General features: G+C 72.9%; 73 protein-coding genes. 31 read left to right on the top strand and 42 right to left on the bottom strand.

Translation table 11 applies throughout. From position 1 onward, the window contains the following. Both E1212_RS12475 and E1212_RS12470 read right to left on the bottom strand, forming a co-directional pair. The coding region (locus E1212_RS12475) for an AAA family ATPase (RefSeq protein ID WP_131982837.1) at nt 1-1,599 on the bottom strand (1,599 nt) is incomplete at its 3' end. A 506-nt stretch (nt 1,600-2,105) separates the two neighbouring features. Beyond that, entirely contained in the window at nt 2,106-3,611 is a 1,506-nt protein-coding gene (locus tag E1212_RS12470) for a DEAD/DEAH box helicase (RefSeq protein ID WP_238992331.1), read from the bottom strand. 229 nt (nt 3,612-3,840) lie between these two features. Here E1212_RS12470 and E1212_RS12465 point away from each other — a divergent pair, with 229 nt between their 5' ends. Next, nucleotides 3,841-4,572 carry a ferritin-like fold-containing protein gene (locus E1212_RS12465; protein ID WP_131982833.1) on the top strand — a complete coding sequence of 244 codons (732 nt, stop codon included), beginning with the start codon at nt 3,841-3,843 and terminating at the stop codon, nt 4,570-4,572. Between the two features lie 8 nt (nt 4,573-4,580). Here the strand turns inward: E1212_RS12465 and E1212_RS12460 are convergent, their stop codons facing one another. From E1212_RS12460 to E1212_RS12450, 3 genes are all read right to left on the bottom strand, one after another. Beyond that, entirely contained in the window at nt 4,581-4,814 is a 234-nt protein-coding gene (locus E1212_RS12460) for a DUF3107 domain-containing protein (RefSeq protein WP_238992329.1), read from the bottom strand. 103 nt (nt 4,815-4,917) lie between these two features. Next, complete coding sequence (locus tag E1212_RS12455) at nt 4,918-5,514, bottom strand: TetR/AcrR family transcriptional regulator (protein ID WP_420814370.1); 597 nt, start codon at nt 5,512-5,514, stop codon at nt 4,918-4,920. 94 nt (nt 5,515-5,608) lie between these two features. Continuing rightward, nucleotides 5,609-5,806 carry a hypothetical protein gene (locus E1212_RS12450; RefSeq protein WP_131982829.1) on the bottom strand — a complete coding sequence of 66 codons (198 nt, stop codon included), beginning with the start codon at nt 5,804-5,806 and terminating at the stop codon, nt 5,609-5,611. Nucleotides 5,807-5,892: 86 nt separating this feature from the next. On the opposite strand from E1212_RS12450, the gene E1212_RS12445 reads away from it, so the two are divergent. The 3 genes from E1212_RS12445 to E1212_RS12435 are packed head-to-tail and all read left to right on the top strand — an operon-like array spanning nt 5,893 to nt 8,809. Continuing rightward, complete coding sequence (locus E1212_RS12445) at nt 5,893-6,906, top strand: alpha/beta fold hydrolase (protein ID WP_131982827.1); 1,014 nt, start codon at nt 5,893-5,895, stop codon at nt 6,904-6,906. 11 nt (nt 6,907-6,917) lie between these two features. Then, entirely contained in the window at nt 6,918-8,090 is a 1,173-nt protein-coding gene (gene moeZ / locus E1212_RS12440; RefSeq protein WP_131982825.1) for an adenylyltransferase/sulfurtransferase MoeZ, read from the top strand. 41 nt (nt 8,091-8,131) lie between these two features. Continuing rightward, the gene (locus E1212_RS12435) at nt 8,132-8,809 is read left to right on the top strand and encodes a hypothetical protein (RefSeq protein WP_131982823.1); all 678 of its coding nucleotides are present in this window, start codon (nt 8,132-8,134) and stop codon (nt 8,807-8,809) included. Nucleotides 8,810-8,812: 3 nt separating this feature from the next. Here E1212_RS12435 and E1212_RS12430 read toward each other — a convergent pair whose 3' ends face one another. Together E1212_RS12430 and E1212_RS12425 are read right to left on the bottom strand one after the other, a co-directional pair. Continuing rightward, nucleotides 8,813-11,215: a lysylphosphatidylglycerol synthase transmembrane domain-containing protein gene (locus E1212_RS12430; protein WP_131982821.1), complete on the bottom strand. Its 2,403-nt coding sequence runs from the start codon at nt 11,213-11,215 to the stop codon at nt 8,813-8,815. Nucleotides 11,216-11,267: 52 nt separating this feature from the next. After that, the gene (locus E1212_RS12425; protein ID WP_131982819.1) at nt 11,268-13,655 is read right to left on the bottom strand and encodes a lysylphosphatidylglycerol synthase transmembrane domain-containing protein; all 2,388 of its coding nucleotides are present in this window, start codon (nt 13,653-13,655) and stop codon (nt 11,268-11,270) included. 64 nt (nt 13,656-13,719) lie between these two features. On the opposite strand from E1212_RS12425, the gene E1212_RS12420 reads away from it, so the two are divergent. Then, the gene (locus E1212_RS12420; RefSeq protein ID WP_131982817.1) at nt 13,720-14,028 is read left to right on the top strand and encodes an MGMT family protein; all 309 of its coding nucleotides are present in this window, start codon (nt 13,720-13,722) and stop codon (nt 14,026-14,028) included. A 9-nt stretch (nt 14,029-14,037) separates the two neighbouring features. On the opposite strand, the gene E1212_RS12415 is transcribed toward E1212_RS12420, so the two are convergent. Beyond that, the gene (locus tag E1212_RS12415; protein ID WP_131982815.1) at nt 14,038-15,186 is read right to left on the bottom strand and encodes an amidohydrolase family protein; all 1,149 of its coding nucleotides are present in this window, start codon (nt 15,184-15,186) and stop codon (nt 14,038-14,040) included. A gap of 104 nt (nt 15,187-15,290) precedes the next feature. On the opposite strand from E1212_RS12415, the gene E1212_RS12410 reads away from it, so the two are divergent. Next, nucleotides 15,291-15,641, top strand: a complete 351-nt coding sequence (locus tag E1212_RS12410) for a Rieske (2Fe-2S) protein (RefSeq protein WP_131982813.1) — start codon at nt 15,291-15,293, stop codon at nt 15,639-15,641. Nucleotides 15,642-15,751: 110 nt separating this feature from the next. After that, the gene (locus E1212_RS12405) at nt 15,752-16,954 is read left to right on the top strand and encodes an endo-1,4-beta-xylanase (protein WP_131982811.1); all 1,203 of its coding nucleotides are present in this window, start codon (nt 15,752-15,754) and stop codon (nt 16,952-16,954) included. 16 nt (nt 16,955-16,970) lie between these two features. Here the strand turns inward: E1212_RS12405 and E1212_RS12400 are convergent, their stop codons facing one another. The 6 genes from E1212_RS12400 to E1212_RS12375 form a co-directional block, all read right to left on the bottom strand. Continuing rightward, a complete protein-coding gene (locus E1212_RS12400; RefSeq protein ID WP_131982809.1) occupies nt 16,971-18,020 on the bottom strand; it encodes a Gfo/Idh/MocA family protein in 1,050 nt (349 codons plus the stop codon). Continuing rightward, nucleotides 18,008-19,018, bottom strand: a complete 1,011-nt coding sequence (locus tag E1212_RS12395; protein WP_162605443.1) for a Gfo/Idh/MocA family protein — start codon at nt 19,016-19,018, stop codon at nt 18,008-18,010. Before E1212_RS12395 ends, E1212_RS12400 begins: the two co-directional genes overlap by 13 nt. After that, the gene (locus E1212_RS12390) at nt 19,015-20,013 is read right to left on the bottom strand and encodes a carbohydrate ABC transporter permease (RefSeq protein WP_162605442.1); all 999 of its coding nucleotides are present in this window, start codon (nt 20,011-20,013) and stop codon (nt 19,015-19,017) included. The genes E1212_RS12395 and E1212_RS12390 overlap by 4 nt, the downstream gene beginning before the upstream one ends. Then, entirely contained in the window at nt 20,010-20,960 is a 951-nt protein-coding gene (locus E1212_RS12385) for a carbohydrate ABC transporter permease (RefSeq protein WP_131982803.1), read from the bottom strand. Before E1212_RS12385 ends, E1212_RS12390 begins: the two co-directional genes overlap by 4 nt. Before the next feature lie 15 nt (nt 20,961-20,975). Next, the gene (locus E1212_RS12380; protein WP_162605440.1) at nt 20,976-22,295 is read right to left on the bottom strand and encodes an ABC transporter substrate-binding protein; all 1,320 of its coding nucleotides are present in this window, start codon (nt 22,293-22,295) and stop codon (nt 20,976-20,978) included. Nucleotides 22,296-22,444: 149 nt separating this feature from the next. Further along, nucleotides 22,445-23,287, bottom strand: coding sequence for an AraC family transcriptional regulator (locus E1212_RS12375; protein ID WP_131982799.1), 843 nt, complete (start codon nt 23,285-23,287; stop codon nt 22,445-22,447). Between the two features lie 47 nt (nt 23,288-23,334). Here E1212_RS12375 and E1212_RS12370 point away from each other — a divergent pair, with 47 nt between their 5' ends. After that, nucleotides 23,335-24,363, top strand: a complete 1,029-nt coding sequence (locus E1212_RS12370) for a LacI family DNA-binding transcriptional regulator (RefSeq protein ID WP_131982797.1) — start codon at nt 23,335-23,337, stop codon at nt 24,361-24,363. Nucleotides 24,364-24,370: 7 nt separating this feature from the next. Here E1212_RS12370 and E1212_RS12365 read toward each other — a convergent pair whose 3' ends face one another. The 7 genes from E1212_RS12365 to E1212_RS12335 all read right to left on the bottom strand — a co-directional run bounded on the left by E1212_RS12365 (nt 24,371) and on the right by E1212_RS12335 (nt 32,005). Continuing rightward, on the bottom strand, nt 24,371-25,324 hold the full coding sequence (locus tag E1212_RS12365) for a zinc-binding dehydrogenase (protein WP_131982795.1): 954 nt from the start codon (nt 25,322-25,324) through the stop codon (nt 24,371-24,373). A gap of 12 nt (nt 25,325-25,336) precedes the next feature. After that, nucleotides 25,337-27,409 carry an alpha-amylase family protein gene (locus tag E1212_RS12360; protein ID WP_131982793.1) on the bottom strand — a complete coding sequence of 691 codons (2,073 nt, stop codon included), beginning with the start codon at nt 27,407-27,409 and terminating at the stop codon, nt 25,337-25,339. 38 nt (nt 27,410-27,447) lie between these two features. Beyond that, nucleotides 27,448-28,365 (bottom strand): sugar phosphate isomerase/epimerase family protein, encoded by a 918-nt coding sequence (locus tag E1212_RS12355; RefSeq protein WP_131982791.1) that lies wholly within the window; start codon nt 28,363-28,365, stop codon nt 27,448-27,450. Further along, nucleotides 28,362-29,120, bottom strand: coding sequence for a phytanoyl-CoA dioxygenase family protein (locus E1212_RS12350; protein WP_131982789.1), 759 nt, complete (start codon nt 29,118-29,120; stop codon nt 28,362-28,364). Before E1212_RS12350 ends, E1212_RS12355 begins: the two co-directional genes overlap by 4 nt. Before the next feature lie 140 nt (nt 29,121-29,260). Then, complete coding sequence (locus E1212_RS12345; RefSeq protein WP_131982787.1) at nt 29,261-30,334, bottom strand: Gfo/Idh/MocA family protein; 1,074 nt, start codon at nt 30,332-30,334, stop codon at nt 29,261-29,263. A gap of 118 nt (nt 30,335-30,452) precedes the next feature. Then, nucleotides 30,453-31,352 carry a nucleoside hydrolase gene (locus E1212_RS12340; protein WP_131982785.1) on the bottom strand — a complete coding sequence of 300 codons (900 nt, stop codon included), beginning with the start codon at nt 31,350-31,352 and terminating at the stop codon, nt 30,453-30,455. Next, nucleotides 31,337-32,005, bottom strand: a complete 669-nt coding sequence (locus E1212_RS12335; RefSeq protein ID WP_131982783.1) for a ThuA domain-containing protein — start codon at nt 32,003-32,005, stop codon at nt 31,337-31,339. The genes E1212_RS12340 and E1212_RS12335 overlap by 16 nt, the downstream gene beginning before the upstream one ends. Nucleotides 32,006-32,173: 168 nt before the next feature. Here E1212_RS12335 and E1212_RS12330 point away from each other — a divergent pair, with 168 nt between their 5' ends. The 3 genes from E1212_RS12330 (at nt 32,174) to E1212_RS12320 (ending at nt 40,036) form a co-directional block, all read left to right on the top strand. Beyond that, nucleotides 32,174-35,371, top strand: a complete 3,198-nt coding sequence (locus tag E1212_RS12330) for an ATP-dependent helicase (RefSeq protein ID WP_131982781.1) — start codon at nt 32,174-32,176, stop codon at nt 35,369-35,371. Then, the gene (locus tag E1212_RS12325; RefSeq protein ID WP_203416791.1) at nt 35,368-38,610 is read left to right on the top strand and encodes an ATP-dependent helicase; all 3,243 of its coding nucleotides are present in this window, start codon (nt 35,368-35,370) and stop codon (nt 38,608-38,610) included. The genes E1212_RS12330 and E1212_RS12325 overlap by 4 nt, the downstream gene beginning before the upstream one ends. Nucleotides 38,611-39,103: 493 nt before the next feature. Next, nucleotides 39,104-40,036, top strand: coding sequence for an NUDIX hydrolase (locus E1212_RS12320; protein ID WP_131982779.1), 933 nt, complete (start codon nt 39,104-39,106; stop codon nt 40,034-40,036). A 238-nt stretch (nt 40,037-40,274) separates the two neighbouring features. On the opposite strand, the gene E1212_RS12315 is transcribed toward E1212_RS12320, so the two are convergent. From E1212_RS12315 to deoD, 6 genes are all read right to left on the bottom strand, one after another. Beyond that, nucleotides 40,275-40,820, bottom strand: coding sequence for a DUF222 domain-containing protein (locus E1212_RS12315; RefSeq protein WP_131982777.1), 546 nt, complete (start codon nt 40,818-40,820; stop codon nt 40,275-40,277). 54 nt (nt 40,821-40,874) lie between these two features. Beyond that, nucleotides 40,875-42,026, bottom strand: coding sequence for an RNA polymerase sigma factor (locus tag E1212_RS12310; RefSeq protein WP_131982775.1), 1,152 nt, complete (start codon nt 42,024-42,026; stop codon nt 40,875-40,877). Then, nucleotides 42,023-42,430: a YciI family protein gene (locus E1212_RS12305; protein WP_131982773.1), complete on the bottom strand. Its 408-nt coding sequence runs from the start codon at nt 42,428-42,430 to the stop codon at nt 42,023-42,025. Before E1212_RS12305 ends, E1212_RS12310 begins: the two co-directional genes overlap by 4 nt. 18 nt (nt 42,431-42,448) lie before the next feature. Further along, nucleotides 42,449-42,940, bottom strand: coding sequence for a pyridoxamine 5'-phosphate oxidase family protein (locus tag E1212_RS12300; RefSeq protein ID WP_131982851.1), 492 nt, complete (start codon nt 42,938-42,940; stop codon nt 42,449-42,451). Between the two features lie 95 nt (nt 42,941-43,035). Beyond that, entirely contained in the window at nt 43,036-44,040 is a 1,005-nt protein-coding gene (locus E1212_RS12295) for an endonuclease/exonuclease/phosphatase family protein (RefSeq protein WP_162605439.1), read from the bottom strand. Then, a complete protein-coding gene (gene deoD, locus E1212_RS12290; RefSeq protein WP_131982769.1) occupies nt 44,037-44,741 on the bottom strand; it encodes a purine-nucleoside phosphorylase in 705 nt (234 codons plus the stop codon). Before deoD ends, E1212_RS12295 begins: the two co-directional genes overlap by 4 nt. A gap of 53 nt (nt 44,742-44,794) precedes the next feature. Between deoD and nudC the strand changes: the two genes are divergently transcribed. Further along, nucleotides 44,795-45,676, top strand: a complete 882-nt coding sequence (nudC, locus tag E1212_RS12285) for an NAD(+) diphosphatase (protein ID WP_162605438.1) — start codon at nt 44,795-44,797, stop codon at nt 45,674-45,676. Here nudC and E1212_RS12280 read toward each other — a convergent pair. Continuing rightward, a complete protein-coding gene (locus E1212_RS12280) occupies nt 45,663-45,911 on the bottom strand; it encodes a mycoredoxin (RefSeq protein ID WP_131982765.1) in 249 nt (82 codons plus the stop codon). The two genes, nudC and E1212_RS12280, sit on opposite strands and share 14 nt — an antisense overlap. A gap of 129 nt (nt 45,912-46,040) precedes the next feature. On the opposite strand from E1212_RS12280, the gene E1212_RS12275 reads away from it, so the two are divergent. The 6 genes from E1212_RS12275 (at nt 46,041) to E1212_RS12250 (ending at nt 51,034) form a co-directional block, all read left to right on the top strand. Further along, complete coding sequence (locus E1212_RS12275; protein ID WP_131982763.1) at nt 46,041-48,128, top strand: ATP-dependent DNA helicase UvrD2; 2,088 nt, start codon at nt 46,041-46,043, stop codon at nt 48,126-48,128. A 123-nt stretch (nt 48,129-48,251) separates the two neighbouring features. Next, the gene (locus E1212_RS12270) at nt 48,252-48,470 is read left to right on the top strand and encodes a hypothetical protein (protein ID WP_131982761.1); all 219 of its coding nucleotides are present in this window, start codon (nt 48,252-48,254) and stop codon (nt 48,468-48,470) included. Between the two features lie 122 nt (nt 48,471-48,592). Beyond that, nucleotides 48,593-48,868 (top strand): WhiB family transcriptional regulator, encoded by a 276-nt coding sequence (locus tag E1212_RS12265; protein WP_131982849.1) that lies wholly within the window; start codon nt 48,593-48,595, stop codon nt 48,866-48,868. 82 nt (nt 48,869-48,950) lie between these two features. Beyond that, entirely contained in the window at nt 48,951-49,226 is a 276-nt protein-coding gene (locus tag E1212_RS12260; RefSeq protein WP_131982760.1) for a hypothetical protein, read from the top strand. Nucleotides 49,227-49,406: 180 nt separating this feature from the next. Beyond that, on the top strand, nt 49,407-50,843 hold the full coding sequence (locus E1212_RS12255) for an alkaline phosphatase family protein (RefSeq protein ID WP_131982758.1): 1,437 nt from the start codon (nt 49,407-49,409) through the stop codon (nt 50,841-50,843). After that, nucleotides 50,840-51,034 carry a hypothetical protein gene (locus E1212_RS12250; RefSeq protein ID WP_131982756.1) on the top strand — a complete coding sequence of 65 codons (195 nt, stop codon included), beginning with the start codon at nt 50,840-50,842 and terminating at the stop codon, nt 51,032-51,034. Before E1212_RS12255 ends, E1212_RS12250 begins: the two co-directional genes overlap by 4 nt. Before the next feature lie 146 nt (nt 51,035-51,180). Here E1212_RS12250 and E1212_RS12245 read toward each other — a convergent pair whose 3' ends face one another. The 3 genes from E1212_RS12245 to E1212_RS29990 are packed head-to-tail and all read right to left on the bottom strand — an operon-like array spanning nt 51,181 to nt 53,802. Then, nucleotides 51,181-52,491, bottom strand: a complete 1,311-nt coding sequence (locus tag E1212_RS12245) for an ABC1 kinase family protein (protein ID WP_131982754.1) — start codon at nt 52,489-52,491, stop codon at nt 51,181-51,183. Continuing rightward, nucleotides 52,488-53,591, bottom strand: a complete 1,104-nt coding sequence (locus E1212_RS12240) for a hypothetical protein (RefSeq protein WP_131982752.1) — start codon at nt 53,589-53,591, stop codon at nt 52,488-52,490. Before E1212_RS12240 ends, E1212_RS12245 begins: the two co-directional genes overlap by 4 nt. Before the next feature lie 52 nt (nt 53,592-53,643). Beyond that, complete coding sequence (locus E1212_RS29990; protein WP_092623275.1) at nt 53,644-53,802, bottom strand: DUF5679 domain-containing protein; 159 nt, start codon at nt 53,800-53,802, stop codon at nt 53,644-53,646. Nucleotides 53,803-54,403: 601 nt separating this feature from the next. On the opposite strand from E1212_RS29990, the gene E1212_RS12235 reads away from it, so the two are divergent. Together E1212_RS12235 and E1212_RS12230 are read left to right on the top strand one after the other, a co-directional pair. Beyond that, nucleotides 54,404-54,970, top strand: a complete 567-nt coding sequence (locus E1212_RS12235; protein ID WP_203416790.1) for a M48 metallopeptidase family protein — start codon at nt 54,404-54,406, stop codon at nt 54,968-54,970. Nucleotides 54,971-55,000: 30 nt separating this feature from the next. Then, nucleotides 55,001-55,531: a hypothetical protein gene (locus E1212_RS12230; RefSeq protein ID WP_131982750.1), complete on the top strand. Its 531-nt coding sequence runs from the start codon at nt 55,001-55,003 to the stop codon at nt 55,529-55,531. 30 nt (nt 55,532-55,561) lie between these two features. On the opposite strand, the gene E1212_RS12225 is transcribed toward E1212_RS12230, so the two are convergent. Both E1212_RS12225 and E1212_RS12220 read right to left on the bottom strand, forming a co-directional pair. Beyond that, nucleotides 55,562-56,119, bottom strand: coding sequence for an NUDIX hydrolase (locus tag E1212_RS12225; RefSeq protein WP_238992326.1), 558 nt, complete (start codon nt 56,117-56,119; stop codon nt 55,562-55,564). Between the two features lie 131 nt (nt 56,120-56,250). After that, nucleotides 56,251-57,597, bottom strand: a complete 1,347-nt coding sequence (locus E1212_RS12220; RefSeq protein WP_131982746.1) for a zinc-dependent metalloprotease — start codon at nt 57,595-57,597, stop codon at nt 56,251-56,253. Nucleotides 57,598-57,672: 75 nt separating this feature from the next. On the opposite strand from E1212_RS12220, the gene E1212_RS12215 reads away from it, so the two are divergent. The 6 genes from E1212_RS12215 (at nt 57,673) to E1212_RS12190 (ending at nt 64,636) form a co-directional block, all read left to right on the top strand. Further along, nucleotides 57,673-58,779 carry an NAD-dependent epimerase/dehydratase family protein gene (locus E1212_RS12215; RefSeq protein ID WP_203416789.1) on the top strand — a complete coding sequence of 369 codons (1,107 nt, stop codon included), beginning with the start codon at nt 57,673-57,675 and terminating at the stop codon, nt 58,777-58,779. A 5-nt stretch (nt 58,780-58,784) separates the two neighbouring features. Continuing rightward, on the top strand, nt 58,785-59,207 hold the full coding sequence (locus E1212_RS12210) for a molybdenum cofactor biosynthesis protein MoaE (RefSeq protein ID WP_131982742.1): 423 nt from the start codon (nt 58,785-58,787) through the stop codon (nt 59,205-59,207). 58 nt (nt 59,208-59,265) lie between these two features. Then, nucleotides 59,266-59,763, top strand: coding sequence for a SigE family RNA polymerase sigma factor (locus E1212_RS12205; RefSeq protein WP_203416788.1), 498 nt, complete (start codon nt 59,266-59,268; stop codon nt 59,761-59,763). A 14-nt stretch (nt 59,764-59,777) separates the two neighbouring features. Beyond that, nucleotides 59,778-61,070, top strand: a complete 1,293-nt coding sequence (locus tag E1212_RS12200; protein WP_131982740.1) for a hypothetical protein — start codon at nt 59,778-59,780, stop codon at nt 61,068-61,070. A gap of 54 nt (nt 61,071-61,124) precedes the next feature. Next, nucleotides 61,125-62,177, top strand: a complete 1,053-nt coding sequence (locus E1212_RS12195; RefSeq protein WP_131982738.1) for a YlbL family protein — start codon at nt 61,125-61,127, stop codon at nt 62,175-62,177. An 869-nt stretch (nt 62,178-63,046) separates the two neighbouring features. Then, nucleotides 63,047-64,636, top strand: coding sequence for a molybdopterin-dependent oxidoreductase (locus tag E1212_RS12190; protein WP_203416787.1), 1,590 nt, complete (start codon nt 63,047-63,049; stop codon nt 64,634-64,636). Here E1212_RS12190 and E1212_RS12185 read toward each other — a convergent pair whose 3' ends face one another. The 6 genes from E1212_RS12185 to arfA all read right to left on the bottom strand — a co-directional run bounded on the left by E1212_RS12185 (nt 64,637) and on the right by arfA (nt 72,589). Then, entirely contained in the window at nt 64,637-65,644 is a 1,008-nt protein-coding gene (locus E1212_RS12185) for a glycoside hydrolase family 43 protein (protein ID WP_131982736.1), read from the bottom strand. It lies immediately after the preceding gene. Then, nucleotides 65,641-67,917: a glycoside hydrolase family 43 protein gene (locus E1212_RS12180; RefSeq protein ID WP_131982734.1), complete on the bottom strand. Its 2,277-nt coding sequence runs from the start codon at nt 67,915-67,917 to the stop codon at nt 65,641-65,643. Before E1212_RS12180 ends, E1212_RS12185 begins: the two co-directional genes overlap by 4 nt. Further along, entirely contained in the window at nt 67,914-68,720 is an 807-nt protein-coding gene (locus tag E1212_RS12175) for a carbohydrate ABC transporter permease (protein ID WP_420814369.1), read from the bottom strand. Before E1212_RS12175 ends, E1212_RS12180 begins: the two co-directional genes overlap by 4 nt. A gap of 95 nt (nt 68,721-68,815) precedes the next feature. Further along, a complete protein-coding gene (locus tag E1212_RS12170; RefSeq protein ID WP_131982841.1) occupies nt 68,816-69,652 on the bottom strand; it encodes a carbohydrate ABC transporter permease in 837 nt (278 codons plus the stop codon). A 64-nt stretch (nt 69,653-69,716) separates the two neighbouring features. Further along, a complete protein-coding gene (locus E1212_RS12165) occupies nt 69,717-71,054 on the bottom strand; it encodes an ABC transporter substrate-binding protein (protein ID WP_162605437.1) in 1,338 nt (445 codons plus the stop codon). A gap of 26 nt (nt 71,055-71,080) precedes the next feature. After that, on the bottom strand, nt 71,081-72,589 hold the full coding sequence (arfA, locus tag E1212_RS12160; RefSeq protein ID WP_203416784.1) for an arabinosylfuranosidase ArfA: 1,509 nt from the start codon (nt 72,587-72,589) through the stop codon (nt 71,081-71,083). Between the two features lie 303 nt (nt 72,590-72,892). Here arfA and E1212_RS12155 point away from each other — a divergent pair, with 303 nt between their 5' ends. Further along, on the top strand, nt 72,893-73,873 hold the full coding sequence (locus E1212_RS12155; RefSeq protein ID WP_238992325.1) for a LacI family DNA-binding transcriptional regulator: 981 nt from the start codon (nt 72,893-72,895) through the stop codon (nt 73,871-73,873). A gap of 20 nt (nt 73,874-73,893) precedes the next feature. On the opposite strand, the gene E1212_RS12150 is transcribed toward E1212_RS12155, so the two are convergent. Both E1212_RS12150 and E1212_RS12145 read right to left on the bottom strand, forming a co-directional pair. Continuing rightward, nucleotides 73,894-74,928 carry a PDDEXK family nuclease gene (locus E1212_RS12150; RefSeq protein ID WP_131982724.1) on the bottom strand — a complete coding sequence of 345 codons (1,035 nt, stop codon included), beginning with the start codon at nt 74,926-74,928 and terminating at the stop codon, nt 73,894-73,896. A 143-nt stretch (nt 74,929-75,071) separates the two neighbouring features. After that, on the bottom strand, nt 75,072-76,658 hold the full coding sequence (locus tag E1212_RS12145; protein ID WP_203416783.1) for an amidase family protein: 1,587 nt from the start codon (nt 76,656-76,658) through the stop codon (nt 75,072-75,074). 149 nt (nt 76,659-76,807) lie between these two features. On the opposite strand from E1212_RS12145, the gene E1212_RS12140 reads away from it, so the two are divergent. Beyond that, on the top strand, nt 76,808-77,740 hold the full coding sequence (locus E1212_RS12140; protein ID WP_131982839.1) for an aldo/keto reductase: 933 nt from the start codon (nt 76,808-76,810) through the stop codon (nt 77,738-77,740). A 6-nt stretch (nt 77,741-77,746) separates the two neighbouring features. Here E1212_RS12140 and metE read toward each other — a convergent pair whose 3' ends face one another. Continuing rightward, a complete protein-coding gene (metE, locus tag E1212_RS12135; RefSeq protein WP_131982720.1) occupies nt 77,747-80,023 on the bottom strand; it encodes a 5-methyltetrahydropteroyltriglutamate--homocysteine S-methyltransferase in 2,277 nt (758 codons plus the stop codon). Between the two features lie 364 nt (nt 80,024-80,387). On the opposite strand from metE, the gene E1212_RS12130 reads away from it, so the two are divergent. Genes E1212_RS12130 through E1212_RS12120 form a run of 3 tightly spaced genes read left to right on the top strand, consistent with a single transcriptional unit; the run spans nt 80,388 to nt 82,971 of the window. Then, on the top strand, nt 80,388-81,446 hold the full coding sequence (locus tag E1212_RS12130; protein WP_131982718.1) for an energy-coupling factor ABC transporter permease: 1,059 nt from the start codon (nt 80,388-80,390) through the stop codon (nt 81,444-81,446). Then, entirely contained in the window at nt 81,443-82,210 is a 768-nt protein-coding gene (cbiQ, locus tag E1212_RS12125; RefSeq protein ID WP_131982716.1) for a cobalt ECF transporter T component CbiQ, read from the top strand. Before E1212_RS12130 ends, cbiQ begins: the two co-directional genes overlap by 4 nt. Next, on the top strand, nt 82,207-82,971 hold the full coding sequence (locus tag E1212_RS12120) for an energy-coupling factor ABC transporter ATP-binding protein (protein ID WP_131982714.1): 765 nt from the start codon (nt 82,207-82,209) through the stop codon (nt 82,969-82,971). Before cbiQ ends, E1212_RS12120 begins: the two co-directional genes overlap by 4 nt. Nucleotides 82,972-82,973: the final 2 nt, after the last annotated feature.

Here is an 82,973-nt window from a genome sequence, read left to right as displayed (position 1 = left end):
CACCCGCCCCGCCCGCGCCAGCGTCAGCTGCACCGGCGCCGCCAGCTGGATGCGGGCCAGCAGCGGCAGGGAGGTGTCGTTCAGGAACTCGACCGCCTCGTCCAGCGGCGCCCCGGTGCTGCCGGAGTTCATCAGCACGGCCAGCCGGTGCCCGCGCAGCACCGCCGACGACTGCGCGCACCCCTGAACCCGGGGGAGTGCATCGTCGAGCAGCCGGACCGCCGCGGCGGGGTCGGCCAGCCCGTGGAACAGCACGTCGGCGCCGGTGATGGCCACGTGCGCCTCGAGTGCGGCCGTGGTGGCCGACGCCGGCAGCGAGTGGAACTGGTCGAGGTCGGCCTGCGCGCGGTCGACGGCGCCGAGCACGCGGTGCGCCCGGGCCCGCTGCGCCAGCGCGCCGGCCACCACGCCGTCGTCGGGATCGGCCAGCAGCGCGAGGTCGGCGAACCGGCGCGCGTCGGCGGCCTGCTGCAGCCGGTTGGCCAGCGCGGCCGCCTCGACCAGCAGCTCCGGTTCCGGCACCGAGCCGGACTCGAGCGCCCACGACACCCAGCGCAGCAGGTCCGGCAGCGACGCGTCGTGCGGGCCGGGCAGGTGCCGGACCACGCGTTCGCGCAGCACGCGGCGACGGCCGGGTGGCACGAGGCTGCGGATCGCCTCGCCGTAGACCGGGTGCGACAGCTGGGCTGTGGGCGGCGCGGCGGCGTTGTCGACCACGAGCATCCCGGCGGCGACCAGCGCGTCGACGGCGTCGGTGTCGGCCAGTTCGAACAACAGCGGCAGCGGCAGCGACTCCGCCAGCGACACGATCTCGAGGACCTCGCGCTCGCCGTCGGGGCGGCGCCGGAGCTCGGCCGTGACCAGCTCGATCAGTCGGCCCGGGACGACCGGCCCGGTCCAGGTCCAGACGCCGTGGTTGTTCAGCAGTTCGTCGCGGCTGAGTGCCGAGCGGACCAGCTCACGCAGGTAGAGCGGGTTGCCGAGGCTGGCCTCCCACATGCGCCGGTCGGTGTCGCGGCCGATGACGCCGCCCAGCGCCTCGCGCAGCAGCAGGGTGGTCTCGGCGCGGTCCAGCGGGTCGACGTCGATCCAGCGCAACCAGCCGTCCTTCCACAGGGCGACGAGGTCGTCCGGGATGCCCGGGTTGGGCCGGCTGGTCACCAGCAGCCTGGCCTGCTTCGACATGGCGAGCATGCGCAACACGCCGGCGCTGGCGCCGTCGAGCAGGTGGCCGTCCTCGACGCGGAGCACGACGGGGCGACCGGCGGCCTCGCTGCGCAGCCGTTCGGCGGCTGCCCGGAAGACGGTGATGGGGCTGGCGTCGTCGTGCGCGGTGACGTCGGAGAGCAGTGGCGCCAGTGCCCCGAGCATGACCGGCTGCGCGCGACTGGGCGATGTGACGGTCACCACATGCGCGGTCTCGGAGACGGCCTCCTCGAGCCGGGCGGCGAGGGTCGACTTGCCCACGCCGGACTCGCCCACGAGCAGCACGCCGTACGCCGTCGCGGGATCCTCACCGGTCAGGACCTGCAACGCGGCGGCGTACTCGTCGTACCGGCCGACGAGCGGCCAGTGAGCCAGCGCGTGAGTGGCGTGCATGCACGCCAACGCTAGAGCCAGACGACCATGATCACCGCGATCCGCGCGGAAGAATTTAGGTAATCGCTACGGATGCCGCCATACGCAGGCCTTCGTAGCGTTGGCCACAGCTTGTCACCCGGGTGAACCGGGCACGACAGGTTCGGGATGCCGGCGGGCTGGTACCGCGTCGAACTCCCGGCTCGGCCGGACTCTCAGGGGGCGCCTGCGACTCGGCCGGGTGGCTTTCCGATGACCGGCGGCACCCTCCACCCCGAGGTCACACCACCCCTGCGCCGGCGGTCATCGGAAAGCACCGGCTCAGCCGGAACCGAAGGGATCCGGTGACCCTCTCCCCCGTGAGGTCACCGGATCCCTTCGTGCTTCCTGGAATCCCGTCACCACAGCCGGATCGGCGCGAGAGCAGCCGCCGGAACCGAACATGATCATGGAAAAGGGCGCACTCGACGCGCAGGACGGACACGTCCCCACCAGCAGGAGCGGTGGGGACGTTCTCGTCGGGCCCGTCAGGGCGTGGCGGAGGAGCCGGTCTCGGGCGCGTGACCCGAGCTGCCGCCGTCGTCGGCCGACTGGCCGCCGCGGGTGCGCCGGCGCGAACGCTGCCGCCGCGGCCGGGCCTGCTCGTCACCCTCGGAACGGTGCTCGGACCGGCCCTGGCCGCCGCCGGACCCGGCCGGCTCGCCGCCGCGGGTACGCCGCCGGCCGCTGCTGCCGTTGCCACTGCCGCCGCCACTGCGTAGGCGCGGCTGCCGGCTGCGGGCCTTGCCGGTCTCGCCGAGGTCCTCGAGCTGCTCGGCGTCGAGGCCGGCGCGGGTGCGCTCGGACCGCGGCAGGGTGCCCTTGGTGCCCGGCGGGATGCCGAGGTCGTGGAAGAAGTGCTCGCTGCTGGAGTACGTCTCGACCGGCTCCGGGTAGGGCAGGTCGAGGCCATCGTTGATCATCTTCCAGCGGGCGAGGTCGTCCCAGTCGACGAACGTGACGGCGACGCCCGACGCGCCGGCCCGGCCGGTGCGGCCGATGCGGTGCAGGTAGGCCTTCTCGTCCTCGGGGCAGGTGAGGTTGACGACGTGGGTGATGCCCTCGACGTCGATGCCGCGGGCGGCGACGTCGGTGGCCACGAGCACGTCGACCTTGCCGGTGCGGAACGCCCGCAGTGCCTGCTCGCGCGCGCCCTGGCCGAGGTCGCCGTGCACGGCGGCGACGGCGAACCCGCGGTCGCGGAGCTCGTCGGCCATCCGCTGCGCGGCGCGCTTCGTCTGGCTGAAGATCATGGCGAGCCCGCGGCCCTCGGCCTGCAGCAGCCGCGCGACCATCTCGTCCTTGTCGAGCTGGTGCGCCCGGTACACGAACTGCGCCGTCGTGGGCACCGTCTGGGTCTGGTCGGGGGACTCGGCCCGGATGTTGACGGGGTGACGCATGTAGCGGCGGGCCAGCCCGATGACGGCCGCCGGCATGGTGGCCGAGAACAGCATGGTCTGGCGCAGCTCGGGCGTGGCCGCGATGAGCTTCTCGACGTCGGGCAGGAAGCCGAGATCGAGCATCTCGTCGGCCTCGTCGAGCACGAGCACCTTGACGTGGCCGAGGTCGAGGTGGCCCTGCGCGGCGAGGTCGAGCAGCCGGCCGGGCGTGCCGACGACGACCTCGACGCCCTTGGTGAGCGCGTTGACCTGCGGCTCATAGGCGCGCCCGCCGTAGAGGGTGACGATGCGGACCTTGCGGACCGTCGAGGCGGTGGTGAGGTCGCCGTTGACCTGCACGGCCAGCTCGCGGGTAGGTGTGACGACGAGCGCCTGCGGTTTGCCCGGCTCGTTGGCCAGGCCGTAGTCGCGGTCGCCGGGGGCGACGATGCGCTGCAGCAGCGGAATGCCGAACGCGAACGTCTTGCCGGTGCCCGTCCGGGCCTGACCGATGAGGTCGCTGCCGGTCAGGGCCACCGGGATGGCCATCTCCTGGATGGGAAACGCCTCGGTGATGCCGAGGCGCTCTAGCGCCTCGGCGATGGGTGGGAACACACCCAAGTCGGTGAAGGTTGTCAGGGCGTCTCGCCTCATTCGTCGCTGGAACCCCGAGGCCTGCGAGACGGCGTGCACGCGTAGGGGCTGCCGGGCCGCGCGCCGACACTGCGGAGTCGGCGGGCCCAGAGGCCGCGTGGTGCGCGTACGGACGTCCGGTTCGTCCCCAGGGGGCGCCCGTTTCGCCCGGACGCCATCTATACCATCGTCCAGTGTAACGGCAAGTGGAATGAAGTGCTGTTCACCGTCAGCGGCGCCACGCCGATATCGTTGCGGCGTGAGCGCGAGCGACGCCTTCGACGACCCCGCCTACCGGGCCGGCGTCGTCGACCTGCTCGGCCTTCTGGGGCTGGGTGAGCTGACCGGATTCGAGCGCATGGCCGTCGACGCCGGGCTGGCGCCCACGCTGGCCGACAAGGCTGCGCTGGCCGGCATGGCGGTCACCGAGTTCCACCACTTCGAGCGCATCCGCCAGCGCCTCGACGATCTCGGCGTCGGCGTCGACGAGGCCATGGCGCCGTTCCGGGTGCCGCTGGAGCAGTTCCACGCCAACACCGCGCCCGCCGACTGGCTCGAAGGGCTGGTCAAGGCCTATGTGGGCGACGGCATCGCGGCCGACTTCTACCGCGAGGTGGCCGAGACCGTCGACCCCGCCACCCGCCAGCTGGTCATCGACGTGCTGGCCGATGCCGGGCACGCCGACTTCGCGGTGGAACGCGTGCGCGAGGCCGTGGCCGCTGACCCGCGGGTGGCCGGACGGCTCGCGCTGTGGGCCCGCCGGCTGGTGGGCGAGGCACTGGCCCAGGCGCAGCGCGTCGCCGTCGACCGCGACGCCCTGGCCGTGCTGCTGGTGGGCGGCGTCGACCGCCCGGGCATGGACCTCGCCGAGCTCGGCCAGCTGTTCGCGCGCATCACGAAGAAGCACACCGACCGGATGACCAAGCTCGGCCTGTCCGCGTAAGGACCCGCTCAGACGGTTCCGAAGCCGACGCGCCGCTCGACCGGCTCGCCGATCTCGACGTACGTGAGGTGCTCGGTGCGGACCAGGAGCCGCCGGCCGCGCTCGTCCTCGAGGTCGAGCAGACCGTTGGGGTCGCTGAGCGCCGAGCGGACCGTGCCCTCGATGTCCTTCGGAGACTGGTTGCTCTCGATCACCAGCTCGCGCGTGGCGTTGTGCACGCCGATCTTGACCTCCACGGCCACCCTCTTTCTCCCCTCGGCCCGAAGACCTGTTCTCGGTGTGGTCGGCTTCAGGCTAGTCGAGCCGATCGCGCCGCCTGCGACGTGTGCGCCGCCAGCGTAATCGTCAGGCCTGGGGAATACCGTCGCGCTTCGGGAACCCGCGTATGCCGCGCCAGCCGAGGGCGGCGACCAGCTCGGCCGCGGCCTCGCGCGGGATGCTGCCGCCGGCCGACAGCCAGTAGCGGGCGGTGACCTGTGCGATGCCGACCAGGCCGACGGCGAGCAGGTTGGACTCCTCGGGCGGCAGACCGGTGTCGTCGGCGATGATCTGGCTGACCTCTTGGGAGCACACCTCCGTCAGGCGGTCGAGCCGCTCGCGGACCACGGGCTCGTTGGGGAGGTCGGACTCGAACAGCAGGCGGTAGCCGCCGGAGTCGTTGTCGACGAACTCGAAGTAGGCGTTGACCGTGGCGATGACGCGCTGCTTGTTGTCGTCGGTGGACGCCATGGCCCGATGCAGGATCTCGAGCAGCTCGTTCTTGCTGGCGTCGAGCAAGGCGACGTAGAGCTCGAGCTTGCCGGGGAAGTGCTGGTAGAGCACCGGCTTGCTGACGCCGGCGCGGTCGGCGATGTCGTCCATGGCGGCGGCGTGGTAGCCCTGCGCCACGAACACCTCGCGGGCGGCGCCGAGCAACTGGGCCCGGCGCTGGTCCCGGGGCATGCGGATACCGCGGGCCGGGATGGCGGGCACGGTCGTCACGGCACTCCTCGGATTGGATATATGTCGGGATCGTATCGTTCCCGGCCTCGCGGCCTCAGCGATAGTCGTCCTCGCCGTACCCCACCGATTGGTGCTGTTCCTGCGCATCGGCCGGATCGACCTCGTCGGGAACCGTGCCGCCGTCGTCGTCGCCGACGTCGCCGAGATCGGCGGCATCGTCCAGGAGCTCGCGGCTCTGCTCGCTCAGATCGCCCTCGGCGACCTCGGGTTGGTCGCTCCAGCGCTCGACCACAGTGCACCTCCCGGACCTCGGCGTGCTTCTCATCGACCGTACCCGCTCAGCGTTCTCACAGCCGGACATGTGCCAACATCTGACTCGTGGAACGGATCGAGGCCTGGCCGGGAGAGCTGCGGACGCTCTCGACGGGACGGCGCATGTTCGTCCGCCACACGAAGCCGGGCGACGACGGCGACGGCGGCGACGGCGGTGCCGCCGGGTCGGCGACGCCCATCGTCTACGTCCACGGGCTGGGCGGCTCGTCCACCAACTGGACGGCACTCATGCGCGAGCTGCACGACGACGCCGAGCAGTGGGCCCTGGACCTGCCCGGCTTCGGCGACTCGCCGCCCGGCGACCGGCACACCGTCGCCGAGTACGTCGCCGACGTCGTCGCGTTCCTCGAGACGTTCGACGGCCCGGTCCACCTGGTCGCGAACTCCCTGGGCGGCATGATCTGCGTCTACGTGGCGTCGCGACGGCCCGACCTCGTGCTGACCCTGAGCCTGGTCTCGCCGGCGATGCCGCAGTACCGCGTCCCGTGGGCGGCCGGCGCCACCGCCGTCATGGCCGTGCCGTGGCTGGGTGAGCGGATCATCCGGTCCGCCGCCTACGCCGCGCCGGAGAAGCAGGCCGCGCGGCTGGCCGCGGTCCTGTTCGCCGATCCGGCGGTGATCCCGATGGCCGAGCTGACCTTCGCCGCGGAGCAGCGCGACCGCTGGATGCGCCGGCCGTATGCCGACGCCGTCCTGCTGCAGGCCCTGCGCTCGATCGTGCGGCACTACACCCGGCCGGGACGGGACTCGGCGTGGCGGGCAGCGGGGCACATCCTGGGGCCGACGCTGGTCATCATGGGCGCGCGCGACACCCTGGTCGGAGCGTGGGGCCGCACCCGGTGGCGGCGGGCGCTGCGCTACGCCCGGCTGATCTACATGCCCAACACCGGGCACGTCGCGATGATGGAGCACCCCGCGGCCACCGCCGGGATCATCCGCGAGTTCCTCCGCGACGCGTCCAGGATCCGGACATCGGCGTCCACCAGGCGAACGCTCGGTCGGGGAATGCCGCCGGGCGTGGCACCGTTGGCAGAGGAAAGAACCCACGCCACGAACTGACGGAGCCGATCGTGTCCCTGCCTCCTCTGGTGGAGCCCGCCGCGGAGCTCACTGTCGACGAGGTCCGCCGCTACTCGCGGCACCTCATCATCCCCGACGTCGGCATGGCCGGCCAGAAGCGACTGAAGAACGCGAAGGTGCTGGTCGTGGGCGCTGGCGGGCTCGGCTCGCCGGCCCTGCTGTACCTCGCGGCCGCCGGCGTGGGCACCCTGGGCATCGTCGAGTTCGACGAGGTCGACGAGTCCAACCTGCAGCGGCAGATCATCCACGGCCAGTCCGACGTCGGCCGGTCGAAGGCGCAGTCGGCGCGCGACTCCGTCAAGGAGGTCAACCCGTACGTCGACGTCGTGCTGCACGAGACCCGCCTCGACAACGACAACGTGCTCGACATCTTCGCCGGCTACGACCTCATCCTCGACGGCACCGACAACTTCGCCACCCGCTACCTGGTCAACGACGCCGCCGTCCTGCTGGGCAAGCCGTACGTGTGGGGTTCGATCTACCGGTTCGAGGGTCAGGTCAGCGTGTTCTGGGCCGAGCACGGCCCGAACTACCGCGACCTCTACCCCGAGCCCCCGCCGCCCGGCATGGTGCCCTCGTGCGCCGAGGGCGGCGTGCTGGGCGTGCTGTGCGCCTCCATCGGCTCGATCATGGTCACCGAGGCGATCAAGCTCATCACCGGCATCGGCGACCCGCTCCTCGGCCGCCTGATGATCTACGACGCGCTCGAGATGAACTACACCACGCTGAAGATCCGCAAGGACCCCACCGCCGAGCCGGTCACCGAGCTGATCGACTACGAGGCGTTCTGCGGCACGCTGAGCGACGAGGCCGCCGAGGCCGCGGCCGACGCCACCATCTCGGTGGTCAAGCTCAAGGCCTGGCTCGACGAGCGCGAGGCCGGCCGGCGCGACTTCCTCCTCGTCGACGTCCGCGAGCCGAACGAGTACGAGATCAACCGCATCCCCGGCGCGGTGCTCATCCCCAAGGGCGAGTTCCTCACCGGCGAGGCGCTCGAGAAGCTGCCCCAGGACAAGCAGGTCGTCCTGCACTGCAAGTCGGGCATGCGCTCGGCCGAGGCGCTCGCCGTCATCAAGGGAGCCGGCATGGCCGACGCCGTCCACGTCGGCGGCGGGGTCGCGGCCTGGGTCAACCAGATCGACCCGTCGCAGCCCTCGTACTGACGGTCTTCGCTTCTGTCCGGCCCGGGTGACACCCTGGCCCGATGCGACGCCTTCCGGCCGCCCTCGCTCTCGTGGCGATGGCGGCCGGGTGCGGTTCGGACCCGGCGCTGCCTCACGTCGCCGGCTCCGTCGAGTGCACGGTGCCGTGCGAGACGGCGACCGACTGGGTCTCGTACGCCGACCACGTCGCCTACCTCGACGTCGCGAGTGAGCGAGAGTTGCCGTTCGAGCAGCTCGAGGGCGAGCCGGACGGCAACGGCTACCTTCCCCGCGAGGTGACGGCCGAGGTGGGCGACGTGCTCTGGACCCGCGACGGCGCTCCGTCGCTGCCCGCTGAGCTCACCTGGGACGCCGAGGGCTGGGCCGTCGACGACGGCGAGCGGGTGCCCGTGGCGTTCGGCCTGCGGGTCGAGGTCGGTGAGCGCTACCTCGCGGTGCTGGCACGGTTCGCCCGCGACGACGCGCCGGCCTGGTACCCCGTCGCACCCGACGCGCTGTTCACCCTCGGCGACGACGACGTGCCCGAGGGCACTGGCCCCGACACTCCGGCTCGCGCGGCCCTGGCCGGGGAGTCGCCGGCCGAGATCGCCGCGCTGCTGGCGGCCACCGACCCCGACCCCGTCGCCGCCGAGTACTTCCACCTCGACCCGGTCGCGCGCTACGAAGCCGTCGTCACGCAGACCGCTCCACCCGAGGGCGGCCGGCGGGCAGCCGGGTAGAGGTCAGAGCAGGTCGCGGCGCTGCATCCAGGTCCACAGCACCCAGCCGGGCGCGATGGGCAGCCAGAACGAGACGATGCGGAACACCAGGACCGCCGTCACCGCGGTCGTCGCGCTGACGCCCAGCGTGGTGACGCCGGCCGTCAGCGCCGCCTCGACGGCGCCCAGGCCGCCGGGCGTCGGCACCGCCATGCCCAGCGTGTTGCCGACCAGTTGCACGACCGCCATGGCGGCCAGGTTGGCCGCGCCGCCGACCGCCAGCAGACAGGTGTAGAAGCAGAAGATCAGGCTGGCCGACTGCAGCACGATGCCGGCCAGCGCCACCAGCAGCTTGCGCGGGTTGCTGAGCACATCGAGCAGGCGGGGGAGACCGCGCTCGGCGAAGTCGCTCCACAGCGCCCGCATGCGCACCCGCACCGACGGGATCAGCGCCAGCACCGTCGCCGCCGCCAGCACGATCAGCACGATGATCAGCGTGTTCAGCGAGGGGTCGATGTCGGGCGCGGCCGCCGACCCGGAGACGACGCCCAGGATGCCGATGACGGGGAAGGTGATGGCGACGTTGCCGACCTGGTTGGCGGCGACGCTCGCGGCCGCCAGCGGGGCCGAGACCCCGGCCTTCGTCAGCACCCGGATGTTGATGGCCACGACCCCGACGGTGGCGGGCGCGAACAGCCGGAGGAAGCCCAGCGACACCTGCCCGCCGAGGACCCGCCAGAACGGCACCTTCTCCGGCACGAAGCCGAGCAGCGCGAACGTCGCCCCGATGTAGCTGGTGAACATGAGCACGATGGCGACGAACAGCCAGCGCCAGTCGGTCTGCGACCACAGCTGGGTCAGCGACACGTCCGAGAGCTGGGTGCCGACCAGGTAGACGGCGAACACCACTCCGACGCCGGTGAGCAGCGACAACGGCCGCAGCCGCTGCAGCCGCACCGGCTGGTCGGGCTCGTGGCCGATGCTGCCGACCAGGGCGTCGCGCAGCTTCGAGAGGATGTCGCGGCGGCCCTTGAGGTCGAGCCGGGTCGAGCGGGCCAGCGCCACCGGCTGCAGCAGCGGAATCGCCGTGCTGACGACGTCGCGGCCGAGCACCCGGATGGACGTCTCGATGGTGCGCTCGACGCCGACGACGAGCGCGCAGCCGACCAGCGCCTGGGCGAGGTCGGCACGGATCGCGAGATCCGGCGCGGCCACCTCGCCGCCGGACGGGTCGAGCAGCCAGACCTTGCCGGCCTCGGAGATGAGGATGGTCCGCCCCGAGATGCGCCGGTGCGCGACCTCGTTGCGGCGCAGGCGTGCCAGCTGCCGCCACAGATCCTCGAGCATGGCGTCGCTGACCTGGTCGGCGGTCATCTTGCCCAGGATGGTGCCGGGGACGTGGTCGTAGACGATGGCGGCGGCGTCGGAGCCGATGCGCAGCACGTTGCGCAACTTCGGCGTGCGGGCGCCGGCGCGCGAGACGGCGAGCGCCTGCAGCGTGATCTGGTTGACGGCGTTGCGCATCGTCACCATCTGCCGCGGCAGCACCTCCTCGCGGGTGCGGATCTGGTCGGCGGCGCGCACCACGACGCCGGCGCCGTCGTTGTCGCGGTCGAGCACGAGGACGCCGAGCGACCCCTGGGTGCTCTCGGCGATGTAGCGGCGGTACTTGTCGACGGGGTCGGCGCGCAGCGAGGTGACGTCGTAGCCGTTGTCGCGCAGGACGGCGGCGACCTTGTGCCCGTTGGGGGCCAGCGACGGCTGTCCGCTGACCAGCCGCACCAGCAGGCCGACCGCCCGGCCGACGCCCAGCGAGACCAACAGCCCGCCGACGGTGACCTCGCCCTGGAACAGCCAGACGGCGAAGCTGCCGGCGATGGCGAACGCGGCGACCTGGCGGATCCGCGGCAGCTGCAGGCGCGAGACGACCGTCATCATGGCGACCAGCAGCGTCGGCATGGCGGGCACGGCGGTGCCGTCGAAGCCGTCGACCACCGGCACGAAGGTGTCGTGCAGCCGCTCCGGGGCGGGGCCGGCCAGCCAGTTCGACAGCAGCGCCGCCGCCACGGACGCGAGCGCGCCGGCGCCCAGCAGCTCGACGGTGGTGCGCATGCGGCCGCGGATCATCAGGATGAACACGAGTGCGGGCGGCAGGATGAGGCTGGCCAGCTCCGACGCCAGCGCGATGAAGTCGACCGGTCCGCTGGGCACCACGCGGTTGACGTCGGCGAGGTCGGCCGTCAGCCCGGTGAGGGTCCGCTCGGCCACGACGGCGAGCGCCGCCAGCGCCGTCATGAGCACCAGGACGAAGACCAGTCGCAGGCCGTCGATGGGGCGCCGGGTACGACGGGGCAGCGGCGGCTCCTCGACCACGATCTTCCCGGTCGAGACCCGCCGCGCGCGTGTCGCCTCGGTCGTCTCGGTCATCGCAGACCGATCGTCGCACGCGACCGAGTCGCACGTGGCCGCGACCCGCGAGTCAGAGCAGGTCGCGACGCCGCATCTGCGTCCACAGCACCCAGCCGGGCAGGATCGGCAGCCAGAACGAGACGATGCGGAAGACCAGCACCGCCGTCACCGCGGCCGACGCCGGGACGCCCAGCGTGCTGACGCCGGCGGTCAGCGCGGCCTCGACGGCGCCGAGGCCGCCGGGGGTCGGGACGGCGGTGCCGAGTGTGTTGCCGACGAGCTGGACGACCGCGAGACCGGCCAGGTTCACCGTCTCGCCGACCGCCAGCAGGCAGGCGTAGAAGCAGAGGATCAGGCTGACGGTCTGGCCCAGGATGCCGCCGACGGCCAGGGTCAGCCTCCGCGGGTCGCTCAGTACGTCGAGCAGCCGGGGCAGGCCGCGTTCGGCGAAGTCGCTCCACAGCTCGCGCAGGCGCGAGCGCACCGGCGGGATGATGCCCACGACGGCCGCGGCCAGCAGCAGTCCCAGCACCACGATGAGCGTGCTCGACGACGGCAGCCCCGGCAGCGAGTCGTATCCCGAGGCGACCGCCATGACGGCCAGCAGCGGAAACGTGACGGCGACCTGCGCCACCTGATTGGCCGCGACGCTGGCCGCCGCCAGTGGTGCCGCGACCCCTGACTTCGTCAGCAGGCGGATGTTCATCGCGACGGCGCCCACCGTCGTCGGCGCCATGAGCCGCAGGAAGCCCAGCGCCACCTGCGCGCTGACGATCCGCCAGAACGGCACTCGCTCCGGGACGAACCCGAGGAGGCCGAGCGCCATGGTGAGGTAGTTGGCGCACATCAGCGCGAGGGCCAGGATGAGCCAGCGCCAGTCGGTGCGCTCCCACAGCTCGCCGAACGACACATCGGACAGCTGGGTGCCGACGAAGTAGACGGCGACCACCGTGCCGACGCCGGTGAGCAGCGACAGCGGCCGGATCCGCTGCAGCCGCACCGGTTCGGCCGGCGCACCCAGGCGGTCGACCAGGCGGTCGCGGAGCCGGATGAGCACCTCGCGATGGCCCTTGACCTGCTGCCGGGTGCCCGGGGTCAGCGCGATCGGCTGCAGCAGCGGGATGGCCGCGCGGACCGCGTCGGGCCCCAGGACGTCCAGGGCGGTGTCGACGACGCGGTCCGGCCCGGCGACGATGCTCGCGGCGGTCAGCGCCTGGGCGAGGTCCGTGCGCATCGCGACGTCCGTGGCGGCCAGCTCGCCGCCGGACGGGCTCAGCAGCCAGATGCCGCCGTCGTCGTCGACCTGGATGGTGCGGCCCGACAGCCGCCGGTGCGCGACGTGGTTGCGGCGCAGCCCGCCGAGCTGCTCCCACAGCTCGACGAGCATGTCGTCGGTGACCTGGTCGGCGGTGAGGTCGCCCAGCGCGGTCCCGTGGACGTACTCGTAGACCAGCGCCGCGGAGTCGCCGTCGATGCGCAGGACGGTGCGCAGCTGCGGCGTGCGGCCGCCGGCCCGGGCGACAGCGAAGGACTGCAGCGCGATGCGGTCGATGGCGTCGCGCAGCGTCAGCGTCTGCCGCGGCAACACCTCCTCGCGGGTGCGCAGGCGGTCGACGGCGCGAGCGATGGTGCCGGCGCCCTCGTGGTTGCGGTCGAGGACGAGCACGCTGTACCTGCCGTCGGGCGTCTCGGCGGTGAGTCGCCGGTACTCGCCGGACGGGTCGGCCCGCAGCGCTTTCAGGTGGTAGCCAGCCGCCTCGAGCGTGGCCGCGATCTTCTGCCCGCTCGGCGCCACCGACGGCTGCCCGCCGACGATGCGCACCAGCAGCCCCGCCGCGATGCCGACGCTGGTCGAGATGAGCAGCCCGCCGACGGTCGCCTCGCCGCGCAGGAGCTGCGCCGCGAACGTGCCGGCGATGGCGTAGATGGCGACCTGCCGGAACCGGCGCACGTCCAGCCGCGACACGACCGTGACGACGGCGACCAGCAGCGCCGGGTAGGCCGGCACCGGCGTGGCCTCGGCGCCGTCGACGATGGGGACCAGGCTGTCCTGCAGCCGTTGCGGCGCCGGCCCGGTCAGCCACTCCGACACCATGGCCGCGGTGACCGACGCGGCGACGCCGGCGATCAGCAGCTCGACGGTGGTGCGGACCCGGCCGCGGATCATCAGTACCGCGACCAGCCCGAGCGGGATGACGACGCCGGCCAGGTTCGCCGTGAAGTCGACGATGCCGACGACGCTGCCCGGCACGCGGGTGTTGAGGTCGGCGAGGTCGGCCGTGATGGCCGTCATGGTCCGCTCGGCGATGATCGACATCGCGACCAGCCCCGTCAGGACCCCGCTCACGATCAGCAGCGACAGCACGTCGGCCGGTCGCCGGGTGCGTGGAGGCAGCGGCGGTTCGTCGACCACGATCTCGTCGGCCGACGATCCCTCTGCTTCCACGGGCTCGGTCATCGAAGAAGAATCGTCGCACGCCCGCCGCCTGCCCAGCCGCCGACCCGTCGGGCACGATGTCCCGATGGACGACGAGTACGCCGAGGCCGTGCTGAGCGTGGTCGAGCGGATCCCGCCGGGCCGGGCCATGTCCTACGGCGCCATCGCCGACGTGGTGGGAGCGGCGCTGGGGCGCGGCGGGCCGCGCCAGGTCGGCACCGTCATGTCGACGGTCGGCGGCACGGTGGCCTGGTGGCGCGTCGTGACGGCGGCCGGTCGCCCTCCGCGCGGCCACGAGGTCCGGGCACTGACGGAGTTCGCGGCGGAGGGGACGCCGCTGACCCGCGACGGCGAGCGCGTGGACCTCAGGCGGGCCGGCTGGTACCCGGACTGACCCGTCGCCTCACAGCCGGTCGCCGTAGGTCTCGATCGCGTTGCGCGCCTTCACCCGCTCCCGGGTCGCCGGCGGCAGCGCGGTGAGCACGTGCAGCGGCTCGTCGAAGTCCCAGTGCGGATAGTCGGAGCTGAACATCAGCGTCCGGTCGGCGCGGGCGACCTCGAGCAGTGCGTGCAGGTGACTACGGCGTTTCGGCTCGGGCAGCGGCTGCGTCGTGAAGCGCACGTGATCGGCGACGTACTCGCTCGGCAGTCTGGTGATCCAGGGCACCTCGTCGCGCAGCCCCTTGACGTTCTTGTCCAGCCGCCAGACGACGTCGGGAATCCAGCCGATGCCGCCCTCGGTCACGACCACCTTGAGGTTCGGGAAGCGCTCGAAGACGCCGTGGCAGACCAGGCTGATGACGTTGGCCTGGAACACCTGGCTGAGTCCGGTGTGCCACTCGACGTAGTACGTCGGCGTGCCGCCGGCCATGGGCGGCGACGTGCGGAAGATGCCCTCGCCGGAGTTGGGGTGCACGGTGACCGGGAGGCCGAGCTCGGCCGCGGCCTCGTAGATCGGGTAGTAGTGCCGCTCACCCATGAGGATGTTGGTCAGAGGCAGCAGCACCGCGACGAACCGCTCGTCCTGCCCCGCGCGGCGGATCTCGCGAGCGGCGAGCGCCGGGTCCTGCGCGCCGACGACCAGGGTGCCCCGGTAACGGTCGTCGGCGGCCAGCCAGGTCTGCGCCAGCCAGTCGTTGTACGCCGAGGCGATGACCGCCGCGGCGTCGGGGTCGGGGAGCGCGCCGAGTCCGAGCACCTCGCCGCCGATGAGCACGGCGCGGTCGATGCCGTTGCCGTCGAGCAGCTGCCGCGCCGTGAACGCCGGGTCCGCGCCCGGTGCCGACCCGTCGGGCGCCCGGGCGTCGTCGCGGAGCACCCCGGCCTGGTTGACGTAGAGCAGGTTGCGGGGGATCGACACCGCCTCGCGATGGCCGGCGGTGGTGAGGCGTCGGCGCTCGTCGAGTCCGAGCCGGCGCTGGGCCGCCTTCGACAGGTATGGCCGGAGGTCGCCCATGCCGCCCTTCATGATCGGGTGGACGTCGCAGTCGACCAGGCGGTACGGGCTCGGTTCGACGTCCTCGGCGGCGGGCTGGTCGAGGAGTTCGGTCATCTGGGCTCCTGTGCGGCACAACCGTTGCGGGACGGTCCCGAAGGCGTCAGAGTCATGCCTAGCAAATCGTTTGGCGCGACGATTGTCCAGAGGGTGGAGAACAGATGGACGTGCGTATCGGGTCCGTCGAGGACGTCCGGAGAGACGGCTGCCGGGTGGTCGAGGTCGACGGGCGGCGGGTCGGCGTGATCAGCGTCGGCGACGAGTTCTTCGCCATCGCCGACCGGTGCCCGCACATGGGCGCCTCGATCTGTGCCGGCTCGCTGAGCGGCACCTTCGTGCCCGCGGGCCCGCACGAGCTGGTCTACGGCATGGAGGACCGCGTGATCCGCTGCCCGTGGCACGGGTGGGAGTTCGACCTCGAGTCCGGCCGCTCGCTGCTCGAGCCGAAGCGGGTCGGGCTCCGCACGTACCGGGTGACGCAGCGCGACGGCGACGTCGTCCTGCACACCTGACCATCCCGCTGCGGGGTCTTGCCCTCGGGCGGACGACCCACTACGGTCGGGGCAATCGATTTGCGTGTGACTGTCGTCACAGAGTGTCCCCGCCCTGCCGAGGAGTCCGCATGCATCAGACGAGACCCGTGACCCGCCGTTCCCTGCTGGCCGGTGCCGGCGCCCTGGCCGTCGGCGCCGCTGGTCTGGGCGGTGTCGCCCAGGCCCGGCCCTCGAGCCTGGCCGCCGGCCCGCGCCGGCACCCACCGCTGTGGCGCCAGGCGTGGAGGAAGGGCATCGTGTTCGGCTCATCCATCGCCACCTGGCAGCTCGACGACGACTACCCGGCCCTGCACGCGCGCGAGGCGGGCCTGCTCTTCACCGAGGACGACCTGCTCTGGTACCAGCTGAAGCCGACGCCGGACGCGGAGCTGAACTTCGGTCCCGGCGACCAGATCATCGGATTCGCCGAGCAGAACCGGCAGCTGGTCATCGCCGCCCACCTCGCCTGGGACGAGGGGTTCGGCGAGGGCTGGTCCGAGGACGACCTGTGGGGACTGTCCGCGCCCGAGGCGCGCGAGCTCCTGTACGGCGTGATCCGCAGCGAGGTCGCCCACTACCGCGGCCGCGCCGACGGCTGGATCGTCGCCAACGAGGTCACCGACCCCGAGGAGGCCGACCGGCACGGGTTCCGCACCAACGTGCCGTGGTACCAGACGATCGGCCCGAGCTACATCGCGGAGAGCTTCCACATCGCGCAGGATGAGGACCCGGACGCGCTGCGCATCATCAACGAGTTCGGCTTCGAGACCGTCAACGAGTGGGGCGACCGGCCGGGGCCGCGCCGTCGCGCGTACCTGAGGGCGATCGACCGGCTGCTCGCCCAGGGCGTCCCCGTGCAGGCGGTCGGCATCCAGGGCCACCTGCTCGCCGACCGGTTCGCCGACAGGTTCCACGAGAACGGCTACCGCGCGTTCCTCCGCGAGATCGCCGACCGGGGGCTGCCGATCCTCGTCACCGAGCTCGACGTGCTCGACGACGGCCTTCCCACGGACGCTGCGGAGCGCGACCGGATGGTGGCCGACGTCTACCGGCGCTACCTCGACGTGACCCTCGACGACGAGGCGGTCAAGGTGGTCGTGGCGTTCGGCCTCACCGACCGCTACACCTGGCTGGAGGAGGACATGCCCCGCGAGGACGGCACCCCCCGGCGGCCGCTCGCCTTCGACGCCGACCTCCGGCGCAAGCCGGCGGCCCGCGCGATCAGCAGGGCATTCGAGCACGCGCCCTGCCGTGAGCCGCTCTGGACGCCGCCGAAGGCCGGCTACAGCTAGGCGCGCCGAGCCAGGGCTACCGGACCTCGACGACCGCTCCGGTCGCCGAGGACCGGTAGCCGGCCAGCGCGATCTCCAGCGCCCGCAGCCCGTCGTGTCCCGTCGCGCACGGCTCCCGGACCGCGCCGGCCCGGACCGACGCGACGAACGCCGCGAGCATCGCCAGGTCGGCGTCCTCGGCGAACGACGCCAGCCGCAGCCCGCGCGGGTGGCCGTCCGTGACGGTCACCAGGTGCAGCGACTCGGCCGCGGGCGTGATGTCGAGTGAGCCCTCCGTGCCGACCAGGCGCAGGAAGAAGTCGTAGTCCCAGGGGTTGCCGTCGGGCACCGACCAACTCGGGTCGACGCTGCCCACCGCGCCGTTGGCGAAGCGCAGCGTGAGCACGGCGACGTCGTCGACGCCACAATCCCACAGCAGCGCGCCCGCCTCGGCGGACACCTCGGTCACCTCGAGGCCGCTGACGTGCCGCATGGCGTCCGTGACGTGCACCGAGTGGTCGATGAGGGCGCCGCCGCCGGCGGCGACCGGGTCGGTGATCCAGGCCGGGAACGACGGCGGCAGCGGCGGCCGGCCGCGGTTGCCGCCCACCAGCCCGACGAGCTCGCCGAGGCGTCCGGCGCGCACCGCGTCGCGGGCCCGGCCGACCAGCGGCTGGAACCGCGCCGCGAACGCGAGGTGCAGCTGTACCCCTGCCGCCTCGCAGCCGGCCACCATCGCGCGGGCGTCCTCGACGGTGGTCGCGATCGGCTTGTCGCACAGCACATGCCGGCCGTGTGCAGCGGCGAGCCCGACATGCGCCCGGTGGTCGGCTGTCGCGCTGCACACGACCACGGCGTCGACGTCCGGCGCGGCGACGAGCGCCTCGGCGTCCGCGACGAAGGGGATCGCGAAGTCGCGCCGGATCCACTCCGCGTGCCCGGGATCGGCGTCGTGGACGCCGATCCCGCGAGCGCCCGGCAGAGCCGACAACGCGCGGGCGAAGGCCCAGGCGTGGGTCAGGTGGGCGGCGCCGAGGATCGCGACGCCGACGGGGCGCTCGGCGGCCGGGCCCATCAGGCCTCCCATGCGGTCTCCCAGGTGGTGAGGTCGACGGTGCGGCCGGTGGCGGCCGACTCCAGCGCGGCCAGCGCCGTGCGCAGCGACTCCGCGGCCTCGGCGGCCGGCACCGGGGACGGGCCGCCGGCGCGGACGGCGTCGGCGAACGTGCGCAGCTCCAGCTCGAACCCGCGGTCCGACAACACGTCCCACCACTGGGGGTCGCCCTCGCGCGGGTACAGCACGCCGCCCAGCAGGTGGTCGTAGCTCCAGCTCAACCGGCCTTCGGTGCCGACGATCTGCGCCGCGAGCCGGAACCCGCGGGCGGCCGGGTGCGCCCAGCCGCACTCCACGTGCGCGATCGCGCCGTTCTCGTACCTGACCGTGGTGAGTGTGTACGTCGCCGGGCCGGCGGCGCCGGCCGCGGCCATGCAGTGCACGCGGACGGCCGGGCTGCCGATCACCCAGCGGGCGTAGTCGAAGCCGTGCACGGCCTGGTCGAGCAGGGGACCCCCGGATCGCTCCGGATCGGTCAGCCACCCGGCCTCGCTCCAGCCCGGGAGCGCCGACGTGGTGCTGTGGGTCAGCTGCCGCACCGCGCCGATCTCGCCGGCGGCCACGCGGTCGCGGGCGCTGCGGTGGTCCGGCTCGAACCGCGACACGTGACCGACCATCAGCAGTCCCGGCGCGGCCGCGGCGGCCGCGACCACCCGGCGGGCGTCGTCGAGCGTGCGGGCCAGGGGCTTCTCGCAGATCACGTGCCGGCCGGCCTTCAGTGCGGCGATCGCCGGGCCGGCGTGCTGGTGCGGCGGCGTGCAGATGTCGACGACGTCGGCCCCGAGCGCCAGCAGGGCGTCGAGATCGGGCACCGCCTCGGCGCCGTGCTCGACGGCGATCCGCTCGGCCTTCCCGGCCACCGGGTCCGCGACCGCCGCCAGCCGGACGCCGGGCACCGCGCGGTAGGCGTGCGCGTGGACGCCGGCGATCCGGCCGGCGCCGAGGAGGCCGACCGTGAGCTCGGCGCTCACCCCTTGATGCCCGTCACCGCGATACCTCGGACGAAGTGGCGCTGGAAGATCACGAACACGAGGATCATCGGCAGGGTGGCGATCACCGACCCCGCGAACAGCAGGTTCCAGTCGGTCCGGTTCTGCACGACGAACAGCGCCAGGCCCACCGGTGCGGTGAGCTTCTCCGGGTCGGACATGATGATCAGCGGCCAGAAGAAGTCCTCCCACGCGCCCTGGAAGGTGAAGATCGCGTTCGCGGCGAGGGCGGGCGTGCACAGCGGCAGCACCACGTTCCAGAAGATCCGCAGCTCGCCGGCGCCGTCCACCCGGGCGGCGTCGAGCAGCTCGTCGGGGATCGAGAGCATGTACTGGCGGAGCAGGAAGATGCCGAAGGCGCTGACCACGCCCGGCACGATCAGACCCCAGTAGGAGTCCAGCCAGCCGTGGCCGCCGTTGCCGAGCCAGTCGTTCCCGCCGAAGAACGGGATGTTCTGGATGATGATGTAGTTCGGGATCAGCGTGACCTGGCCGGGCACCATCATGGTCGCGAGGAACAGCACGAAGATCACGTTGCGCCCGGGGAAGCGCCGCTTGGCGAACGCGTAGGCGCACAACGCGTTGAAGAACGTCTGGAGCACGGTGATCGAGATGGCGACGAACGCGCTGTTCGCGAACCACCGCCAGTCGCCGTGCCCCTGCGCCTGCTGGGCCTCGGTCAGCTCGCCGACGTTGAGGAACCCCTTGTAGCCGTCGAGCGTCGGGTCGTCGGGCAGCCAGGTCGGCGGGTTGGCGAAGATGGTGCTGATGGGCTGGAACGAGGCGCTGATCAGCCAGGCGAACGGAGCGACGAAGAGGATGGCGACCGGGGCGAGGATGAGGTACGTCGCCAGCTTGGCCCGGAGGCTGACGTAGCCCTCGCCGCGCGACCCGCCCGGCCGCCGCCGCTTCGTCCGGCGGTCCGGAGGCGGCGGTGCGAGCGCCGGGACCCTCTGCTCCTCGGTCAGGTCGGTCACTGGGTGCCTCCGTCCCGGAACAGGCGCAGCTGCAGCGCGGTGAAGACGAGGAGCATCGCGAACAGTGCGAACGCCAGCGTGCTGGCATAGCCCATGTCGTAGTACTTGAACGCCCAGAGGTACATGTAATAGACCATCGTCGTGGTCCGGTCGACCGGCCCGCCGCTGGTCATCACGAAGATCTGCGTGAAGACCTGCAGCGAGCCGATGATGCCGATGACCAGCAGGAAGAGCGTCGTCGGGCGCAGCAGCGGGATCGTGACGTAGCGGATCCGCCGCCACATCCCCGCGCCGTCGAGCTTGGCCGACTCGTACAGCTGCGCGGGGATGGCCTGGAGTCCGGCGAGGTACACGACCATCGAGAACCCGACGCCGCTCCAGACGGTCATCAGGACGACGGCCGGCATGGCGAGGTTCTGCGACGAGAGCCACAGCAGCGGCTCGTCGATGATCCTCGTGCGGAGCAGGTAGTAGTTGAAGAGCCCGAACTCGCCGTTGTAGAGCCACTTCCACAGCAGCGCCGACACGACGAACGGCGTCACCACCGGCAGGTAGTAGGCGGTACGGAAGATCGCGCGCCCGCGGATCTGCTGGTTGAGCAGCAGCGCCAGGCCGAGGCCGATGATCATCGTCAGCGGGACCGAGGCGCCGGTGAAGTAGATGGTGTTGAGGACCGACCGGACGAACCGCTCGTCATGGATCATGTCCTGGTAGTTCTGCGTGCCGACGTAGGGCTTGTCCGGCTCGATGATGCTCCACCGGTGGAACGTCAGGTAGAACGCGAACATCAACGCGGCCAGCGTGAAGACCGAGAAGATGATCACGCCCGGGGCGATGAACAGGTACGCCGACCGCTCCCGCCACACTCGCCGGAGGAGCCCTGTGTTCCGGCTCCTCCGGGTGCCCGCCTCCGCCTCTGCCTTCTCCGGCGCCACCGCCCTCGACATGATCCTCCTCGGCCTTCAGCCGCGGGCGAGTATCGCCTCGGCCTGTGTCGCGGTGTTGTTCAGCGCGTCCTCGGCGCTCTGCTCACCGTAGATGGCCTTCCCGAGCTCCTCGTTGAGCACGGTCTCGATCCGCGGGAACTGCGGATTGGCGACGGTGCTCGCGACGCCGCACGGCATCAGGTCGATGAAGCCCTGCAGGATCGGCTTCTCCTGGGTGATCGCCTCGCCCTCGAGCAGGGAGGTCAGCGGCGGCAGGAGCGTGCCCTCGGTCTCGTAGGTCAGGCGCGCGAGGGTCTCGGGCCGGGAGAGGAACTCCATCCACAGCCAGGCGGCGTCCGGGTTGTCGGTCTGGTCCATCATCACCAGCGCGTCGCCGGCGATCGTGGTCTTGCAGCCGGCCGGGCCCTCGGGAAGCGGCGCGGTGGCCCACTTGCCCTCGATGTCGGGGAACTCCTCGCTGAGGGTGCCGGCGAACCACGCGCCGGCCATGTACATGGCGACCTGCCCCTCGGCGAAGGCGACCCGGCCGTCCCAGGAGTTGGAGTTCAGGTAGTCCGGCGGCGCGTACTGGGCGAGGCCGACGTAGAAGTCCGCGGCCTCGCGGGCCTCGTCGCTGGTGAACAGAACCTCGCCGTCCTCGCTCAGCAGGTCGCCGCCGGCCTGGTAGAGCCACGGGTACCAGTAGTACGCCGACTCCGGTGCGAACATCTCGAACCCGTAGGTGCCGGCCGCCGGGTCGGTCAGCGCGGCTGCCGCCTCCTCGAACTGCTCCCAGGTGGTGGGGGGAGCGGCGATGCCGGCCGCCTCGAACATGTCGATGCGGTAGAACAGGCCGGTCGTCTCGCCGCCCATCGGCAGGCCCCACATCGCGTCGTCGTAGGTGACGAAGGTCTTGAAGGCCTCGACGTAGTCGTCGGGATCCACCACGTCGCTACGGTCGATGTAGTTCTGCAGGTCGACCGCGGCGCCGCGCGAGGCGTAGTCGGCGGTGTCGCTCGCGTTGACGTACGCGACGTCGGGGGCGTTGTTCCCCGCGATGCGCGTGGTCAGGACCTGGGCGGCCTGCTCGGCCGGGACGTTCTCGAACTCGATCGTGATGGTGGGATGCTCCTTCTGGAACTCCTCGGCCAGCAGCTGCATCTCCGGCTGGTTGCCGATCCACGAGAAGAACGAGACCGTCGTGGGTTCCTCCGGGGCCTGGACCGGCCCTTCGCCCTCGCCTTGCGGCGCGCTGTCCGGCTCGCCGGACTCGCCGCCACAGGCGGACAGGCCCACGGACGTGATCGAGATGGCGACGGCCACGGCGGCCGCCCTCCGGGACAACTTGAACCTCACCGAACCAGCTCCTTTGCTCACTCCGGTGGACGGTCCGATGCCTGAATGCGACATCGATGCAAATCGTTTGGCTCTGGCGGGAAGCATCGTTGCCGGTGCGGCTCGTGTCAAGGGATCGAGGTGGTTCTCGTCACACTCGCGTCACATCTTCATGCTTCCGTGACGTCACTCGCCGCGGCCGTCTCTGCCGACGGCGCGGCGCCGTACCGTCGCCGGTACGCGCGGCCGAAGTGCGACAGGCTGTTGAATCCCGACGCGTGGCAGACCTCGGACACCGACAGGGCCGACGCCGCCAGCAGCGCCCGAGCGAACCGCAACCGGCGCTCCTGGAGGTACAGCTGGAACGGCGTGCCCGTGTAGTGCCGGAAGCGCTCGCTGAAGTAGTTCGCGGAGAGGTGGGCCCGCGACGCGACGTCGGCCAGGGTGATCGGCTCGCGGAAGTGGCGGTCGACGAAGAGGATCGCGTCGCGGAGGTGCTCCTCGCTGGGCGGCCGGCCCGGCCGGGGTCCGTCGTCGACCTCGCAGCGCCGCGCCAGCTCGACGACCAGGCAGGCGACCAGCGACTCGACGAGCAGCCGCGACCCCGGGCGCGGCCGCTCGCACTCCGATCGCAGGCGCCGGAGGTCGGGCTCGGCCGCGCCGAAGTCGTCGGCGCGCCACGGGAACCGGTGCACCGCCGCCGGGCCGAGCGCCTCCAGCTGCCGCTCCATGACGGCCGGCTCGATCACCGTGTTGTAGCAGTCCAGCGGCTCCGGCCCCAGCACGCGGATCTCGTGGAGGTCGGCCGGGGAGAGCAGGAACGCGCTGCCGGCGCCGATGGTGCGGGACTCCCCGTTGAGCACGTGCTCGGCCGCGCCGGAGAGCACCAGGCACAGCTCGTAGTAGTCGTGCCAGTGGACGCCGACGGAGGAGAGCCGCTGCCGGATCACGCGGGCACCGAGGTCCACCGGCAGCAGCGACTCGACGGTGTACCGCTCGATCAGGTCGGTCATCGGCGCCTCGTCGGCTCAAATCGATTTGACTCACGTACAGTAGCGCCATGTCGTGGAGCGACAGGGCCGAAGCGCCGGCGACGCCGACCCGCGTCACCATCGCCAACGTCGCCGACCGCGCGGGCGTCAGCCCGACGACCGTCTCGCACGTGCTCTCGGGCAAGCGCGTCGTCAACGCGACGACCCGCGAGGTCGTGATGGAGGCGATCCGCGAGCTCGGCTACCGCCCCAACCACGTCGCGCGCAACCTCCGGACCCGGCAGTCGCACATGATCGCGATCGTCGTGCCGGACATCACGAACCCCTTCTACGCGGTGCTGACGCGAGGCCTGGCCGACGCCGTCGACTCGGCCGGATACGGCACCTACGTCTGCAACACCGACGGCCAGCACGAGCGCGAGCGCAAGTTCTTCGAGGACGTCATGGACCGCGGCGTCGACGGCATCGTGTTCGCCTCGGGCGAGACCGTCTCGGACATCACCTTCGGCCCGGGCGAGAGCTCCACCCCCATCATCTGCATCGGGGACCACCTCGACCACCCGCTGTGCGACGCGATCACCCCCGACGACGAAGCCGGGTCACGCGAGGCCACGGCGTTCCTCACGTCGCGCGGCTACCGGCGCATCGCCATGATCCAGGGACCGCAGCGCTACGGGTCGCAGCGCACCGCGGGCTTCCGGGCCGCGATGCAGGCCGCGAAGCACAAGGTGGCCGCCGAGCTGATGGTGCGGGGCGACTGGACCCGCAAGGGCGGCTACCAGGCCATGCGGTCGCTGATGGCACTCGACTCGCCTCCGGACGCCGTGTTCTGCGCCAACGACCTGATGGCGATCGGTGCCCTCGACGTCGCCCACGAGCTGGAGCTCGAGGTGCCCGGCGACGTCGCGATCATGGGGTTCGACGACGTCGACGCCGCGACCATCGTCACCCCTCAGCTCACCACCGTGCGCAACCCGGCCTACGAGGCGGGCAGCACCGCCGGCGACCTGCTCCTGAGCCGGCTGTCGGGGCGCTACACCGGGGCCGGGCGCACCGTCGTCCTGCCCTGCCCGCTCGTCGTCCGCGGCACCGCCTGACGGCGGCTCACCCCTCAGGCAGGACGATCACCGCCTTCACGAAGCCCTCGGGCTTGTCGCGCAGGGTCGCGAACGCGTCGTCGATCCGCTCGAGCGGGAAGCGGTGGGTGACCAGGCCGGCCAGCGACAGCACCCCGGACGAGACGAGGCGCATGCCGGTCTCCATGCCGCGCATGATCGTGCCCGGGTCGCGGAAATGCGCGTTGGCGATCGAGAACGCCATCCAGTTCCAGTGGGCCAGGTCGACCCGGCGGGGCGCCCCCTGGTGGAAGCCGACGATCGCGACCGTGCCGCTCATCCGGGTCACGTCGCCACAGGTGGTGAGGCCGGCCTGGGTGCCCGTGCACTCGAACGTGACGTCCGCGCCACGGCCGCCGGTCCGGTCGTGGACGACATCGGCGAGGGACTCGCGGGTGACGTCGACGACGGCGGCGGCGCCCAGCCGGCCGGCCCGGCCGAGCGCGTCGGCGCGGGTGTCGGCGACGATCAGCTGGCGTGGGCCGCGCAGCGCGACGAGCGTCTGGACCAGGTTGCCCATGAAGCCCGCGCCGATGACCACGACGTCGTCGCCGAGCCGGGGAGCGGCCAGCTCCACGGCGTTCACGGCGCACGCGATCGGCTCGGCCAGCGCCTCCTCGAGAGGTCCGGCGCCGGCCGGGAAGCAGTACGCCGCACGGACGGCGACGTACTCCGCGAACCCGCGCTCGGTGACCCAGACGCCGACCCGGTCGCCGACGGTCACGCCGCCCGCCTCCGCGCCGGCCTCGGTGACGATGCCGCTCACCTCGTGGCCGAGGTGGCGGGCCTCGCCCGCGCCCGGGCCCTCGGCCCACGTCTCCAGCTCGGAGGCGCAGACCCCCGAGGCGACCACCCGGACCAGCACCTCGTCGGGCCGGACCCGTGGCACCGGCGCCTCCTCGATCTCGAAGCCCTCCCGGCCCCGCAACACCGCGATCCGCACGTCCCCGGCCTCTCAGAGCTCGCCGTCGTGGAACACCACGATCGAGTAGACACCCAGCCGGTCGAGGACCACCAGGTGCGCGCCGTCCTCCCGCGTGACCTCCAGGGCTGTGCGCTTGCCGTCGCTGGAGACCACGGTCGCGTGCCGTCTCGCCTCGGGCAGCCGGACCCGCAGCGGCACGTCGGTGAGCGTGCGGACCGCGTCGGCCGCCGCGTCGTAGTCGTAGTTGACCAGGTGCAGGGCGACGGAGCCGTCGGCGAGCCGCTGGAGGTTCGCCGCGACCGGCACCGGTGTCTCGACCTGGCGGCCGTGCGGGAGCAGGTCGTCGACGGAGGTGCGGCCGGCGGACCGGAGCCGCTCGTGGCGCGGGAGGCCGCCGGCCACGCGGTCGGTGGTGACCACGGTCCCGCCGCCGGCGAGGTAGCCCTCAACCGCCGCGGCCTGCGCCTCGGTGAGCAGGTGGACGTCGGGAAGCACCACCGTCGAGTACCGCTCCAGCTCACCGGCGGTGGCGCGGTCCGGCGCCGTCACGCCGTCGGCCCAGATGACCACGTCGAACGGCACCGCGGCGCCGGCCAGCGCGCTGGTCACCGCCCGGTAGGGCACCACGACCGACTCGTCGCGGCGGTTGGTGGTGTTGTCGCTGGCGTCGGCCCTGCCGATCAGCTCGCGGGTGGCCGCGACGCTGAAGACGACGGCGACCTCGTTGACGGTGCGGCGGGCGAACAGGTGCTCGTGGTCGGCGAGGAACGCCTGGATCTCGCTCGCCAGGCCGTGCGGGGCGTAGAACGAGTCCTCGATGACGCTGCCCATCCAGGAGCCGTAGGGCACCGACATGTTCGCGCCCAGCGCTGCCGCCTCGAACAGCGACAGCCGGAACAGGTCGTGGCCCTTGCCCTCGGCCAGCAGGCCGATCAGCTCCGGCACGACGCCGCCGTACGGGTTCTCCACCACCACGACGTCCTTGTCGCCGGCGAACGCCGCGACGTAGCGGTACCACTCCGGCTGCCGGTACGTCGTGTTGCGCATCTCCGTGATGATCAGGTCGACGTCGTCGGCGAGCGCCAGGTACATCGGCTCGAGGTTGAAGAAGTTGCCCGAGACGACGATCTCGCGGCCCGCGGAGCGGGCGTACTCGCGGGCGTAGCCGGCGAGCTCGGCGAAGTAGGTCTTGATCGCCCGGCACTGGAAGGCGTAGTAGTCGCCGAACAGCGGGGTGGTCTCGCGGCCGGACCTGAAGTCGTAGCCGCGCTCCAGCAGCCACTCGCCGTAGTGGAAGGTGGCGAGGTCGACACCGTCGAGGGCGATGTCGACCTGGGAGGGCTTCAGGCCCTGCAAATACGCGCGGAAGCCCTTCATGCAGTCCTTGCAGAAGCACGCGCCGTACTGGAACGCGCCCATCGGCAGCTCTGCCTCGTCGAGCTGGATGCCGTCGACGCCGGCGTCGATCTGGATCCGGATGACCGCCTTGAGATACTCGCGCCAGACCGGGTTGTTGCGGTCCATGTAGAAGCACTGGTGCTCGCGGTCCGGGCATTCCACCCAGTGCGCGTGGCACGGCTGCTGGTCGATGTCGCGGACCACGCACTCCTCGATGAGGTCGGTGACCGGCTCGCCGTCGCTGTTGACCAGCCCGTCCGGGAAGTAGTGCTCGACCGGCCGCCACAGCTTCGGGTAGCGGTTCGACGAGAACTCCCGCAGCCCCATCCAGTCCCGCTTGCCGGCCCCGCGCAGCTCGTTGAGCGCGAGCACCTCGTCCTCGTCCTCGCTCAGCTCGACCGGGAACTCCCAGCCCTGTGCCTCGAACACGATGCCGAGGACCTTGATGCCGCGCTCGTGGCAGGCCGCGATGAACTCGCTGTCGTTGACGAAGCCGTAGAACCGCGACCGGGCGTCGACCGGGCCGAACGCCTCCTGCTCGAGGTAGGGCAGCGCCAGTGACCCGCCGCCCATGGAGGCCCAGACGAGCACGGTGGCGCGGTAGTCGACGAGATCGTCGACCATCCGCAGCCGGCGCGGCGGCAGGCTCGGGTGATAGCAGTGCTGACGGGGGAACCAGGCGTCGAAGTACACACCACGGTGCATGGGCGGCCTTTCGTGCGTCGGGACGGGGCGCGGCTGCGTCAGGCCGCCAGCAACGGGCCGAGGGTGCGCTCGGCGACGGCGAGGCCCTGCCGGATCCGGCCGGGTGTGCCGCTCCAGACCGGGTCCTCGTGCTCGACGGAGACCACGCCGTCGTAGCCGGCGCGGCGCAGGGCGTCGACCAGCCGGCCCCAGTCGAGCTCGCCCAGTCCGGGTACCCGGTAGCGCCACCAGCCGCTCGTCCAGGGTTCGCGGTCGAGGACCCGGCCGAAGACGCCGTAGCGGTTGCGGGCGGCCGGATGCAGCTCGACGTCCTTGGCCTGCACGTGCAGGACCCGGTCGGCGTGGGCGTCCAGCGCCGCGACCGGATCGATGCCGAGCCACGCCAGGTGCGAAGGGTCGTAGTTGAGCCACAGGCCGAGCCCGGCCAGCCAGCCCCAGAGCTCGGGCGAGTAGGCGAGGTTGGCGGGATACCCGTCGGGGTGCCATCCCTCCATCGGGCAGTTCTCGATCACCAGGCGCACGTCGCGGGCGGCCGCGTACTCGACGAGCGGCGGGAGCACCGTCTCGGCGAGACGCAGGTTCTCGGCCACGGTCCTGGACACGTCGCGGCCCACGAACGTGCCGACCAGGCCGACCCCCAGGAGCTGTGCCGCGTCGATGCAGCGCCGGAGGTGGTCGTGCGTGGCCTCGCGCACGGCCGGGTCCTCGTGCAGGTTGTTCTCGTAGTAGGCGACGGCCGAGAGCTCGAGGTCGTGCTCGGCGAGCAGGCCGCGGACCCGCGCCGCCTCGGCCGCGTCGAAGGACTCGACGTCGAGGTGGCTGGCCTCCCAGTCGCGGCCGGGCCGGTCGGGCCAGGCCGCGACCTCCAGCGCGGCGTAGCCGTGCGCACCGGCCCACCCGGCGACGTCCGCGAGCGACTCGCCGGGCAGGCAGGCGGTGAGCAGGCCGAGCCTCATGCGGGGGCGGGCACGTTGACGTAGTCGTTGCCGGCGAGGTCGCGCCCGCGGGCCAGCCAGATCTTCCAGCCCTCGTTCTGGGGCACGTCGCGCATCCTCACCGACGAGGGGAAGTAGCGCATCGTGTAGCCGGTGCGGCGGACCGGGCTGGTGTTGGCCTCGGCGCCGTGGATGATCCGTCCGTCGTGCATGGAGAACTCGCCGCGTCCGAGCTCGAAGTAGACCGCGCGCTCCTCATCGACGCCGGCGAGGCCCGCGTGGAAGGTCTGCTCGGTCATGTCGGTCGGCTCGTAGTTCTCGGAGAAGCCGCCGCCCAGGTGCGAGCCCGGGATCACCCGCATGCACCCGTTCTCGCGGGTCGAGCCGTCCTCCAGCGCCAGCCAGATCGTGACGATGTTGTCGTAGTCGTCGAACCGGCCTTCCCAGAAGGCGCTGTCCTCGTGCCACGGCGTGGCCCGGCCCGTGAACGGGTCCTTCGAGATGAAGTGGCTGGTCCACAGGGCGATGTCGGGCCCGATGAGCGGCTCGATCCAGTCGAGCACCTCGTCGGAGATCAGGAAGTCCAGCAGCCGGTCGTCGCGGTAGTGCGGCGTGTCGAGCTCGTCGGAGAGCTTGTCGCCCTTGTCGGCGAGGTGCTCGTTGAAGATCTGCTCGAGCCGGGCCAGACGCTCCTCGGAGAGCAGCTGGCGGCCCGGCAGCAGGTAGCCGTTCTCGCGGAAGAAGGCGACGTCGGCGTCGGTCAGGGTCTGGGTCATCGCAGCAGCGCCTTTCTGGTCGGGAGGTCCGTCCGGGACGGGACGAGATCGACGGTAGGCCGGGGGTGACCGCGGCCACGACGCCTTTCCTCGGGTCGGCTCGACCTATCTTCGGAAGTGGGCGGCGGTCCGGCAGCGGCTCAGGACCGGTCGAGGGCGCGGATGATGTCGATGAACAGCTCCATGTCCTCCACGTAGTCCTCGGGGGTGGTCTTCGGCACCCCGCCGGTGGTGACGACCTCGTGGAAGTACTCCAGCTCGTGGGTGTAGGGGTCCTTCAGGTGCGGGCGCACCACGGTGCGCTCGTAGGAGTCGCCGGCCGTGCGCTCGATCTCGAGGACGGTGGGGAAGTGCCGGACGTACGGCGTGTCGTACTGCACCTTCATCGAGCCGCTCGCGCCGTACACCTCGATGTGGGCGTCGAAGCGCAGCTGCTCGTCGACGCCGGTCTCGTAGGTGACGACGAAGTCGCCGTAGTCGAGCAGCGCGACGACGTAGCTGCCGTTGCGCCACATCTTTGCCGCCGCCACCTTCTTCGGGCGGCCGATCAGCTCCCGCATCGCGGACAGGTCGTGGCTGCCGAGCCCGCAGAGCAGGCCGTAGGTCCAGCCGAGCTCCTCGGGCACGTCGCCGATGGCCTCGCGGACGAGTGCTGCCCGACGGGCCCACTTCTGGTCGATCAGGTCCGGCGGGACGTCGGCGGGCCGCTCGACGAACGCCGTCTGGTCGATGATCAGGCGGTTCTCGCCGATCACGTCGTGGACCCGGACGTAGCGGATCGGGCCCAGCGCGGGAAGCCGGGCCACCGCCTCGGTGAATGCCGGGGCGAAGCGGCGCATGTAGGCGACCATGACCGTCCTCCCGGACCGGTCCCTCGCGGCGATGATCTCCTTCGCCTCTCGCGGGCTGAGGCACATGGGCTTCTCGACCAGCACGTGCAGGCCGGCATCCAGCGCCGCCACGACGCACTCCGCGTGGTACTCGTCGCTGTTGAGCACGAACACGCAGTCGAGTGCGCCCGGGGCCATGAGGTCGCGGAAGTCGCCGTAGCGGTCCTTGACCCGATAGCGGTCGCCGACGCTCTTCAGCAGACCGGGTGAGATGTCGCAGACCGCGGTCAGCTCGAAGCGGTCGGGCAGCGACTCGATGATGGGCAGGTGGATCAGCTGGGCGACCTCGCCCAGGCCGACGACTCCGACGCGCAGGGTGCTCACTTCTGTCCTCTCGGTCGATGGCCGACGAGCCGGCGCGGAACCGCCGGAGGGGGAGCAAATCGGTTTGGTAGACGCAAACTAGGCCCTGGGCACCCTCGGGTCAATGGCGCCCGGCGGTTCACGGCAGCGCCGCCATGCGCTCGGTGAAGAGCGCGGTGAACGCCGCCACGTCGACCCTCGTCGCGATCCGGCAGTTCGGGGCCGGCGGGTGCTCCCACCTCAACAGGTCCGCGATCGCCACGCCGCGCGCCACTCGGCCGGCCGTCTCGACGGCGACGTGCGCGTCCTGCCAGGTGACGAGGTCGGGCCGGGTCACGACGGCGACGGCGAGCGGGTCGTGCAGCGCGCAGCTGTCGTGCTCCAGCTCGTCGCCGGGCTTGGTGCGCGCCTGGTAGTCGATCCACGCCTCGGTGTGGGTGGCGGCGATCCGGCCGAACTCACCGCCCGCGGCGAGGGCGCGGGCATCGGCGCGGGTCAGCCGCACCTGGCGGGTGACGTCGAGGCCGACCAGGCGGACTGCCGCCCCGGCCGTGAGCACCGCCTGTGCCGCGTCCGGATCGCACCAGAAGTTGTACTCACCCGGCATCGCGGCGACGTTGGTCTGCTCGAGGAAGACGCCGCCCATCACGACGATCTCGCGCGCGGCGGCGGCGACCCGCGCATCGGACGCGAGCGCCCGCGCGACGTTGGTCAGCGGCCCGATGGCGACGACCGTGAGCTCACCCGGCTCGGCCAGCAGCCGGCGGGCGATCTCCTCCGCCGCGTCGTCGCCGGCGGGCGCACCCTCGACCACCTCGATGTCGCCGCGCCCGAGCACCTCGAGGAGGTCCCGGGTCAGCCGGGTCGACGTCGCGACGTCGCTGTTGCCGCCCACGGTCGTGACGAGCTCGACCCGGAGGCCGGGATCGGCCAGCGCCAGGGCCAGCGCCAGGCCGTCGTCGATGTCCGACCCCGGCGCACCCATCGCCAGGTCGGTGTCGAGGAGGACACGGGTGACACCCGTCAGCGGCTCGCCCACAGCAGACCCCGTTCGATCAGCACCCGCACGTCGGGGTGGTCGAGGTCGTCCAGCTTGTGGCCGACGGTCGAGACGAAGACCTTTCCCCGGCCCCACTGCCGCGTCCAGACCGCGGGGCAGGTGACGGCCTCGCGCCACGGGGTGTCGCCATCGGGCTGGAACGTGGTCGTGGCGAGGACCTCGTTCAGCTCGTCCGCGAGCACCCAGTACTGCTCGGTGTCGAGCGACCATCGAGGACTCAGGCCGGTGACGAGCTCGTGATCGGCCTTCTCGGGGCGTACCTCGACGTCGTGACGGACGAACCCGCCGGGATGCGCCGCCCACTGGCCGCCGACGAGGTGGAGGTAGTCGGGCGATGCGCGGAAGGAGTCGCAGATCCCGCCGTGCCAGCCGGCCAGGCCGGTGCCTCGGGCGACGGCCGCCGAGAGCCCGCGGACCTGCTCGTCGGTGGCCACGCCCTGTGTGTAGCACTGCACGACGAGATCGGTCGCGGCGAGCAGGTCCGCGTCGGAGTAGGCCTCCGGCCCGTCGTGGACCTCGACCTCGAAGCCGTGCTCCTTCAGATGGGGGACGAACCGCTCGGTGGCCTCGACCGGGCTGTGCCCCTCCCAGCCGCCCCGCACGATCAGGGCGCGACGAGTTCCGGTGTCCATGCAGTTCCTCCCTCGGAGTGATCCCGGGTCGCACGCTAGCCAATCGATTTGCCAAGGTCCAGCGATCCGGGGCTGCTCCCGGCCGGCCCGGCGTTGCTGAGCGACCCTGTCGGACCCGCGTGGTGGGATGGGATCACTCGTCGGAAGCACAGGAAGGAGCGGCACTCCGTGAGGCGTCCCGCAGCGGTCCGGCTGGTGCGCACCGTCCGGCCCACGCCCCCGCCGGTCCGCCTCGACGACTCCCAGCTGCGCGCCGTCGAGCACCGCGGCGGGCCGCTGCTCCTGCTGGCCGGGCCCGGAACGGGCAAGACGACCACGCTGGTCGAGGCGGTGGCACACCGGGTCGAGCACGACGGGCTCGACCCCGAGCGGGTACTGGTGCTCACGTTCAGCCGGCGCGCCGCGGCGGAGCTGCGAGAACGCATCGCCCGCCGTCTCGGCCGCACCACCCGCGAGCCGCTGGCGCGCACGTTCCACTCCTATGCCTTCGGCCTGCTCAGGCGCGAGGCGATCACCCAGGGCGAGCCGTCGCCGCGGCTGCTGGGCGGGGCTGAGCAGGACGTCCTCATCCGCGAGCTGCTGCGCGGCGACGTCGAGCAGGTCGGCGCCGACTACTGGCCCGGCCACCTGCGCCCGGCGCTGCTCACCCGCGGGTTCGCCGCTGAGCTGCGCGACTTCCTCATGCGCGCCGTCGAGCGGGGCATCGGCCCCGACGAACTGGCCGCGCTGGGCCGCGCCCACGGCCGCGACGACTGGCAGGCCGCGGCCCGGTTCGCCCAGCAGTACGGCGCCGTCACGGCGTTCCGCTACCCGCCCACGTTCGACCAGGCCGAGCTGGTCCGCGCCGCCGCCTTGCTGCTGCGCGACGACCCCGACCTGCTGGCCCGCGAGCGGCAGGCGCGCGCGTTCGTCGTCGTCGACGAGTACCAGGACTCCGACCCCGCACAGGAGGACCTGCTGCGGCTGCTGGCCGGCGGTGGGCGCGAGCTGCTCGTCGTCGGCGACCCCGACCAGTCCATCTACGGCTTCCGCGGCGCCGAGCCCGAGGCGATCCGCCGCTTCGCCGACCGCTTCCCGGCGGCCGACGGATCGCCCGGCGAGGTCATGGCGCTGACGGTGTCGCGGCGCTGCGGCCCGCGGCTGCTCACGGCGTCGCGACGGGTCGCGGCGCGGCTCGGCGGGCTCAGCCGGCACCGCGAGCTGCGGCCCGCACCGCCACGACCACCGGGGACCGGCGACGGCGCCTCGAGCGACCGCGGGCTCACCGACGGCGACGACCGCGCGACGGTGCACCTGCTGGCCAGCGCGAGTCAAGAGGCCGCGTTCGTCGCCGGCCGGCTGCGGGCGGCGCACCTGCTCGACGACGTCCCGTGGGGATCCATGGCGGTACTGGTGCGCAGCGCGCCGGCCATCCCGGTGCTGCGCCGTGCCCTGGCCGGCGCCGGCGTGCCGGTCAGCGTGCGCACCGAGGACGTCCCGCTGGTGGACCAGCCGCCGGTCCGCGCGCTGCTGACGGTGCTCGAGCTGGCCACCGGCCTGCGCGAGCTCGACGTCGAGACCGCGCTCGATCTCATCACCGGGCCGCTGGGCGGGGCCGACGCGCTGGCCGTCCGGCGGCTGCGGCAGGAGCTGCGCGCCCACGAGCTCACCGCCGGCGGTGGCCGGGCGTCGGGCGAGCTGCTGGTCGAGGCCATCGCCGGCCCTCAGGAGCTGCGCTTCCTCGACGATCACGCCGTCGCGCCCGCGGCCCGGGTCGCCGAGCTGGTCGCCGTCGCCCGCGAGGCCGCCGAGGCCGACGGCGCCACCGCCGAGGACGTCCTGTGGGCGGTCTGGTCGCGTTCCGGGCTCGAGGCCCGCTGGTCCCGTGCGGCCCTCTCCCGGGGCCGGGCCGCACCGGCCGCCGACGCCGACCTCGACGCCGTCGTCGCCCTCTTCGACGCCGTCGCCACGTTCGTCGACCGCATGCCCGGCGCCGGGCCCGCCGGGTTCGCCGAGCACCTGCGCGACCAGCAGCTCCCCGCCGACACCTACCGCCCCGGCGGACCGCAGCACGACACCGTCGGCATCCTCACCGCACACGCCGCCAAGGGCCTCGAGTGGGACGTCGTCGTGGTCGCGGGCGTGCAAGAGGGCGTCTGGCCCGACGTCCGCGAGCGCGGCAGCCTGCTCGGCACCGAGTCGCTGGTCGACCTCGTCGCCTACCGCGACGGCTCCGCCGTCACCCGCGCCAGCGCCCGGCTGGCCGAGGAACGGCGGCTGTTCTACGTCGCCGTCACCCGGGCCCGGCGCCGCCTCTACGTCACCGCGGTGTCCAACGAGGAGTCGCAGCCGTCGCGGTTCCTCGACGACATCGACCCGCTCCCGGCCGACGGCGCCGTCGAGCGGCTGGTCCAGGCCCCGGGGCGCGGTCTCGACCTCCCCGCCGTCGTCGCCGAGCTGCGCGGCGTCGCCTGCGATCCCGCCCAGCCCGACGAGCGGCGGCGCGGCGCGGCGCACCAGCTGGCCCGGCTCGCCGCCGCCGGCGTGCAGCAGGCCGACCCCGACGAGTGGTACGGGCTGCGGCCGCTCTCCGTCACCGACCCGCTCGGCCATCCCGACCTCCCGGTCCGGGTGTCGCCGTCGAAGGTCGAGGAGTTCAACCGCTGCGAGCTGCGCTGGCTGCTCAAGGCCTGCGGCGCCACCGACTCCGACCTGCGCCGGGCCGGCGTCGGCTCGCTCATCCACGACCTCGCCGAGCGGGCCGCCGTCGAGAGCTGGTCCGACGACAAGCTGCTCACCGAGCTCGACAACTCGTGGCCGGGCATCGACGCCGGCGAGGGCTGGGTCGCGGCGCGCGAGTACACCCGGGTGCGCGACATGGTGCAGCGGCTGGGCCGCTGGCTGCGCGACAACCCGCGCACCATGGTCGGCGCCGAGCTCGACTTCGACGTGCGCGTGGGCGAGGCTCGGCTGGTCGGCCGGGTCGACCGCCTCGACGCCGACGCCGACGGCCGGCTGGTGGTCGTCGACTACAAGACAGGCGTCTCCGCGCCCACCACGAACGAGGTGGCCGAGCACGCCCAGCTGGCTGCCTACCAGCTGGCCATCGTGCACGGAGGGTTCGACGCCGCCACCGACGGCGAGCGGCGCAGCGGCGGCGCCAGCCTGGTCCAGCTCGGCAAGGACGCCAAGGGCCAGGCGAAGGAGCAGCTGCAGGGCGCCCTCCCCGACGACGGCGAGCCGACCTGGGCGCACGAGCTCATGGAACGCACGGCGACGGGCATGCGCCAGCCGACGTTCCGGGCCGAGAAGGGCGGCTGGTGCGGCTTCTGCCCGGCCCGGTCGTCGTGCCCGGTCTGGCCCGAGGGCGAGCAGGTGACGCCGTGACGACGGTGACACTCTCGCCCACGGAGCTGGCCCGCCGCCTCGGCCAGCCCGACCCGACCCCCGAGCAGGAGGCGGCCATCGCGGCGCCGCTCGCGCCGGGCGTCGTCGTCGCCGGCGCCGGGTCGGGCAAGACCGAGACCATGGCGGCCCGAGTGGTCTGGCTGGTCGCGTCCGGCCTGGTGCGCCCCGAGGACGTACTGGGCCTGACGTTCACCCGCAAGGCCGCCCGCGAGCTGGCCGCCCGCATCCGCCGCCGGCTGTCGCAGCTGGCCGCCCGCGGCCTGGTCACGCCCGGCGTCCTCGACGGCGAGCCGACGGTGCTCACCTATGACGCCTACGCGGGGCGCATCGTCGCCGAGCACGCCCTGCGGCTGGGCCGCGAGCCCGGCGCCCGGCTCATCACCGAGGCCGTGGCCTGGCAGTATTCCCAGCGGGTCGTGTCCGCCTATGACGGCGACATGGACGCCGTCGGCTACGCGCCGTCCACCGTCGTGCAGAAGGTGCTCGACCTCCACAACGAGCTGGCCGGGCACCTCGTCGACCCCGAGCAGGTGCGCGAGTTCACCACCGGCCTGCGCGCCCGCATCGAGTCGCTGCCCAAGGCCAAGGCGCAGCGCACCAAGGATCTCCTCTACGCCGACGTCGCCAAGGGCCTGGCCGTGCAGGACGCCCGGGTCGCGCTGCTGCCGGTCGTCGAAGAGTTCCGCGCCCGCAAGCAGGCCGACGAGGTCCTCGACTTCGCCGACCAGTCCGAGCTCGCCGCCAACCTGGCCGCCCGCTTCCCCGAGGTCGGCGCGGCCGAGCGCGACACCTACGGCGTCGTGCTGCTCGACGAGTACCAGGACACCAGCCACGCCCAGCTCGTGCTGCTCCGGTCGCTGTTCGGCGGCGGCCACCCGGTCACCGCCGTCGGCGACCCGTGTCAGTCCATCTACGGCTGGCGCGGCGCCAGCGCCGGCACGCTCACGTCGTTCCGCCGCGAGTTCCGGCCGTCCGGCGGCGAGGGCGACGACGACGGCGGCGGCGGTCTGGCCCGGCTCGACTCGCTGACCACGAGCTTCCGCAACGGCGCCGAGATCCTGCAGGTGGCCAACCGGCTGTCGCAGCCGCTGCGGGCCCAGGGCCTCGACGTGCCGGAGCTCACGGCGTTCGCGGGGCTGCCGCCGTCCACCGTCGTCGCGTCGCTGCACCTCACCGCCGACGACGAGGCCGCCGACGTCGCCCGCCGCGTACGGGCGTTCTGGGACGCCTCCGACGACGGCCGCACGGCGGCGGTGCTGGTCCGCAACCGCAGCCAGATCCCGCGGCTCGAGTCGGCGCTGCGGGCCGTCGACCTGCCGGTCGAGGTCGTCGGCGTCGGCGGGCTGCTGGCCACGGCCGAGGTCGGCGACGTCGTGGCCACGCTGCGGGTGGTCAACGACCCCTCCCGCGGCGACGCCCTGATCCGCCTGCTCACCGGGTCGCGCTGGCGCATCGGGCCGCGCGACCTCGACGCGCTGGCGCGCTGGGCCCGGCGGCTGGGCCGCCCCGGCGACGACACCGGCGGCGGGCGGCCGGGCCGCGGTCTCGCGGCCGACGGCATCGCACTCGACGAGGTCGACGAGCTGAGCATCGTCGACGCCCTCGACGCGCTGCCCCAGGGCGGCGACTGGTTCTCGCCCGACGGCGGCCGCCGGCTGCGGGCGCTCTCGGCCGAGCTGCGCGAGCTCCGCACCCGTACCGGGCAGTCGCTCACCGAGCTGGTCCACGACGTGCAGCGCACCCTCGGCCTCGACATCGAGCTGGCGGCCCGGCGCGGGCCCGGCGGGCGGGCCAACCTCGACCGCTTCCTCGACGTCGCCGCCGAGTTCGAGTCGCGCGGCGACGCACCGACGCTCTCGGCGTTCCTGGCCTACCTCGACGCCGCCGAGACCGCCGAGCGCGGCCTGGCTCCCGGCGAGGTCGAGGTGTCCGGCGACCGCGTCCAGGTGCTCACGGTGCACGGCGCCAAGGGCCTCGAGTGGGACGCGGTGTTCGTCACCGGCCTGGTCGACAAGATCTTCCCGTCCGGCGGCGAGCGGCAGCGGGCCTGGCTCGGCGACCCGGGTGAGCTGCCGTACGCGCTGCGCGGCGACGCCGGCTCGCTGCCGCCGCTCGACCTCGCGGGAGTCGCCGACCAGGTGGGCGTGCGCGACGCCGTCGACGGGTTCTACGGCGACGCCGCCGCGGCGGCCCGGCTCGAAGAGCGCCGGCTGGCCTACGTCGCGGTCACCCGCGCCCGGCGGCTCCTGGTCTGCTCCGGCTACTGCTGGGACGACGCCACCCGCCCGCGCGAGCTGTCGATGTTCCTGCACGAGATCAAAGTGGCCTGCGAGGACGGCGCCGGCGAGGTCGGCGTCTGGGTGCAGCCGCCCGGCGACGACGACACCAACCCGCTCGCCCAGAACGTCCGCGAACTGCGCTGGCCCTACGACCCGCTCGGGCAGCGGCGGGCGCTGCTCGAGAACGGCGCCGCGCTGGTCCGGGCCGCACAGGGCGCCGTCGACGGCGTGCTCTTCGACATGGAGCAGCCGGTCACCGAGTGGGACGCCGAGGTCGAGCGGCTGCTGGCCGAGCGCGAGCGCAACTCCTCATTGCGGCCCATCGACGTGCCGCTGCCCGAGCACCTCTCGGTGTCGCAGCTGGTGGCGCTGCGCGAGAGCCCCGAGGGCCTGGCCCGCTCGCTGCGCCGGCCCGTGCCACGCCCGCCCGCGCCGCTGGCCCGCCGCGGCACCCTGTTCCACTCCTGGCTCGAGTCGCGCTGGGGTGCGCCGCGCCTGGTCGACGTCGACGAGCTGCCCGGCTTCGCCGACGACGGCGCCGCCCCCGACCGCGAGCTGGCGACGCTGCAAGAGGCGTTCCTCGAAAGCCACTGGGCCGGGCGCACGCCGGTCGAGGTCGAGGCGCCGTTCGAGCTGCTGGTCGCCGGCGTGCTGCTGCGCGGCCGCGTCGACGCCGTGTTCACCACCGAGCGGGGCGGCATCGACGTCGTCGACTGGAAGACCGGCCGGCCGCCCTCCACCGACGAGGAGGCGGCAGCGCGCACCGTGCAGCTGGCGGCGTACCGCATGGCGTTCGCCCGGCTCTACGGCCTGCCGCTCGACCACGTCGGCGCGGCGTTCCACCACGTGCGCCAGAACGTCACCGTCCGCCCGGCCGACCTCATGGACGAGGAGGAGCTGACGGCGTTGATCACCGCCGTCCCGCACGCGGAGACCTGAGGGGCCGCGGCGAGGTGGGGCTGACAAAGCTCGCCGCGGCCCAGTTCGTGATGGAACGCCGGTCCCGCGATGGTCGCCGGACCCGGCTGCCCTGCAAGGCGCTGGTCCGGCGACCATCGCGCTCCCGCTGCTCCGTCCCCGTCGAGCTGCGCGGGAGCCGTGTCCCCGGCCGCTGCGCGAGAGTCGCGACCACGGGACCTATGCCCACCACTGTGGTCAATACGGCGGTAATCGGCCAGGTCACGCAGGGAAGTGTGACGATCGGCCGGATTCTGTGACGACGCAAGGAACGGGTCGTGCGGGAACGGCCGATCGGCGCACGTGGAGAGGGCGCGTCAGCGGGAGCCGGGTCCGCCCGGGGTGGACTGCCCGGCACGCGTGGAAGTCCGCATCATACCTGTTCGCGGGCCATTTGGCAGTAGAAATGACTCGTTGTCTCGGTCCCGGAGATGCCCCTTGATCGGCATGCCCGGCCGGGTGACACTCCTGTCTCGTGACCCCCCAGCTGAAACCGCTGCGCCGCATCGCCGCCTACGCCGTCTGTCTCGACGCGTCCGCGCGCGTGCTGCTCATCCGCGAGTCGGTGCGGTCGGGCACGCCCGGGGTCTGGACGTTGCCGGGCGGCAGCGTGCTGCACGGCGAGCACCCGCGCGACGCCGTCGTGCGCGAGGCGGCCGCGGAGTCCGGGCTGCTGCTGCGCGCCGTCACGCCCATCGACGTGCTGGCCGACACCCGGGCGCGGCCGCACCGCGAGGTCACGCTGCACACCGACCGCATCCTGTTCGAGGCCGAGGTCATCAGCGGCGAGCCGGAACCGCTCTCGCCCATGGTCGACGACGTCCGCTGGGTCAGCCTCGACGAGGCGGCCACCCTGCAGCTGCGCCCGTTCGTCGCGCAGATCCTCAAGCTCCCCCTGTCGACGGTGGACCTGCCGCCCGAGCGGATGCCCGAGCTGCCCGGCTTCCACATCCAGCAGGCGCCCGACGGCCGGCACACCGTCCAGCGGTTCGCCGCGTACGGACTGGTCCGCGACCCGCACGGGCGGATCCTGCTCACCCAGGTCGCCGACGGCTACCCCGACGCCGGCTGCTGGCACCTGCCCGGCGGCGGCACCGACTTCGGCGAGCAGCCGTCGCAGGCGCTGCTGCGCGAGCTGCACGAGGAGACCGGGCAGGTCGGCCGCGTGCGCCGGCTCCTCGGCGTGGCGAGCCACCGCGAGCCCGAGCAGGTCGGTCCCGAGGGCTTCGCCATCGACTGGCACGGCGTGCGGCCCTACTACGACGTCGTGGTCGATGAGCCCGCCGAGGTCGTCCTCGCCGACGTCGGCGGCTCCACCGTCGGCGCCCGCTGGTTCGACCCGGCCCAGGTCGCCGGGCTCGCGCTGACCGCCGTCACCACAGAGGCGCTGCGGGCGGCCGGGTCCTGAACGGTCGCCTTCTTGGGGTGGGTCCGGCGGAGGGGCGGTGGATGCTGCGCCGGCTCTGCGGCCAACCGTGGTGGACATCGAGCGCGGCCACTTCACGCCGGCTCCGCATCCACCGCCCCTCCGCCTGGTGAGCCCTGCTCGCGTTGGTGAGGCCGGCTCCCCCTCCGCCGCCCCGGCTCCGGGCGAGGGCGTGTGCGTTCTCGGAGCCGGCGCCGCGCGGCGGTGACCTCGAGCGGGGTCAGGAGGAGGCGCGGGTCTCGCCGTTCTCTCCGTTCCCGCCCGTCTCGGGCGGTGTCATGGCGTCGTCGAGCCAGCGGCGCAGCTGCGGCTCGGTGAGCTCGGGTGCGCGGGCCAGGGCGACCGCTTCGACGGCGGCTCGGGTGGCCGGGCCGAGCCGGCGGGTGCGCTGGGCGATGACGCGCGCCTTCGGCAGGGTGATGCGGCCGTCGTCGAGGGCGGCGAGGGTGGCCGGCAGGCCGGTCACGAGGTCGACCGCCAGGGTCACCAGCTCGGTGGCGGAGTCGAGGTCGAGATGCAAGGCCTCGGCGATGGTGACGGACGTAGCCGGGCCGCCCGGCGGCTCGGGCCGCGACGCGAGCTCGGCGATGACGCGGGCCCGCATGGCGTCGAGGTGGGCGCCCTGGCGCTGGTAGGCCGCGGCGACCCGGGGGAGGTCGCGGCGGGGGAGCGCGGGCGGGTCGAACGTCTCGAGCACGGCGTTGAGGACGGTGCCGGGGGCCAGGCTGGCCCAGGCCGCGCTGGGGTGATCTCCGGGGCGGATCATGTCCCGCAGCCTATCGCACACCTGTTCGAAACGGCGACCGAATCAGACGCACTCTCAGGAACCCCGCAGCTGCTGGCGCACCCGGGCCGCCTCGCGCGTCAGATGGTCGCGCTCCGGCACGCTGGTCGCGGCGCGGGCCGCGTCGGCGTACAGGCCGGCCGCGCGCGAGAGCTCGCCCGCGCGCTCGTACAGATACGCCGTCACCGCCGCGTACCGGGGCAGGCTCGGGTCGACCCCGTCCAGCGCCGCCAGGCCTGCCTGCGGCCCGTCGGCCTCGCCGACCGCCACCGCGCGGTTGAGCCGCACGACCGGGCTGTCGCCGGTGAGGGGCAGCAGCTCGTCGTACCACTCGACGATCTGCACCCAGTCGGTCTCCGAGGCTCGAGCGGCGTCGGCGTGCAGGGCGGCGATCGCGGCCTGCGCCTGGTACTCGCCCAGCCGGTCGCGGGCCAGGGCGGCCTGCAGGATCGCCACGCCCTCGGCGATGAGGCCGGTATCCCACAGCGACCGGTCCTGCGAGCCGAGCGGCACCAGCCGGCCACCCGGGCCGGTGCGCGACTCGCGGCGGGCGTGGTGCAGCAGCATGAGCGCGAGCAGCCCCGCGACCTCGGGCTCGTCGGTCAATGTGACGAGCTGGCGGGTGAGACGGATCGCCTCGGCCGCGAGATCGACGTCGCCGCCGTAGCCCTCGTTGAAGACGAGGTAGAGCACGCGCAGCACGGTCGGGAGATCGCCGGGCTGGTCGAGCGGCTGCCCCGCGATGCGCCGCTTGGCCCGGCTGATCCGCTGCGCCATGGTCGCCTCGGGGACGAGGTGGGCGGCCGCGATCTGCCGCGTCGTCAGGCCGCCGACGGCGCGCAGCGTCAGGGCGACGGCCGAGGCCGGCGGCAGCGTGGGGTGCGCGCACAGGAAGTAGAGCCGCAGCGTGTCGTCGGTCGACGGGGCCGGGCCCGGAGGCGGCTCGGCGTCGACGGCGACCTCTCGCCCCCGCCGCGACGTCTCGGCCCGGACGGCGTCGAGGAACTTGTGCCACGCGGCTGCGACGAGCCAGGCCTTCGGGTCGCGGGGTGGATCGTCCGGCCAGGTCGCCAGCGCCCGGATCAGGGCCTCCTGCACGGCGTCCTCGGCCGACGCGAAGTCGGCGCCGCGGCGGACGAGGATCCCGATGACGGTGGGGACGAGCTCGCGCAGCAGCCCCTCGTTCACTCCGTGCCCAGGAGTTGCTCGGAGAACAGCGGCCGGACCTCGAGCCACTCGCGGGTCGGTGCGCCGCCGGCGCCGGGAGCGGCCGACAGCTGCCCGGCCAGCTCGACCGCCCGCTCCCACGACTCCACGTCGATCAGCATCCAGCCGGCGATGAGGTCCTTGGTCTCGGCGAACGGGCCGTCGGTGACCGGCGGGCGGCCCTCGCCGTCGTGGCGCACGAACGTGCCCTCGGGGCGCAAGGCCCGTTCGTCGACGAACTCACCCGTCTCGACCAGCCGGGCGGCGAAGTCGCGCATGTACTGCACGTGCGCGTCGACGTCCTCGGGCGTCCACTCGTCCATCGGGGGCTGGGGGGCGACGGCGTCGGGCCCGCCCCGGTAGTGCTTCAGCAGCAGATACTTCACGATGATGATCCTTCCTGGTCAGACCTGCCCGGACTTCTGCTGGATCAGCTCCTCGACGGCGCTCGGCAGGGTCGACTCGAAGTCGATCAGCTTCGCCCACGTCGGGGTGACGACGATGCGCACCATCTGGTCGTACAGGGCGCGGACCCCGGCCTCCCACTCGACCCGCTGCTCGGGCGTCATCTCGTAGGTGGTGTTCATCTCCATGTACTCGTCCGGAATGCCGTCGACGACGTCGAGCTCCGCCGTGCCGCGGATCAGCAGCAGGTTCGGCGGGTGCACCTCGGTGTCGATGGTCAGGGCGACGGCCGGGTTGCGGCGCAGATGCGCCAGCTTCGGGGCGTTGGTCGACGTGCACATGACGATCTCGGTGCCGTTCCAGGAGAACCCGATCGGGACGGTGCGCGGCGTACCGTCGGCGGCGACGTAGGCCAGCCGGGTGATGTCGCGGGCCAGCAGCTCCTGGCTGAGGGGGCGGTTCAGGACCTCGGCGATCTGGTTCGGCTGCACTGTCATCACTCCCATCCTCGAGTGGCCCTCGCGGCCGCTCGTACCCCGGGGACGGAGCCGGCGCACGGTTCTCGACACGTGCCGCTAACGAATCTCTAGCCCGCCGGGCGCAGCACGGCCAGCACGGGCCGGTGGTCGCTGCCGCCGGCGGCGCCGAGCACGCTGAACGACACGACCTCCCAGGCCCGCGCGTCGGCGAGCACGTGGTCGATGGGCGCGCCGGCCCACCACGGCCACCCCGCGGGCCAGGTGCCGACGGCGGCCGCGTCGCGTTCCGCGGCGGCGTCGGCGCACGGCTCCGGCGAGCGCAGCGCCGGGTGGTCCAGCGTCGCGTTGAAGTCGCCGGCGACGATCGCGCCCTCACCGCCCTTGCAGCGGCGCACCGCCCAGACGGTGTCGTCGCGCCAGCGAGCCATCGCGTCGCCGGTGGGTGGCCAGGCGTGGACCGCGGTGATCGGCGGGCCGTCACCGCCCGCGACCGGTCGCACGGTGAAGGAGCCGAGCCCGCCCGACGGGTCCGGCTGCGGCTCGCCGTACGTTCCGAGCGACGACGCCACCAGGAGCCCCGTCGCCGACGTGATGCCGGCGTCGACCTGGTGGTGGAAGACCTGGAAGGCACCTCCGGCCAGCTCCGCCGCCCGCGACGTCGTGGCCGCGGAGGTCTCCGGCAGCACCACGACGTCGGCGCCGTACGCCGTCACCAGGTCGGCGACGACCGACGGGCCGGCGCCGTCGTACAGCGTGTTGAAGGCGAGCACCCGCACCTCGCCCTCGCCGGAGGCCGACGACGCGGCCGGCTCCACCCGGTCGGTCCAGACCCCGCGAGACCACAGCACGCCGGCCGAGAACACCGTCGCCACCGCGACGACTCCGGCGACCGCCGCCAGCGGCCACCGGGCCCGCCGGATCAGCAGCGCCAGCACGGCCACGCCGACCACGGCGCAACCGCCGGCCACCACCGTCAGGCCGCGCAGCGCCACCAGCTGGGCCGGGCCGTAGACGCCGGCCAGGCCGAGGCCCTGCGGCCAGACGACCACGACCGCGAGCAGCGCGGCGGGCACGGTCGACCCGGCCAGCCACGCCCACCCGCGCGGTGTCACGACGAGACGGAGTCCAGAGCGAGCTCGACCATCTCGGCGAACGTGCGCTCGCGCTCCTCGGCCGACGTCTCCTCGCCGGTGACGAGGTTGTCGCTGACCGTGCAGACGGCCATGGCCCGGGCGCCGAACTTCGCGGCCAGCGTGTACAGCGCGGCCGCCTCCATCTCGACGGCCATGACGCCGTACTGCGTCAGCCGGTCCCGCAGCTCGGGACGGTCGTGGTAGAAGGAGTCGGTGCTGAACAGCTGCCCGACGTGGTACCGGGCGCCGGCCGCCTCGGCCTTCTCGACGTAGGCCCGCACCAGCGAGAAGTCCGCCGTCGGGGCGTAGTGGAAGCCCTCGAAGCGCAGCGCGTTCATCGACGAGTCGGTGGCCGCGGAGACGCCGATGACGAGGTCGCGCAAGGCGACGTCGGCGAGCAGCCCGCCGCACGACCCGACCCGGACGAGGGTCTTCGTGCCGTACTCGACGAGCAGTTCGTGGACGTAGATGGCGAGGGACGGCTGGCCCATGCCGGTGCCCTGGACCGAGAGGCGCCGGCCCCGGTAGGTGCCGGTGAAGCCCAGCATGTTGCGCACCTGCGTGTAGCAGGTGACGTCGTCGAGGTAGGTCTTCGCGATCCACTCGGCACGGAGGGGGTCGCCCGGCAGCAGGACGGTCTCGGCGACCTCGCCGGACGCGGCAGCGATGTGGGTGCTCACGAGTGGAAACGGTATCCGGCGTAGGGTCGTGGGTCGTGCACGAGGCCTATGTCTTGCCCGGACCCCTCGCCCTCTCGCGTTCCACGGTCGACCGCGCCGCCGACCGCCGCGCCGACGCCGCGTGGCTGGACTCCCTGTGGTCCGACGACGGCACCCGGGTGCTGCTGGTCGGCGACGGGACGGTGCCGGTCGACGGCGACAGCCTGCGGTTCGTCTCGCCGGCCGAGGCGCCCGACGGCGACCGCTTCCTGCTGGGACTCGACGACGACGGCGTCGCCTTCGTGGCCGTCCACGTGGGTGAGAAGCCCGACGGCGGTGCGACGCTGCGCGAGGTGGGCACGGTGCTCGGAGACCGCGACGCCGGCCTGGCCGTCCATGCGATCGCGCTGGCCAACTGGCACGCGACGCACCGGTTCTGCCCGCGCTGCGGCGGGCCCACGCAGGCCGAGCAGGGCGGGCACGTCCGCGTCTGCGAACTCGACGGGTCACAGCACTTCCCGCGCACCGACCCCGCGATCATCGTGCTGGTGGTCGACGAGAAGGATCGCTGCCTCCTGGGCCGGTCGGCGGCCTGGCCGGGGCGCCGGTTCTCGACGCTGGCCGGCTTCGTCGAGCCCGGCGAGACGCCGGAGCACGCCGTCGTGCGCGAGCTCTACGAGGAGGTCGGCGTGCGGGTGACGGCGTGCCGCTACGCCGGCGCCCAGCCGTGGCCGTTCCCGTCGAGCCTCATGCTCGGCTACTACGCGACCGCCGCCGGCGAGGACCCGACGCCCGACGGCGAGGAGATCGCCGAGGCGCGCTGGTTCAGCCGCGACGAGCTCACCGCGGCGATGGAGCGCGGCGAGGTGCTCCCGCCCAGCGGCATCTCGATCGCCCGGAAGCTGGTCGAGGGCTGGTACGGCCGGCCGCTGCCGGCCGACGTCAGCCGGCGATAGCGGTCAGCTTGGCCTTGACCTGCGCCGGGCTGGGGTTGGTCAGTGAGCTTCCGTCGGCGAACACCAGGGTCGGCACGACGGCGTTGCCCGCGTTGATGCCCATGACGAGGTCCGCGGACTTCGGGTCGGTCTCGATGTCGACCTCGTCGAACGTGATGCCCTCGCGGTTCAGCGCGGTCTTGAGTCGACGGCAGTAGCCACACCAGGTGGTGCTGTACATGGTGAACCGCGACATCGACTCTCCTGCTCTCGCGAAACCTCGTTGACGTGTCAGCTGGTTCAACACGGGCGCTCGCCCGGATTGTTCCGTACCGCGACGCGATCCGCCTCGCATCCTGTCGGTGCCGGCTGTCAGGATGGAGCGATGCCAGCCCCCGACGTCCTCGCCGGCCTCGATCCCGAGCAGCGAGCGGTCGCCACCGCGCTCACCGGGCCGGTCTGCGTCATCGCCGGCGCGGGCACCGGCAAGACCCGCGCCATCACCCACCGCATCGCCCACGGCGTGCACACCGGGGCGTTCGATCCGCGCCGTACGCTCGCCGTCACGTTCACCACCCGCGCCGCCGGCGAGATGCGCGGCCGGCTGCGCGCCCTCGGCGCCGAGGGCGTGCAGGCGCGCACCTTCCACTCCGCGGCGCTGCGCCAGGCCCGCTACTTCTGGCCGCAGATCACCGGCTCCGACCTCCCCGAGATCAACTCGAGCAAGCTGCCCATCGTCGGCTCGGCCGCGTCGCGCTGCCGGGTGCCCACCGACCGCACGGTGCTGCGCGACCTCGCGTCCGAGATCGAGTGGGCCAAGGTCAGCAACGTCCTGCCCGAGGCCTACGTCACCGCGGCGGCGGCGGCGCACCGCGAGGTCGGCAACGTCGACCCCGACTCCGTCGCCCGCGTCTACGCCGCGTACGAAGACCTCAAGACCGACCGCAACGTCCTCGACATGGAGGACATCCTGCTCGCCGCCGTCGGCCTGCTGTCCGGGCATCCGGGCGTCGCCCAGCAGGTCCGGTCGCAATACCACCACTTCGTGGTCGACGAGTACCAGGACGTCTCGCCGGTCCAGCAGAAGCTGCTCGACCTCTGGATGGGCGATCGCACCGACGTCTGCGTCGTCGGCGATCCCGCCCAGACCATCTACTCCTTCGCCGGCGCCCAGCCCGACTACCTCGTCCGCTTCCCCCAGCGCTTCCCCGGCGCCACCGTCGTGCGGCTGTTCCGCGACTACCGCTCCACGCCCCAGGTGGTCGACGTCGCCAACGCCGTCCTCAAGCCCGGCCGCGACGCGCTGGCCGGCGTGGTGCTGCAGGCGCAGCGCCCGCCCGGCCCCAAGCCGGTCTTCATCGAGCACACCGACGAGCTCGCCGAGGCCGCGTGGGTGGCCGACCAGGTGGCCAAGCTGGTCGCCAACGGCACGCCGCAGCGCGAGATCGCGGTGCTGTTCCGGGTCAACGCGCAGTCCGAGGCGTACGAGCAGGCGCTGGCCAACGCCGGTGTCGCCTACGTGGTCCGCGGCGCCGAGCGGTTCTTCGACCGCGGCGAGGTGCGCCAGGCGGCCATGCTGCTGCGGGCCGCGGTCCGCACGGCCGACGGCGCCCCTGACGCCCCCGATGCCGCGGCGGCCACGGCCGCCGTACTCAGCTCGGCCGGCTGGTCGCCCACCCCGCCGGCCGGTGGCGGTCAGGCCCGCGAGCGCTGGGAGTCGCTGGCGGCGCTGGTGTCGCTGGCCGAAGAGGTCGTGGCGGCCAAGCCCGGCGCCGGGCTGGCCGACGTCGTCGACGAGCTCGAGGCCCGGGCCACGGCCCAGCACGCCCCGGTGGCCGACGGCGTCACCCTCTCCTCGCTGCACTCGGCCAAGGGCCTCGAATGGGACGCCGTGTTCGTCGTCGGCTGCCACGAGGGCACGCTGCCGCTGAGCTACGCTGAGACGCCCGCCCAGATCGAAGAGGAACGCCGGCTGCTCTACGTCGGCGTCACCCGGGCCCGCGAGCACCTGTCGCTGTCGTGGTCGCTGGCGCGGCAGCCGGGCGGGCGCGGCAACCGCCGGCCCAGCCGGTTCCTCGACGGCGTCCGCCCCGGTGGCGGGGCCCGCAGCGACCACCGCGCCGAGCGCGGCGCCGGGGGCAAGGCCCGCCGGTCGGGTGCTCCGGCCCGCTGCCGGGTCTGCGGCGCGCCGCTGGTCGACGCCGTCGACCGCAAGCTCGGCCGGTGCGGCAGCTGCCCGTCCTCCATGGACGACGCGCTGTTCGAGAGGCTGCGCACCTGGCGGCTGGAGCGGTCGCAGGAGCAGAAGGTGCCGGCCTACGTCGTGTTCACCGACGCCACGCTCATCGCGATCGCCGAGGCCAAGCCGGCCGACGAGACCCAGCTCTCGGCCATCCCGGGGGTCGGCCGCACGAAGCTCGACCGCTACGGCGAGGACGTCCTGACCCTGTGTCGGGAAATCGTCGAAGAATGACCGTAAAAATAGGTTGCCCCTTACACAGGGCCCGGAATAGCATGACCGAGCACCTTGCAATGCAGGGTGCCCACGATCCGGAGAGACCGGCTCGGGATTGACACGGAAGGAGGGAAGCGCCTGATGAAGATCACGACTCTGAACCCGTCTGCGTGCGGTGTCGGCTTCGCGTATGAGCGCGCCCTCCGTGGTGTCTCCCAGAGCGCCCGGGTGCGTTCCGTCGCGCCCGTCACCGCCCCGATGACGGGTGAAGTGCGTCCGCAGGCAGATGCCCCGACGACGCACCTCGTCGATGGGGTCAAGAACGGCGTGCGCGTCCGCACCTGGGGTCCACCGGTCTAGCCATGACAAGACCGGCGCCTTCCAGGCCGCGGACCCCACACCGGGATCCGCGGCCTTTTTGTTTGCCCAGGCAGGCAGTGTCTGCCCGAACCGACTCGGAAGGAAGGGAGGTGACCGAACTCATGATGCTGACCAGCGTTCTCGACCGAGCCGTAGCAGCCGACGAGTCCATTCCGTGCCGGAGGGACCCGGAGCTGTGGTTCGCCGAGTCGCCGGCTGATGTCGAACACGCCAAGCTGCTCTGCCAGGAGTGCCCCGTGCGGGCGCAGTGCCTCGCGGGAGCGATGGACCGGGCCGAGCCCTGGGGCGTGTGGGGCGGAGAGCTCTTCGTCTCCGGAGCCGTCGTGGCGCGCAAGCGCCCGCGCGGACGCCCCAGGAAGAACGAGATCGCGGCGTAGTGGACCAGCACGACGCCGAGACACGAGTTCAGGGCACCAACGGCAGCTGCCGACGACCGATGACCCCGATGGACGGACCGACATGACGACCGAGCTCCGGGCCGCGACGCCCACACCCGACCTTCCGCAGATCACTCCCACCACCGTGAACCGAGACTTCAGGAGCACCGAGATGCATCTCATGAACGAAGCCCTCGCGCGTGCGCACTGTATGGAGCAGCGCGAGCGAGCGCTGCAGGAACAGCGAGTACGGCGCGTGCTGGCCGTCCGCCGGATGGACCGGCGGGCCGCCCGGGCGGCGCAGCGAGCCAGGAACCTGGCCGCCGCGGCCGTCGCGATGCGCAGCCGCACGTACTGATCGGTTGAGGTAGCGCCTGTCCGATGACAAGCTGACCTCAAGCCGACCGCGAGGTCCCATGCGGGGGCGAGTCCCGCAAGGGAAAGGGAACCAGTCCTCGTGAGTTCAGGTCGCCATCGCGCTCTGTCAGCAGCAGCCGAAACACTGACCGACCCCGCACTGTCCGGCATCGTCGACCTCGTGGCCTGGCCCGAGGACGGCGACGGACAGCGCGGGGTCGTCGTCATGAACGCGGCCGGATCCGCGCGGCTGCGGCCCGGCGAGCCGGACGAGGTGCTGGCCGGTCGCAACCCCGTCGCCGACCAGGACCCCATGGCGTTCCTGCCGTACGGGTCCGAGGTCGCCGATCCGTCGCCGCCGAACGAGCGCAACGCCTACCCGTACGCGGCCGAGCGGCTGTTGTCGGTGTTCGCCGACCCCGCGCGCTCGCCCGACCTCGTCGTCGTGCACACGCCGCGGCACTACTTTCCCGAGCTGGGTGGTCACCGGGGTGAGCACGGCAGCCTCGACGTCATCCAGTCGCGCGCGCCGCTGCTGCTCAGCGGCCCGGGCGTCCGGGTCGACGGCATGGTGGCCGACCACGCGCGCCTACGCGACATCGGCCCGACGCTGGCCTGGCTGGCCGGCGTCGACCCGTCACCGTCGCACGGCCGGCTGTCCGACGCCCATGGGGAGCCGCTGGACGGCGTCGTGCTCGACCGGCTGGTCGGCCGCGGCGCCCGCTGGGTCGTCGGCATCCTGTGGGACGGCGCGCACTGCGGTGACCTGCTCGACCAGGCCGCCGCCGGCCGGCTGCCGAACGTCGCCCGGCTGCTGTCGCGCGGGGGCGCGCTGACCGGTGGCGCCGTCGCCGAGTTCCCCAGCCTGACGCTGGCCAACCACACGTCGATCCTCACCGGTGCCGCCGTCGGCCGGCACGGCGTGCTCGGCAACCTGTTCCTCGACCGCACCACCGGACGGCGCATCGACGCCAACGACTCCACCACCTGGCACCGCTGGCCCGAGTGGGCCCGCCGCGACGTGCCGACCGTGTTCGAGCAGGTGGCCGCCGTGCGTCCGGACGCCCTGACCGCCTGCGTGAACGAGCCGGCCGACCGCGGCGCCGGCTACTCGACCATGCAGCTGATCAGGCAGAGCGGTACCGGCGACGGCTCCGTGGCGCTGGCGCACCTGATGCCCGACGCCGCCGCGTCGCCGTACCTCGGCAACCGCGCCCACCTGGCCGACGACTACTACACCTGGGCCACCCGCGCCGACGACGTCGGCCTGCAGCAGGTGCTGGGCCTGTGGGAGTCGGCGGCGGCGGCGCCCGCGCTGATGTGGTGGGCCAGCGCCGTCACCGACGCCGGTCACCACGCCGGCGGGCCGCGGTCGGCGATCGCCCGCGACTCCCTCGCCGACTCCGACCGCCGGCTCGGCGCGTTCCTCGACCGGCTCGACGCCCTGGGCGTCGCCGACGACGTGGTGGTGCTGCTGACGGCCGATCACGGTTTCGAGGCCGCCGACCCCGGGCGCACGGGTGGTTGGGACCAGCCGTTGCGGGCGGCGGGCCTCGAGTTCGACGATATCGGGCCGGGGTTCATCTACCTCGGCGCAATGGGTGGGGGGAACACATGACGACCATGGGGGAGAAGCGCGTGTCCGAAGCGGTGCAGGTGACATGCGCCCAGTGCGGGACGACGGCCGAGGACGTGCCGTTGACCTGGATCAGCAGCGTGGAGCGCGGCCGCACGCTCTACTACTGCGACCGCTGCGCGCGAGACAACCTGCGATCCATCGAGGCACGACTCGACCAGGCCTGGTGGTGAGGGCGGCCGCTGCTGACCGTGGGCGCTGTGGCCGGGTGCCGCACGTCACCCGCGAACCGTGTCGCCTCCTGAACGGGCCGTAGGAGTCGGCGGTGCCGACGAGCGTGACGCCCGGCTCGACCGCCCGGCGTGATTCCCTTCGCGGGTCAGGCGGCGAAGCCCGGCAGCCAGCGCTCCAGCTCGGCCCGGAACGGCGCCTCGCAGTCGAGCTGCGACAGCACGCCGAGGCCGCCGATCCAGACGCGGTGGATGAGCAGGTACGACGGCGGCAGGTTCAGCTTGAGCCCGATGGAGTAACCGGGCCGGCGAGGGTCGTTGATGCGGGCGAACTGCTCGCGCATCCACGGGCGGTTGAAGTGGAACCGCTCGACCCGGGCCGGCTGGAGGAACGGCGCGAGGTAGTCGTAGAGGTCCTCCGGGTCGAGGTGGATGTGCGCTTTGACGAAGCCCTCTTCGCGCAGGCCGTCGAGCATCTCGTCGGCCTGTCCGGCCAGCGCCCGCCGCAGCAGTTGGCCGATGGACGGCGGCAGACCCTCGGGCAGCCGGGCGACGGCGCCGTAGTCAAGCACGCCGAGCCGGCCGTCGGCCGTGATGCGGTAGTTGCCGGGATGCGGATCGGCGTGCAGCAGGCCGGCGCGGGCCGGGCCGGAGAACAGGAACCGGACGTACAGCAGCCCGGCGTGGTCGCGCTCGTCCTTGGTGCCCTCGGCGATGACCTTCGACAGCGGCAGGCCGTCGAGCCACTCGGACACCAGCACGTGCTCGGCACCCTCGACCAGGCGGGGCACGGCGAACTCGGGGTCGTCGGCGTAGGCGAGCGCGAAGCCGTCCTGCGCGTCGGCCTCCATGCGGTAGTCGAGCTCTTCGACCATGCGGTCGTGCAGCTCCTCGACCAGCGCCTTGGCGTCCATGCCGGGGACCAGCGCGCCGATGGAGCGGCCCAGCCGGGCGACCTGGCGCAGGTCGGAGCGCAGCGCGTCGCCGGCGCCCGGATACTGGATCTTGACGGCGACCGTGCGGCCGTCGTGCCACACGGCCCGGTGCACCTGGCCGATGGACGCCGAGGCGGCCGGGGCGTCGTCGAAGGAGCGGAACCGGTCGCGCCAGTCGGGGCCGAGGTCGGCGGCGAGCACGCCGTGCACCGTCTCGGCCTTCATGGGCGGCGCGGACTCCTGCAGCTTGGTGAGCGTGGCGCGGTAGGGCGCGGCCAGCTCCTCGGGGATGCCGGCCTCGAGCACCGACAGCGTCTGCCCGAACTTCATGGCGCCGCCCTTGAGCTCGCCCAGCACCCGGAAGACGTGCTCGGCGGTGCGCTGCTGCACGTCGGTGCTGACGGACTCGGCCGACGCGCCGCTGAGCCGCTTGCCCAGGCCCAGCGTGGCGCGCCCGGCCAGCCCCAGCGGCAGCGACGCGAGCTTGAAGGCGCGGTTGACGGCATTGCGAGGCACATCGCTCACATCACCCATTGTGCAACCTCATCCGCTCCGGCCGCCCAGCCGCACCCGCAGCCCGGGTGCCGGGTCCAGGTTCGCCGCCGCGGCAGCCCCGACGGCAGCGTCACCTCCATGGTGCCGTCCACGGCGGCCGGAACGAAGCCGTCCAGGTGGGCGAGCACCTGCGTGGCGGCCAGTCCGGCGACGACGGCGGCCAGCGCGGCGTCGCAGGCCGGTTCCGGCGGCGGCCGGCGCATCGCCTGGTCGAGCACGAGCGGCCAGTGCGGGTCGCGGCCGGTGCGGTGCAGGTCGTGACAGCGCAGACAGGACGAGACACCAGGCAGGACCAGCGGCCCGACCACGCCGGTGAGCTCGATGACGTGCGCGAGGAGGTGCGGGACGCCGAGGCGGAGCAGCTCGGCCGCCTCCTCGCGGCCGGTCCGGTCGGTGGGCGCCAGGACGGCGAACGCCGGGCCGCCACCGTCGCGAACGCCGTCGCCGGCCGCGTCCGAGCGCAGCAGCTGGTCGAGCGCCGCCCGGCGGGAGGCGCCGACCGCGTCGGCCGAATGCCCGCCGGGGCTGACGTCGGCGGGACGCACCGGCTCGCCGTCGAGCACCACGACGTCGCCGACCCCCGCGGCCGCGAGCAGCCGGGCGACCTGGGCGCCGACCCGGCCGGCGCCGTGCACGTCGACGCGGGCCAGTCGCCGGGACGCGAGGACGCCGTCGCCGCCGTCGGCCGCCCGGGCCAGCAGCCCGGCCGACGAGCGGTCGGGCTGACGGCGCGGGTCCGGCCCTCGCCGCGAGCCGGGCTGACGCCGGGAGCCCGTTCGGCGGCGCCGGTCTCGCCGCTCCGCCGGGGCGAGCCGGTCGCCGTCGACCACGGCGCCCGCCGTCAGCAGCAGGTCGGTGAGCTGGTCGGCGGCCGCGCGGCCGATGCCGAGCTCTTCGGCCAGCTCGCGCAGCCCGGTGAGGTCGGACTCGCCGGTCATGGCCTCGACGAGGCGGCGTTCGGGCCGGCTGAGACCGCCGACCACCAGGGCGAGGTCAGGTGTGACACCGACCTGCAGCGTGGCGTCGTCGCGCCAGGTTCGGCTCAGAGCGGGATGGAGGATGGGGCGCACAGCGGCATCCTGCCCCGTTCGGCGCCGCCGTGCGTCCCGTTGTCCACAGGCCTCAGACGCGTCCGAGGATGCGGTTGAGGTTGGTGGAGCAGACCGGGCAGGTGGCCTTGGCCATGCGGGTGCCCTTGTCATTGACGACGATGTCGCCCGTCGCCTCGCGCTTCTCCTTGCACTTCACGCAGTAGAACTCACCCGTGTACGTCTCAGCCATTCGTGGCCTCCCAATCCTTCGTAGCAGGTGCGGAAGCAGCAGGTCAGCCGCGTCCCCCGTGTGGTTTGAGCCGACACACTACGCCAGCGGGCGGATCCTTCGAGGGAGAAATGACGAGCGAGAAATGCGCACGGCGGGATCTCAGTTCCGCTGACGGTCGCGCGCCTTCCCCGGGCGCGCGGAGGTGTCATCGTTATCCGAGATCCCGCCGAGCGGGATCGGGCGGCCCGTGCGATGTGTGGTGTGCAAGGGATTCGAACCGCCGGACATGTCAGTGAACGTACGGCGATCCCCGAGTGTCGGCAACGGGAACGCGGAGGGACTGTCCCAAGGCTGTGGATAACCTTGTGGACGACTTGTGCAGGACTACGGTCATGCTTGTGGACCACCGGTGCGCAGCCTGTTGACGACGGATTCACTTCGTGACGATGGAGGCGCTGACCAGCGCCGATGCAATCCACCACATGTGCACGAAGAAACTGTGGCGACCAGTGCGTGCACGAAGCCGACCGACCTGGGCAATGGCGTCGTAGGCGGCATCTCGGCCAGTTATCCACATTGCATCCACGCATTGCCGGTCGGATGGGTCTACGGTGCATCCATGGTGGCTCCGGACGTCGAGATACGGCGCTCGTTGCGCCGTCGACGCACCGTCACGGCGTTTCGCGAGAACGGCCGCATCGTCGTGTGCCTCCCGTCCCGGCTCAGCAAGGCCGAGGAACGCCGCTGGGTCCAGGTCATGCTCGATCGCCTGGCGGCGCAGGAGAAGCGCCGCCGGCCCAGCGACGAGGGCCTGCTCGCACGCGCCGGCGAGCTCTCGCGCAAGTACCTCGACGGCCGCGCCACCCCCACGAGCGTGCGCTGGAGTGCCAGCCAGCGGGCCCGATGGGGGTCGTGTACGCCCAGCGACGGCTCCATCCGGCTGTCGGCGCGGCTGCAGGGCCTGCCCACGTGGGTCATCGACTACGTGCTGGTCCATGAGCTGACGCACCTGTTGGTGAACGACCACGGCCCGGAGTTCTGGGCGCTGGTCGGCCGCTTCCCGCGGGCCGAGCGGGCGCGCGGCTTCCTCGACGGCTACAGCCACGCGGCCGGCACGGCCGACGAGGACGGCGACGGCGACGGCCCGCCCGGCGGCGACGACGAGGACGACGTCACCGACGATTGACCGGGGGTCTCACCTGGGTAATGTCCGGCCGTGACGTTGACGCAGGCGTTCGTCGGCATCCCCGCGGGCTCGATCACCTGGGAGGGGTTGCTGAGCGGCGCGCTCGCCGTCCCGGCGGTCTTCCTCGCGGCGCTGCTCGCGTTCTGGCTGCAGTCGCGCCACGGCGCGCGGCAGGGCCTCGTCGAGGCGGTCGAGTCGCTGCGCGAGCTGGTGATGCGGGTGACGTCGGCGACACCCAGCCAGGACGGTGCGTGGGTCCCCGGCGGGTCGCGCCGGCTCACCGAGGCCGAGGCGCGCCTCTTCGTCGACCTCGGCGAGCGGGTCGCCCGGGTCCGCGTCCGCTGCGGGCGTCGCGACCGGGTGCTGGCCGCAGGCCTGCGCAACGCGCACGTGAGCGTCATCGACGCGGTGGTCACCGGCGAGACCGCCGACGCCGCCGCGGTGTGGCGGTTCCTCGACGCCTGGCTGGACCAGCGCGGCGCGGTGCGCCGCGGCCGCATCACCGTCGAGGGCCTGCGGGCCCGCCGCCGCACGCTCGAGCCGTCGGCCACCAAGGCATGACGCCGTCGTCGATCAGGAGGAACGACGACGTCAGAGTGCGGCCCGCGCGGCCGCGATGAGCTCGACGACGCCGCCGCCCAGCGGCTGGGGCAGGTCGTCGTAGCCGAACCAGCCGAGGTCGTTCGACTCGTCGCTGATGGCCGCGACCGCGCCGGCCGGCGCCAGCGCGACGTACTGGACGTCGAGGTGGTGCTCGACGACGCCGGGCCGGCACGGCGCCGGGTGCCGGTCCAGCTGGACCGGCCGGCCGCCGGCGCCGAGGCGCAGCCCGGCGATACCGCTCTCCTCGGTGGCCTCGCGCAGCGCCGTCGCGGCCAGCGAGCCGTCGCCGTCCTCGCAGTGGCCGCCGGCCTGGAGCCACAGGCCGGCCTTGGCGTGCAGGAGCAGCAGCACCCGCCCGGCGGCGGGGTCGACGACGATCGCGCTGCCGGTGAGGTGCGCGGGCACACACGCGCGCCGCATCGCATCGGGGCGGGTGTCGAGCACGTCGAGGTAGTCGCGGCGCAGCCGGTCCTGCTCCGGCGACGGCGCGGCCCACCGCGACAGCACGGCGACGGCGTCGGCGTGCAGCGGGTCGGCGATGGTCACGCGGTCATCTGCTCCTCGAGGGTTCTCGGGCCGGGCATGGCCCCGATTGACCTCACCCTGGCTCGGCGCCTCGCACCGACGATGTCGAGGAGACCTCCGGCCCCCTCTCATCGCCGGTCTGCCCGGCCCTCCTAGGACGGGCTGCCGCCGTTCTCGTCCTCGGGCGGCGCCGGGGTGTCGTCGAGCCCGGACATGTCCCATTCGTCGAGGATCAGGAAGGCCGCGGGGTCGGCGAGGTCGTCGGCCGACGGCATGAGGTCGGGGTGCGCCCAGACGGCGTCGCGGCCGTCGGCGCCGCGCGCCTCGCGGACCGCGGCCCAGAAGTCGGCCGCCTCGCGCAGCTTGCGCGGCCGCAGCTGCAGCCCGACCAGCGTGGCGAAGGTCTGCTCGGCCGGACCGCCGGACGCGCGGCGGCGGCGGACGGTCTCGCGCAGCGCCGCGGCCGACGGCAGCCGGTCGGCCGTGGCCTGCGTGACGACGTCGTCGACCCAGCCCTCGACGAGGGCCAGCGCCAGCTCGAGGCGGTCGAGTGCGGCCTGCTGCTCGGGAGTGGTGGGCACGTCGAACAGCCCGCCCTCGAGAGCCTCTTGCAGGGCCTCGGGCCGCTGTGGGTCGATCTCGCGCATCTTCTCTTCGATGGCGCTGGTGTCGACGCTGACGTTGCGCGCGTACTCCTCGACCAGCGCGACGATGTGCGCGCGCAGCCACGGCGCGTGGCCGTAGAGCCGGACGTAGGCGGCCTCGCGCAGCGCGAGGTACAAGGTGACGTCGCGGGCCTCGACGCCCAGGCCCTCGCCGAAGGCGCGGACGTTGGCCGGCAGCAGCGCCGGGTGGCCGGCGGCCAGCGGCACGCCGATGTCGGCCGAGCCGACGACCTCGCCGGCCAGCTTGCCGATGCTCTGGCCGACCTGCGCGCCCCACATGGAGACGCCGACCTGCTGCATCATGCCGACCAGCGGGCCCGCGGCCTGCGCGACCTCGGGCGGCAGCGACTTGCTCATGGCCTCGGAGACGCGCGCGGCCAGCGGCTCGACGAGGTCCTTCCAGGCGTCGTGCGTGCCTTCGACCCACTCGGCCCGGCTCCAGGTGCGCGGCGCGCCGCCGGTGGACGGGAACGAGGTGGCGCCGTCGAGCCAGGTGTCGGCGAGGCGGAACGCGTCGTCGACCTCGCGGCGGTCCGTACCGCTGACGGAGCGGTCGCCGGCGGCCGAGACGACCTCGCGCGCGGCCTGGTTGGCGAGGTTCCAGTTCACCGGCCCGCCGGACCACGAGAACATCTGGCCGAGCTGCTGGAACATGGCGCCCAGGTCGGGGCTGCCGCCGGGGCCGCCCGGACCACCCGCGCCGAACATGCCGAAGAGGTTGCCGAACGGGTCGCCCGGACCGCCAGAGCCGCCTCCGGAGCCGGAACCGGACTTCTGGGGCCGGTTCTCGTCCGGGTCGTCCTCGGAACCAAAACCGAAGGGGACATCATTCATGGCAGCGCCTCAGGCAGGATGGGAAGCGTTCGGGAGCGCCTCATGCGTTCCACGGTAGTCGTTGTAGGGGGTTTCGTGGGCAGACGGTCGGGCGGGGTTCGCGCTGGGCGCAACGGCGGCGACGGGCTGGTGATCGCGGTCACCGGCGCGGCGTCCGGTGTGGGCCGGCTGCTGGCCGCACGCCTGGCGGCCAGCGACGACGTCGCCGAGGTGGTGGGCCTCGACGACTCCCGCGGCGACGTCGACGGCGTCACGTGGCGCGTGATGGATCTCACCGATCCCGCCATCGTCACGCGGCTGGCCGGGGTCGACGCCGTCGTGCACACCGCCGTCGACATCGGCATCACCCCGGACCCCGCCGTCCGATCGCACCGCAACGTGCGCGGCACCCAGACCATCCTGACGGCGTCCGCGGCGGCCGGCGTGCGCCACCTCGTCGCCGTCACCAGCGCCATGGTCTACGGCGCCCAGGCCGAGAACCCCGTCCCGCTCGACGAGGACGCCCCGCTGCGGGCCGAGCCCGACGGCTCGATCATCAGCGACCTGCTCGAGATCGAGGACCTCTGCGCGCGGGCGCCGCGTTCGCACCCGGGCATGGCCGTGACGGTGGTCCGCCCGGCCGCCGTCGTCGGACCCGGCGTCGACACCGTCCTCACCCGGCACTTCGAGGCGCCCCGTCTGCTGGTCGTCCGCGGCAGCGAGCCGGCCTGGCAGTTCTGCCACGTCGACGACCTCGCGTCGGCGCTCGAATACGTGGTCCTGCACGACATCGCCGGGCCGCTCGCCGTCGGCAGCGAGGGCCACCTCGACCAGCAGACGGTCGAGGAGCTCTCGGGCCGCAGCCGCATCGAGCTGCCCGCGTCGTTCGCCTTCGGCACCGCGCAGCGGCTGCACCGGCTCGGCGTCACGCCCGCGCCGGCCAGCGAGCTGCACTTCGTCACCCGGCCGTGGGTCGTCGCCGGCGACCGGCTGCGCAAGGCCGGCTGGCAGCCCGCGCACGACAACGCCGGGGCGCTGCGGGCGCTCATGGACGAGGTCGGCGGGCGGCACGCGCTGGCGTCGCGGCGCATCGGCAAGCGCGACGCCGCCACGGCTGCCACCATCGGCGCCGCCGGTGCCACCGTCGCCATCCTGGGAACGGCCGTCGTGGTCCGCAAGGCCCGCCGCCGGAAGCGGAGCTGATCATCGTGGACGTCATCCGGCTGCTCGACGTGCGGCCCGGCCCGCTCTCCGTCGACGAGGTGCTGGCCGCCGTGTCCGACCGTGGCGCCGGCGGCACCGTCGTGTTCATCGGGACGGTCCGCGAGGCCGACGGCGGCCGCGACGTCACGAGTCTCGACTACGAGGCGCACCCCACGGTGGCCGACGTCCTGCGCACGGTCGCCGAGAAGGTCGCCGCCGGCACGCCCCTGCGCGCGCTGGCCGCCGTCCACCGCGTCGGGCACCTCGAGATCGGCGACATCGCCGTCGTCGTCGCGGCCGCCGCCGACCACCGTCAGGAGGCGTTCGCCGCCTGCCGCCGGCTCATCGACGACCTCAAGCGCGAGGTCCCCATCTGGAAGCACCAGCGCTTCGGCGACGGCGGCGAGGAGTGGGTCGGAACTCCCTGAAACGTCCTGGCCTCCTCATAGCGTCTGTCTGGGTGAGGACGACGAACGGAGGCTGGCGGTGGCCGGCAGCGCGGAAGGCTTCATGGAGTTCGCCACGTCGTGCAGCGGCCGGTTGTTCCGGACGGCCTGGCTGCTGACGGGCGACTGGCACCTGGCCGAAGACCTGGTCCAGGAGACGCTGGGCAAGGTGTACCGCGCCTGGACCCGGCGGTCGAGGCCCGACGACCCCGCCGCGTACGCCCGCACGACGCTGGTGCGCACCTTCATCACGCAGCGGCGGCGGCGCGGGTCGAGCGAGCGGCCCACCGACTCGCTGCCCGAGATCGCCGTCCCCGAGACCGACGTCGCGCTGCGGGTCACGCTCATCGAGGCGCTGGCCCGGCTCGACGCGAAGGACCGTGTGGTGCTGGTCCTGCGGTACTGGGAGGACCGCAGCGTCGAGGAGACCGCGGCCGAGCTCGGGCTGTCCGCGGGCGCCGTGCGCTCGCGGTGCTTCCGCGCCCTCAACCGGCTGCGCGCCGTCCTCGGCACCGACGACCTGACCCCCCGACCCTGAACGAGGTGAGCTGAGTGACCATCGAAGAAGAGCTCGAGCTGGCCCTGCGGGCCGAGGCCCTGCGCATCGACCCGCCCGTCGTCGACCTCGTCGAGGGCGGGGTCGAGCGCGGCCTCGCGCTGCAGCGGCGGTTCCGCGCCCGGCTGGCCGTCGGCACGGCCGCGCTGGTCCTGGTCGCCGGCGCGGGCACGGTGCTCGTCGTCCCCTTCCTGGACGGTGACGACGGCGGCAGCGGTCCCGTCGCCGCCGGCGACGACGCGGAGACCGGCACCGACGCCGCCGGCACCGCCGTCGCGGCCCCGCCGCAGGCCGAGCCCGCCGGCGAGATCGACCCGGACGCCGTTGTCGACGCCGTCGTCGCCCTGCTGCCGCCCGGCGAGATCACCGAGGCCGACGCCAGCGACAACGGACCGGACTCGGCCTGGTTCTCCTTCGTCTGGGACGACGGCACCGGCGCCAGCTGGGTGAGCGGCGAGGTGTCCATGGTGGCGTCCGATCCGGGCTGCCCGGTCGTCGTCAACGGCGGCAGCTGCGAGTTCCGCACCCTCGACGACGGCACCACGCTGCAGCTGCAGACCGGGCCGTACTACCCGCAACCCGACCGCGAGCCCGACCGCCGCCAGACCCGCGTCACCGCCGTCGCGCCGACCGGCCTGTCGGTCCACCTCGCGGCGATGAACGCGCCCACCGAGAAGCAGTCCGAGCCGACCCGCGCCGAGCCGCCGTTCTCCGTGGACCAGCTGGCCGCCGTCGTCACCGACGGGGTCTGGGCCGAGCTGACCGCCGGCGTGACGCCGCCTGCGCCGGAGAGCTCCGGCCAGCCGCAGATCCCCGACGAGTCGCGGGCGTTGGCCGACGCGCTCGGCGCCGGCTGGGCCGCAGGCCCGGAGACGACCGCCATTCCGGGGCCCGAGGTCACCACCGGCCTCCCCGAGGGCGTCATCGCGGGAGCGGCGAACCTCATCACCATCGGGTCCGAGCTGAGCGTCGAGCAGCACTGCATCCCGATGGAGGAGAAGGGTCGCATCACCCACCCCTGCACGACGACCATCGGCCCCGGCGGCGTGACCGTGCACGTCCAGCGAGCCACCACGACGCTCGAAGGTCCGTACGCGCAGGGCGGATACGGCGCCGAGCTCCTGGTGATCGCGGGCCCCGAGCATCAGAAGACGCGCGTGGCCATCACCGTCAGCGACACGGCGGAGGACACGACGCCCGAGCGGCGCGAGGCCATGGACGACTGGCTCTCCGCCCAGGTCGAGGCGTTCGCCCGCGCGGCCACGGCCGGGATCCAGGAGGCAGGCTGACCCCGTAAACTCGGCGGTGTCGACGCCCGTACACCGTGAGGACCGCCCACACCGATGACCCGCCGATCCGCGACGCTCGCCGTCGCCGGGGCCCTGATCGTCGCGCTCGTCGCGGTCGCGTCCTTCTTCAACCTGCCCTACGTCGTCTACTCGCCGGGGCCGGTCGAGGACACGCTCGGCGAGTGGAACGGCCAGCAGGTCATCCGCGTCGACGGCGCCGACACGTTCCCCACCGAGGGCGTGCTCGACCTCACGACGGTCGGGGTCACGTCCGCCGACGCCGAGCTGGACCTCCTGACGGCGCTGCGGGCGTGGCTCGACCCCGACCGTGCGGTGGTCCCGCGCGAGCTCGTCTACCCCGAGGGCACCACGGCGGAGCAGTCGCGGCAGCAGAACGCCGCCATGCTGGCCAACTCGCAGCAGAACGCCGAGGTGGCCGCGCTGCGCAAGCTTGGCTACGACGTCCCCGAGAAGGTGGTCGTCGACGCCGTCGTCGAGGGCGCCCCGGCCGACGGCGTCCTCGAGCCCGGCGACGTCGTGGTGTCCGTCGACGGCACCCCGGTCGCCGCGCCCGAAGACGTCGTCGACGCCGTCACCGCGCACGAGCCGGGCGAGACCGTCCAGTTCGTCGTCGACCGCGACGGCGAGCAGCTCACCGAGGACATCACCACCATCGCCGCCGACGACGACGGCCGCGCCCTGGTCGGCTTCCAGCCGACGCCCGGCTTCGACCTCCCGGTCGACATCCAGATCGGCATCGACGATCGCATCGGCGGCCCCAGCGCCGGCATGATCTTCGCCGTCGCCATCTACGACACCCTCACGCCCGGGGCGCTGCTCGACGGCAAGCACATCGCCGGCACCGGCGAGATCACCGCCGACGGCGAGGTCGGCCCCATCGGCGGCATCCAGCAGAAGATCGCCGCCGCCAACCACGACGGCGCGGAACTGTTCCTCGCTCCGGCCAGCAACTGCGACGAGGCGGTCGAGGGCAACAACGGCGACATGCGCGTGGTCCCCGTCGAGACCCTCGACGACGCCGTCACCACCATCGAGTCGTTCGTCGCCGGCGACACCGAGGATCTCGCGAGCTGCCCCGCGTCCTGAGTGGGGTTCTCGGGGTCGTGCGGTCGGGCGGGGTGGCCCCGTCCCCCTGCTGCCCATTCTCTTAGGCCGCGCGGGTGCCCTCGAGTCCGCGCGCTCTGTGCTTGCGCGCCGCCGGGGTCGGGGGGTTGCGTCGGGTTCCCCCGTCCCCCTGCTGCCCATTCTCTTCGGCCGCGCGGGTGCCCTCGAGTTCGCGCGCTCTGTGCTTGCGCGCCGCCGGGGTCGTGGGGTTGGGTGGGGTTCCCCCGTCCCCCTGCTGCCCATTCTCTTAAGCCGCGCGGGTGCCCTCAAGTCCGCGCGCTCTGTGCTTGCGCGCCGTCTGGGTCGGGGCGCTTGGACTTGACCGCACCCGCGCGGCCTAAGAACGGGCAGCTATCAGGGGGACGGGGGGAGTCTGGCGACGGGCACGGGGTCCTGGCGGCCTGCTGGTGTCCACGTGGTGGGATTTGGCGCGTTTCGCGGGGCCGTCACGAGGTTCTCTGCCGCTTCACCAGGCATGCATGCCTCGTGATGTGGCAGAACGCCTGGTGATGTAGCGGATCGCCGATGATCATCGCGGTGCACAGTCCGGCGAACCGGGACGAAACGGGCACGCGAACCGGTGAGGCGTGCCCAGGGTCTCCCCGTCCCCCTGATAGCTGCCCGTTCTTAGGCCGCGGGTGCACGGGTCAAGCGGTCCTCTCCGCCGCGAAGCGGCCGTCGGTCCGCTTGAGGCGTGTGCACGCGGCTAAGAGAATGGGCAGCAAGGGGGACGGGGAGCCCACCTCAAACCCCGGCCAACTCAGCAGACCCGGCGAACCCCGATTCTGAATTTTCGCTGACGATCATGGCGGGCGGTGGGCGGAACCGGCGCCCGGGAGGATGATCGGAGGGTGACCGATTCCGTGACGGCCGCGCCGCCGGCCGGCTCGCCCGAGGCGAAGCGCCGGCCGTGGTGGCCGCCGGCGCTGGCCGGGGTGCTCGCGCTGGGCCTGGGGCTGGCCGCCGCCGAGGTGGTGGCCGGTGCGCTGGGCCGGGCCGAGACGCCGGTGGTGGCGGTCGGAGAGGAGTTCATCGACCTCACGCCCGCCTGGCTGAAGGATTTCGCGATCGAGACGTTCGGCATCCACGACAAGACGGTGCTGCTGATCGGCATGGGCGTGGTGCTGACGGTGCTCGGCGGGCTGATCGGCCTGCTGACGGCCCGGCGCAAGGGCCTGGGGATGCTGGCCGCCACGGCGCTGCTGGTCGTCGCCGGGTTCGCGGTCAACAGCCGGCCCGACACCACCATGGCCGGCCTCGTCCCCACGGTCGCGGCCGGCATCGTCGCGCTGCCGACGCTGAGCTGGCTCGTCGGCAAGGCCACGGGGCCGACCACGCCGCAACCGCAGCTGACGCCGTCACCCCCGCCGGCGCCGACGAGACGGTCGTTCCTCACGGCCGCGGGCATCACCGCGGGCCTCGCCGTCATCGGCGCCGGGCTCGGGCAGGTGCTCGGCGCGCGGCGGGCGGGGGTCGAGACGTCGCGCGACCAGCTCGAAGCGACCATCGACCTGCCCCGGGCCACGCCGCCCGACGGGGCCGACCTCCTCGTCGACGGCGCCAACCCGTGGCGGACACCCAACCAGAACTTCTACCGCATCGACACCGCGCTCTCCGAGCCGCTGATCCGGGCCGAGGACTGGACGCTGCGCGTCCACGGCATGGTCGAGAACGAGATCGAGCTCGACTACGACCGGCTCGTCGGCATGGGCCTCGAGAGCCGCTGGCTGACGCTGAACTGCGTGTCCAACGAGGTCGGCGGCCACCTCATCGGCAACGCGCTGTGGACCGGCATCCCGATCGCCGACGTCCTCGCGCTCGCGAAGCCGAGCAGCGACGCAGACGCCGTCCGGTCCACCTCGCACGACGGCTGGACCGCCGGCACCCCGCTCGACGTGCTCACCGACGGCCGCGACGCGCTGTTCGCCGTCGGGATGAACGGCCAGCCGCTGCCGGTCGCGCACGGGTTCCCGGTCCGCATGATCGTCCCGGGCCTCTACGGCTACGTCAGCGCCACCAAGTGGGTCGTCGAGCTCGAGGTGAGCCGGTTCGACGACTTCGAGGCGTACTGGACCAGCCGCGGCTGGGCCGAGCGGGGACCGGTCAAGGTCGCCTCGCGCATCGACGTCCCGAGCAGCCGCGCGCACGTGGGCGCGGGCTCCGTTCCCGTCGCCGGGGTCGCCTGGGCGCAGCACCGCGGCATCCAGGGCGTCGAGGTGCGGGTCGACGACGGCGACTGGAACGCCGCGCGGCTGGCCACGGTCCCGAGCGCCGACACCTGGCGGCAGTGGGTGTGGCAGTGGGACGCCGAGCCGGGCGAGCACCGGCTGACCGTCCGCGCCACCACCGCCGACGGCGAGGTGCAGACGTCCGAAGAGGCGCCGCCGGTCCCCGACGGCGCCTCCGGCTGGCACACCATCGACGTCACGGTCGACGGCTGATCAGGGCACCACGTCCACCGAGGCCCGCGGGCCGTCCAGCACGGGGACGCCGCCGGACCAGGTGACCTCGGTGAGCCACATCGTCCGCCCGGGCAGGGCCGAGCCGACCGACTCCGGCGGCCAGGCGTGGTGGACCATCCAGGTGCGGCCGTCCTTCTCGACCAGCACGCAGTGCCCCGGCCCGGCCGCGTCGTCGCTCGACACCAGGATCGGCTCGTCGGCAGGCTTGTGACACGGCCCCAGCGGCCCGTCACAGACGGCGTACCCGACGGCGTACGCGGCGGTGTCGTACGCGTTCGCCGAGTAGAACAGGTAGTACGTCCCGTCACGCAGCCACAGGAACGGCGCCTCGACCAGGTTCCCCTCCCAGGGCTGGTCCTGCTTCATCAGCCGCACCGGCTCTCCCACGAGCGACAGCCCGTCCGGCGCCAGCGGCTGGGCGTACAGCCAGGTGTCGACGCCGATCGCGTTGCCGTCGTTCTTCCACAGCAGGTAGCGGGTGCCGTCGGCGTCGGTGAACGGGCTCGCGTCGATGGAGCCGCCCTCGTCGGCCTGGCAGATCAGCGGCTCCGCGGACTCGTCGACGAACGGCCCGGCCGGCGACGACGCCACCGCCACCCCCACGCACTGCCGGCCCGACGCCGTGCCGAGCGCCGTGTAGTACAGGACGTATCGGTCCGGCGCGTGCACCGCGATCTCCGGCGCCCAGGTCCGTCCACCGGTGACCCACGGCGCCAGCACCGGCATCGCGTCGCCGGCCGGCTCCCAGGTCACGAGGTCGGACGAGGTCATCGCCGGCACGTTCCCCAGCCGCGAGTTCGTCGCGTAGGCGTAATAGCCGCCGTCGGCCTCGATGACGGCGGGATCGGGGAAGTCGCGGTCGACGACGGGGTTCGTGAAGCCCACGGTGCTGGTCTCCTCCTCGGCAGGATCGGGGTCGGACGGGGCCGAGCCCGCGCAAGCTCCCAGGAGAAGCAGCGCCAGCCCGGCCCCCGCCAAATACTTCATCGAGCCTCGTACAGGCGGAACCAGTCGAACGTCGCGACGGTGGCGGGCGTGGCGCCGCCGCCGGCGTACAGGCCGATCGTCGGCGTCGTGTCCGCCGGAAGGGTCCACGTGGCCCCCCACCGCCACGTCTCGCCGTCGCGCGACGACGCCGACCGGTACCGGTGCTCGCCGGTCTCCGGGTCCAGCGTGTGCGCGATCCGCAGCCACATCGTCTCGGCCACCGGCCCGCCGAGGTGGGCGCCCCAGCGCAGCGCGCCGTTCTCGTCGAGCTCCTTGCCGAACTCGACCTGGCGGGTGCCCCAGATGGCGACGTCGCCGAGTCGCAGCAGGTCGTCGTCGTCGACCCGGACGATCATCCCGGCCTGCTGGTAGTTGCGGATCGTCCCGGTGCCGAGGTCGAGGTGCAGCTTCGTCTCGGCGATCCAGTCGCCCGGCGGCGGCGTGCGCAGCAGCAGCGGCCCGGTGTTGCCGGCGCCGACGACGTCGACCGACTCCAGCGGCCAGCGCAGCACGCCGTCGCCGACGGTCACCGACGGCGACGGCCGCACCCATTCCCAGCCGTCCCCGGGCGCCGCGCCGTCGAACGACTCGTCGACCAGCACGTCGCCGGTCTCCGGCTCGGCCACCCGCTCCGTCACCGGCTCGTGCGCCTCGACGACGGTGAGGTTGTCGACCTGCGCCGGGCCGCCGGACGTGGCGAGCACGACGGGGCGCGACCTGGCCGCGCCGCGGGGCAGGTCGAGGGCGACCTCGGCATCGGCGTCGCCGAGCCGGCTCTCCGCCAGCCGGGCGACCACGCGACCGTCGCGCACCTCGACGGAGAGCGCCGTCCACTCGTCGCCGCCGTACCGCGACGGCAGGGGAGCGGTGTCGCTCTCGACCCGGCGGCCCTGCGTCGACGTGACGGTCAGCGTCCGCTCTGCGGCGTCGACGGTGACGGTGACGCCGTTGCGCCCGGACCGCGCCACGCCCACCGAGAAGGCGCCGGACACCCGGACGTCGGCCTCGACCCGCACGTCCTTCGGCGCCTTCTCGCGAGTCCGCGCCTCGCCGCCGGCCGGCACCAGGCCGACCGCGCCGCCGTCGCCCACGGAGTCCGTGCCCGCCGACCAGTCGCCGAGAAGCGCGTCGTTCGACGCGGGCGCGCCACTCACGATCCCCAGCGACGACGCCGTCACCGGCGCCGGCTGCGGGGTGTCGGACGGTCCCGCCCCGGCTCGCGCGACCGGCCAGCCGTCGATCCAGTCCAGCCGGTCGATCAGCGTCGGTCGCTCGTTGATGCCGCCGGGCGCGTCCAGCCAGGCGTCGTCGCGGTCGATGGCGTGGTAGACGATGTGGTCCTGCCCGGCCACGTCGGTCACGATCGTGTGGTGGCCGACGCCGATCCAGCGGTTGCCGTTCTGCGCCAGCACCTGGGTGCCGCCGACGCGCGAGTCCAGCAACGAGACGCCCTCGTGGTCGGTGAACGGGCCGAGCGGGCTTCGCGACCGGCCGGCGTAGACGCTGTACCCGGTGACCGGTCCGGCGCAGCAGTTCGCCGACGACGCCGTCAGGTAGTACCAGCCGTCCCGCTCGACGACGAACGAGCCCTCGTACCGGTCGCCGACCGTGACCTGTGTGGGCGACCCGACGGCGCGCAGCCCGGACTCGTCCAGCTCCGTCACCCACAGGCCGCCGTGGAAGCCGCCGAAGTACAGGTAGCGCTTCCCGTCCGACGCCGACAGCAGCGCCGGGTCGATGGTGTTGAAGTACCCGCCGTCGCCGGTCGGCCGCGGCGCGACCACCGGTCCGCCGGTGTCGGTCCACGGGCCGGCCGGAGTCGGCGCCGTCGCGGCCCCGATCGCGAAGTTCCACGGGCCGGGCTCGGCGACGGTGTCGGTGACCGTGTAGTACATGACGTACCGGCCGTCGACGTAGCGGATGTCCGGCGCCCAGTAGAACGACGACGACGTCGTCCAGGCCGGCCGGTCGGCCTCGTCGAACACCGTTCCCAGGTACTCCCAGTCGACGAAGTCGCGGGACCGGGCGATGTGCATGAGCCCGAACTCGCTCGGCGCCTCGTGCAATGGGTCGCTGGTCGCGTACAGGTACCACCAGCCGTCCTTGCCGCGGATGACGGCCGGATCGGCGTAGGTGTCGGAGAACGAGCCGGAGATCGGGTTCTGGGTGACGGCGGTGCCGGGGTCGGCGTCGGGCGCCGCTGTGGCCATCGGAGCCGCGCCGGGCAGCGCAAGCAGGGCCGCGAGCAGGAGGCGTCGGAGCAAGGCGATCATCCCTTCAGTCCGCTGCGCGACACGCCCTCGATGACGTAGCGCTGCGTGAACAGGAACAGGATCAGGACGGGGACGCTGGCGACGAACGCGCCGGCCATGATGACGGGGTAGTCGGTCGTGTACGCGCCCTGCAGTAGCCGCAGCCCGGCCGGCAGTGTGAGCCGTTCCGGGCTGAACAGCACGTAGATCGGCCAGATGAAGTCGTTCCAGTTCGACAGGAACGACAGCACCGCGAGCGTGGCCAGCGCCGGCTTCGAGTTCGGCAGCACGACGCGGGTGAAGACCTGCCACTGGTTGGCGCCGTCGATCAGCGCCGCCTCCTCCAGCTCACCGGGGAGCATGGCGAAGAACTGGCGCAGGAAGAACACGCCGAACGCGCCGGCCGCGCCCGGGACGGCCAGCGCCCAGACGGTGTCCAGCCAGCCCAGCCGGTCGATGATCAGGTAGTTCGGGATCAGGAACACGAACCCGGGCACGAACAGCGTCGACACGATGACGACGAACAGCACGCCGCGGCCGCGGAAGTGCAGCCGGGCCAGCGCGTACGCCGCCGTCGAGGCGACCGCCAGCACGAGCACCATGTGCAGCGTCGCCGCCAGCAGGCTGTTGAGGAACCAGCGCAGCACCGGGTAGGCCCCGTCCAGCCGCAGCAGCCCCTCATAGGCCTCGAAGGTCGGCGACGACGGCAGCAGTGTCGGCGGGACGGCGGTCGCCTCGGGGTTGGTCTTGATCGACGTGAGGAACATCCAGACGATCGGCCCGACGAAGATCACCGTCAGGACCAGCAGGAACAGCCAGAACATGCCCTGCCGGGCGAGGCCGCGGGGCGCCCCGCGCGAGCCGGGCGCCGTCGTCGCCCGGTCGTCCTCGCTGGACCGGGACGGACGGGTCAGGAGCGTCATCGCGGCCTCCTCTCGCGCATGGCCAGCACCTGGACGATCGAGACGATGCCCAGGAAGATCGCGAGCAGGTACGACATCGCCGCGGCGCTGCCCATCCGGAACGACTCCAGGCCCTCGGCGAGCATGACGATGAGCGCCGTCCGGGTGGAGTCGCCAGGTCCGCCGTTGGTCACCAGCAGCGCCTGACCGAACATGTTCGCCGAGGCCAGAATCGTGATCGTCACGACGAACAGGTGCACCATCCGCAGCCCGGGCAGGGTCACGTTCCGGAACACCTGCCAGGCCGACGCGCCGTCGACCTTCGCCGCGTCGTACAGCTCGGACGGGATGTCCTGCAGGCCGGCGAGATAGATGATCGTGTTGAAGCCGAGCGTCCACCACACCGTCATCGCGACCAGGCTGATCCAGGCCCACGGCTGCGCGGTGATCCACGGCGTCGTGGTGCCGAGCAGCCCGTTCACGATGCCGATGTTCGGGTCGAGCATGAACCGGAACAGCAGGCCGATGACGGCGACACCCAACACGTACGGCATGAAGAAGATCGCCCGGAACACCGTCCGGCCGGGGAACCGCCGGTTCAGCAGCACCGCCAGCCCGAGCGGAATCGTGACCAGGAACGGCACGCTCGCGACGGTGAAGATCGCCGTCGCCCGCATGCCGTTCCAGAACTCCTGGAACACGGCCGAGGTCGAGTCGAACAGGTTCAGGTAGTTGTCGAGCCCGACGAACGGCCGGCTGGCGAGCATGAAGTCCCAGTCGTGCAGGCTCATCCAGAGCCCGAGTGCCGCCGGGGCCAGCACGAACGTCACGAAGATCACCAGGAACGGCGCCATGAACGCGTACGGCGTCCACGGCGCGTGCCGCCTGATGCGAGTGGGAGCGGAGGTCGCCACGGCGCTACCCGTCGTACCGCTCGCGGTTCTCTTCCAGCTTCTTCGACGCCCGCTCGGCCGCCTCCGAAAGCGCGGCGGCCGGCTCCTTGGTGAGCAGGATCGCCTCGTTGAGCGCCTGGTCGAAGTCGGCGAACGCCTCGCTGATCCCCGGCACCGACGGCGGGAAGTGCAGGTAGTCGACCTGCTGGGCGAGCGCGGCCTGCTCCGGCAGCGCCTCGAACTCGGCGGACTCGCGGACCTCGTTGCGGGCCGGCACCTGGCCGCCCTCGGCCCACGCGATGGACTGCTGGCTGACCCAGTTGATGAACGCCCGCGACGCCGCGAGCTTGTTCTCGTCGGCAGAGCGCTGGCGCATGACGACGAAGTTGTGCGAGCCCGCCCACGCGGCCTCGGTGCCGCCGATGTTCGGCAGCGGCGCGACGCCCCACTGCAGGTCGGGGATCTCCTTGAGCGTGTTGATGTTCCAGATGCCGTTCCAGTTGAACGCGGCCTGGCCGTTCTGCAGCGCGATCGCGTCGGCGTCCTGACCGACGTCCTTCGGGCTCCAGCCGGTGTTGATCGCATCGACCATCCAGGTCAGCGCCTGCACGCCGGGGTCCTCCGCCCAGGTGACCTCGGTGCCGTCCTCGTTGAACAGGTCGCCGCCGAACTGCCAGATCAGCGACTGCAGCGTCATGCTGCCGGTGAACGGGTGCGGCGACATCCAGTGCCCCTGGATCCCGGCGGACGCCAGCGCCTCGAGCGCGGACTCGTAGGACTGCCGGTCCACGGGCGGGTTGTCGGGATCGAGCCCGGCCGACTCCATGACGGTCTTGTTGTAGAAGAACCCGAGCGGGTGCATGTCCAGCGGGATGCCGTAGCGCTGCCCGTCGTACTCGCCGGCGCTCCAGACGGCTTCGGCGAAGTCGCCCTCCTCGAGCTCCAGGGCCGAGGCGACGTCGTCGAGCGGGACGATGACGTTGCGGGCGGCGTTCGTCGGCAGCGAGTCGATGTGCATGATGCCGACGTCGGGCCCGTTGCCGGACTGCACCGCCGTCGGGACCTTCGCGTAGTAGTCGGCCCACTCCATCACCGTCATCGTCACCGCGATGTTCGGGTTCTCGGAGTTGAACGTGTCGACCAGCTCCTGCATGAACGGGCCGTCGCCGCCGGTGAAGCCGTTCCAGAACGCCAGCTCGACGTTCGGCCCGTCGTAGCCGCCGACGCCGCCGTCGCCCTCCGCGGGCTGGGCGCCGGGGGACTGCGAGCCGCCGCCGCAGGCGGAGAGGACGGCACCGGCGCCGATCATGCCGGTCGCGGTGAGGAAGCGTCTTCTGGACAGGGGGTGTCGTGTGGGGGTCACAGCTGCTCCTTTGCAGACGCGCCGGGTCAGGCGCCCAGCCGGATGAGGTGCCAGGACGACGGCGGCAGGGTCGCGGTGAGCGTCTGGTCGCCGTCGACGACGGTGCCGGTGACCGGACGCGGGACGACCCGGTCCGGGTGCTCGGCGGTGTTGGTGGCGGACGGGTCGGCGTCGGCGATCGTGAGGTGCTCGAGCAGCCGGCGCTCGCCGAACGCGCGCAGGGGGACGGTGAGACGGGCCGGTTCCGTGCGGCTCCGGTTCGCGGCGAGCAGGGTGAGCGCCCCGGTCTCCGGGTCCTGGACGGCGGTCACCCGGGTGGCGGGGACGTCGCCGAACCGCTGGGTGCCCACGGCGGGGGTGCGGACGGCCGTGCGCAACACCGTCCCGCGGGCGTGCCGGGCGGTGAGCGCGAACGGGTGGAAGATCGTCTGCCGCCAGGCCGGCCCGCCGGGCCGGGTCAGGATCGGGCCGATCACGTTGACCAGCTGCGCCTGGCAGGCGATCGCCACCCGGTCGCAGTGGTCCAGCAGTGCCATCAGCAGGTCGCCGACGACGACCGCGTCGGTGACGTCGTACACGTCCTCGATGAGGGCGCCGTTCTCCGTCGTCTCGAGCTGCTCCTGCCCGGCGAACCGGTTCTGGTACCAGACGTTCCACTCGTCGAAGGAGATGGTCAGCTTCTTGTCGCTGCGCCGGACCGCGCCGACGTGGTCGGCGGTGGCGGCGATCGCCGTGATCATCCGGCGCATGTCCTCCGACGAGGCCAGGAAGCTGTCGACGTCGCCGCCGGCCGGCTCGTAGTAGGCATGCAGCGAGACGTGGTCGACCAGGTCGTAGGTGTGCTCGAGGACGACCCGCTCCCAGGTGCCGAACGTCGGCATGCCGCTGTTGGAGCTGCCGCAGACGACGAGCTCGACGTCCGGGTCGGCGCGGCGCATGGCCCGCGCCGTCTCCGCCGCGAGCCGGCCGTACTCGTCGGCCGTCTTGTGCCCGACCTGCCACGGGCCGTCCATCTCGTTGCCCAGGCACCAGGTGCGGATCGCGTGCGGGTCCTTGTGTCCGTTGGCCACGCGCCGGTCGGCGGTGCTGGTGGTGCCGGGCGCGAAGTTCGCGTACTCGAGCAGGTCGACGGCGGCGTCCACGCCCCGGGTGCCGAGGTTGACGGCCATGATCGGGTCGATGCCGACGCCGCGGGCCCAGCGGCAGAACTCGTCGACGCCGACGGTGTTCGGCTCGAACGAGCGCCAGGCCAGGTCCAGCCGGCGCGGGCGGTCCGCGACCGGGCCGACGCCGTCCTCCCAGCGGTAGCCGGAGACGAAGTTGCCGCCCGGGTAGCGGACGACGGTGGCGCCCAGCTCGCGGACCAGGTCGGCGACGTCTCCGCGGAAGCCGAACTCGTCGGCGGTGGGGTGGTCGGGCTCGAAGATGCCGCCGTAGACGCATCGGCCCATGTGCTCGACGAACGTGCCGAAGAGCCGCGGATCGACGGTGCCCACGGTGAACGCCGGATCCAGTCCGACCTCGACGTCGTACAAGGGGTTCCTCCGCTCGCCGTGACATTGCGATGAGTCGGCTGCGCGATACCGCGTCGACGCCATCGGAGAGGCCTTCGGCCTCCCTCGGCGCCGATCTCGCGCGGCCTCCTCGGGAATTTACAACGGATAACCGGATGACTGTGCGGACTGTTTTACAACGGATAACCTGGTTTGGGAAGAGGCGATGGCGACTGGTCCGGTCCGGCGAAAACCGGTCGGCCGGACGCGCGTGCGGTGCCTAGACTCGGATGGACGTCGTCGGGGCGGACGGGAGGGCAGCTGGTGGGCACGCGGTTGAAGGACGTGGCAGACCTCGCCGGCGTCTCGTTCAAGACCGTCTCGAACGTCATCAACAACCACCCGAACGTCACGGAGAAGACCCGCCAGAAGGTGCTGCGGGCCGTCGCCGAGCTGCGCTACCGGCCGAACGTCTCCGCGCGCAGCCTGCGGCACGGGCGGTCCGGGTTCCTGGCCATCGCGCTGCCGGAGCTGACGTCGCCGTACTTCGCCGCGCTCGCCTCGCAGATCGGCGCCGTCGCCAAGCAGCAGAGTCTCACGGTGCTGATCGAAGAGACCTTCGGCGAGGCCGAGCGCGAGCGGCTGGCGCTGGAGTCCCTCGACACCCAGCTCATCGACGGCGTGGTGTTCAGCCCCATGGCCATGACGGCCGACGACGTCGCCGCGCACCCGGGATCGACGCCCATGGTGCTGCTCGGCGAGCGCGGCCACCCCGCGGGCTTCGACCACATCGCCGTCGACAACGTCCGCGCCGCCCGCGAAGTGACGGAGCACCTCGTCGGCCTGGGCCGGCGGCACATCGCCGCGGTCGGCGCCGAGTCCGGCTCCGGCACCGGCGGGCTGCGCGCCCGCGGCTACCGGGCCGCCCTGCGGGCCGCGGGGCTGCCGGTCGAGCGCCGCCTCGTCGTCTCCGACGTCGACTTCGACCGCGAAAGCGGCGCCCGCGCCATGACCGCCCTGCTCGACGGCGGCCGCCCGGTCGACGCCGTGTTCTGCTTCAACGACCTCATGGCGCTCGGGGCGCTGCGAGTGCTGCGCGAGCGCGGCCTGCGCGTTCCCGACGACGTCGCCGTCGCCGGCTTCGACGACATCGAGGACGGCCGCTACTCGACGCCGTCGCTCACCACCGTCGCCCCTGACCTGCCGTTCCTCGCCGAAGAAGCGGTCCGCCTGGTGGTCCGCCGGCTGGCCGACCCCGGAGCGAAGGCCGAGCGCATCGAGGTCCCGTTCACGCTGCGCATTCGTGAGAGCACCGCCGGCCGCTAGTCGGGAGGGAGTTCTCCTTGCTATAGCGAGGAAAACCCCCTCCCGGCAGCGACATACGCGGCCTCCAATTGCGTCAGTACGCCGGCTGAGTCTGCTCGTAACCTCGCCGGCGAAACCGGCAGCACCACCCAGCCGAGCATGGCCAGCCTCGCGCGCCGGTGCTCGGTCCGCTCCGGCGCGTCGCCGAAGCCGTGGAACGACCGCGAGTCGACCTCGACGATCAGCCGTCGCTCCGGCCAGCAGGCGTCCGGGACGATGCCGCGGACGCCCGGAAGGGGCCGGTTCCAGAGCGGCTCCGGCAGGATCCGGCTGCGGCGCACCAGGTCACGCAGCTCGCACTCCGGAGCCGACCGGCAACCCGCCTCGATGTCCGCCATCGCCACTCGCACCAGTGCCGATCCTCGCTTCCGCGCGGCCAGCGCCTCGGCGCGCAGCTCGGTGAGTGTCGCCTTGCGCCGCTGCACGGCCTCGCACATCAGTGCTCGGATGTTGCGCAAGGCCGCCCGCGGCAGCGCCGGCGTCCACTCGGGCGGTTGCGGCCGTGGCAGCACGATCGCATCGACGACGGCGCGCGCTGGGGGAACCCTCGGGATCATCCTGGGCCGGGCGGCGGGGGCGAGCGGGTCGAGGACCAGCTCGGCCGGCGACGGCCCCCCGCTCGGACCGCGATCGATCCAGAACTGCGCCCGCGGCGGGCGCGATGTCTGGTGGACTCGGACGAAGCCGGTGCTCGACCGGTCCACCTCGCGCGCGACCAGCAGGTCGACGACGTCGCCGGTAGGCGGGCCGTACGTCAGTCCGGACATCCAGCACGCCCATGCGCCCGTGACGAGCGCGCCGTCGCCGACGCGCAGGCAGGCGGCCCGCAGCCGGTGCAGCGGTGAGAGCGGGCCGGTGAACGTCGCGTAGACACCACGCAGGACCGGCTGCCATGGGCCGCCGGGGCGCAACGCGTGATCGATCGCCGCCGGCGTCAGCCCGGCCGCGAGCGCCTGAGCACGGGTGATGAGTCCGTCCTGCACCTGGGCGAGATGCCGGACACGCACGTGGGACATGAGCCACAGCCTGCGATCCGCGGAACCGGAGCGCCACCCCCGTCAGGCGATTTGTGGACAACCTCGCCGCCGGGCCGGTCGTCAGGAGGGAGTTTTCCTTGCCATAGCGAGGAGAACTCCCTCCTGACGCGAGCTGGGAGCCGTCAGCGCAGCGGCGGGGTGCTGGCCGGTGGCGTGCGGTGCTGGGTGGCCTGCTCGTAGTCGTAGCCGAGGCCGAGCAGGGCCGGCTCGCTGAACGGCAGGCCGAGCAGCTCCACGCCCACGGGCATGCCGTCGGGGGTGAAGCCGGCCGGGACGGTCAGAGCCGGGAAGCCGGTGTTGGCCGACAGCGAGCAGTTGCTGCCCGGCTGCGACAGCCCGATGAGCGCGGCCTGCTGGCGGATGGTCGGGTACACCAGGGCGTCGAGGTCGTTCGCCTCCAGCAGCGCCCGCAGCAGCGTCTGTGCCTCGGCCCGCCGTTCGAGCCGCTGGTGGTAGGCCTCCTGCGGCCCGGTCGACACGCCCTGGCGGTTCCGCAGCGAGGACAGCACCGTCGGCGTGACCTTGCCCGACGTGATGATGTCGTCCATGGTGACCGCGTCGAAGGGCGGCTCGAGCACGGCCAGCGACCGGGGGAACGTCGAGCCGGGCGCGGCGAGGTAGAGGTTGAGGTCGCGCTCGAACTCGTCGTTGATGACGCCCGACGCGCCGACGGCGGACATCAGGGCGGCCTGCGTCGGCAGCTCCACCACCGAGGCGCCCTGGGCCGCCATGTCGTCGACGGCGGCACGGATCAGCGCCGTCGTGGGCTGCTCGGCGGCGGAGGTCCCGAGATAGTCGGTGAGCACGCCGATCCGCGCGCCGGCGAGCGCGTCGTCGTCGAGCGACGGCAGGTACGACGCCGGCACCCGTCCCACCGAGGCCGCCGTCGACGGGTCGTCGGGGTCGTAGCCCGCAGTCGCGTCGAGGACCAGCGCGACGTCGGTGACGGACTTGGCGATCGGCCCGCCCACGTCCTGGGTGTAGGACATCGGGGCGATGCCGTCGCGGCTGGACAGCCCGTGCGTCGGCCGCAGCCCGACCAGGCTGTTGTGCGCCGCCGGGATCCTGATCGAGCCGCAGGTGTCCGAGCCCATGCCGACGGCGCCGAACCCGGCCGCGATGCCCGCGCCGGTGCCGCCGCTGGAGCCGCCGGGGTTGCGGGTCTGGTCGTACGGGTTGCGGGTCTGCCCGCCGAGCGAGCTGATGCTCGTGATGCCCGATGCGTACTCGTGCAGGTTGGTCTTCGCGACGATGATCGCACCGGCCGCGCGCAGCCGCGCGACCTGCTCGGCGTCGTCGGCGGTGTGCCAGCGCTCCAGCACCAGCGACCCGTTCGACGTCGGCAGGTCGAAGGTGTCGTAGTTGTCCTTGACGAGGATCGGGATGCCGTGCAGCGGGCCGCGCACCTGGCCGCGGCGGCGCTCGTTGTCGAGGCGAGCGGCCGCGGCGACGGCGCGCGGGTCCTCGACGATGACGGCGTTCACGCCCGGCTGGTCCGCGTACGCCTCCTCGTACGCGTCGATGCGCGCCTGGTACGCCTTCACCAGCTGCACCGACGTCACCTCGCCGGTCGCCAGCAGCTCACGCAGCGCGTTCGCGTCCAGGTCGACGACCCACTCGGCCAGCTCCGCGTCCGGCGGCCGCGGCGAAGCGGCGCCGGCAGGTGTCGCCGTCGTCGCCAGGAGGGCGCCGGCCAGCAGGGCCGCCACCGTTCGTGCTCGTCGGTTCCGCCACCGTGCCACGTGGTCTCCTCGTCTCGGTCGGCCCCCCGCGCAGAGCACGCTCGCGGATGATCGTTCCGGGGCTGTTTCGTCCGTGTGACAAGGGTGGATATGTGATACTTCGAGACGTGACCGACATGAGCTACCGCCAGTTGGGCGCGTCCGGCCTCACCGTCTCCGTCGTCGGCGTCGGGTGCAACGCCTTCGGGCGCCGCATCGACGCCGCCGCCGCTGCCGCCGTCGTGCACGCCGCCCTCGACCACGGCGTCACGCTGTTCGACACCGCCGACACGTACGGGCTGGGCGAGAGCGAGCGGATGCTCGGCGCCGCGCTCGGCAGCCGCCGCGACGACGTCATCGTCGCGACGAAGTTCGGCAGCGACATGCAGGGTGCCAACGGGCCCGACTGGGGTGTACGCGGGTCGCGGCGCTACATCCGGCGCGCGGTCGAGTCGAGCCTGCGCCGGCTCGGCACCGACTGGATCGACCTCTACCAGCTGCACGTCCCGGACCAGCGCACGCCGCTGGAGGAGACGCTGGCGGCGCTGGACGAGCTGGTCGGCGCGGGCCTGGTCCGCTACGTCGGCTCGTCGAACTTCGCCGCCTGGCAGGTGACGGAGGCCGCCTGGATCGCGCGGACCGAGGGCCTGTCGCCGTTCATCAGCGCGCAGAACAAGTACTCGCTCTACGACCGCGCCGCCGAGGCCGAGCTGGTCCCGGCCGCCGAGAGCGCCGGCGTCGGCATCCTGCCGTACGCGCCGCTGGCGTGGGGCCTGCTCACCGGCAAGTACCGCCGCGACCAGGCCGCGCCCGACGGGTCGCGGCTCGCCGACCCCGGGCAGGCGAAGCGGCTCCACGGCGCCGACTTCGACCGCATCGAGGCGCTGGAGCGGTTCGCCGCCGACCGCGGCGTGGGCATCCTCGACGTCGCGATCGGCGGGCTGGCCGCCCAGCCCGCCGTTGGCTCCGTCATCGCCGGCGCGGTCTCGCCGGAGCAGGTGGCCGCGAACGTCGCCGCCGGCTCGTGGGAGCCGACGGCGGACGACCTCGCGGCCCTCGACGCGATCTGAGGCGCCTCAGGGCCGCCGGACCCGCCAGGCCGCCTCGACCAGGGCGGCCAGCGCGGGCTCGACCTGCTCGTAGGTCCGGGTCTTGAGCCCGCAGTCCGGGTTCACCCAGAGCCGCTCGCCCGGGATGACGGCCAGCGCGCGCCGCAGCAGCGCCTCGACCTCGTCGGCCGACGGGACTCGCGGCGAGTGGATGTCGTACACGCCGGGGCCGATGCCGCGGGCGAACCCGGAGGCGGCGACGTCGGGCACGATCTCCATACGCGAGCGGGCCGCCTCGATGCTGGTGACGTCGGCGTCCAGCCCGTCGATCGCCGCGACCACGTCGCCGAACTCGGAGTAGCAGAGGTGCGTGTGCACCTGCGTCGTGTCGGCCACACCGGCCGTGGCCAGCCGGAACGCACCCACCGACCAATCGAGATACGCCGGGCGATCGACCGAACGCAGCGGCAGCAGCTCGCGCAGCGCCGGCTCGTCGACCTGCACGATCGCGATGCCGGCCGCCTCGAGGTCGACGGTCTCGTCGCGGATCGCCAGCGCGACCTGCCGGGCGGTGTCGCCGAGCGGCTGGTCGTCGCGGACGAACGACCACGCGAGGATCGTGACCGGCCCCGTGAGCATGCCCTTCACCGGCCGCTCGGTCAGGGACTGCGCGTACGTGGCCCACTCGACGGTGATCGGCGCCGGCCGCGACACGTCGCCGTACAGGATCGGCGGGCGCACGCAGCGCGACCCGTACGACTGCACCCAGCCGTGCTCGGTGGTGACGAAGCCGTTCAGGTGCTCGGCGAAGTACTGCACCATGTCGTTGCGCTCCGGCTCGCCGTGCACGAGGACGTCGAGGCCGAGCTTCTCCTGCAGCCGGATCACCCGCTCGATCTCGCTGCGCATGCGGGCGGTGTACTCGGCGCGGTCCAGCCGGCCGGTCCGGACCGCGGCCCGCGCGCGGCGGATGTCGCCGGTCTGGGGGAACGAGCCGATGGTCGTGGTCGGCAGCGGTGGCAGCCCCAGCCGGACGCGCTGGGCCTCGGCGCGCTCGGCGAACGGTGTGCGCCGGGCGTCCGCCGCGGTGAGTCCCGCGAGACGGGACCTGACGCCGTCGTCGATCACGTCGGGAGCGCTCGCGCGGCCGGTGAGCGCCGTCCGTGCCTCCGCGAACGACGGCGTCGGCTCACCGCCGCGCAGGGCGGCCGCGAGCGCCACGACCTCGGCGACCTTCTGGTCGGCGAACGCCAGCCAGGACCTCAGCCGCGGGTCCAGCGACGTCTCGGCATCCAGGTCATAGGGGACGTGCAGCAACGAGCACGAGGTCCCGACGGCGACGGCGCCGGCTCGCGGTTCGAGGGCACGCAGCGTCGCCAGCGCGGCGTCGAGGTCGGTGCGCCAGACGTTGCGGCCGTCGACGACGCCGGCGACGACGGTCTTCGTGTCCAGTCCCGGCACGCCGCCGGGCGGCAGCGAGCCCGCGACCAGGTCGAGCCCGATCGCCTCGACCGGCGACGACGCCAGTACCGGCAGCGCATCGCCCAGCGGGCCGAAGTACGACGTCACCAGGATCGACGGCCGCTCCGGCAGCGCGCCGAGCCGCGCGTAGACCCGGCCCAGCGCCTCCAGCTCGGCCGGCGTCCGGTCGGCCACGTAGGCCGGCTCGTCCAGCTGCACCCACGCCACGCCCTCGGCGGCGAGCGTCGTCAGCAGCAGGGCGTAGACGGCGACGAGGTCGTCCAGCCGCTCGATCGGCGCGAAGCCGTGCGGGGCGCCGTCGGCCGGCTTCGACAGCAGCAGCAGGCTGGCCGGCCCGAGCAGCACCGGCCGCGTCTCGATGCCGAGCGCGAGGGCCTCGCGGTACTCCGACACCGGCTTCGTGGGGTCGAGGTGGAAGCGGGTCGCCGGGCCGATCTCCGGAACGAGGTAGTGGTAGTTGGTGTCGAACCACTTCGTCATCTCCAGCGGCGCGGCGCCGGACGTGCCGCGGGCCATGGCGAAGTAGGTGCCGAGGCCGTCCAGCCCCAGCGCGCTGAACCGTGGCGGCACGGCGCCGGCCGCGACGACGGCGTCGAGCACCTGGTCGTACAGCGAGAACGTGTTCGACGGGACGGAGTCGAGGCCCAGCTCGGTGAGCCGGCGCCAGGTGCGTTGCCGTTCGGCGCGGGCGGCGGCGTCGAGTTCGTCGCGGCCGGACGCGCCGGACCAGTAGGACTCGAGCGCGCGCTTGAGCTCGCGGCCGGGGCCGATGCGCGGGTAACCGGGGACGGTGGCCCCGATGGATGGGGTGCTGCTGGTCATGGTGACGGTGTTCTCCTCGCGAGCGCGGACAGGCGTTCGTCGGGGGCCGGCCACCCCGGTCGACGTCAACCGCGCCGGGGGCCTCTTGCGTCGGCCGGCTCGTACCCATCAGGTACCCGCCGGCCGAACCACCAGTGCCTGTGATCGTAGGCGCCCCGCGGGGGACCGCAAGATGACATCCCGTGATACGGACGGTTACGTCTCAGGATCCGGGAACGAACGGCCCCAATCGTCCTCTTGCGATACGTGCGACTTTGTCGCATCATGCAGAGGACGGTCGTCGTTCGCGCCTGTCGCAGCGGTTCAGATACAGAATCACCGTCCTTGGTCGGACATTTCACTCCCGTTCACGAGGAGGACACCCATGCACGTGCCCGACGGGTTCCTGAACGCTCCCACCTCGGTCGCGACCGGCGCCGTGGCGGCCGCCGGGGTCGCCATCGCGCTGCGCAAGGCGCAGGGCGAGCTCGACGAGCGGACCGCTCCGCTGGCCGGCCTCACCGCGGCGTTCGTGTTCGCCGTGCAGATGCTGAACTTCCCGGTGGGCGTCGGCACCAGCGGACATCTCATGGGTGGCGCCCTCGCGGCCGTGCTGGTCGGCCCGTGGACGGCAGTGCTCTGTCTCTCGGTGGTGTTGCTGGTCCAAGGGCTGTTGTTCGCCGACGGCGGGCTGACGGCGCTGGGTACCAACATCTCACTCATCGGCATCACGACGGTGGTCGTCGGCTGGGTCGTCACCCGCGCGGTCCTGGCGGTGCTGCCGAAGCGGCCGGCGTCGGTGGTGCCGGCGTCGGCGGTGGGCGCGCTGATCTCGGTGCCGGTGGCGGCGCTGGTCTTCGTGCTGCTGTTCGCGTTCGGCGGCGAGGCGTCGCTGTCGCTCGGCGCGCTGACGGCGAGCATGCTCGGCTGGCACACCCTCATCGGCATCGGCGAGGCGGTCATCACGGGGCTGACGGTGAGCGCCGTCGTCGCTGTCCGGCCCGACCTCGTCCACGCCGCCCGCGGCCTGCGCCCGGCCCTGCAGCTCAAGCAGGCCGACGGCACGCTGGCACCGGCACCGGCCCCGGAGCCCGAGCCGGTGGGCGCCGCGTCGCGCGGCAGTGTGAAGCCGCTGCTCATCGGCGGTGGCGTGGTCGCGCTGGCGCTGGCCGGCATCGTGAGCTTCTTCGCCAGCAGCAACCCCGACGGCCTCGAGTACGTCGCCGAGGGCGAGGGCTTCCTCGACCGCGCCCGCGACCACGCGTTCGGCGACTTCGCCCTGGCCGACTACGGCGAGGTCGGCGGCATCCCGGTCGGTGTGGCCGGCATCCTCGGCGTCGCGGTCGTCGTGGCCGTGGGCGTGGTGCTGTTCCGCCTGGTCGCCGGGAAGTCGCGGCCGGCGGGCGCGGCGGCGGGGTCGCGGCAGGAGAACGCCGTCCGGTGAGCGGCGGACACGGGCACGGGCACTCCCTGTACCGGGTGGGCGACTCCCCGGTGCACCGGCTGCCCGCGCACGTCAAGGTGCTCGCGCTGCTGGCGTTCGTGCTGGTGGTCGTCGCGACGCCGCGGGAGCAGTACTGGGCCTTCGGGGTCTACGCGCTGCTGCTGGCCGGCGTGGCCGGGGTGGCCGCGGTGCCGGCCGGGGTCATCGTCAGGCGGATGGTCGTCGAGGTCCCGTTCGTGGTGTTCGCGCTGCTGATGCCGATCGTGTCGCAGGGGCCGCGGGTCGACGTCCTGGGCCTGTCGCTCAGCGAGCACGGCCTGCTGACCGGCTGGAACATCCTGGCCAAGGGCACGCTCGGCGTCGTCGCGTCGATCCTGCTGGCGGCGACGACGTCGGAGCGGGGCCTGCTGCTGGGGCTGCAGAAGCTGCGGGTGCCGGACCGGCTGGTTGAGATCGCGTCGTTCATGATCCGCTACGCCGACGTCGTCGCCGCCGACATGCGGCGCATGCGCATCGCCCGCGAGTCCCGCGGGTTCGAGGCCCGGCACCTGGGGCACGTCCGGGTGGTCGCGCAGGGCGCCGGTGCGCTGTTCGTGCGGTCGTACGAGCGGGGGGAGCGGGTGCACCTGGCCATGCTGTCGCGTGGCTACGCTGGCGCCATGCCGCTGACCTCCGTCGCCGCCGCCACGCGCACCGACTGGCTCCGCGCCGCCGCCCTGCCGCTGGCCGCCGCCGTCGTCGCCCTGACGGCGGTGCTCGCATGACCCCGGGCGAGGTCTCGCTCGAGGTCGACGGGCTGGCGTTCGCCTACGCCGACGGCCACCAGGCGTTGTTCGGCGTCGACGTCACCATCGTGCGCGGCGAGCGGGTCGCGCTGCTCGGCCCCAACGGCGCCGGCAAGACCACGCTGGTGCTGCACCTCAACGGCATCCTGACCGGCGGGGCCGGGACCGTGCGGGTGGGCGGTCTCGAGGTCCGCGCCGGCGACCGGGAGGTCCTGCGGGAGGTGCGCCGCCGGGTCGGCATCGTCTTCCAGGACCCCGACGACCAGCTCTTCATGCCGACGGTGCGCGACGACGTCGCCTTCGGCCCGGCGAACCTCGGCCTGCGCGGCCCGGAGTTGGACGCCCGCGTCGACGAGGCACTGGCGCTGGTCGGCATGTCCGATGTCGCCGAGCGGCCGCCGCACCACCTCTCGTTCGGGCAGCGCCGCCGGGTCGCCGTCGCGACGGTGCTGGCCATGCGGCCGGAGATCCTGGTGCTCGACGAGCCGACGAGCAACCTCGACCCCGCCAGCCGCCGCGAGCTCCACGAGATCCTCGACTCCCTCCCCGTGACGCAGCTCGTGGTCACGCACGACCTCCCGTTCGCGCTGCAGCTGTGCTCGCGTTCGATCGTGCTGTCGGGTGGGACGGTGGTCGCCGACGGCCCGACGGCGGACGTCCTGGCCGACGAGGCGCTGCTCGCGGCGCACCGGCTGGAGCTCCCGTACGGATTCGACCCCCGCTCGGTCGCCCCCCGCTGACC

Source organism: Jiangella ureilytica, from assembly GCF_004348545.1.
GTDB classification, from domain to species: domain Bacteria; phylum Actinomycetota; class Actinomycetes; order Jiangellales; family Jiangellaceae; genus Jiangella; species Jiangella ureilytica.
Note: the sequence above shows the minus strand (reverse complement) of the source record. Positions and strands in the feature narration are given on the sequence as shown.

Bases quoted from the DNA above. Each gene is read 5' to 3' on its own strand.
- E1212_RS12410 (WP_131982813.1), top strand. From the start codon at position 15,291: ATGGACGTGCGTATCGGGTCCGTCGAGGACGTCCGGAGAGACGGCTGC.
- E1212_RS12265 (WP_131982849.1), top strand. From the start codon at position 48,593: ATGATGCTGACCAGCGTTCTCGACCGAGCCGTAGCAGCCGACGAGTCC.
- E1212_RS12150 (WP_131982724.1), bottom strand. From the start codon at position 74,928: ATGTCCCACGTGCGTGTCCGGCATCTCGCCCAGGTGCAGGACGGACTC.
- E1212_RS12465 (WP_131982833.1), top strand. From the start codon at position 3,841: ATGAAGTGCTGTTCACCGTCAGCGGCGCCACGCCGATATCGTTGCGGC.
- E1212_RS12260 (WP_131982760.1), top strand. From the start codon at position 48,951: ATGACGACCGAGCTCCGGGCCGCGACGCCCACACCCGACCTTCCGCAG.
- E1212_RS12350 (WP_131982789.1), bottom strand. From the start codon at position 29,120: ATGACCCAGACCCTGACCGACGCCGACGTCGCCTTCTTCCGCGAGAAC.
- E1212_RS12360 (WP_131982793.1), bottom strand. From the start codon at position 27,409: ATGCACCGTGGTGTGTACTTCGACGCCTGGTTCCCCCGTCAGCACTGC.
- E1212_RS12140 (WP_131982839.1), top strand. From the start codon at position 76,808: ATGAGCTACCGCCAGTTGGGCGCGTCCGGCCTCACCGTCTCCGTCGTC.
- E1212_RS12180 (WP_131982734.1), bottom strand. From the start codon at position 67,917: ATGATCGCCTTGCTCCGACGCCTCCTGCTCGCGGCCCTGCTTGCGCTG.
- E1212_RS12430 (WP_131982821.1), bottom strand. From the start codon at position 11,215: ATGACCGAGACGACCGAGGCGACACGCGCGCGGCGGGTCTCGACCGGG.
- E1212_RS12370 (WP_131982797.1), top strand. From the start codon at position 23,335: ATGTCGTGGAGCGACAGGGCCGAAGCGCCGGCGACGCCGACCCGCGTC.
- E1212_RS12400 (WP_131982809.1), bottom strand. From the start codon at position 18,020: ATGGGAGGCCTGATGGGCCCGGCCGCCGAGCGCCCCGTCGGCGTCGCG.
- E1212_RS12220 (WP_131982746.1), bottom strand. From the start codon at position 57,597: ATGAATGATGTCCCCTTCGGTTTTGGTTCCGAGGACGACCCGGACGAG.
- E1212_RS12235 (WP_203416790.1), top strand. From the start codon at position 54,404: ATGGTGGCTCCGGACGTCGAGATACGGCGCTCGTTGCGCCGTCGACGC.
- E1212_RS12420 (WP_131982817.1), top strand. From the start codon at position 13,720: ATGGACGACGAGTACGCCGAGGCCGTGCTGAGCGTGGTCGAGCGGATC.
- E1212_RS12315 (WP_131982777.1), bottom strand. From the start codon at position 40,820: ATGATCCGCCCCGGAGATCACCCCAGCGCGGCCTGGGCCAGCCTGGCC.
- E1212_RS12415 (WP_131982815.1), bottom strand. From the start codon at position 15,186: ATGACCGAACTCCTCGACCAGCCCGCCGCCGAGGACGTCGAACCGAGC.
- E1212_RS12375 (WP_131982799.1), bottom strand. From the start codon at position 23,287: ATGACCGACCTGATCGAGCGGTACACCGTCGAGTCGCTGCTGCCGGTG.
- E1212_RS12195 (WP_131982738.1), top strand. From the start codon at position 61,125: ATGACCCGCCGATCCGCGACGCTCGCCGTCGCCGGGGCCCTGATCGTC.
- E1212_RS12280 (WP_131982765.1), bottom strand. From the start codon at position 45,911: ATGTCGCGGTTCACCATGTACAGCACCACCTGGTGTGGCTACTGCCGT.
- E1212_RS12335 (WP_131982783.1), bottom strand. From the start codon at position 32,005: ATGGACACCGGAACTCGTCGCGCCCTGATCGTGCGGGGCGGCTGGGAG.
- E1212_RS12275 (WP_131982763.1), top strand. From the start codon at position 46,041: ATGCCAGCCCCCGACGTCCTCGCCGGCCTCGATCCCGAGCAGCGAGCG.
- E1212_RS12385 (WP_131982803.1), bottom strand. From the start codon at position 20,960: ATGTCGAGGGCGGTGGCGCCGGAGAAGGCAGAGGCGGAGGCGGGCACC.
- E1212_RS12455 (WP_420814370.1), bottom strand. From the start codon at position 5,514: ATGCCCCGGGACCAGCGCCGGGCCCAGTTGCTCGGCGCCGCCCGCGAG.
- E1212_RS12170 (WP_131982841.1), bottom strand. From the start codon at position 69,652: ATGGCGCCGTTCCTGGTGATCTTCGTGACGTTCGTGCTGGCCCCGGCG.
- E1212_RS12130 (WP_131982718.1), top strand. From the start codon at position 80,388: ATGCACGTGCCCGACGGGTTCCTGAACGCTCCCACCTCGGTCGCGACC.
- metE (WP_131982720.1), bottom strand. From the start codon at position 80,023: ATGACCAGCAGCACCCCATCCATCGGGGCCACCGTCCCCGGTTACCCG.
- E1212_RS12425 (WP_131982819.1), bottom strand. From the start codon at position 13,655: ATGACCGAGCCCGTGGAAGCAGAGGGATCGTCGGCCGACGAGATCGTG.
- E1212_RS12120 (WP_131982714.1), top strand. From the start codon at position 82,207: ATGACCCCGGGCGAGGTCTCGCTCGAGGTCGACGGGCTGGCGTTCGCC.
- E1212_RS12405 (WP_131982811.1), top strand. From the start codon at position 15,752: ATGCATCAGACGAGACCCGTGACCCGCCGTTCCCTGCTGGCCGGTGCC.
- E1212_RS12185 (WP_131982736.1), bottom strand. From the start codon at position 65,644: ATGAAGTATTTGGCGGGGGCCGGGCTGGCGCTGCTTCTCCTGGGAGCT.
- E1212_RS29990 (WP_092623275.1), bottom strand. From the start codon at position 53,802: ATGGCTGAGACGTACACGGGTGAGTTCTACTGCGTGAAGTGCAAGGAG.
- E1212_RS12435 (WP_131982823.1), top strand. From the start codon at position 8,132: ATGCGACGCCTTCCGGCCGCCCTCGCTCTCGTGGCGATGGCGGCCGGG.
- E1212_RS12250 (WP_131982756.1), top strand. From the start codon at position 50,840: ATGACGACCATGGGGGAGAAGCGCGTGTCCGAAGCGGTGCAGGTGACA.
- E1212_RS12175 (WP_420814369.1), bottom strand. From the start codon at position 68,720: ATGTTCTGGCTGTTCCTGCTGGTCCTGACGGTGATCTTCGTCGGGCCG.
- E1212_RS12270 (WP_131982761.1), top strand. From the start codon at position 48,252: ATGAAGATCACGACTCTGAACCCGTCTGCGTGCGGTGTCGGCTTCGCG.
- E1212_RS12355 (WP_131982791.1), bottom strand. From the start codon at position 28,365: ATGAGGCTCGGCCTGCTCACCGCCTGCCTGCCCGGCGAGTCGCTCGCG.